Here is a 114,107-nt window from a genome sequence, read left to right as displayed (position 1 = left end):
CTGCATGGGCGGCAGGCGGTCTTGTCGCGGCATAACGGCTCCTTATGAGCGCATAACGAAATGTCGTCTTCACAGACGAAAATCGGACGGCAATAGTGGCGTTGCGCGAACAACCGGGCGCGCGGATTCCGGCATCCGATTCTATTCGAGGCGTGCTCCATGCTTGAAGCGAAACAAAATATCCTTGTTTTGATGGCCGATCAACTGACGCCGTTCGCGCTCGCCGCGTACGGCAATCGCGTGACGAAGACGCCGCACATCGACGCGCTCGCGCGTCGCGGCGTGGTGTTCGAATCGGCGTACTGCGCGAGTCCGCTGTGCGCGCCGTCGCGTTTCTCCTTGCTGGCGGGAAAGCTGCCCTCGAAGATCGGCGCTTATGACAACGCCGCCGAGTTTCCGTCCGAGACGCTGACCTTCGCGCATTATTTGCGCGCCGAGGGTTATCGCACGATCCTGTCGGGCAAGATGCACTTCTGCGGCGCGGATCAACTGCATGGCTTCGAGGAACGTCTCACCACCGATATCTATCCCGCCGATTTCGGCTGGACGCCCGACTGGCGCGACTTCGACACGCGTCCATCGTGGTATCACAACATGAGCTCCGTCATCGATGCGGGTCCGTGCGTGCGCACCAATCAACTCGACTTCGACGACGAAGTGACGTTCACCGTGCGCCAGAAGCTCTTCGACATGGCCCGCGAGCGGCAAGCGGGCAAGGACGCGCGGCCTTTCCTGATGGTGGCGTCGCTGACGCATCCGCACGATCCGTACGCGATACCGCGCAAATACTGGGACATGTATCGCGATGAAGATGTGGACATGCCGCTTCATCGCGACTCGCTCGGAGCGAGCGATCCGCACTCGCGGCGTCTGCGTCACGTCTACGAAGCCGATCGCACACCGCCGACCGACCAGCAAATCCGCAACGCGCGGCGCGCGTATTACGGCGCGGTGTCGTATGTCGATGACCAGTTCGGCGCCATTCTCGAAGCGCTGGAGCAGGCAGGACTCGCGGACGACACCACGATCATCGTCACGTCCGACCACGGCGAGATGCTCGGGGAGCGCAACCTCTGGTACAAGATGACGTTCTTCGAAGGCGGCTGCCGCGTGCCGCTCATCGTGCATCGGCCGGGGCGCTTCGAGGCGCATCGCGTGGCCGAGTCGGTCTCGCATCTGGATGTGCTGCCTACGCTCGTCGATCTCGCGGGCAATGCGTCGCCGCGCGACTGGCCCGATGCCATCGACGGACACAGCCTCATGCCGCATCTGAAGGGAACGGGCGGCCATGATGAAGCGATCGGCGAGTATCTTGCCGAAGGCGCGATCGCGCCGATCGTCATGATCCGGCGCGGGCCGTACAAGTTCATTCATACGAAGGTGGACCCCGACCAGCTTTATGACTTCCAAGCCGATCCGTTCGAGCGCCGCAATCTCGCGGAGGACGAACGGCACCGCGCGCTCGTGGCTGCGTTTCGCGAGGAAGTGGCGCGCCGCTGGGACCTCGACGCGTTGCATCGCGACGTGCTGGCGAGCCAGCGCCGCCGTCACTTCCACTTTGCGTCGACCACGCGCGGGGCGATCCAGTCGTGGGACTGGCAGCCTCGCGTCGATGCGAGCCAGCGTTACATGCGCAATCATCTCGACCTCGACGATCTCGAAGCGATGGCGCGCTTTCCCGCCGTCGAGCATTGAAGCCGCTTGACCATCAACCGCACTCACCGACAGGAACGCAGATGAAAACAGTCCTATTTCAGGCAGTTTTATATAGCGCGCTCGGCTGCGCGGCGTCGGCCGCCTTCGCCGCCGATCCGCCGTCCTGCACGCAGGTGCGCATGGCCGATCCCGGCTGGACCGACATCGACGCGACCAACGCGATGAGCGGCATCGTGCTGAAGGCGCTCGGCTACCGGCAGGACGTCGCGAACCTCTCGGTGCCGATCACGTATCAGGGCTTGAAGAAAGGGCAGATCGACGTGTTTCTCGGCAACTGGATGCCGGCGCAGGCGCCGCTCGTGAAGCCATTCGTCGACGAGAAATCCATCGACGTCGTGCGGCCGAACCTGACCAACGCGAAGTTCACGCTCGCGGTGCCGGACTATGTGGCGGCGGCGGGCGTGCATTCATTCGCGGACCTGGAGAAGAACGCGGACAAGTTCGACAAGCGCATCTTCGGCATCGAGCCGGGCGCGCCGGCCAACCAGAACCTCAAGAAGATGGTCGACGACAAAGCCTTCGGTCTCGGGGAGTGGAAGGTCGTGGAGTCGAGCGAGACCGGCATGCTGACGCAGGTCGAGCGCGCCATACGCGACAAGAAGTTCATCGTGTTCCTCGCGTGGGAGCCGCATCTGATGAACACGAAGTTCAAGCTCGTCTATCTCGACGGCGGCGACAAGTATCTCGGTCGCAACTTCGGCGGCGCGACGGTGAACACGGTCTCGCGCAGCGGCTACGAACAGCAATGCCCGAACGTCGGGCGTCTGTTCCGGCAGATGGCGTTCAACGTCGATCTGGAGAACGGCGTCATCTCCGATGTGCTGGACAAGAAGCGGAAGATCGATTCGGCTGCAACCGATGCGCTCAAGCGCAATCCCGCGCTCCTCAAGACATGGCTCGAAGGCGTGACCACGGCTAACGGCGGCAATGGACTGGAAGCGGTTCAGAGCGCGCTGGGCGTGAAGTAACAGACTCACTGCGCCGACGCGTGCAGCGCGATCGCGTCGCAACTGAACACATTTGCGTCGCAATTAGTCGAGCCGCCACGTATATGGCAATTTACTTTACGTGTCGATCCACAATAAAAAGGACACGCTGATGAACACACCGAATGCCGTACAACGCCACGCACGACGCGCGTCGTGCATCACCGGTTTCGTCCTCGCAGCAAGCGCGTCCATCGCGCCTCTTCAAGCACAAGCACAAAGCAGCGTGACGCTCTACGGCATTCTCGACGCAGGCATTACCTATGTGAACAACACCGGCGGTTCGCATGTCGTCAAGTTCGACGACGGCATTTCCTACGGCAACCGTATCGGCTTTCGCGGAACGGAGGATCTGGGCGGAGGACTGCAAGCGGTCTTCGTGCTGGAATCGGGCTTCCATCTCGGCAACGGAAGCTACGCATTCGGCGGCGCGGAGTTCGGCCGTCAGGCGTACGTGGGTCTCGCAAGCAAGGAGTGGGGCCAGGTGTCGTTCGGTAATCAGCTCGATATGACCGAAGAGTTCGTCTATCTGTACAACATCTCCGCGTGGGCGAGCGGCTATGCGATCCACCAGGGCGACTTCGACCGCATGAACGGCGACCGGCTGCCGAACTCGGTCAAGTTCCTGTCCAACAACTATGGCGGCTTCACGTTCGGCGGCATGTATTCGTTCGGCAACGTCGCGGGCAATTTCCATCGCAATAGCGCATGGAGCGTGGGCGGGCACTATGCTGCGAATACGTTTAACCTCGGCGTCGCCTATACGCAATTGAATAACCCCAATGGCATCTATGCGTTCGATCCGTATGCGATGATCGGCGCGCATACGTTCCTCGGGCAGCCTGTCGTCAGCATCGATCCCGTGACGGGCGCGCGCACGGACCTCTACAGCACGAACGCGTTTCCGACCGACAAGCAAGGCGCGCTCGCGATGGGCGCCGCGTGGACCATCGGCAATCTCATGGTGTCCGGCAATTTCACGTGGACGAGCATCAAGGGCTTAGGCGTGACGTCGTACATGCGAGTCTACGAGGCGGGCGCTTCGTATAACTTCAGGCCGGATATCGCGCTCTACGGCGGCTACCAGCACACGCGCTTCGAGGGCAATCATTGGAATCAGGGATCGCTTGGGCTGCACTATCTCTTGTCGAAGCGCACCGACGTCTACATCTCCGGCGATTATCTGCGTTCGTCCGGCCCGGTCGATGCGGTCATCGGCTACAGCTTCACGCCGTCGACGTCGAACACGCAGGCCGATGTGCGCGTCGGCATGCGGCACTCGTTCTGACGTCAGGCGGCCCGGCGGTGATCGCGGCGCGCACGGCCCTGCGGTCCTCTCGCGGGCTCGCATTGAAGCGCGCCCGGTACGTCCGCGAAAAATGCGAAGGCGATTCGAAGCCGCAGGCAACGCAGACCGCGAGTATCGACATGTCGGTTTGCTGAAGCAGTTCGCGGGCGCGCGCGAGACGCAGGCCGAGATAGAAATGCGTCGGCGTGTCCTTTAGCGCCGAGCAGAATAGACGTTCCAGCTGTCGCCGCGTGACGCCGATGGAATCGGCCAGCGCATCGGGCGAAAGCGGCTCTTCCATGTGCTGCTCCATCACGCCGATCACCTGAATCAGCTTGCGGTTGTGAATGCCGTAACGCGCGGCGATCTTCATGCGCTGATGATCGCTGCGCTGCCGGATGCGCCCGAGCACGAACTGCTCGGAGACTTGCGCGGCGAGTTCCGCGCCGTGATCGCGGGCGATGAGGTCGAGCATCAGGTCGATGGATGCGGTGCCGCCCGCGCAGGTGATGCGTCGCGCGTCGATCTCGAAGATCTCCTGGCTCGTTTCGATGGACGGATACTGCTCCGCGAATGCCGCCAGCGCCTCCCAATGCAAAGTCGCGCGCTTGCCCGCGAGCAGCCCCGCCTCGGCAAGAATGAAACTCCCCGTATCGATGCCGCCGAGCGTCGCGCCAGCGCGATCCAGCTTGCGCAGCCACTCGCCGATGCCGCGGGTGTACGCGGCCAATGGCTCGAATCCCGAAACGACGATGAGCGTGCGCGCATCGGCGGCTTCGTCGATGGAACGCTCCGCATTGAGCGAAATGCCGTTGCTCGCGACGACCGGCCCGCCGTCGACCGAAACAATGTGCCAGCGGTACAGCTCGCCCCTGAAGCGGTTCGCGACGCGCAGCGGCTCGATGGCCGACATGAAGCCGATCGACGAGAACTGCGGCAGCAGCAGGAAGTGGAAGTCTTGAGGGACGGGCATCGAATGAAGGGCCACCAGTCAGCGATCCGTCACGCTATCAAGTGCAAAAAGCGCGCGCAATCGGGCGTCTCCCTGTAAACCCGCACGTCGCTCGCGGTCAATTCGTGGTCGCAATGAGGCGTTCCGGTGGTTTAATGCAGCGGTACTTTCTACACACGTTCTTTCGACGGTCACGCCACCATGAAACTTCGCCTGCTCTCGCTTCTCGTAGCATCCGCATGCGCCGCGCACGTCGCCTACGCGAACGACGATGCGACCTGCCGCACCGTGCGCTTCGTCGACATCGGCTGGACCGACATCACTTCGACGACGGCGCTCGCGTCCGTGCTGTTCGAAGGGCTCGGCTATACGCCGCGCACCACGGTCGCATCGGTGCCCATCTCGCTCGCGGGCCTCAAGAACAAACAGATCGACGTGTCGCTCGGCTACTGGTGGCCGGTGCAGGAAAAGGCGGTGCAGCCGTTTCTGGATGCCAAGAGCATCGACAAGATCGAGCCGCCCAATCTCTCGGGCGCGAAGGCGACGCTCGCTGTGCCGAGCTATGCGTACGACGCGGGCATCAAGAGCTTCGCCGATATCGCGAAGCACAAGGACGAGCTGGATGGCACGATCTACGGCATCGAACCCGGCAGCAGCGCGAACGCCAAGATTCAGAAGATGATCGACACGAACCAGTTCGGTCTTGGCGGCTTCAAGCTGGTTCAATCGAGCGAAGCAGGAATGCTCGTGACCGTGGAGCGCGCAATGCGCGAGAAGAAGCCGGTGGTGTTCCTCGCGTGGGAGCCGCATCCCATGAACATTCAGATGAAGATCAACTATCTCTCCGGCGGCGACGATGTTTTCGGCCCGAACTATGGCGAGGCGCGCGTCTATACGCTGACCAACCCGGATTTCCTCACGCGCTGCCCGAACGCGAGCCAACTCGTGAAGAATCTGCGCTTCACGACCGACCTCGAAAACCGCCTCATGCAGCCGGTGATGAACAAGGAACGCCCCGCCGATGCAGCCAAGGCGTATCTCAAGCAGAACCCGCAATTGCTCGATTCGTGGCTTGCGGGCGTGAAGACCGTCGATGGAAAAGACGGTCTGCCCGCTGTCAAACAGTATCTCGGTCTCTGATTTTCGCCCCGGTGACGCGTTCACCGGTCTTTCGAAGTACTTAGGTATCCAGATAAACATGAACTACGAAGTCATCGTTACTTGCGCGGTCACCGGTGCGGGCGACACGACCAACAGGCATCCCGCGATTCCGGTGACGCCCAAGCAGATTGCCGAGGCAGCCATCGAAGCCGCGCGCGCCGGCGCGACCGTCGCCCATTGCCATGTGCGCGATCCCGATACCGGACGAGGCAGCCGCGATCCCGCGCTCTACCGCGAGGTAGTGGACCGCATCCGTTCTTCGGACGTGGATGTCATCATCAACCTGACGGCGGGCATGGGCGGTGATCTCGAGATCGGTCCGGGCGAAGAGCCGATGCGCTTCGGCAAAGGCACGGATCTCGTCGGCGGCCTCACGCGTCTTGCGCATGTCGAGGAGTTGCTGCCCGAGATCTGCACGCTCGATTGCGGCACGCTGAACTTCGGCGATGGCGACTACATCTACGTCTCCACGCCCGCCCAGTTGCGAGCGGGCGCGAAGCGGATACAGGAGTTGGGCGTGAAGCCCGAACTCGAAATATTCGATACCGGGCACTTGTGGTTCGCCAATCAACTGCTCAAAGAGGGTCTGCTCGATGCGCCGCCGCTCTTTCAACTGTGCATGGGCATTCCGTGGGGCGCGCCGCCCGACACGGGCACGATGAAGGCGATGGTCGACAACTTGCCGCCCGGCGCGCATTGGGCTGGCTTCGGCATCGGCCGGATGCAGATGCCGATGGTCGCGCAGGCGATGCTGCTCGGCGGCCATGTCCGCGTCGGCCTGGAAGACAATCTGTGGCTGGATCGCGGCGTGCCGGCGAGCAACGGCACGCTGGTGCAGCGAGCCGTCGAGATCATCGAACGCTTGGGAGGCCGCGCGCTCACGCCGGCCGAAGGGCGCAGAAAACTCGGCCTGCCGGCGCGCGGCGAGCGTCCGCTGGAAAAGCGTGCAGCCGAACAATTCGCGTGAGCAAGAGGAGCGAGCACATGCAAGTCAAGCAATTTGCCGCGCTGGGCGTGGGTGTCATTGGTAGTGGATGGGTTTCGCGCGCCCTCGCGCATGGTCTCGATGTCACCGTGTGGGACCCGGCACCGAACGCAGAAGCGGTGGTGCGCGCGAACGTCTCGAACGCATGGCCCGCGCTGGAGCGTGTCGGGCTGGCGGCGGGCGCCTCGCAGCAACGGCTGCGCGTGGTGTCGAGCGTGGAAGAGTGCGTCGCCAATGCGGACTTCATACAGGAGAGCGCGCCGGAGCGCGAAGACCTGAAGCTCGCGCTGCATGAACGCGTGAGCCGCGCGGCGAAACCCGAGGCGATTATCGCGTCGTCGACATCGGGACTGTTGCCGAGCGACTTCTATGCGAGTGCGGTTCGTCCCGAGCGATGCGTCGTCGGCCATCCGTTCAACCCGGTGTATCTGCTGCCGCTCGTCGAAGTGCTGGGCGGCGGCAGCACATCGGAAGAATCGATCGACGCCGCCATGACGTTCTATGCTTCCATCGGCATGCGGCCGTTACGCGTGCGCGCCGAGGTGCCTGGTTTCATCGCCGACAGACTGCTCGAAGCGTTATGGCGCGAGGCGCTGCATCTCGTGAATGAAGGCGTGGCGACGACAGGCGAGATCGACGACGCGATCCGCTATGGCGCGGGTATTCGCTGGTCGTTCATGGGAACGTTTCTGACCTACACGCTCGCGGGCGGCGAAGCGGGCATGCGGCATTTCATGCAGCAGTTCGGGCCGGCGCTGGAGCTGCCGTGGACGAAGCTCGTCGCGCCCGAGTTGACCGATGAACTCATCGACCGTGTAGTGGACGGCACCGCGAAGCAGACGAAGGGACGCAGCGTCAAGGATCTGGAGCGGTATCGCGACGACTGCATCACGAGCGTGATCGCGGCGATTGCAGAGGCGAAGGCGCGTCACGGCATCGAGGACTGACAGATGATTTATCGCGACACGGTGAGGCCCGAGTGGGTCGATTACAACGGGCATCTGCGCGATGCCTTCTACATGCTGATCTACAGTCTCGCAGCGGATGCTTTCATGGACGACATCGGCCTTGGCGACACCGAGCGGCGCGCGCGGCATCGCACGCTCTACACGCTGGAGGCGCATGTCAGCTACTTGCGCGAACTGAAGGAAGGCGCGGCCGTGCGCGTCGATGCGCGCGTCATCGCGCACGACAGGAAGCGCATACATCTGTATCTGCAGATGTTCGAGGGCGAGAGCGTCGAGCCTGCGTCCGCCTGCGAACAGATGCTGATGCATATCGACACGAGCGGCGCGCCGAAGGCCGCTTCGTTCGATGAAGACATCGCGGCGAACATTGCGGCACAGGCGACGATCGCCGCGACGGACGCGGTCTATGCGGGCAGGGTCATCGGCTTGCCTTGATGGCGGTCGTTAGTGATGCTTCGCATCAAGGCACGCGCGTCACGCGCTCGGCTCCTGTAGCTCGCTCGCATGGCGCTTCGCCATGACACTGTGAATGGATCGCTGCAGCAATCCGAGATCGATCGGCTTGACGAAAACATCGTCGAAGCCGCTTTCGATGGCGCGCTCGGTCACTTCGGGGCCGCTGTAGCCGCTGAGCGCGATCAGATGCGGACGCTTGCTTCCGAGCAGGTCCTTCACGCGCCGCGCCACCTCGAATCCGTCGATGCCGGGCAAGCCGATATCGACGATGGCCACCATCGGCGTCTGGGCCACCATCGCATCCACGCCGCGCGTACCGTCGGACGCAGTCGCGACCGTGTATCCGAGCGACTCCAGCATTGCGGCGGTCGCCGCCCGCACGTCCTCGTTGTCTTCCACGAGCAGAATGGAGACGTCCTGATCGCCGTGAAAGACCAGCTGCTCGGGCGCCGGAACGAGCCGCTGCGCTTCCATCAGCAGCGGAAGATCGACGATGAACCGGCTGCCTCTGCCTTCGCCCTCGGACTGCGCGACGAGCGTGCCGTCGTGCAATTCCACGAGCCGGCGCGCGAGATTTAGTCCGATGCCGAGGCCGCCTTCGGCGCGGTCGAGCGTGGTGTTGACCTGCGCGAACAGCTCGAAGATGGACTCGAGATGGCGCGCGGGAATGCCGCGACCGTTGTCCTCGACGATCAGCACGGCGCGGCGTTCTTCGTTCGCGTGACTCGCCGACAGACGCATGCGAATGTTTCCGCCGCGGTCCGTGAACTTCACGGCGTTCGAAAGCAGGTTCGCGACCACTTGCTGCAAGCGCGTCGCGTCGCCGTTCATCGCGTAATCGCCCGGCGCGAGGTCGATGACGAGAGAATGTCCCTTTGCCTCGAACTCTTTTCGCACCGAATAGGCGGCCGTTTCGATGACCATGCGCAGATCGATGGGCTCGCGGTGCAGCTGGATGGTGCCACGCGAGACACGCGACGCATCCAGCAGATCGTCCACCAGCCGCGTGAGCGTGCCGATCTGGCGATTGATCAGCGAGCCGATTTCCTGCGGCACGCCTTCCGCCGAATCGGTCATGTCGATCAGCTGGAACGCCGATGCCAGTCCCGCCAGCGGATTGCGCAGTTCATGACCGAGCATCGCGAGAAACTCGTCCTTCCTGATGCTCTCGTCCTTCAGCCGGGCAGCGAGCGCGAACGCCTCCTCGCTCAGCCTGCGCAGTTCCTGATTCGAATTCGATAGCTGCCGGCTTCGGCGGATCAGCTCCGATTCGCTTTCGACGTGCTTGCTTCCGCGATTGCTTCCGCCATTGCTTCCGCCATTGCTTGCCGCGATTTGCGGCGCCGCCGTGCGGCTGTGAACGTCCATCACGAAGTCCGTGACGTTCTCGACACGATGAATGATGGATCCCACGGAGCCATCCGGATTCAGAAGCGGTATGTTGATGGGACTCCAGTAGCGCACGATGAACGCGCCGGTATCGCTCGACCGGTCCGGCACGTCGTAACGCTGCAACGCCATCGCGTCGGTCCGGCGCAGCCGAATGACACGCTGCAGGGACTCGCCGAGAATCTTCGTCGCCTGCGTCTTCTGGTCGTCGGGATTGTCGGGGAATGCGTCGAATACCGCGCGGCCGACCAGATGCTCGCGATCGCTGACGGTCTCGCGCAGGTACGCCTCGTTGGCATCGAGGATCGTGTAGCCCTCGTCGACCGAGAGCAGCAGGCAAGGACTCGGCAGCAGCCGGAAGACGATCCGGTACGCGTCGGCTGGCAAGTCGCGGTCGATGTTCATGTGTCAGCGTCCTCCGAAGCCCACGTGGATGCGCGGCGCAATGCGCCAATCGACGTCTGCTAGCAGCGCACGTGCCACGTCTGCGCGCCCGGCGATATTCGGTCAACGCTGATTGATCCCTAGTAAGGCGCTCTGCTGGCTTCGCCACCATTTGCGTATGATCTGGAACGGCTCTTATTCGTTGCCGACGTTGCACCGGCACGTGCTCGACCACTTGGACGAGCGTCCGGCACGCTGCCGATGCACGAAGGCTTGTGCATTGCCATAGAGGAAGGCGCTCGCGCTCAACGGGCGCATCACACAAGGAAACAGCATGAACAAGTTGTTCGATCTGAACGGCCGCACGGCGCTCGTCACGGGGTCGGCGCGCGGCATTGGCTATGCGCTCGCGGAGGGCTTCGCGGCGGCTGGCGCGCGCGTCATCGTCAACGGAACGAAAGCCGAGACCGTCGATGCCGCCGTGAACCGGCTGCTCGCGCAAGGCTTCGATGCACGCGGACAAGCCTTCGACGTTACCGACGAAGCGTCCGTTGCGGCCGCATTCGCGGCGTGGGACGCGCAAGGGATCGAAGTGGATATCGTCGTGAACAACGCGGGCATTCAGTTTCGCAAGCCGATGATCGAGCTCGCGCTCGCCGACTGGCAACGCGTGATCGACACCAATCTGACGAGCGCGTTCATCGTCGCGAAAGAAGCGGCGCGGCGCATGATCGAGCGCAAGCGCGGCGGCAAGATCATCAATATCGGCTCGTTGACGAGCGAAGGGGCGCGCGCGACGGTGGCGCCCTATACGGCTGCCAAGGGCGGCATCAAGATGCTCACGCGCGCCATGAGCGCCGAGTGGGCGCCGTTCGATATCCAGGCGAACGCGATTGGCCCCGGCTATATCCTGACCGATATGAATCAGGCGCTTCTCGACAACCCCGACTTCGACCGGTGGGTCAAGAGCAGCAACCCGTCAGGACGCTGGGGCAGGCCCGAAGAACTCGTCGGCACGGCGGTCTATCTCGGGTCGTCCGCATCGAGCTACGTGAACGGACAGATCATCTATGTCGACGGCGGCTGGCTCGCAGTGCTCTGACGCTCGCAGCCCGGACGCCTAGCCGCGCCACGCCGAATTGCGGATAACGGAGCAGAAGTTGCCCGCCCGGAAGCGCGGTTCCTTGTCCGCGATGACGTCGGCCTTGACGTTCCCGAACGTCGTGTGAGGTTTGTGTTTGATGCCGTCGTAGAACGCCTGAATGATGTCCTCCTTGAAGTGCTCGGTGCGCGGATACGCATTCACGACAGCGGTTCTTTCCGCGTCGCTGTACTCCGGGTAAGCGAGGCCGAGCACGTCCATCTCGACTCCCGCGGTCACGAGCGCGATCACCGGATGCATATGCTGCGGCACGCCCGGCGTCGTATGCAGCGCGATGGCAGTCCACACGAGGTCGATATCGGCGGGGGCGATGCCATGCTGCCTCAGAAAGTCGCGGGCGGCGTTCGCGCCGTCCACTTCGAAACGCTCCGTCTGACTGCTGTGCGAAGGCATGAGGCCCATGTCGTGAAACATGGCGCCGGCGTAGAGCAGTTCCGCATCGAACTTCACGCCGCGCCGCTCGCCGGCAAGCGCGCCGAAGCAATACACGCGGCTCGAATGATTGAAAAGCAACTCCGTCTCGGTATCGCGGACGAACTCCGTGATCGCCCGGGCAAGCCGGCTATCCGGAATGGCAACCGTATTCGCGCTAGTGCTCATGATGTTCTCCTGAGGTGGATGAGCACTATTGTCAGCCGTGGTATCGTTGGCTCTATCGCGCGTGAAACGCCGAATCCTGCCATTTCGCGCGACATTCGGACCTGGAGAATCATGCTGTCATGGCCAAGACAATCGCCATCCTTGCGGTGCCCGGCGTGCAGATGCTCGACGTATGCGGACCGCTCGACGTGTTCGCGCAAGCCAATGTCGAGACGGGGCGCGACGAGTACGACCTGAAGATCGTCGGCATGCGGGCCGGGCAGTTGAGAAGCTCGTCGGGCGCGCGGCTGCTGCCCGACGAGGTGGTCGGCGACCACTTTGTTGCGGTGCATACGCTGCTCGTCGCGGGCGCGCCTCACGCATCGACCATGACGATCTCGAACACGTTGCGCGAGTGGCTGAGGACCGTTGCGAAGCGATCGAAACGCTTCGGCTCCGTATGCACCGGCGCGTTCATTCTTGCCGAAGCGGGCTTGCTGGACAGGAAGCGCATCACGACTCACTGGTCTTGCATCGACGAGTTGTCGCGCCGCTATCCGACAGTGACCGCCGAGCCGGACGCGCTCTATGTGCGCGATGGCAAGCTGCGCACGGCCGCAGGCGTGACGGCGGGCCTCGATCTGGCGCTCGCGCTCGTCGAGGAAGATCTCGGACGGGAGATCGCGATGCGCGTCGCCAGTCAGCTCGTCATGTTCTTCAAGCGCCCCGGCGGACAGTTGCAGTTCAGCCGCAAGGGCCGGGCGCAGCCAGCGGGCCGCTCGGTCTTGCAGGACGTGCAGCGGCTCGTCGCGGCGCGGCCCGAGCTCGACCATAGCGTGGCCAGCATGGCAGCGCATGCCCGTTTGAGCCCGCGCCATTTCGCCCGGCTCTTTCAGGCAGAAGTGGGCGTGACCCCGGCGGTGTGGGTGGAATCGGCGCGCGTGGCGGCCGCGCGCAATCTCATCGAGACGCGCGGCGATGCGCCGAAACAGCTCGCGGCGAAATGCGGCTTCGCGAATGCGGACGTGTTGCGGCGCACCTTCGTCAAGCATGTTGGCGTGACGCCTTCGGAATACCGGAAGCGGTTCATGACCCTTGCACGCGCTGACGAGACAGCGGACCAGATCTCGGCTCGTTCGGTCAGGCAGCCGAGACCCTGAGACGCTTTAGCTAGCCGGCGTGGCGTCCTTATATTCGACGAGCACTTCTCGATACGGCCGCGTGCCGTCATTGCGCGCCTTGTGCGTGGCCGGCACGCGCGCGCCCTTGCCGAGTTCCGAGAGCACTTCGAGATAGCCGCCCTCGCATTGGAGCGAATACACGGCGCCCGTCGGTACTTCGAAGATGCCTAAGTCCGCGCCGTCCTTGTCGTAGATATGGAGCGGCGCGCCTTCTATTGCGTACCACATGTAGGAGTGCTCATGCGTATGAACCGGCGTCTCCTCGCCCGGTTGAAGCACGAAGTTCCATACGATGACCTTGTCGTTCTCGAATACCTTTTCGCTTCCTACGCCAGCCATGGTTGTCTCCTGAGATGTCCACCTGATTAGACAGCGTATGTCGGCCTGTATGACGCAGTTCGTTGCTGCGGCCGCTGCGGCGGATTACATAGAGCACCGCCGTTTCCTTCAATTGCTCATAGAGCGCATTGACGGCGACGCATGCGCGATTCGGCCGCGTCGTCTCTTGCGCGTTTCGACAAGTCTTCCTCGACGGAGATGAACACCTGGGCATAAGCAACATAAGTAACGCTATTCCTCCGCTCAATGGAAGACAACGTCGCGCCGGCCCGCTCGGGGCACTGGCGTAAGACTGTCGTGACCGTATTGAACATAGCGCGCATTCGCTGTGAAGTAAATGCTGCAGGGCATATAGACGCGCGCGTTTTCCGGGGACTAGTATCGCTTCGAAGCCAGCTTTCGCATGACCCGAGGATTCAGGTTTTCTGTCGGTAGTCCACCAAGGAGACATGTCATGAGAAGGGCTGGCCATGTGCGAACCTCGATCGCGGCGCTGATTGCAACGGCCTCGTTGCTGTCCGCGTGCGGTCACGACCACGACTCCGGCATCACGCCGGCCAACGCGGCGGACGCGCCGCTCGCATCCGATCCCGCGTGTCAAAGTCTCGTTCCCGCATCGCAAGGCGGGCCGCTTCCGCAGGGCGACACCGCAGTGCTGCGCTGGCTCGGCACGGCGAACTACGAGCTCGCGTATCACGGCGTGGTCGTCATCATGGACACGTATTACGAGCGGCCCGCGCGCACGGCTTCGCTCGGGTTCACCGTGTCGCAGGTGCAGAAGGCGAACGTGATCTTGATCGGTCACGCCCATTCGGATCACATCAGCGATGTCGCTGCGGTCGCGGCGCAGACGAAGGCACAGGTCATCGGCTCCGCGATCACGACGAAGGAAGCGCAGGTGCTCGGCGTCCCCGCCGCGCAGACCACCACGGTGACGGGCAATAACACCGAGAAGTTCACGTATGGCGATATCAGCATCACGCCGACGCATATCATTCACAGCACGATCGAAGCCGGATTGACGACGCAACTCGCCGCGCTCTACGCACTCGATGCGCCACCGCTCACCGCCGCCGAGCAACAGCAACACGATGCGGTTTCGGCGCGCGGATCGAGCGATCCGAACATCGTCACGCAAGGCACGATAGGCTTCACGTTCACGTTGCCGAACGGCTTCAAGATCGTGTGGTTCGACAGCGTGAGCAATCCCAGCCCCGAAGAGTTGCAGCTTGCGACGAGCGTGGCGCCGGGGGTGGATGTCGGCATCTTTCCGTGGACGCCGCATCCGATCGCCGAAACGCAGTTGAGCTTCACATTCCAGCATCTTCAGTTGTTCAAGCCCAAGCTCTTTCTGCCCGATCATCACGATGCGATCTGGGGCTTGTGGCTCGACAACGGCCTCGCGCCGCTCTTCACGAAGATACGCGACGAACTGCCGGGGACGAAGTACGCGGAGCCGCTGTATCGGTCGCCGATATGCATTCGCACGAGCGGCAATAACCGCGACGAGTTCTACATGGGCGGTACTTGAAGGGCGCGCCTGTCCGAATCCCGGCCTTCGACGAACGTTGTCTTGCTGCGGCTCGATCGCTCACAAGAGGCGACATCCGACGCAAAAGACATGGCTTCGTTCACCATGCGAGACGTCAGTAAAAACGTGACGGACCAAACCTGCCTGTTCGGTCAAATCGCCGGATGCGCGATCCGACGAGCCGCACGTCTATCCCCCGCCTGATTTCCCAAGCGTGATTGTTCGCCTGCCCCGGATTGTCAATTCGAGGCTCCGGCCTTTTTCGCGCTCGCGTATACCCCTACAGTGTGGCATTCGTCGCGCCGGCCGTTCGATGTCGAACGCTACGCCGAAGCGTTGCTTCCTATTCGTCTCGATTCGTCTCGATCCTCATGCACCTAGACACCACTACGAACTCCGTAACATCGGACGGCCTCGCAACGACGCTGCGTCAATGGCTTGCCGTGCTTGCGGTCGCAGTCAGCGCATTTGCATTCGTGACGGCGGAATTTCTGCCGGTCGGCCTGCTGCCGCAAATCGCGCGCGACCTGGGCGTGAGTCCGGGCGTCGCGGGCCTGATGGTGACGACGCCCGGCGTGATGGCCGCCATCTTCGCCCCGACGCTGCTCGTCGGCGCGGGCCGCATGGACCGTCGATTCGTCTTTCTGCTGCTGACCGCGGTGCTCTTCGTCTCCAACGTCGTCTGCGCGATGGCGCCCGGACTCGTCACGATGCTCGCGGGTCGCGCGCTGCTCGGCGCGGCGCTCGGCGGATTCTGGACGCTCGCGACGGCTGCGGCCCCGCGGCTCGTGCAAGGCAACGACGCGGCGAAAGCCACTGCGATCATCTTGACGGGCGTGACGTTCGCCACGGTCATCGGCGTGCCGCTCGGCATCTTCATCGCATCGTTCGCGTCGTGGCGCCTTTCGTTCGCAGCGACGGCGGGCCTCGTCGCGGTCGCGCTGATCGCTCAGGCGCTGCTCGTGCCGCGGCTGCCGTCCGCATCCGCGCTGCGTCTGCAAGACTTCCGTGCGCTGCTCGCGCGGCCGCACGCGCGGCTCAGTCTGGCGATGGTCGCGTTCGCTTTCGGCGCGCATTTTTCGACCTACACGTATATCGCGCCGTTGCTGGAGCAGGACTTCTCGCTGAACGCCATTACCTTGCTATTGCTGGGCTTCGGCATCATCGGCTTCTTCTCTAACGCGCTCATGTCGATGATCGTGGCGAAACACCTGGTCAAATCCGTCGGGGCCATGATCGTGCTGCTTCTCGCCGCGATCATGTCGATGCTGCTTCTCGGGCATTCGCACATCGGCGAGACGGCCGCGATGCTGATCTGGGGCGTTGCGTTCGGCGCGCTGCCGCTGTGCTTCAGCGTGTGGATTCAAAGCGGAACGGCGGATTATCCGGAAGCCGGCTCCGCGATGTTCGTCAGCATCATTCAGGTGGCGATTGCGACGGGATCGGCCGTGGGCGGCGCGATCGTCGACCATGCGGGCGTGGAAACCGACTTCATGCTCGGCGCGGTGCTGGCCGTGCTCGGTCTTTTGACGTTGCATCGCGTGACGGCGCTGGGGCGCTCGGGTATGGCGACGGCGGCGGAGCTGGACTGACGTTCGATTGGCTTGGCTGAGGTTGCGGCTGGGGCCTTCGCGAGCGATGAACACCCTCTGCGGCACGACGATTGCGTCACCCTGAAGCCGACAGGGGGAAGCATGGAAACGACGATTGCAAGGGTATTTCGGTCTCTTGAGGAAACCGAGCAGGCGCGAGAAGCGCTTGCAAAGGCCGGCGTCGACGCGGACGCGGTAGATATTGCGTTTCAAGCGGACGAAGCGGGCCCCGTGCGCGGCAATTTTCTGGCGGGCGACAGCGTCACATCGCTCGGTACGGAAGAAGAGTACGACAGACGCTTCAGACATCAGGGCGAGGTGTCGCGCTACATTTTGACTGCGCGCGTCGATGAAGCTCGCGCACATGACGTCGAGGCCGCGCTTCAGCAGGCCGGTGGCCGCACCATCGACGCAGCCACGCCGACGCCGCCAGGCCCCGGCACGCAGGGCTAGATCGGACGCGCGACGTCTCGCGGCGGCCGAACTTATCAGAATCGATACGTCACGCCGACCTTGACGATCGGATAAAACCGCAGCTTGTCCGCCTTGTCCTGCAATTCGCGCTTCTCGGCTTCGATATTCGCCTCGCCGGCTTCGGCAACGATATCGGCCGGCACGTCGAGGTCCACGTGCGGACGGCCGTAGGCGACGCCTGCATCGAAGAAAGCGGAGAAGCCCTTCTGCGCCACCGGCGTATGACCGAAGCCGATGCCGACATACGGCCGCACGGTCGGAAAGCGCGCTCTGGCGTGAATGCTTTCGCCGAGCGTCGAATACGGCGTGCCGTTGATCGTGTAGGTGCCGCTCGGGCTGGTGGCCGTAGCATCGACGTTATCGTTGCCGATCAGCGCGCCCGCCGTGAACCGGAAGCTCACGGTGTCCGGCGCGGGGAAGAAGTCGAGGTAAAGCCCGCCGTGATAGATATGCGCGGTGCCGTCGTAGTGCAGATCGCCCGAATTGAAGCTGCGCGAGAACTGCACGCCGTTGAATTCGGCGCGCACGTTGTCGCGGCTGCCGAGCGGCTGTGAAAAACCAATGCCTGCGCCTTCGGTGCCGATCTGGCCATAGATTTCGCGTGCGTGAACGAGCGGGGCGGAGAGCGCGACGGCGCCTGCCGCGACAGCGAGCAACAACTTCATGATTGCGAGGGCTTCCTTGTTGGGGAGAACGCGTCGCGCTGAATGGGCGACGCGCCGATGTCTTCTGATAGTTGTGTTTACGGAGCCGCTCGAACAATCTTGAGTTCGCGTGGTCGGCGTTTGCCTCGGGTGTATCCGGCGATTCGTTTCCGCCGAAGCTGGCCCGCAAGGGCGTTCGATTGCCCGACACAGCGCCAGCCTACGAGGCGCCGCGTCTCCTGCACGCAGTCAAATGCGCGCCCGGCGATGCGTCGCCGTCATTTGTCCGATCGCGTTGAAAAGCGTCTCCGGATCGACGGGCTTCGCCAGATGCAGGTCGAACCCCGCCTGCATTGCCCGGGCCTTGTCTTCGGGCCTGCCGAACGCCGTCACGGCGATGGCCGGGAACGTCCAGCCTGCCTCGCGCAACGACCGCATCAAAACATAGCCGTCTTCGCGAGGCATGCCGATGTCGGACAGCACGACATCGAACGCCTGCGCCGCTATGCAACGGCGCGCTTCGGCAGCCGACTCCGCATCGCGCACGCTCGCGCCCGCCGATTCGAGCACGGCGCGCATCGCCTCGCGCGCGTCGGCTTCGTCTTCGACCAGCAGGATCGAGAGGCCCGCGAGCGCCTCGTCGGAAGACGACGCAACGTCCGCCGCGCCGGATGCGCCTTGCAGCGACCACTGTGCTGACGCCAGCGGAAGCTGAACCGTGAACGTGCTGCCGCGTCCTTCGCCGTCGCTATGCGCCGTGATCGAGCCGCCGTGCAACGTGACGATGCTGCGCGCAATCGCGAGCCCGATGCCGAGTCCGCCGAAGGTGCGCGTCGTCGCCTGCGACGCTTGCGCGAACGGCTCGAACACCCGGTCGATGAACGAAGCCGGAATGCCCGCGCCGTTGTCCGCGATCTGCACTTCAATGCGGTTGCTTCGGCTCGTCGCAAGCACGCAGATGCGCCCGTTCTGTCCGTTGTACTTGAGCGCGTTGCTGAGAAGGTTCGAGAAGACCTGACGCAGCCGCATCTGATCGCCTTCGATGATGAGCGCATCGGGCAGATCGGCCGTCACCGTGACGCGCTTCGCGCCGGCTGCCAGTTCGATGTCGCCGATCTCGGACTTGAGCAGCGGCACGAGATCGAACGGCTCGGCTTTGATGAGCATCTTGCCCGCCGCGATGCGGCTTAAGTCCAGCAAATCGTCGACGAGCCGCGACTGCAACTGCACGTTGCGCGCGATCGCTTCGATGCCGCGTGCCATCAGGCCGGGATTCGCCTTCTCCTGCTTGAGCAGAAAGAGCCACGATTGCATGGCGTTGAGCGGCGTGCGCAGTTCGTGCGACACGGTCGCGAGGAACGTGTCCTTCAGCTGGTTCGTGTGTTGCGCTTCGAGGCGCAAAAGGCGCTCGTTCGTAAGCAGCCGGTCGCGCTCGAACTCCAGCGTCTTGTGGCGCGAGACGTCGATGGTAATGCCGTCGAACCGCAGCGGCTCGCCTTGCTCGTCCACGTGCGTGCCGCCCTTGGCGCGAATCCAGCGGAGCTCGCCGGATGCGGAAACGGCGCGGAATTCGACGTCGTACGGAACGCCGTGCGTAACGGACTGCTCGACGGCCACGCGCGTCTTGGCGCGGTCGTCGGGGTGAATCCTCTCGTAGAAGAGATCCATGCTCACGCCCGCGTTCGGCGGCAGCCAGAAGTGCTCCTTGCACTTGATATTCCACACGATGCGGCCGAGCGGCAGCGGGCAATGGAACGTGCCGATATCGGCGGCTTCGATCGCCAGATGCAGACGGTGCCGTTCGTCGCGCAGGCTTTGCGCGGTGCGCAGCGTTTCCTCGACGTCGGTGATCATGCCGACCCATTCGAATATCTCGCCCTGGTCGTCGTGAGTGCCGGCCGCGCGAACCTGGCAGCGCCGGTAAGTCGACGATGCGGCGTGCCACACGCGTACATCCGCGCGATACGGCATGTCGGATTGAAGCGACTGGTCGAGGGCCGCCTGAGCCGTCGCACGGTCGTCCGGATGGATCATCTCAGCCCAGCCATAACCGCGGTGCTCTTCCCACGGCTGTCCCGTGTAGCGCTCCCAGGAGGGCTGCGGCGTGTTGAACCGGCCCCTTGCATCGCAGACATACGCGACCGCGCTCGCCACGGTCACCAGCGCGCGATAGCGCGACTCGAGGCGCATGCGATCCAGCTCGACATTGCCGGGGTTCCCGACGTCGATGGTCGCGCCGACCCAGCGGACGATTGCGCCGTCGCTGTGGCGCATGGGACTCGCAAGCGAGCGCATCCAGCGATAGGTGCCGTCCTTCTGCCGGAAGCGATGGTCGATCTGGTAGTCCGTGCCGCTTGCGACGGCTGCGGCCCATCGCGCCAGCGTGTTGTCCCGGTCGTTCGGATGCAGCAGGGCTTCCCAGGCGCGCCCGAGCAAGTGCTGGTCCGCGTCGGTGTGCTGGAATGCGACGCTCGACAGGTAATCGAGCGAGCCGTCGGGCCGCGCGGTCCAGACGATGATCGGCATTACTTCGGCGAGCAGCGGATACTCGTCCGCTGTTCCGTCCTCGTGCGCTGAATGCGTGATGTCAACCGGCCGGGGGCCGGGCTCCGAGAGCGTGAGTCCCGCCTCCGGCTGCACGATGACGAGCAGGGCAGGCGAGGAAGACGAGGAAGGCGAGGCATCGCCGCTCGCGAACGGGCGGAACTCGAACCGCCACGCCCGCATGCCGCCGGCGCCGGACTCGTCCGCTAACTGTTCGGTCGTGCTTGCAATGCGACGCTCGTCGAGGGCCTGCGTTGCCGCGGACGTGAGCCGGGCACAAGAAACATCGCGAGAGGCTAAAGGCAGCCTGGCGCGAACGACGGATAGCAACGGCTCGGCGTGAAGACCGGAGGGGCCCCATCCGAACTGCTCCTTGAACCGCGTATTGGCATGGACGACGCAGAGGTCTGCCCCGAGAACTGCACACGACGCGGGGTTCGCGTCCAGCAGTGCAACCGTCAATGCGTCTTCATTAGCGTGCATGCGTTAACTAGAACTCAAGAATGCGACGATGGTCCGGATACGACTGATTCGAACGATCGTCAGCGGGTTCTCGCATCGCACTCACGATGCAGCCAGAAGGCTTATTTTAGACGAAAGCGACACATTGCGATGACGCTTCAGACGACGCTGCAGAAAGCGATTCAACACGCAGCCGCTCGACGCCAGCAGAAAATGCCTTCAGCGCCGGAGCGCATCCCCCGATAAAAAGACGCGCGAACGGGGTAAAGAATCTGCCGCGCGCGCCGATAAATACGACGAGGCAAACCCGGAGCGATCCGGCGACGCAAAGCTAAAGGGACTCACGCGTGACCACGAGTGAGTTTGCCAGTTGCCCGCCACGAACGGCGGGCCAATCGACGGCGGCAGCAATGCCCGTGTCAGGAGGCGAAATGCAATTCAATCGGGCGTTCTTGAAGTTGGGGGCTGCACTCGCTGCGGCCATGTTGAGCAGCGCGGCGTCTGCGGCAGGCACTACGGACGGGGCGAGCACGTCTCTCAGCCTCGTCGTGCCGTCGTATTTCTACCCGACCAAGAGCGCGGCGGACTGGAACAGTCTCGCGGCGTCTGCGAGCAGGGTATCGACCACCGCTATTTTGAATCCCAATAGCGGACCCGGCACGAGCGCCGATGCCAATTACGCCGCCGCTATCGCCAAGCTGCACGCGGCGGGCGGGAAGGTCATAGGCTATGTCTCGACGTCTTACGCGGGACGCCCGTTGTCCGCGGTCGTGGCCGACATCAATATGTACGTGAGTCTCTATAACGTCGATGGATTTTTCATCGACGAGATGACTGCGGACTGTCAGACCTCGCATGTGCAGTTTTATCAGTCTGTCTATAACTACATCAAGGGACTGAAGGCGACGTATTCGGTCATGGGCAATCCGGGCACCACTATCCCCGAGGTCTACGCGAGCTTGCCGACGGCCGACCAGTTCGTCGTCTTCGAGGGCAACGCAAAGAATTACGCGAAATTCCAACCTGCGAGCTGGCAAGCGGCTTATCCGAAGAGCCGGTTCGTGCACATCGTCTATAACGCAAGCGCGGCGCAAATGCCGGGCGTGTTGGCGTATGCGAGAACGCATGGCGCAGGCGGCGTGTATGTGACGTCGCTGACGCTGCCGAATCCTTATAAGGGCCTTCCCGCTTGCTGGAACGATGAAGTGACCAATGCCGCGGCGCAGTGAAAGAGGCGCGGCGTTTCTGCAATAGGGACGCGGCAGTCGGATGCGTGACGCCCGACGCGCCGTCGACATAGATCGAGCTATCGCCGTCGATCCCCACTTCAATTTCGCTTGTTCGCACCAACGTCACCGTGCGAACCAGCCTCTCTCTCTTCCGCGATTCAACACGCCTTCTTCGCCTTCGACCCGAACATGCAGTCGTGGCGGCTCTCTCATTGACACCCCGTCATGCTCGCGAAGCGCCTCGCTCAGATCGGCACACGCCTTAAGATAGTAAGACTACGCGATCCCGCAAGAATCACCAAAGCTCTTCTCTCCTGCGATTCGCCCGCTAAACCCCCGCAAAACAAGCCGCTGCGCTGCATCAACTAGTAAACCCTAGCTTGCCCGCGCCTCGCCATTCTCAGTATATTTTGATTGTAATACTACGCAGCAAGGGAACATCACTAGCATCCAGTCGAGAGCTATCCGTGGCACGCGCCGCTGCCCATATCGGTGTTGAGGAGACAACAACTATGGAAGAAGCACAGGAAGTCGCATCGCGTAGAAAGTTCCTGGCGGGTCTTGCCGCCACGGCCGGCGGCGTTGCGCTGTCGTCGGTATCGAAGCTCGGCTTCGCACAGCAGAAAGTGTTCGTGCCGTTCAGCAACAAGAGTCTCGACTACTACTTCTTCGTCACGCAGCAGGAAGCGGTGAAGCGCGCGGTCGAAGCGAAGGGCTGGCAGTTTCAGGCCGTGAACGCGAACTTCAGCAACACGTCGCAACTGGAGCAGTGGAACAGCCTGATGCTCAAGAACCCGTCCGCGATCATCGCGGACCCGATCGACAGTCAGGCCATCGTCAGCGTCATCAAGAAGTACAACTTCAAGAAGATCCCGGTCGGCATCATCGACACCCCGGCGCTCGGCGGCGATGTCGCGATCACCGTCGACTTCGACAACAAGGCGGGCGGCGTCATGGCCGCCGAGACCATCGTGGCGGCGCTCAAGAAGAAGAACGGTTCCGCGAAGGGCACGGTGCTGAACTGCTATGGCGCGTTGCAGTCGGTCGCGTGGCGTCTGCGCAAGGAAGGCTTCGAAGAAGCGATGAAGAAGTATCCGGAGGTGAAAGTCATCAGCCGTCCGACGGAAGGCCTGCTCAAGAACATGTTGTCGGTCACGCTTTCCACGCTGTCCGAGTATCCCGATCTCGACGCCGTGCACGCGCCCAGCGATTCGCCGGCGCGCGGCATCGTCACGGCCTTGCAGCAAAAGGGCAAGTGGAAGAAGGTGGGCGAACAGGGGCACGTGATCTTCGTGAATATCGACGGCGAACCGGCCGCGCTGCAATGGATCGGCGATGGCTACATGGACGCCGTCGTCTCGCAGGACCCGATCGCCTATGCGCAGATCACCGTCGAAATGCTGGACAAGTATTCGCTCAAGGGCCAGCCGGTGCCGCACGGCGACTACCAGAACAGTCAGTACTTCTGGGAAAAGGCGGTCGTGACGAAGTCCGAGACGGGACCGAGTCTCGTGATCCAGCCGTTCGTCGTCGATGCAAGCTCGGTCAAGGACAAGCGGCAGTGGGGCAACATCGCCTATAACGAGTGGGGCATCCGCTATTCCTGATCCGCGCCAGTCCAGAGGAGTTGAACGGCGCGCATTCAGCGCGCCGAATTCGGACCGGAGACTTTCTGAATGTCGGATATACCCAGCAACGATTACATCCTGCGGACCCACGACGTCGTCAAGCGTTACAAGGCCGTGCTCGCGCTCGACCGCGTGTCGATCAACATCCGGCGCGGCACGATCCACGGTCTGCTCGGCGAAAACGGCGCGGGCAAGTCCACGCTCGTGCGGCTGATCAGCGGACAAACCGCGCCGAGCGAAGGGCGCATCGTCCTGGACGGCGAAGACGTACAGGGCTCGGACGTTCAGGAGATGGAAGCGCGCGGCGTCTTCCTGGTGACGCAGGAACCGATGATCGTCGATTCCATGTCGGTTGCCGACAACCTGATGCTCGGCCGCTGGCCTCTGAAGCGCGGCATCACGGGCCGCGTGGATCAGCGCGCGTTGATGCAAAGCGTCGAAGCCGCGCTCGAAGGCACGGATTTCGATCCGCGCATGCCCGCGCGTCTGCTGTCCGCTGTCGCCAAACGCAAGCTCAACATCCTGCGTGCGTTGCACAGCGGCGGCAAGCTGCTGATTCTCGACGAACCGACCACCGCGCTCACGCTCGCCGACCGCGAGCACCTGTTCGACTTCATGCGCAGCCTGAAGGCGCGCGGCGTGAGCTTCGTCTTCATCTCGCACTACAACGAAGAGATTCTCGATATCTGCGACGGCGTGTCCGTCCTGCGCAACGGCAGGCTCGCGGGCGAGCACGACGATCTCTCGAAGATCGACTCGGACGGTCTGTCCGAGCTCGTCATCGGGCGCGACGTGCCGTTGTTCTATCGCGAACGGCGGGATACGGCGGCGGCCGGCCGTGAAGGCTGGCGTGTCGAGGGTCTCGCGGCGCCGGGCGTGCAGGTGGACGCGTTTTCCATCGCGCCGGGCGAGATCGTCGGGTTCGCCGGACTGCCGGGGTCGGGCGCGAAGGAATTCGCGCTCGCGCTCTTCGGCTCGAATCGCGCGACGCGCGGCCAAATCACGCACGACGGCAACACGAGCGCGCCCGCCGCTCATCCGGGCGAAGCGTTCCAGCGAGGCATCGCGTATCTGTCGGACGACCGTCATCGCGACGGGCTCGTCGGTCTGCAAAGCATCGCGCACAACATCACGCTGTCGAGCCTCAGGAACGTATCGAAGGCCGGCGTCATCGATGCGAACGCGGAACGCGGTGTCGTCGCGCGTTACTTCGAGCACTTTCGCGTGAAAGCGCCGACCGCCGAAGTGCTGCTCGGCACGCTTTCCGGAGGCAATCAGCAGAAAGTCTGCCTCGGCCGCGTGCTCGCCACGTCGCCGAAGCTCCTGATCCTCGACGAACCCACGCGCGGCATCGACGTGGGCGTGAAGGAGGAAGTGCATCGCATCATCGATACGCTGACGCGCGAGGGATTGAGCGTGATCGTCATTACGAGCGATCTCGATGAAATGGTGCGTCTGGTCGATCGCGTGTCGGTGTTCGTCGGCGGGCGCATCGAGCGCGAATACACCGGCGCGGACATCGCGAAGGACGCCATCTTGCAGGCTGCCTTCAATGTGGAGCCGGCGTCGAACGACAGCGTGCGCGCCGAGCCGCTGGTGAATCAATCATGAGGAGACAGTCCATGCAAACACGAAGCGACCTTTCTTCGTCGCCTGCGCCGGCGTCGCTCGCCGGTCAGGGCGGCGCGGCGCCGGCCACGGCAAGCGGCAAGCGCGGCAAGGGCGGCGTGCAGTGGGTGTTCCAGAACGTCGTCTGGCTGTGGCTCGCGGCGCTCGTCGTCGTGTTCGGCGTGCTCAATCCGTTCTTCTTCACGCTGTCGAATCTGCAGAACGTGCTGGTGCAGGCGACGGTGCTCGGCCTGCTCGCGCTCGCCGTGTCGATGCCGCTGATGGTGGCGGAGATCGACCTGTCGATTGCGAGCAACATGGGATTTTCCGCCGCCATCGGCGCGATTCTCTCGACGCGGCTCGGCCTCACGCCCGCCGTCGGCGTGCCGTTGGGCATCGCGGTGGCGACCGCGATCGGCTTCTTCAACGGCCTGTGCGTGACGCGCCTGAAGATGGTGTCGCTCATCCAGACGCTTGCCGTGATGATCGTGCTGCAAGGCTCGCTGCTCGCGGTGACGCAGGGCAACACCATCTCGGACATGTCCACCGGTTATATCTGGATCGGCCAGTACACGGTGAACAACTGGCCCGTCATGCCGATCGTCTTTCTCGTCGTGCTCATCGGCATGGGCTTCATGTTGCGCAAGACGGTGCTCGGCCGCTATCTCTACGCGACCGGCGGCAACGCGCTCGCCGCCAATTCGGCGGGCATCCGCGTGAATCGCGTGAAGGTCATCGCGTTCACGCTGTCGGGCTTTCTCGCGGGCGTCGCGGGCTATCTGCTCGCCGCATGGCAAATGGCGATCACGTCGGATCAGGGCGAAGGCTTCCTGCTCTATGCCATCGCCGCGCCGATCATCGGCGGCGTGAGCGTGTTCGGCGGACGCGGCGGCGCGCTCGGCATTCTCGGCGGCGTGCTGCTGCTGACGGTGATCCACGTCGGCCTCGCGATTACCGAAGTGCCTTCGTTCTATGTGCAGATGATCGGCGGCATTCTCATCTTCATCGCGGTCGCGGTGGATGCCATCCGCGTCAACTTCGTGTCGCAATAACCTTGATCCGGACCATGACAGAACCTCGTCAGTGCGAGATGTATATCGATGGGCGCTTCGGCAGTGAAGGCGTTCGCGAATGGATCGATGTCGTGAATCCGGCGACGGAGCAGACCGTCGCCCGCGCGCCCGATGCCGATCAGGCGACCATCGATGCCGCCGTCGATGCCGCATCGCGCGCTTTCCGAAGCTGGCGACGCGTGAATCCATTCGAACGCTCGCGCCTGTTGCATGCAATAGCCGATTGCATCGCGGAAGACGAACGCGCCATTGCTCTCGCGATCACGACGGAAATGGGCAAGCCGCTCGCCGAAGCGCAGGGCGAGGCGCGCAAGCTCGCGAAGGCGTTCCACTACTACGCGGAAGAGGCCGTGCGCATCTACGGCGAGACGATCCCGAACGAAGACGACGGTTTCGTCAGTATCGTGGAGAAGGAGCCGGTCGGCGTGGTGGCGGCCATTGCGCCGTGGAACTATCCGGTGGAACTGATCGGCTGGAAGCTCGCGGCATCGCTCGCGGCGGGCTGCACGATCGTCGTGAAGCCGTCGGAGTTCACGCCGTCGAGCGCGGAAGCGGTGTTTCGCTGCGTGCATCGCGCGGGATTGCCGGCGGGCGTCGCCAATCTCGTGATGGGCGCGAAAGAAGCCGGCAAGCGGCTCGTCGGACATCCGCGCATCGACAAGGTGGCGTTCACGGGTTCCGGCAGCGCGGGCGAGGACATCTACAAGACGGTGCGCGGCATCACGGGCTTGTCGCTCGAACTGGGTGGAAGCTGCCCGCTCATCGTGACCGCCCATGCGGACCTCGATCTCGCGGTCGCGGGCGCGCTGCGGCGCGGCTTCCGCAACGCGGGGCAGATCTGCATTTCGATTAATCGCGCTTACGTGCAGGAAGCGGTCTATGACGCCTTCCTCGAACGCCTCGTCGATGGCGCGGGCAAGCTCGTCGTCGCGGACGGCATCGCGAACGAGAAAGCCGATGTGGGACCGATGGCCACGCGCGCCGGTGTCGAGAAGGTGCGCCGTCATCTCGACGATGCACGCGAGCGCGGCGGCCGCATTCTGTGCGGCGGCGGCCGGCCGGATGCGATGGCATCGAACGAACGGGGCCTCTTCTATGCACCGACGGTCATTGCCGACGGCACGCCCGACATGCTCGTGATGCACGAGGAAACGTTCGGCCCGGTGATCGGCGTGGCGCGCTACACGACGCTCGACGACGCCATCGAGGCGGCCAACGGCACGCCCGCGGGCCTCGCGGCGTACGCGTACACGGAGCATTTGCGGGAGACGTTCGCGCTGTCGCGCGAGCTGGACTTCGGCAACGTCGCCATCAATAACGTCGACGCGGGGATCATGAACGCGCCGTACGGCGGCCGCAAGCAGAGCGGCACGGGCTACGAACACGGGCGCGAAGGCATGGAAGGCTATCTGCACCTGAAGCACGTGCGGCTGCGTCACCGCGCATAAGAGACGCACGACCACGCATACGCAAACGGAGCGGCCATGGAACGGTATCTTCTCGGCATCGACGTCGGCACGTCCGCATGCAAGGTCATTGCAGTGGACGGCGCGGGCAATGTCGCGGCGAAGGCGCTCGCGGCGTATCCGCTCGTTTCGCCCCGTCCCGGCTGGGCCGAGCAGGACCCGGAGCACTGGTGGAGCGCGACGCAGACCGCGCTCGCGCAAGTGCTCGACGCGCTGCCGGATCGTCGCGCGGTGGCGGGCATCGGGCTATCCGGACAGATGCACGGCCTGACCGCGCTCGACGAAGCCGACAACGTGCTGCGTCCCGCGATCCTCTGGTGCGACCAGCGGGCCGCGCCGTATTGCGACGAGATCACCGCGCGCGCAGGCGGGCTCGATGGTCTGCTCGCGCGGGTGCAGAACCGCATGTTGCCGGGCTTTACGGCGGGCAAGCTCCTGTGGATGCGCGAGCATGAGCCGGAGCTGTTCGCGCGCATGCGGCGGATGCTGAATCCGAAGGACTACCTTCGCCTGCGTCTGACCGGCGAGCACATCACCGATGTGTCCGACGCGTCGGGCACCGGCCTCTTCGACGTGCGCCAGCGCCAGTGGTCCGGCGCGCTGATGTCCGCGCTCGACTTACCCGCATCGCTGTTGCCGCAGGTCGTCGAATCGACCGAACGCGCGGGAACGTTGCGGGGCGAACTGGCGCAGGCGTGGGGCTTGCCGGGCGATGTACCCGTGTTCGGCGGCGGCGGCGATTCGGTCATCCAGACGACGTCGATGGGCGCGATCGATGCCGGCCCGCTCGGCGTGACCATCGGCACGGCGGGCATCGTCGCGGGCGGCTTGCGTACGTGTCCCGAAGCTACCGGGCAATTGCAGATTTCCTGCGGCAATGCGCCGGGCCGCTGGCACGTGATGGGCGTGACGCTCTCGGCGGGCGGCGCGTTCGAATGGCTGCGCGGCGCGCTGCGGCGCATGACGCCGGATCTGTCCTTCGAAGGCATGACGCAACTGGCGAAAGCCGCCGCGCCCGGCTGCGACGGACTGCTCTTTTTGCCGTATCTGCTCGGGGAACGCTGCCCGCATGTCGCGGCAGACGGGCGTGCCGCATGGATCGGCCTCACGTCGACGCACGATGCGGCTCACATGATCCGCAGCGTCATGGAAGGCGTGCTGCTGAACATCCGGGCGATCGCATCGCTGGGCGCGAGCGCCGGCCTCACGTGCGACGAGGTTCGTGTCTCGGGCGGCGCGACCGGCGAGCCGCTGTGGCTGCAAATGCTCGCGGACGTGCTGCAACGCGAGGTGACCACGGTCACGGGCGCATCCGAGGGCGGCGCGTACGGCGCGGTGCTCGCGGCGGGCGTGGGCGCGGGCTGGTGGACATCGCTCGACGAAGCGGTCGGCACGCTGCGCGTGACGAGTCGCGTGAGCCCGGACGCATCGCTCGAGGCGCTCTACGACGCACGTTTCGACACTTTCCGCACGCTGTACGACGCGCTGCGTCCGGTCTATCAACACATCGCCATGGAGAACCCGAGCCGATGACCGTCAACGAAATCATCCTTGAGGCCGAACGAACGGTCGACGCAGTCGTATTCGATCTCGATGGCACGCTCGTCGATACCGCGCCGGACATCGCAAGCGCCGTGAATCGCCTGCTCGCGACGCACGGCATCGCGCCGCAGACGGTCGGCTTCGTGGAGAAGTTTATCGGCGAAGGCTCGCACGGGCTGATCGACAAGTTGTACAAGGGGCTCGGTCTCGAACTCGATCAGGCACGCGTCAGCGCCGACGTCGAGACCTATCTGTCCATCTACAAGCAGCATCCGGTCGAAAAGGCGACGCTCTACGCCGACGCGCTCGATGCGATTCCCGCGCTGCATGCGGCCGGCGTGAAGCTCGGCGTGTGCACGAACAAGGCGCAGCAACTGGCGCAGGCGGTGCTCGCGCACTTCGGCATCGACCGGTATTTCAGCGCGGTCGTCGGAGGCGATATGCTTGCGCAAAGAAAGCCGCATCCCCGGCATTTGCTGATGACGCTCGAACAGATGGACGCCGCGCCCGAGCACACGCTCTATATCGGCGACACGCGCATCGACGCGCAGTGCGCACGCGACGCGCAGGTTCGCTGTCTGATCGTCAACTGGGGCACCGGGCCGGATGTTCCCGTGCCCGATGACAGGCGGCTCGATTCCTTCGCCGAGTTAGTGACGAGGTGCGCCGCGCTCAATGCGTCGCGCCTGCCGGGAGCCTGATGAGAAACGACCTGCTGCGCCGTATCGCGCTTGAACACCCATCGTTGACGGGCGCGACCTTGCGCATCGCCGATGTATTGCTGGGCGCGCCAGAAGCCGCGCTCAAGATGAGCATGGCCGAGTTGTCGGAAGCGGCGCAAACGAGCGACCCGACCGTGGTGCGCTTTTTCCGCCGCTTCGACTGCGCGGACTATCAGGACTTCAAGGTCCGGCTCGGCCAGGGCCTGATACCGCAGGCGCCGTTCGACTACGAAGCCATCACGAACGCGGATACGCCCGCAAGCGTGTGCAGCAAGATCGTGAACAACTCGCTGCATGCCATTCAACGCTTCGCGCGTGACGTGGATTCCGCGGCCGTCGAGCGCGCGGCGCAATATCTGATCGATGCGAAGGGCATCTTCCTATTCGGCCTCGGCATCTCGGAGACCATCGCCTTCGATGCCGAGCACAAGTTCTTCCGCCTCGGGCTGCATTGCCGCGTCGTGCTCGAAAGCCAGCGCCAACTGCTGCTCGCGCCGACCTTGCGCAACGACGAAGTGGCGGTCTTCTTCTCGCATTCGGGCTCGACCAAGTCGCTCGTGATGGCGGCCGCGATGGCGAAGGGCAAGGGCGCGGTGACCATCGCGGTGTGCGCGCCGGGCTCGCGGCTCGCGCAGACCTGCGACCTGACCGTCGCCGTGCCCGCATACGAGAACACCGAGTTGTACACGCCGCTCACGGCGCGCATCAATCATCTGCTCGTGGTGAACATGCTGGTCGCCATGCTGGGCCTGCGGCAAGGGCGCGAGCTGCCCGACAACCTCGCCGCGCTCGACCCGTGGTTCACCGACAAGTTCATGGATTAGCCCTTGTTTCAAGGGTGTTTCGATAACAACGGAGACGCAATTGGGTACGCATATCGAACCGGGCTATGCCCGACTGGAGCCGCAATCGAAGCAGGACGAGGCGAAGCTCGTCTCGGGCATCAAGGCGGTCGACCACTATCTCGCGCCGGGCATGAAAGTGGGGCTCGGCTCGGGCACGACATCGCACTGGTTCGTGCGTGCGCTTGCGCCGCGCGTGAAGGACGGGCTCGATATCGTCGGCGTGCCGACATCGAATGCGACGCGCGAACTGGCGATCGAACTCGGCGTGCCATTGACCGACCTCGGGCAGATCGACCGGCTCGACGTGACCATCGACGGCGCGGACGAAATCGATCATCAGGGCAGCATGATCAAGGGCGGTGGCGCGTGCCTGCTGTGGGAGAAGATCGTCGCGGCGGCGTCGCGCAAGATGGTCGCGGTGGTCGACGACAAGAAGGTCTTCGATACGCTCGGGCGTTTTCCGCTGCCGATCGAAGTGATTCAGTTCGGCTGGCAAAGCACGGAGCGTCTGCTGCGCGAGCTGTTCGTATCGGCCGGATTCGATGCGGGCATCAGGATCGAGCGGCGCACGAAGAACGGCGCGCTCGTGGTGACGGACAGCGGCAACTGGATTCTCGACTGCCATCTCGAAGCCATTTCCGATCCGCTCGCGCTCGCGCCGCGCTTCAACGCCATTCCCGGCGTGGTCGAGCACGGTCTCTTCACCGGCATCGCGAGCGAGATGATCGTGGGTCATGCGGACGGCACGGCGGATATCGTCGTATTCGACGGAGCGCGCCAATGAGCGAGATCGCGAAGGAAGACACTGGCGCGACCCTCGACGTCTTTCGTCTGGACGGCGAAGTCTGCGTCGTCACCGGCGCGGCGCAGGGCATCGGTCTCGCGATAGCGAAGGCGCTGCGCAATGCGGGCGCGACGGTCGTCATCGCCGACCGCGAAGCGACGCTCGGGCAGCGCGCCGCCGACGCAATCGGTGGCAGCTTCGTCACGCTGGACGTGACGGATTCATCGTCGGTCGATGCGGGCTTCGATGCGATCGTCGCCAGGCACGGCAGACTCGACGTGCTGGTCAACAACGCGGGCGTCGTCAGGAACGCGGCCGCGCTCGAAACCGACGACGCCGCGTGGCGCGCCGTGCTCGCCGTGAACCTCGACGGCGTGTTCTATTGCTGCCGCAGCGCCGCGCGTCACATGTCGCGGCAAAAGAGCGGGCGGATCGTCAACATCGCGAGCATGAGCGGGAGCATCGCGAACAAGCCTCAGCCGCAGGCATCGTATAACGCATCGAAAGCGGGCGTGATTCATCTCACGCGTTCGCTCGCCGCCGAATGGGCGGCGGACGGCATCCGCGTGAATTCCATATCGCCGGGTTATGTCGGAACCGAACTGACCAAGCGCGGCTTCGCAAACGAAGCATGGCGCAAAGTGTGGCTCGACTACACGCCGCTGGAACGCATGGCGACGCCGGACGAAATCGCGCCGGGCGTCGTCTTTCTCGCGTCGCGGGCGAGCGCGTTCGTGACGGGATCGGACATCGTTATGGACGGCGGCTACACGGTCTGGTGATGCGGCCACTGACAAGATGAACGGAGACGATGAAGCTATGAGCGCACTCGATGCAATCCACGCATTGCGCGACGCCCTCGGCGCGGATGTGGTGGCCTTGCCGGAAGAATTCGGCGACAAGCGCGTGGTGGACTGGAGCGGCTTGCCCGGCGCGGTGCCGCTCGCGCTCGTGCGTCCGCGCGATACGGACGAAGTCGCGCAGGCGCTCGCCATCTGCACGCGCTACCGTCAGCCGGTGGTGACGCAAGGCGGCCTGACGGGACTCGTCGGCGGCGCGAACCTGCGTGGCGGCGAGATCGCGCTGAGTCTGGAGCGGATGAACCGCATCGTCGAGATCGATGCAGTCTCCGCGACGATGACCGTCGAAGCCGGCGTCGCGCTGCAAACGGTGCAGGAGGCGGCGAGCGCGGCCGGCTTCTACTTCCCGCTCGATCTCGGCGCGCGCGGCAGTTGCGCGATTGGCGGCAACCTCGCGACGAATGCCGGCGGCAACCGCGTCATCAAGTACGGCATGATGCGCGATCAGGTCCTGGGGCTCGAAGCGGTGCTCGCGAGCGGCGAGGTCATCGGCGGGCTCAACAAGATGATCAAGAACAACAGCGGCTACGATCTTCGCCATTTGTTGATCGGCAGCGAAGGCACGCTCGCGGTCATCACGCGCGTGGTGTTGCGTCTTCGGCCGAAGCCGACGGCCACGGCGACCGCATGGTGCGCCTTGCCCGACTTCGCTTCGGTCACGACGCTGCTCACGCGCGCCCAGGCGCAACTGGCAGCGGGCGTATCGGCCTTTGAAGTGATGTGGGCGGGCTATCACGACGCGGTGATCGCCAACCTCTCCGCGCTGCGTGCGCCGCTTGCCGAGGCGCATCCGTTCTACGTGCTGCTGGAAAGCGTTGGCACCGACCCCGCGCGGCACAACGAAGCCTTCGAGGAATTTCTCGGCGGCATGCTCGAAGCGGGCGTGGTGACGGATGCGGCTATTGCATCGTCGGAAGCGCACGCGCGCGACTTCTGGGCGATCCGCGATGCGCCCGGCGAATACCAGCGCTTCATTCCGAATCACGCGGCCTATGACGTGAGCTTTTCGATCGCGCAGGTCGGCGACGCCGCTGCGCGTTGCGAAGCGCGTCTGCGCGAGCAATGGCCCGACGCGCTCGTGATGACCTACGGCCATCTGGGCGACGGAAACATCCATATCGTCGTGGATGTGCCGGGCATGGGCAAGCACGATCACGATGACATTGACCGCGTGATCTACGACGTCACGCGCGAGTTCGACGGCTCCATCTCAGCGGAGCACGGCATCGGCACGAAGAAGCGCGATTATCTTCCGCGAAGCCGCCGCGAAAGCGATATCGCGGCGATGCGCGCGATCAAGTCGGCGCTCGATCCGCTCGGCATTCTGAACCCCGGCAAGGTGGTGTGACCGATGAAGCCAACTCTTTCGAACTGGCCCGAGCCTCGCGCGTTCAAAGTCGATCTGTCGAGCGGCCTGATGGAGGGCACGGGCACGCGCTATCAGAAGCGGCTGAAGGATCTCAACGGCCTCTATGGCGATGCCGATGCCTTCGCCACCCTGGCGGCCGCGAGCGGCGACGAGGTCGTGTACGACGTGACCGATCATCGTCCGAGCGACGCGCCCGGCGATCTGATCACCGGCGTCACGCGCATGAGTCCAGGCAAGGTGGGCGACGAGTTCTTCATGACGCGCGGGCACATCCACGCGAACATCGACAGGCCCGAGCTGTACTTCGGGCTCAAGGGGCATGGACTCATGTTGATGGAGTCGCCCGACGGCGAGACGCGTATCGTCGAAATAGAGGCTCATACCGTGTGCTACGTGCCGCCGCGATGGATTCATCGCTCGGTGAATCTGGGCGGAGACGATTTCGTCATGCTGTTCTGCTATCCCGCCGATGCGGGGCAGGATTACGCGATCATCGAGCGCGCCAACGGCATGAAGCTGCGCATTCTCGATGACGGCAAAGGCGGCTATCGCAGCGAGGCGAACCCGGCGTATGTCGCGCGCGATGAGGCGCAGATAGCCGGTCTGCTGGCACGAACGGAGCGCGAATGATGGCATACGAAGCGGCAAGCAAGCCCACGTTCTGGTTTATCGGCGTGACCACCGCGCAGAGTTCGATCATGCGCGTGTTTCCCGAATGGGCGAGGCATCTCGGTCTGGGCGATGTGCAGATGAAGGGCATCGACTTCCCGCCGCATGCCAAGCCCGAGGCGTATCGCGAGGCGGTGCGCTTTCTGCGCGACGATCCGCTTTCGCTCGGCGCGCTCGTCACGACGCACAAGATCGACCTGTATGCCGCGTGCCATGATCTCTTCGACGAGATCGACGAGTACGCGCGCGCCATGAACGAGACGAGTTGCCTGTCCAAGCGCGACGGCAAGTTCGTCTGCCATGCCAAGGACCCGATTACCGCCGGCTTTGCGCTCGACGGCTTCCTGCCCGCGCAGCACTTCGCGACCTCGCATGCCGAAGTGTTCGTGATGGGCGCGGGCGGATCGGCGATCGCGATGACGTGGCATCTGATGCAGACGAAGCGGGGCGCGGACCGGCCTTCGAAGGTGATCGTGTCGGACCCGTCGCACGAGCGTTTGCAGGAGATCGAACGCATTCACCGCGAACTGAATCTCGGCGTGCCGTGCGAATACGTGCTCGTCTCTCAGCCCGACGACAACGACCGCGTGATGGCGCGGCTGTCGCCCGGCGCGCTCGTCATCAATGCAACCGGGCTCGGCAAGGACAGGCCCGGATCGCCGCTCACGCACGCCGCCGTGTTTCCCGAACGCGCGATCGTATGGGAGCTCAACTATCGCGGCGATCTCGTGTTTCTGGATCAGGCGCGCGCGCAGCGCGAGCGCAGGCACTTGCAAGTCGAAGACGGCTGGACCTACTTCATCTACGGCTGGACGCGCGTGATGGCCGAAGTCTTTCATGTCGATATCGCGACGCGCGGACCGGCCTTCGAGACGCTCTGCCGCATCGCCGCCGATGCAGGCAAGCCCGCACCGCGCGCAGGCGCTGCCTGACGCCGGGGCCGTGGACGCCTTCTATCTCGCGATCGACGTGGGCACCGGCAGCGTGCGCGCCGCGCTCGTGGATGCGCGAGGCGTCGTGTGGAGTATCGCCGCGCACGAGCACGAGCAGATCGTGCCGCGCTACGGCTGGTCCGAACAGCGTCCGGCCGACTGGTGGTCGGGCGCGGCGCGGTCCATTCGCGAAGTGCTGGCGAGCGTCCCGGATGCAGCGGCGCGTGTCGTTGCGGTGTGCGCGTGCGGCCAGATGCACGGCACTGTGCTCATCGACGACGACGGCAAGCTCACGCGCGACACCGCGCCGCTCTGGAACGACAAGCGCACCAGTGCCGAAGTCGCCGCGTTTCGCGCGCGGGACGACTACGCGTCGCATGCAAGGCAGGCCGCCAATCCCGCGACGCCCGCGTGGCCCGCGTTCAAGCTGCAATGGCTGAAGGCGCACGATCCCGCCGCGTTCGAGCGCGCGACGACCGTGTTCATGCCGAAGGACTACGTGAACTTCCGGCTGACGGGCGAGCGCGCATGCGACTGGAGCGATGCATCGACCAGCTATCTGATGGATGCATCCACTCGCACGTGGTCCCGCGCGCTTCTGGATGCCTTCGGCCTCGATGCCGCGAAGCTCGCGCCGATCCGCGCGCCGCTCGACATTCTCGGCGGCGTCACGAAGGACGCCGCCGCGCAAACCGGCTTGCGTGAAGGGACGCCCGTGCTCGTCGGCGGGGCGGATTATCCGGTATCGGTGCTCGGCTCGGGCGTGCATGCGCCGGGGCTGGCGTCGGATATCACGGGAACGTCGTCGATCATCACCGTCATTGCCGATACGCCGATGCTGCACCCGGACGTCTCCAACCTCGTGACATGCGATGGCTCCTGGGGCCGCTTCATGCTGCTGGATTCCGGCGGCGACGCGATGCGCTGGGCGCGGCGTGCGTTCCATGAAAATGCCTTGTCCTACGATGTCATCACGCAGAAGGCCGCGAGCGCGCCTGTCGGTGCGGACGGCCTGTTCTTCCTGCCGTATCTCACAGGCGAGCGACTCGGCGAACACGCCAACTCGCGCGCGCAGTTCTTCGGCATCACGGCCAAGCACGGATTGGGGCACTTGCACCGCGCGGTCCTCGAAGGCGTGGCGTTCGCGGTGCGCCGTCAGATCGCGCTGCTTCGGCCGGAAGACGGCGGCATCGACCGGATCGCGGCGGCGAGCGGCGGCGCGAGGGCCGCGTTGTGGCTCGCGATCAAGGCGAGCATGTATCGCACGCCGATCCTCGTTCCTGCCGAAGTGGAGTGCGGCGTGATAGGCTGCGCTGTTCTCGCGGCCACCGCGCACGGACAGTTCGCGCGTCTCGCGGATGCGGTCGGCGCCTTCGTCCGGTTCGAGCGCGAAGTGCAGCCCGACCCGCGCGCAAGCGACAGGTACGATCGCATGATGCCCATTTTCGAGGGGCTTTACGCGCAGGCGCAGCAGTTCTACGACGATCTCGACGCGCTCGACGCACACGCGTTCTGAGCGCATGCACGACAAGGATAATCAGGCTTTGATCAAGGCAATTCTGTGGGACATGGACGGCACGCTCATCGAGAGCGAGTCGCTGCATCTGGCGACGCTCGTCGAGGCGCTCGCGCATCACGGCGTGCAGGCAGGTCATGAAATGCATCCGCTCGTCTTCGGCAAGACCGGGCGAGAAGTGCATGCGCTCGTTCGCGAACGATTCGGGCTGACGGTCGACTTCGGCGAGTGGTCGGCGTTTCGGGCGCGCTCGTACCTGAACGGCGCGCCGAAGCTCACGCCGCGTCCCGGCGCGCTCGAGGTCTATCGCGCGGCGAAGGCGGCCGGCATCACGCAGGCGATCGTATCCAACGCGTCGCGCATGTTGCTCGAAGCGAACCTGCGCGCGCTCGGAATCGAAGACCCTTCGCTCATCACGGTCAGCGTCAACGACGTGCGTCAGGGCAAGCCGAGTCCGGAGCCGTATGAACGCGCAGCGTGGCTGCTGCGGCTCGCGCCGGAAGAGGTCGTCGCGGTCGAGGACAGTCCGACCGGCGCGCTCGGTGCCATCGCGGCGCACATGCGCGTGATCGGCTGGCCCGTCGATGACGAAGCCGCCGCGCTCTTTCACGCCGAAGCCGACATCGTGCGCTCGCCGGACGAACTCGCGGCGAAGCTCGGGCTTTCGCTCAAGGCGTTGCGATAGAGCGGTTAGTTCGGGCCGCAGTCAGCGGACGGTTGTTCTTGTGTCCGCTCACGGCGGCGCGGCCCTGACGCATCCGGCCCGCTAGTCGCTCCGACTTCCCAAGCCAATACCACCATCCGCCAGCGTCGATGAATGCCGACGCATGTCGGCGTCGGCAAGCAGCACATCCCCCCTTCTTCGTCGCAAACACCCTGTACCGATCCCCCGGATCAGACAGGGTTATCCCGCATCCGTCTACAGTCGAAAACATGCAATCATATATATGAATTCGACGGAGAGACATCATGCAGTCCGATGACCGGTTGCCGCGTTACCAACGCTTGCGCGACGAAATGGTTGCCCTGATCGCGGCTCGTCATTGGCGACCGGGCGAAGCGATTCCCACCGAACAAGCGCTCTCTCAGAGCTACGGTGTTGCCGTCGGTACGGTGAGAAAGGCCGTCGATCTGCTCGTGGCCGAAGGTCTTCTCGAACGATTCCAGGGCAGAGGGACATTCGTGCGCCGCGCGAACTTCGACGGTTCGCTGTTTCGCTTCTTTCGCTTTCAGACACGACAAGGCGAACGCCGCATTCCGGAGAGCCGGATCTTGCGACGCGAGGTCGTCGATGCGCCGTCCGCAGTCGCCGCGACATTGCAAATAGCGCGGACGGCCCGCGTGATTCAGATGTCGCGTGTGCGGCTGATCGACGGCGTGCCGATGCTCGCCGAAGAAATATGGCTGCCGTACGCGCGCTTTGCGGCGTTCGCGAAGATGGACCTGCACGAAATCGGCGATCTGCTTTATCCGGTGTACGAGACGCAGTGCAACCAGATCGTGGCGTCCGCCACTGAAACGCTGACCGTCGAAGCCATCGGCTCACGGCACGCGAGACTGCTGAACATCGAACCGGGCGCGCCGGCCGTCGTCATCGAACGTCTTGCATTCGGCTACGACCGGCAGCCGCTGGAATGGCGCCGCTCGCGTGGGCCCGCCAGCGAGTTCATCTATCAGGCGGAGATCCGCTAGCGATCGGGCGCTAACGCAAGCGCGTTGTTCCGAATACAACCGGCGACGGAGACGGGAGAGGGGGGGCGGCATGTTCAACTGGTTCAAAGAAATTTCGGGCAATGAACGCAGGACGTTCTGGGCGTGCTTCGGCGGATGGGCGCTCGATTCGCTCGACGTGCAGATGTTCAGCCTCGTCATTCCGGCGATCATCACCGAGTGGTCGATCAGCCGCACGCAAGCGGGGCTGGTGAGCGGCGTCACGCTCGTTGCGTCGGCGCTGGGCGGATGGATCGCGGGCATGCTGTCCGACCGGTTCGGCCGCGTCAGGACACTGCAATGGACCGTCGCGTTCTTCTCCGTGTTCACGTTCCTGTGCGCGTTCGCGCAGAACTATCCGCAGTTTCTCGTGCTGAAGACGTTGCAGGGTTTCGGCTTCGGTGGCGAGTGGGCGGCAGGCGCCGTGCTCATGGCCGAGACCATCCGCAACGAGCATCGCGGCAAGGCGATGGGCAGCGTGCAGAGCGCATGGTCCGTCGGCTGGGGCGCAGCCGTGTTGCTGTATGCGCTGATGTTTTCGCTCGTGCCTGCGGCCACGGCATGGCGCGTGATGTTCGGCATCGGCATCGTCCCCGCGCTTCTGATCCTGTACGTCCGGCGCGGCGTGCAGGAGCCGCAAGCGCCGGCGCGATCGTCACAATCGTCGCAGGCGACGCGTGACACCGGCATCTTCTCAGCGGGAATGCTTCGCATGACGTTGATCGGCGCGTTGTTGGGCGTCGGCGCGCACGGCGGTTACTACGCGCTGATGACGTGGCTGCCGACGTTCCTGAAGAGCGAGCGCCATCTGTCCGTGCTCGGTACGGGCGGCTATCTCGCCGTCGTGATCGTCGCGTTCTTTTGCGGATGCCTCGTCAGCGCGCAATTGCTGGATCGCATCGGTCGCCGAAGAACCATTCTCACGTTCGCGATCTGCTGCGTGATAACGGTGGTCGCCTATTTGTTCCTTCCGCTCGGCAATACCGCAATGCTGTTCTTCGGCTTTCCGCTCGGCTTCTTCGCGGCGGGCATTCCCGCGAGCATGGGCGCGCTGTTCAACGAGCTGTATCCGCGCGGCGTGCGCGGCACGGGCGTCGGGTTTTGCTACAACTTCGGTCGCGTCGTGTCCGCCGGGTTCCCTGTGCTCGTCGGGCATATGTCGGCGAATATGTCGCTCGGCACGGCGATCGGCATCGATGCGGGCCTCGCCTACGCCATCGTCGTGCTGTCTGTCCTGATGCTGCCCGAGACGCGCGGCCGCGTGCTGGGCGAAGTCGCTTCCGGCGCGCAGGACGCGCGTCCGCTCGCTCACGCTCCGAGGCATTGATGCGCCCGACACTCGCGCGGCGTCGAAACCATTGATGAGGAAAGACCCATGCTCCCTGAGTTGGAGACAGACGTGAGCCGTCGAAAGGATGCGCATCGTCGGTCCGCGATCGCAGCAGTCGATACGCATGCTCATGTCTTCAGGCGCGGTCTTCCGCTCGCCGAGCATCGCCGCTATGCGCCCGATTACGACGCGCCGTTGCATGCTTATCTCGCGCAACTCGATGCGCATGGCATAGCGCGCGGCGTGCTCGTGCAGCCGAGCTTTCTCGGCACCGATTGCGGCTATCTGCTCGATGCATTGAATAGCGCGCGCGACAGGCTGCGTGGCGTCGCTGTAATCGAGCGCGATTGCGATTTGCACACGCTGACGGATATGGCCGAAGCGGGCATCGTGGGCATACGGCTGAACCTGATCGGGCACGCCGACAATCCGCTCGACCATTGGATCAGCGCGCGGACGCTGGCTCATGTGCGGGAACTGGCATGGCATGTGGAAGTGCACGAGGAAGCAGCAAGACTCGAAGGCATCGTCGCGCCGTTGCTCGAAGCGGGCGTCGATGTCGTTGTCGACCATTTCGGCAGGCCCGATCCGGCTCTCGGCGCGAGCGATGCAGGCTTTCGCCGTCTGCTCGAATTTGGTCGATCAGAGCGCGTGTGGGTCAAGGTATCCGGGGCATACCGTAACTGGCCGGCGCATGACGTCGTCGAGCGCGAAGCCCGCAAGGCATTCGATTCGTTGAGGGATGCCTTCGGGCTGCATCGCCTGATGTGGGGTAGCGACTGGCCTCATACGCAGTTCGAGAGCGCGGAGCAGTTCACCACATCGCTCGCACTATTGCACGCGCTCATCCCGGACCCGGAAGAACGCAACGTCGTGCTGACGCACACGCCCGCGAGCCTCTACATGTTCGATCACGAGGCCGCGAATCAGTAATCGCGCCGCGCATCTGGCAACACACTCCGAACCCGAAGATAGATTAAATGACTCCTCTAGACATCGATTTATTGCTCACCGCGCTCTTTAGCGTGCTGCTGCTAGTCGCGCTCATCGTGTCGCGCATCAAGATGCATCCGCTTCTGGCGTTGCTCGTCGTATCCATCGGCGTGGGCTTCGCCACCGGCATGGAGCCGGGAAGCATCGTCAAGCATCTGACGAACGGCGCCGGAAAGACACTGGGCGCTGTGGGCGTGGTCATCGCGCTCGGTGCGATGCTCGGCAAGATCCTCGCCGATGCGGGCATCACTGAGCAGATCGCCGAAGCCATGCTGAGGCGCGCCTCTGACCGGATGATTCCGTGGGCCATGACGCTCGTGGCGTTCGTCGTCGGCATTCCGATGTTCTTCGAAGTGGGGCTGGTCGTCATGCTGCCGCTTATCTTCAGCGTCGCGCGCAAGCTGGAAAGTCATGCCCGCTTCAAGGGCTCGGCTTATGTGTACGTCGGTGTGCCGGTGATCTCGGCGCTGGCCGCCATGCACGGCATGGTCCCGCCGCATCCGGGGCCATTGACCGCGATCGCCACGCTCAAGACTTCGGTGGGCCCCACTATGTTGTATGGCTTTCTGGCCGCGATTCCCGCGATGGTTTTGGGAGGCCCGCTCTATGGCGCGTTCATTTCGCCACGCATGAGCACGCGGCCCGATCAGGGCTTGCTGGACCAGTTCACCGTCGTGGAGCAGGCCCCCGCGGACCGGCGGCCTGCTGTCGGGCTCGGCGTGTTGGCCGCGTTGTTGCCCGCCATCCTGATGCTGGTTCATGCAATCGCCGAAATGGTGTTGCCGAAAAGCTCGCCGATGCTGCACGTCGCGAGCTTCCTCGGCAATCCGCTGATTGCGATGTTGCTGGGCGTACTGTTCGCTGTCACGACCCTGGTCCTCGCGCGAGGAGGCGATGCCGAGAAGCTGCGCCACGCGCTCGGCATGAGTCTCAAGCCGATTGCATCCATCATCATGATCATCGCGGGAGGCGGCGCATTTCAGGAGATGCTGACGAGCGCAAAGGTGGGCGAGGCCATCGTGCATCTGACGCAGCACTTCGCCTTTCCCCCGCTGATTCTCGGTTGGCTGATCGCCATGGCGCTTTCCGTCTCGACCGGGTCGGCGACGGTGGGCATCGTCGGCGCAGCGGGTTTGCTGGCCCCGCTTGCAGGAGCCGATCCGAGCCTCAACTTGCCGTTGCTGGCCTTGTCGATTGGCTGCGGTTCGCTGTTCTTCAACTACGCGAACCACGCCGGCTTCTGGATGGTGAAGGAATCGTTCGGCATGACGATGGGCGAAGCCACCAAAACGATCTCGGTGGTTCAATCCATCGTCGCGGTGGTCGGTCTGGTCATGGCGCTCGTGTTCAATGCGGTTATCGGTGTTCACTGACCGGCTCGCATGGGAGCTTTAGGCGACGGGCAGCGGACTCGCGATGACGGCGGCAGGCTCCTCACCGCCACCGTTGCAATCGACCGAAAAAAGCGCGCCCGTCAGCCCGCCGCGACCACGGCGATCTCCACCAGCAACGCCGGCGACGCAAGCTGCGCTTGCACCGTCGCGCGCGTCGGCGCGCAGCCTTCGGGCACCCACGCGTCCCACACTTCGTTCATGCCCGCGAAATCGCGCTCGATGTTCGCCACCCACACTTGCGCCGACACCAGACGCGTTCTGTCGATGCCCGCTTTCTCCAGATAGCCATCGATCTTTTCGAGGACGCTGGCGGTCTGCTGCTTGATATCGGGCGTCTGATCCGCGGACGTCTGCCCGCCGATGAACACGAGCCCGCCCGCCTTGACGACGCGGCTCATGCGCTGATTGGTGTCGATACGAACGATATCGCTCATTGAATGGCTCCTTTGAATGCGAGGTCCGCGCATGCAGTCGGCACGCGCGGCGGTTTGAAAAGATGGAATCAGTGCGCGACGAGCGTCGCGGCGTTCTCGCTCGATGACGAAGCAGCGCGCGTGTCGAACCGGTCGATGGCGAACGCATCGAGCGAAAGCGAAGGCGCGCCGTCGAGCATAAGTTCGGAAACGAGCTTGCCGCAGCCCGGCCCGAGCTGAAAGCCGCTGCCGCAATAGCCGAACGAGTAGTAGAGATTCGACGCGGTGCGGCTCGCGGAGATGACCGGCAGTTCGTCTTCGGTGAAGGCTTCGACGCCCGCCCACGCCCGATTGACGCCGAGATCACGCAAATGCGGGAAGAGATCGGTGACGGTCTGCGCGCTCTTCACGAGGCGCATGAAGTCCACTTCGCCGTGGCGATTCGCCAACTCGGCAATGCCGATCAGCTTGCCGCCGATCACCACCGTGCCGTTATCGAACTGCTTGAACGACAGCGGCCGGCCCGTCGCGCCGAGCGTTGCGCGGCAGAAGGGCGCGACGCGATGCGTGACCATCAGCATGAGCCCTTCGGGATGCACGGGCACGCTCTCGCCGGCCTGCTTCGCGAGTTCGCCGGACCACGCGCCCGACGCGATGAGCATCTTCTCGGCGCTGAACGTGCCGCGCGGCGTGTGCGCGATCCATCGCGCGGTGCGCTGCTCGATGCGCTTGACAGGCGTGCCCTCCAAGAAGCGCACGCCTAGCCGTTGCGCGGCGAGCCGGAACGCAGTCGTCGTGCGATACGGCAGCGCATAACCGTCGCGCTCAACCCAGATGCCGCCCGTCACGTGCTTGGCCAACGCCGGTTCCAGTTCCAGCACGGTCTGCCGGTCGATCACTTTCTCGTGGGTGAATCCATGCGCTTCGAGCAGCGCCACGCGCTCGCGGCACGCGTCGAGTTCCGCTTCGGTCTCGGCTATCTTCAGTTGTCCTGATGGAACGAATCCGCCGTCTTCGCCGAGCAGTTCTTTCATGCCATGCCACATCTCCCGCGACATCAGCGCGAGCGGAATCTCGGGCAACGGACGCCCGAGCGTGCGCACGCCGCCCGCGTTCACGCCCGACGAGTGCCGCGCCACGTAATCGGCTTCGAGCACGACGACCCTCGCGCCGCGCTTCGCGAGATGGAATGCGCTGCTGGTGCCGTGCAAGCCGCCGCCCACGACGATCACATCGGCTTCGCTGATCTCATTCACCGGCGAGTTCTCCGAGCGTGAGCGGCTTGATCGGCGGGCGAATGCGGTAGTAGCCGACCTCGGCCGGCGACACGCGCCGCGCCTGAGCGATAACCTCCGTCACCGTCAGCCCGCACATGCGGCCCTGACACGGCCCCATGCCGCAGCGTCCGAACGACTTCGCCTGATTCGGCCCGACGCAGCCCAGTTCGACGAACTGGCGCAGTTGGCCCGCGGTGACTTCCTCGCATCGGCAGACGATTGTCTCGTTCTTCGGAATGCGGTTCTCATCGCGCGGTCGATACAGCGAATCGAGGAACGGGCGAATGCGCATGGCGCCTGCGAGATCGCGTCTCAGCGCCGCCGCTTCGAGATCGCGCCTGGCCGGCTCGATCGCGCGGAGTTGCGCCGCCACCGCGACACCCGCGAGCGCCCCTTGCAGCGCCGCCGCCTGCGCGCCGCCGATGCCCGCGCCATCGCCCGCGACGAAAATGCCGGGCACGTCCAGTTCGCCCCATGCGTCGGTTTTCGGCGTGAAGCAGAGTTGCGCATGGTCCCAACGGTGCGCCGCCCGCAAGGCCTGCGTGAACTGCGTATTGGGTACCACGCCCTGATGCAGCAAGATCACGTCCGCTTCGATGCGATGCGCCGCGCCCTGCGTCGTGAAGCTGAGCGCGCTCGCGTGCTCCACGCCGTCCGTGCCGATGCGCAATTCCACGCGCAGGTCGTCGGCGGCCTCGAACATGGGCACGCCCGCTTCGCGCAGCGTACGCATCAGGTGCAAGCCTTTGCTCAGATACGGCCACGCGCGCAACGCCGACAGCATGTGACGCTTCGCGCGCCAGCGGTCTTCGTGGCGCGTCGTATCGACGAGTGCGCGAATCGGCACGCCGGCGCGAACGTATTGCCAGCCGAGCAGATAGAGCAGCGGCCCGCAGCCCGCGAGAACCGGCGGCGCGGCGGGCACTTCGCCCGCGCTCTTGAGAAGGATCTGCGCCGCGCCCGCCGTCAGCACGCCGGGCAGCGTCCAGCCGGGAATCGGGAAGGGCCGCTCCATTGCGCCGCTCGCGAGAATCACGCGCTCTGCTTGGAAGCTGCCGATCTTGCCGTCCTTCAGATAGTTGATGCCGCGCTCGCGCGTGACCTGCCACACGGTCGCGCCGGTCAAATGCCGCGCGCCCGATGACGCGAACGCCTGCGCGATCGCGCCGCCCGCCGCGTAGTCGGGACCGAGAATCTCCTTGCGGCGCGCATCCGCACGGCCGATGCCGCGATAAATCTGCCCGCCGGCGGCATCCTGTTCGTCGATCAACACGGTCTTGAGGCCCGCGCGCGCCGTTCGCGTCGCGGCGCTCATGCCCGCAGGACCCGCGCCGATCACGACGACATCCACCGCTTCGGCGTTCGATGAGACGAGGTTAGCGTCCATGCGCGTTCTCCAGCGATGCATCGGCAGTATCGGTATCGACGGATGGCGGCAGATCGCGCGCGCCTTCCTGCGAACGGATGCGCATGCCGGCCCGCACTTCGACCATGCAGCTCTGGCGGCTCGGCACGCCGTCGATCTCGACCAGGCATTCGAAGCACGCGCCCATCATGCAGTACGGCGCGCGCGGGGCGCCCGAGACCGGCGTCGCGCGAAACCGCGACACGCCTGCCGCGAGCAGAGCCGCCGCGACCGAGCGCCCGCCCGGCACGCTCAGGGCCTGACCGTTGAAGAAGATGTCGATGTTCGCGCTGTCCGCGCCCGGCAACGGCTTGAAAAGCGAAGGTGTCGATGAAGTCATGTCGTGCTGGCTCAATGTGCGGAGATCAGTTCTTTGGCGTGCTCGAAGCGGCGCGCGGAGAAGGCGGGAAGCTCCTCGGGAATCGGCGCGCCGAGAACCCACGGGGCAATGCGCATGGCGTGCGCGGCGGCGAGCGTCACGCCGCTGTGGCAAGTCACGACGAACGCGCCGGGATGCGCCTCCGACTGGTCATAGACCGGGAAGCCGTCCGGGCTGTAGACGCGCAATGCGGCCCACATGCGAACGAGCCGCACGTGTTCGAGCAGCGGAAACGCGCGCACGGCGCGGCGGGCGATATCGGCGAGGACGTGTGTCGTCGTGAAGTCGTTGAAGCCGACTTCTTCCATCGAATCGCCGAATTGCAGGCTGCCTTCGTCGGTCTGACGCACGTTGAGCGTCGGATAATGCAGGAACGGCGCGACGCGCTCGCTCACGAGCACTTGTCCGCGATTCGGCGCGACGGGCGCATTGAGCCCGACGAACGGCGCGAGCGTGCGATTGCCGAGGCCGGCCGCGAGCACCACGCGCCCGGCGCGATACGTGCCGCGCCTGCCGTGCACGACGAAGCCGTTTCTCTCCGGCACGATGCGCTCGGCGCGCTCGGCGGATACGAGGCGCACGCCGCGCGCCTGCATCGACGCGTGAAGGCCGCGCAGCAGCTTGAGCGGATTCACATGACCGTCCATCGGCGTGTAGCTCGCGCCGATCACCTTCGGTCCGATCTGCGGAATGCGCTCGCGCACTTCGGCGGCCGTGAGCATCTGGTACGGGTAGTCGCCCAGTTCGGCTTGCAGTGTCGAGAGACGCTTTTCGCGGTCGGCGAGTTCGGCGTCGTTGAAGCAGAAGTGGAAGCCGCCGGGCTGACGCAGCGCGACATCGACGCCCGATTCGTCATGCAGCGATTCCGCGAGCGCCGGCCAGCGCGCCGCCGAACTGCGCGACCATCGCGCGTAGGGCGACAGGCCGTAGCCCTTGCCCTGAATCCACACGAGGCCGAAGTTGCCGCGCGAGGCGCGAAAGCCGCCGTCGTCTTCATCGAGCACGGTCACGCGCGCGCCTTCGCGGGCGAGGCCGTACGCGACGGCGGAACCCACGAGGCCGCCGCCCAGCACGAGTACGTCGGGACTAACAGAAGTCATCGGGCTTCTCCGATCAGGATACGGTCCAGTCCGACCATGCGGTCGAGCAGGATCATCAGGAGCACCGTGCCGACGATCAGCACCGCGGACACGCTCGCGACCAGCGGATCGATCGTCTGCGCGATCTGGTTGTACATCGCCACGGGCAGCGTCGTGGTGCCGGGTGTCGCGACGAAGATGGTCATCGTCAGTTCGTCGAAGCTCTGGATGAACGAGAGCACCCAGCCGCCCGCGACGCCCGTGCGGATCATCGGCAGCACGACGCGGCGAAACGCGGTGAAGCGGCTCGCGCCGCACGAAAGCGCCGCGCGTTCGGCATCGCGGTCGAGCCCCACCGCCGACGACAGCGCGAGCCGCAGCGCATACGGCAGCACGATCACCACATGCGCGCATACGAGCGACCAGAACGATCCCGACAGATTGAGCATCGACAGAAACCGCAGGAACGCGATGCCGAGCACGACGGCGGGAATCATCATCGGCGAGAGAAAGAAGCTGGTGAGCGCCGCACGGCCGGGAAAGCGGTAGCGCGCAATGGCCAGCGCCGCGGGCACGGCCAGCAGCACGCCGACGGTCGCGGCCGCGAACGCGAGCTTGATCGACAGCCAGAACGCGGACACGATGTCGCCGTTCTCGATGATCGCGTGGAACCAGCGGAACGACGCGCCGTCGAAGGGCATCGCAATGAAGCCCTTGTCGGTGAACGCAACCAGCATCACCACGGCGAGCGGCGCGAGGATGAACGTCAGAAAGAGCGCATTGAAGACGAGCGCGAGCGGGCCGTTCTGTTTCATGTGCGTGTCCTCGCGTTCAGTCGAAAATGTGCTTGAAACGGCGTTCCGCGAGACGGCTGCATCCCATCACGATGGCGACGTTCGCGATCAGCAGCAGCACGGCGATGCTCGCGCCGAGCGGCCAGTTGAGCGTGCCGAGAAATTCGTCGTATGCGGCGGTGGCGACCACCTTCAGGCGCCGTCCGCCGATGAGCGCGGGCGTGGCGAACGCGGACGCCGACAGCGCGAAGACGATGATCGAACCCGACAGCACGCCCGGCATGATCTGCGGCAGCACCACGCGCCGGAAGACCTTGAGCGGCGATCCGCCGAGCGAGCGGCCCGCCCATTCCACCTGCGGATCGAGCTTCTGCATGTTGGCCCAGACGGACATCACCATGAACGGCACCAGCACGTGCGTGAGCGCGATGATCATGCCGGTCATCGTGAAGACGAGGCGGATGGGTTCACTAGTAACGTGCAGCGCTTGCAGCACGTTGTTGAGCACGCCGTTGTTGCCGAGCAGGATCTGCCAGCCGAGCGTGCGCACGACCACCGAGATGAGCAGCGGCCCGAGCACGATCAAGAGACACAGCGATTGCCACGGCTTTCTCATGCGCGCGAGGATGATCGTCTCCGGCACGCCGAGCACGATGGAGAGCAGCGTGACGCCGAACGCGAGGCCCGCCGTGCGCAGAAAGATGGTGCCGTAATACGGGTCGCTCACGACTTCCCAGTAGTTCGCGAGCGTGTAAGCGGAGGTGACGCCCGCCGTATCGCTGAAGACGCGGAAGGAGAGCACGAGCGTGAGCAAGAGCGGCACGAGCAGCAGGCCGGTGAAGAGCAGCAGCGCGGGCCCGGAGAGCAGCCACGGCGCCGCGCCGGGGCGGGCGTCGTCAAGCGTGGCCATGCTGCGTCTCCCTGCCTTCCTGCGTGAGCACGCGCAGATCGTCGTCGGTCCAGGCGAGGCCCACTTCATCGCCTTCCTCGGGCGGCGGCGCGCCGTGATTCGGCTGGGCGACGCGCAGCTTGCCGAGCGCGGTGTCGACTTCGAGCAGCCATTGATTGCCGACGAACACGCGCGTTGCGATGTGACCTTTGATGCGCGCATCGCCGTTGGCGAGATGCACTTTCTCCGGGCGGATATAGACGTTCACCGCGCCATCCACCTGACGGCCTTCGTGCGGCACATGCAGGTGCGTGCCGGCGACGTCGACCACCGCGCAGCGCGGATTGCGCAGCAGCACTTCGCCCGCGAACGCGTTGGTGCGGCCGAGGAACGTCGATGCGAACGCCGTCGCGGGACGCTCGTAAGCGTCATACGGCGTCGAGAGTTGCGCGATGGTGCCGCGATGCATGACCGCGATGCGGTCGCTCATGGTCATCGCTTCGACCTGATCGTGCGTGACGAGAATCGTCGTGATGCCGAGGCGCTTCTGAATGGCGCGCAGTTCGATGTGCATTTCCTCGCGCAGCTTGGCGTCGAGATTGGACATCGGTTCGTCGAGCAGCAGCAGTTCGGGCTGCATCGCGATGGCGCGCGCAATCGCCACGCGCTGCCGCTGGCCGCCCGACAACTCCTTCGGATACCGATGCCCGAGGCCCTTGAGCCGCACGAGCGCGAGCGCCTCCTCGATGCGTTCCTCGCGCTCGCGGCGCCTGACCTTGCGCATCTCCAGCCCGAAACCGACGTTGCCCGCCACCGTCATGTGCGGAAACAGCGCGTAGCTCTGAAACACCACGCCGATGCCGCGCTTCTCCGGGCGTTCGTTCGTGATGTCGCGGCCGTCTAGCTCGATGCGGCCGGTCGTCGGCGTGACGAAGCCCGCGACCATTTGCAAGGTCGTGGTCTTGCCGCATCCGGACGGGCCGAGCAGCGACAGAAACTCGCCGCGCTCGACCGAGAGATCGAGCTGTTCGATTGCCGTGAAATCGCCGTAGCGTTTGGAGATGCCCTGAAGCGTCAGAAATGCCATGCGCGTGACTCCTTCGACAGATGCTCGTTTAGCGCTCGACCGTGCGATTCCAGCGTTCCGTCCATTCGGTGCGATGCTGGTTGATGGTCGCCCAGTCCACCGCGGTCAGCTTCGCCACTTGATCGGGACCATAAGGCACGCGCGCCGCGACTTCGGGCGCGAGCTTCACCGTCTTGTTGACCGGACCCAGGCCGATGTTCTGCGCTTGAAGCATTTGCACTTCCGGCGTCAGCAGGTACTGCACGAACTCCTGCGAGAGCTTCGGCTGCGCGTTCTCCGCGACGACGCACGCCGCCACCTGCAACGCGACCGCGCCTTCCTTCGGGTAGATGAACTTGAGCGGGAAGCCCGTGTTCTGCAATGCGACGGCGCGGCCGCTGCCGTACGGCGCGAGAATCACGTCGCCGGATTGCATCTGGCCGTCCATCTCGCCGGGCGTCGGCGCCCACGAGAGCACGTTGGGCGCGACCTGCTTGGTCATCGCGGTGAAGCCGGGGTCGATGTTCTTTTCGCCGCCGCCCGACAGCCGCGCGAGCATGACGAGCGTGTGCAGGCCGTAGGTGTTCGTGATCGGCGGCACGCCGAGCTTGCCCTTGATGCGCGAGTCTTCGAGCACTTTCCACGAATCCGGCGGCGGCAGGCCGGCCTTCTTGAACGCTTCCTCGTTATAGCCGATGCCCGTCGCCACCATGCCGACGCCGATCGCGCTCGGGCCGATCTTCGCGAGCGGATAGACGTCGTTCATGACGGGCGCGTCGTCGAGCTTCGCGCACAGGTTCATCTGCATGGCCTGATACATCGGACCGTCGTCCATCACCGCGACATTGATCTGCTGATGCCCTCGCTGCGCCTGCAACTTCGCGAGCGTGTCGCTCGAATTGCCCGCCACGTACACGACCTTCACGTTATGCGACTTCTCGAAGGCCGGGATGATCTTCTGCCGATAGAGCTGCTCGTTCGAGCCGCCTACGTTCGCCACATACAGCGTGGTTTCGGCCTGCGCGAGCATCGGCGCGGCGCAGGCTGCGGCGAGCGCGAGAGCGGTGATCGCGGGGCGGGCGGAAAGGGCAGACAGACGGCGATGCAACGCTCTTTTCATGACGTGATCTCCATGGCGGGGGGCGGAAAACGCGGGGTGTGGTCCCGTCGATGAATCGAGTGTCGCGCCGACAATTCATATCGTCCAATACAAATAAAATACTGACCCATGCACAGTTGATATACATTGACGCGTCATCGTGGTCAGCACTTAGGGGAAAGCACGCATGAACCTGAAGCATATCGAGGCGTTTCGCGCGGTCATGGTGTCGGGATCGATGACGGCCGCGGCCAAGGCGCTGTTCACGTCGCAGCCGAACGTGAGCCGCCTGATCTCGCAACTCGAACGCGACACGGGCCTGCAGCTTTTCCAGCGCAGCGGCGTGCGGCTCATTCCGACCAGCGAGGGCACCGCGTTCTTTCGCGAGGTCGAGCGCGCGTTCGTCGGCTTGCAGGGCCTCGCCAACGCGGCGGCCCAGATTCGCAATCTGGGCAGCGGACGTCTGCGCATCGCGGCGATGCCATCGGCTGGCATGACGCTCGTGCCGCACGCAATCAAGCGCTTCGTCGCGCTCTTTCCGGACGTGACCGTCTCGCTGCACGTGAACACGTCGGGTACGGTCAATCACTGGACGGCGTCGCAGTTCTGCGATCTGGGCGTCGCGGTCTATGTGAGCGAGGCGTCGGAGTGCGAGGTCGAGCAGTTATCGAACGTGCCTGCGGTTTGCGTGATGCCGGCGAATCACCGGCTCGCGGCCAAGCGCAGCATCCGCCCGAAGGATCTCGAAGGGGAATCGTTCATCTCGCTGTGTCACGGCGACGGCACGCGCGCCGCCATGGACGATGTGTTTCAGCGCGCGGGCGTCCAGCGCGTGCTCGCCATCGAAGCGCAATACACGGCGATGTGCTGCGAAATGGTCCGTCACGGCATGGGCGTGACGCTTGCGCATCCGATCGTCGCTCGCGACTTCGCGGGGCCGGAGATCGTCATTCGGCCGTTTCTGCCGCACACGCGCTTTCCGACGTATCTGCTGTTTCCGCCGCATCGTCCGCGCGAGCGGCTGGCGTCGGCCTTCGTCGAGGTGCTGCGCGGTCTGCATGATGAATTGCTCGATGAGGTCGTCGAGACGGAGAGGAGGCGGGGGAGGGGGCGCGGTTAGGAGGCGCTGCGCGCTTCGGTCCGTTGTTTTCGTAAGGATGACGAATCAACGCGACCAACCGAGAATCCGCGTCGAAGTGAGACTCGTGCATGGACCCCATGACCACGATTCCGCACAACGACCACCGTTTGCTCGTCGCAGACCGTGCAAACACGCATAGACCGCCCGCCAACAACCGAGCCCCTTTCCAGCATTAATTACCGAACGACAGCGTTTGCGCATGCTGTGATACCCTGCACTCCGTGCGAACGGCGCTCCATGCGCTCGATACAGCGCGAATAAATTACCGGTCTCGGGTTTCGGCATCAAGAAGGTCCGCGGCCCGCCGTAAAAACAGCTAGTGCCACGCGCACATTCTTCTGCGGTCGAAGGTCAATCGTCATGCCGTGTCCGGCGGACATCGCGCCACCGAAGCCTCACCTTTACAGACCGGGCGCTTTCGCCCTACACAAAGAACGGTCGCCATCGCGACGCGTTTCAGGATTTGCCAGATGAAACCGGTAAGGAATCTCTTTCGCTCACGCTTTGGCCGCTTCTTCGCGTATGGCGTCGCTCTCACCGCGCTGATCGCCACGGCGAGCGCCATCGCGTGGCGTCATCATGCCGATGCCGCGCGCCACGAACCGCTCGCGCTGGCCGGCGTGGCGAGCGCGATGCGCGCTGACGCGAAGCCGTGGACGCATCGCGAGAAAGACGTCTCGCAGCTCGTGGCCGATATCCGTGCCCGCGATGTGGCCGCCATCGGCGTGAGCCGCGATGCGATTCTCGTATCGACGCAGCGCGGGGAGAAGTACTACGTCGCCGACCATAACGGCACGTTCTCGAATGCGCTTCTGATCGGCGATATGAAGGCCGGCGAAGCCGCGCCGTATCAACTGGTGTGGCTTCCGGACGCGAACGTGCAAACCGGCATGGCGCGTTGGGACGACGACTTCAATCGACTGCGCGATCTCCTGAGCATCCTGTTGCCCGTCGCGATGGTCGGCGGCTTGTTGTGGTTCATGCGCCGCGAGATGCGCGGCGGCGCGCAATTGCTGGCGAAATCGCCGACGATGCGCTTCGACGACGTCATCGGCGCAGGCGAAGCGAAAGCCGCGCTCGCGGACGTGCGCGCGTGGCTGACCGAGCCCGCGCAATTCACCGGCATGGGCGTGCGCGCGCCGTGCGGCATCCTCATGACAGGCGGGCCGGGCGTCGGCAAGACGCGTCTCGCGCAGGCGCTCGCGGGCGAATGCGGCGCGAACTTCATCGCCATCACGGGCAGCTATTTCAGCGCGAAGTACTATGGCGTCGGCATTCAGAAGGTGAAGCATCTGTTCGAACTCGCGCGCAAGAACGCGCCGACGGTCATCTTCATCGACGAAGCGGACGGCCTCGGCAAGCGCACGGATACGGGCGGCGGTCCGGTCGAAGCGGAGAGCAACCGCATCATCAACCAGCTGCTTGCCGAGATGGATGGCTTCGCGTCGAACGAAGGCGTCATCATCGTTGCGGCGACGAATCACCCGGACAATCTCGACGAGGCGCTGCGCCGCCCGGGCCGTTTCGATCGGACCATCCAGGTGCGTTTACCCGATATCGACGACCGCGAGAAGATCCTGCGTTTCTACGCGGCTAATCTCAAGACGAAGGCGGGAGACATCGACTTCACGCAGCTCGCGCGGCTGACCACGGGCTTGTCGCCGGCCACGCTTGCGATGATCGTAAATCAGGCGGGTCTCGTCGCGCGCAAAGCCGGCGCGACGGAAGTCGCGGCCGATCATTTCGTCGAAGCGATCAAGATCGCGCGCATCGGCGATATCAACGGTGCCGAGCGCGCGCTGTCCGACGACGAGCGCACGCGCATTGCCATTCACGAAGCCGGGCACGGGCTCGTTGCGGCGCTGCTGAACACGGGCGTGCTCGAGGAAGTCACCATTCTGCCGCGCGGCGGCGCGCTGGGCGTCGCGCTCATCACGAAGGCGCAGGACAAGCATCTGTATCGCGAGACCGAGATGCGTAACGAGATTCAGGTGCTGCTCGGCGGACGCAACGCGGAACTGTTGATGTTCAACGAGGCATCGAGCGGCGCGGCGCAGGACTTGCAGGAAGCATCGCGCATCGGACTGGATATGGTCTCGAAGTTCGGCTTCAATAACGACGGCAATCTGTTCAGCCTCGCCGCCTTGCCTCAACAGGTCGCGGGCCTGCAGTTGAAGACGGCGATCGGACATGCGAACGAGCTTCTCTCCGACCTGAACGATGCGTGCTTCGCGTTGCTCAAGGCGAATGAGCCGGTGCTTCGCGCGATTGCGGATCAACTGCTCGTGTCGGAGACGGTTCCGGGCGAGACGGTGTATCGGCTGATTCGCGAGCATGCGGCGGCTGTCGAAGCGATTGACGAGGCGCTCGCGGCTTGAGCGGATGCTCGGGGTGCATCAGCACGTTCATGCTTCGCGCGAGCTACGCTGATCCGCCCGATACGCTTGCGTAAGTCCGTCGTAGCCCCAGCTGTCTTTCGGCACTTCGTGAATCACGACATAGCTCACTTCGGACAACCTGCTGCCGATCACCGATTTAAGCAGTGCATTGGCTTCACGGACGAAGCGGGCCTTCTCCTCGGCAGTATTGGTTCCGGCACTGACGATGGCATCGACCTGCGCGGCGCATGCGACCGGCTCACCGCCCACGGTCCAACTCTTGGCGGGCACCTGTTCGACCAGAACAGCCACGAGAGGCCCGACTTTGCGAAGGACATCGACCATCAACGCAGTGATGCCTTCCTGAATCGCTTTCACTTGATGCTGCGCGAGCGGTTCACCGATCGCTTTGACGCTGATGAAGGGCATGGCCATTTCTCCTTGTTCGATGCACACGCGAGAGCGTTGCTTATCGAAACGATATGGCTGCTCGCCGCTTCGAGCAATTTGAAAGTTTGGAACTCATCCATTCATCGAATCGAACCGTCGTTCAGCGCACAGCCACGGCGGCAAGCTCGTCACGGATCGTTTCGGTCACGATATCGGTTAGCTTCGTGACTGCGGCTGTGGGTTCGGCTTCTGCGCGATGAAGCGAAAGCGGCGCGAGCGGCAGAGCGGGCAAGCCGGTTGTCATGGGGTCGAGCGCAACGAGCGATGCCGGCATCTTCAAGGCCGTTCGAACGGTGATGCCGAGGCCGCCTTCGACTGCGGCCCAAAGCCCCGAGAGGCTCGGACTCGTAAATACCAGTCGCCACGAAAGGCCGGCTGCATCCATTGCATCGACGGCGGCCGAGCGGAACGTGCACGGCGGGTCGAACGCGACGAAGGGCAGAGGCTGCCCGCCAAGACTTTCCACGCCACCCCAGTCTGGCCGCCCGACCCACTGAATCGGCACGGCCGCCACGCGTTCGCCGTGCGGCGACGCGCTGCCGTCTCCCCAGACGAGCGCCACATCGAGCGCGCCTGTCAGTGTCTTTTCGATGAGCGATGCGCTTCTATCCACCTGAACCTCGACGCGCACTTTCGGATGCGCTCTCGCGAACCGGCTGAGAACCGCCGGCAGCCAGCTTTCCGCGAAGTCTTGCGGCAAGCCGAGCCGCGCCCACCCCTCGAGGTCCGATCCCCGCACGGTTTCCACTGCTTCGTCGTTGAGTTCGAGCAAGCGCTTCGCGTAGCTCAGCAGACCTTCGCCCGCCGTGGTGAGCGCGAGCCCGCGCCCTGACTTCTGCACGAGAGGCCGGCCGATCTGATCCTCTAGCCTGCGCAACTGCGTACTGATTGCGGATTGCGAGCGGCCCAAGCGCTCTGCCGCGCGCGCGAAGCTGCCCAGTTCGAACCCGGTGACGAAGGTTCTCAGCACATCCATGTCGAGATTGGTTCGCGTAGGCATCGTTCGATTTCGCAGATGCGACCCTTCGTAAGTTTCAAATTTACGGAACCATAATCGGGCCGTAACGTGTGTACGTCAAGTACCGCAAACGTCCACGGTCATATAACCGAGTGAAGAAGCCATGCCGCTCATCCGCATTTCTCTGCTCAAAGGCAAGTCCCCCGCGCATGTTCGAGCCATTAGCGACGGCGTCCATCAGGCGCTGGTCGAGGCCTATGGCGCGCCGGCCGATGACCGATTCCATCTCGTTCATCAGCACGAGCGCGAGGAGTTCATCTACGACAGCGACTATCTCGGCATCCATCGCACCGACGATCTGGTCATCATCGACATCACGGCGGGCAATTGGCGCGACACTGCGAAGAAGAAAGCGCTCTTCAAGGCGATTGCGAGCAATCTCGCGGAGAACCCGGGCCTGCGTCCGGAGGACGTTCTGATCGTCTTGCAGCCGAATGCACGAGACGAATGGTCGTTCGGTAACGGTTCGGCGTCCTACGTAAAGGAGGAGTCGGGAAGCTAGACCGTATCGAAGAAGGGCGCGCGATTCGCCTGAACATTGCGCTGCACCTGTTATCGTCCGAACGTTCCGTCTATTCGACCTTGTGATTCGCACTGCAGATGTTTGTGCATTGCACTCGCATTTTGATTTGACTATGCTAAGGAGCATTCGGTAAGCACGCCGGATCGAAGCATTGGGCTACCGATACGCCGCGGCCAATAGAACCGTTGACCGCCAGATCGCAATCTGTCGATAGTGCGGCAGTCTGGGAGGATTCGGCATGTCGGTATCGGTCGTCATTCCCGTGTACAACGCGCAGGACTTCGTACGAGTCGCGCTGGCATCGCTGCAAGCGCAGACGCTCGCGCCACTGGAAATCGTCGTCGTGAACGACGCCTCCACCGACGATACCGCGAAGGTCGTGCAAGCTGCGTCGGAAGAAGACAGCCGCATAAAGCTAATCAACCTCGCCGAGAACGTGGGGCCGGGCGGCGCGCGCAATGCGGGCATCGCGAATGCGCGCGGTCAGTGGATCGCGCTTCTCGACGCCGACGACCGGTTCGGGCCGGAACGCTTAGAGCGGCTCGTGCGCCTTGGAAACGATACCGGGGCCGATATCGTGACGGACAATCTGTTGATCTACGACGCCATCGCACAGAAAGTCGTGCGCACCGGGTTTCGTCCGAGAGGAAGCGAGCCGCACTTTGCAGTGACACTCGATACGTTCCTGTACAACGCGGCAGGGGAATCGACCGGATGCGACTTCGGGCTTCTCAAGCCGCTATTTCGCCGCGACGCCTTGGTGAGTCGAGGGCTGCGCTATCCCGTGAGCTTGCGTCATGGCGAGGACTTTCACTTCATGCTCGACGCGCTGCTATCCGGCTGCGTCTGGGTGTGCGCCAACGATGCCTACTATCTCTACACGGAGAGAACCGGCTCCATCAGCAAGACCTCGTCCGGCATGAGCCGTACGAAGGTGAACTACAGCGCGATGAAGATGGCCACCGACGAGCTGTTGTCGCGCCCTGCAATCAGCGGCAATCCCCGTCTGCGAGCACTCGTCGCACGACGCTCGCAGAGCCTGCGTTGGCTGGACGCAAAAACGAAGCTCATCTCGATGCGCAAGTCCGAAGGCACCGCGAGCGTGCTGAAGACGTGCGCCAGCGACCCGTGGATTGCATGGAATGTCGGCCGCTTTCTGCTTCGCCGCGTATCGCGAAAGCTGAATTCGCTCGGCCACGCCACTTTGCATTCCACAGGCTCGCGGCCGCTGCGTTAGTTCCCGCAATCAGGATCAGACCGAAGCCGTCCTGAACACGGCCATCGTCGACTTCAACTGCTCGGCCTGATCCTGCAACGACCCGGCCGCCGCAGCCGCCTGTTCCACCAGCGCCGCGTTCTGCTGCGTGACTTCGTCCATCTGGCTGATGGCCTGATTCACTTGTTCGATGCCGCGACTCTGTTCGTTCGATGCAGACGCGATCTCGTCCATGATGTCGGTCACCTTCTGAATAGCGGCGCTGATCTTCGTCATCGTGTCGCCGGCGCGGCCGACGAGTTGAGTGCCCGCGGTAACGCGCGTACTGGACGCCTCGATCAGTTCACGAATCTCCTTCGACGCCGTCGAAGAGCGTTGCGCGAGACTGCGCACTTCGCCCGCCACCACCGCGAAGCCGCGGCCTTGCTCGCCGGCGCGCGCCGCTTCGACGGCCGCATTCAACGCGAGGATGTTGGTCTGGAACGCGATGCCTTCGATCATGTCGATGATCTCGCCGATCTTGTGCGAGCTGTGCTCGATCTCGGCCATCGTGCCGACCACTTCGCCGACGATCGTCGTGCCTTCCTTCGCGACGTCGCGCGCCGTGCCGGCCAGTCCGCTCGCTTGCCGCGCATTCTCCGAGTTGTGCTTCACGGCTGCGGTCAGTTCTTCCATGCTCGCCGCCGTTTCCTGCAGCGACGCCGCCTGCTGCTCCGTGCGCGACGACAGATCCGTGTTGCCGACCGCGATCTCGCGGCTCGCGCTCGCAATCGCGTTGGCCGACGTCTTCACGCTCTCGATTGCCGTCAGCAACTGGGCACGCATGCGCGCCATCGAATACATGAGACTCGAACGGTCGTCCGCCTGAGTCGCGACATCGACGGTGAGGTTGTTGTCCGCGATCTGGTTAGCGACTTCCGCCGCGTACGACGGCTCGCCGCCCATCGACCGCAGAATGCCGCGATTGAGCCGCGACACGACTACGCACAGCACCACCGCGATCGCGGCGAGCACGCCGAGGCTCCAGCCGAGCGACGTATAGAAGGCCGCATTGATGTCGTCGATATACACGCCCGTCACGATGAGCCAGTCCCACGGCTGATACATGGAGACATACGACATCTTCGGCAGGATCTCGTTGCTGCCGGGTTTCGCGAACGAATAGTAGGTGTAGCCTGCGCCCTCGCGCTTGCCCACGTCGATGATTTCTCGGTACAGATAGACACCGTTCGGGTCCTTGAAGTCCATCATCATCTTGCCGACGAACTCGGGCTTCATCGGATGCACCAGCACTTTGGCCTGCGAATCGAACACGCTGAAATAGCCGTTGTCGCCGAAGCGAATGTCGCGGATCGCGTTCAACGCGCCTTGCTTGGCCTGGTCCTGCGTGATCGTGCCGCTCGCCGCCTGCTGCGCGAACTCCTTGATGATGCTGGTGGCGACTTCCGTCGCGTGCTTGATATCGAGTTTGGTCTGCTCGGTGCGTACGGCGCGCATGCGGAATGCGTCGGCCACGGAGATTCCCGCCAGGCACGCAAGGCTCAGGAGCAGGGGCAGCCAGAGTTTTCTAGAAAAAGTCATGCGAGTCGTCGTTTTCGTTGATATTCGCTTACCGCCAGCGCGGGACGAGCGGCCTCTGGCTGTGATAACGGAAACGAATGCGCCGACTTTAGCCCGCGAAAAATAGACCCATCGTGCGGAAAAGCGGCAGGCTCGCCTCTACGTGCTTCGCCTGCCGCCGTTTAGCCGCGCTCAGTTCGGCGTGTTCCGCACGCGCCGATGCTCCGGCTCTTCCGCCGCGACGGTGGCGCCCGTCTTGTCGTTGGGGACGTCGCCGTGCTGCCATGTGTGCGCGTCGGCGCCCACCTGACAGTCGCCCTGGCTCAGCGAGAGCAGCACCGGAATGGACTTGTACGCCGGCGTGCCGCTGCGCGCATCGTTATCCGAGAGCGACACGAGGCAATTGGCTTCCGGATAGTACGCGGCGATGGAACCCTGCGCGATATCGAACGCGACCGCAGTGAGCCCGCACAGACGGCGCGAGCCGCCGACGCTGACCGTGCTTTCGATCGTCTCCAGATCCACGAGATCGCCGTGCTGAAGCCCGCGCGCTTCGAGATCGCGTTCGTTGACGAACACCACGTCGCGCCGGCCCGTGATGCCGCGGTAGCGGTCATTGAAGCCGTAGATCGTCGTGTTGTACTGATCGTGGCTGCGAATGGTCGCGAGAATCAGCGCGTCGCTGCGGTCCACGCGCGGGTCCATCATCACGCCCTTGTGCGCGATGAAACGCGCGCGTCCCTCCGGCGTGTCCCAACGGCGCGCGGCGGCGGCGTTGAAAAGGCGGAAGCCGCCCGGGTCCTGAATGCGCTCGTTATAACGCTCGAACTGCGGAAACACTTTCTCGATGAGATCGCGGATGCGGTTGTAGTCGGCCACCCAGCCGTCCCAGTCGAGCGACGGATCGTCGAGCGTCGCCTTCGCGATGCCCGCGACGATGGCCGGTTCCGAGCGCAGATGCTCGGACGCGGGCGGCAGCGAACCACGCGACGCGTGCACCATCGACATCGAATCTTCGACAGTGATGGACTGCGGCCCGCTCTCCTGCACATCCAGTTCCGTGCGGCCGAGGCAGGGCAGCAGAATGGTTTCCTTCGCGACCAGCAAGTGCGAGCGGTTCAGCTTCGTCGCGATATGCACGGCGAGGTCGAGCTTGCGCATGGCCTCATAGCAGACTGGCGTATCCGACATCGCGACAGGCAGATTGCCGCCGAGCGCGATGAGCGCCTTCGCGCGGCCATCGCGCATCGCCTCGATGGCGGAGATCGCACCGTGACCGTGTTCGCGCGGCGGCGTGAAGCGGAACACGCGCCCGAGCGAATCGAGCATCTCCTGATGCGGTATTTCGGTGATGCCGACGGTGCGATCGCCCTGCACGTTCGAGTGTCCGCGCAAGGGGCAGATGCCCGCGCCGTCGCGGCCCATGTTGCCGCGCAGAAGCAGCAGGTTGACGATCTGCTGCACGTTGGCCGTGCCGCTGTGATGCTGCGTGATCCCCATGCCATAGCACGCGATCACGGCCTTCGCATTCGCATACAGCTTGCCGATGTGCTCGATCTCTTCGCGCCCGACGCCCGACGCGCCGACGATCTGTTCCCATGAAGTCGCGTCGATATCGGCGATCAGTTCGTCGATGCCGCTCGTGTGTTCGTCGATGAACGCGCGATCCAGCACGCCTTCGCCGCCTTGCGCCTGGCTCTCGCGGTCGAGCGCGAGCACCGTCTTCATCATGCCTTTGAGGAACGCGACATCGCCGCCGATCCGCACCTGAATGTAATCCGTCGCGATGGCCGTCGAGCGGCCCGTCACCATTTCGACCGGGTCCTGTGGCGACGCGAACCGTTCGAGTCCGCGCTCGCGCAACGGATTCAGCACGACGATCTTCGCGCCGCGCCGGGAGGCCTCGCGCAGCGTCGCAAGCATGCGCGGATGGTTCGTGCCGGGATTGTGTCCGATGCAGAAGATCGCGTCGCAATGATCGAAGTCCGCGAGCGTCACCGTTCCCTTGCCCACGCCGATGGACTCGGGCAAACCGACGCTCGTCGGCTCGTGGCACATGTTCGAGCAATCGGGAAAGTTGTTGGTGCCGAAGCGCCGCGCGAAGAGTTGATACAGGAACGCCGCTTCGTTCGATGCGCGGCCCGAGGTATAGAACTCCGCCATGTTCGGGTCCGGCAGCGCCCGCAACGACTGGCCGATGCGCTCGAATGCCTCGTCCCACGAGATCGGCAGATAGCGGTCGGAAGCGGCGTCGTAGCGCATCGGATGCGTCAGCCGTCCTTCGTCTTCCAGCGCGAAGTCGTTCCACGTCCACAGCTCGCTGACGGTGTGGCGTCCGAAGAATTCGGGCGTCGTGCGCTTGGTGGTGGCTTCCCACGAGACGGCCTTCGCGCCGTTCTCGCAGAATTCGAAGGACGACGTGCTGCGCGGGTCCGGCCACGCGCAGCCCGGACAATCGAAGCCCGCGGGCTGGTTGACTTTGAGAAGCATCGTCGCTTCACGCGCGACGCCCATCTGCTGCTTCAGCGCCCGCGCGACGGCCTGCAACGCGCCCCATCCACCCGCCGGTCCGCCATACGGGCCTACGCCCGGAACTTCACGCTTGCTCATTACTGCTCTCCGTTATCCGACTTGCGGATGGCAGCAAGGCTTATGCCGGTCTGCGTCAGGGCTTGTTGTGTCGACTTGACCGCTCTGACAAGCCTCAGGACTTCGGGTCGGGCTCGGCTTCCGTATTGGTGCCGGTCTTGCCGTTGCTGCGGTTCGTTACCGCGCCGGTTTCGTCGAGCACGTCGTCGAGATCGTCGTCCGATTCGTCGGATGGCGCGCCGGATGGCGTCGACATCCATAACGCGGTCGGCGCCGTTGAGCGAAGCAGGGGCTGGGCGAGCTGAGTCATGGCGTTGTCCTCGGTAGTGGTCGTCGCCTGTCATGCAGCAAGCCGTCTGCCTGATGGCGAGCATGCGGCTCGCAACGATCACATTCAGTCAGGCGCGCTCACGGTCAGCGTCCACTGCGTGCCGTTGCCTTGTCCCGATTGCATCGTGAGTTGGCCGCCGAAGCTGCCGACGATGCGTCGCACCGTGCTCAAGCCCGTGTTCTCGTTGGCGTCGGGGGCATAGCCGCAACCGTTGTCGCTCACTTCGATCTCCACGCCCGCCGCCGTGCGCTGCATCGCCACGCGAATCTCGCCCGCGTAGCCATCGAACGCATGCTCGACCGCGTTGGCCACCAGTTCGTTGACGACCGTGCCGATAGCCGCGCAGGTGTCGATGGGAAGCGTCGCCGCACCGCGTTCGAGCGCCAGCGCGAGCGAGACGTCATGGCCGGGGAGATCGTAGAAGTCTTCGAAACTCGCGCACATGTTTTCCAGATACGCGCCGAGATCGACGCTTTGTTGATGGTCGCCGAGGCCCAGCAGATGATCGTAGAGCGATGCCATCGCGAACACGCGGCGCTCGACTTCGCGAAAACCCTTTTGAACCGCCGGGTCCGCGCACTCGCTCGCCCGCCGTTCGAGCAGCGCGGTAATCATCTGGAAATTGTTGCGGATGCGGTGCTGCTGCTCGCGCAGGAGCGTGGCCTTCGCGTCGCGTTCTTCGGTCAGTTCCTCGTGCCGTTGCCGCGACTCGATGCCTTCCGCGAGGATCGCGGCAATCGAGGCGAGAAACGAAAGGTGAGAAGCGTCGACTTCGTGCTGCTGGTCGTAGTCCACTTCGAGGATGCCGTACGGTCCCTCCGCGCCGATGAGCGGCAGACTCACCGATGTCACGACGCGGTATTCGCGCAGGATTGCGGGCGCGCGCTCGCCGCGCTCGGCAGGCACATTGGCGACGACGACCGGCCGCGCCCAAATCAGTGCCTCGCCGGCCGGATTGCCGGCTTGGGCCGTGCCCGCTTCGCGCCCGATCGCCGCCGCGCCCATTCCGACTTGCGCTTTCAATATGAGCGCGTTGCCGGCGCGCTGAAGTTCGAGGACCTTCGCCATCGGCGATGCGCAGCCGGCCGACGCGGCCTGTGCGGCGGCGTCTTGCAGCCGCGCTATCGAACGTTCGCCCTGGAATGCGTCGTGCAGGCTCGCGAGCGCCTTTCGCTGCCGCAGCAGCACGGCTACCGGCACGGTCTCGGTCTCCGAGAACGCGAGGTTGTCGATGCAGGCGGCCCACGTGGCTTTGCGCGCGAAGCTCATGTGCTCTCACGGGATGTACTGGCGGTTCAGCCATTCTAATGACTGGTTGCGGCCAGCGCTTGCGTCCTCGCACATAGCCCATGTTGCGCCTGCATCGAACCGGAAAAACCGACCGTTGCCGAGGACCGTGCGATGCCGCCCGCAGCACGCCGTTACCGGTAACGTAAGCGAATTGCGCGCGCTAGCACCAGTCGCTATACTGGCTCCGCGATTGCGGTGGCCTGACCACCGTGATTGGCCTGACCGCAGGACGAATCGAGCAGACTAACTGAAAGCAACGCATCCGCACCGCGTGCGAATGCGCCTGAAGGGGCGTGCCGATGATCGAGTCGCGTCGCGCCGCTCCACAAGAAGAATGAAAGGAGACGAACAGATGTTCCGTAAAGGAATGCCGGTCAAGGCCGCGCTCACGCTCGCCGTTTGCGCGCTCGCTGGCGCTGCCCACGCGCAGGTCGCCACGGGCGATACGTCGCAAAAGAAGATCGCGCTGTCCAACAGCTTCGCGGGCAACGCGTGGCGGCAGTCGATGCTCAAGAGCTGGAACGCCGTCGCGCAGCAGGCCGTCGCCGACAAGAAGGTCGCCGCCGCGCCCGCTTTCACGACCGCCGAAAACCAGGTGACGGAACAGGCGCAGCAGGTGCAGAACCTGATTCTTCAGGGCTACAACGCGATCGTCATCGACGCCGTTTCGCCCACCGCGCTCAACGGCACGATCAAGAAGGCGTGCGCCGCGGGCGTCGTCGTGGTGTCGTTCGACGGCGTGGTCGACGAACCCTGCGCGTATCGCGTGAACTTCGACTTCAAGGGCTGGGCGGAACAGGGCGTCGACTATCTCGCGACGCGCCTCAACGGCAAGGGCAACATTCTCGAAGTGCGCGGCGTGGCCGGCATCTCGGTCGACAACCTGATGCACGAAGGCGTGCTCGAAGGGCTCAAGAAGCATCCGGGGATGAAGCTCGTCGGCTCGGTGAACGGCGACTGGACGCAATCGGTCGCGCAGAAAGCCGTCGCCGGCATCTTGCCGACGCTGCCGCAAGTCGATGGCGTCGCCACCGAAGGCGAGATGTCGTTCGGCATCGCGCAGGCGTTCAAGGCCGCGAATCGTCCGGCGCCGCCGATGATCATCGGCAGCACGTATCCGGAACTCCAGTGGTGGAGCGAGCAGGCGAAGACGGGCTATCAGTCGCGTTCGCTGTCGAATCCGCCGGGCGCGGTGTCGTTCGCGTTCTGGGTCGCGCAGCAAGTGCTCGCGGGCAAGAAGATCCCGAAGGAAGTGACCATCAACGTGCCGCTGCTCGCCATCTCGCAGCAGGAACTGCCGGCCAAGCTCGCCGCGACGCCGCCGGGCGGCCTCGCCGACGTGACGTACACGCTGCCGCAGACCGTGGCCTTGCTCGACAAGAAATAAGCACGACAGACGCACGACAGACGCAGGACAGACGCCACGCATGGAGGCATGTGAATGGGCGCAACAGCAATGAGCAGCAACGAGGCGCAGGGCGCGCTGATCCGCTTCGAAGGCATCGGCAAGACCTTCGGGCGAGTGCGCGCGCTCGCGGACATCGACTTCGCGTTCATGCGCGGCGAATGCATCGGCATCGCGGGACACAACGGCGCGGGCAAGTCGACGCTGATGGCCGTGCTCGCGGGCGTGTACACGCCTACGCAAGGCCGCATCGAAGTGGATGGCCGCGAGGCGCCGCATTACGACGCGAACGCCGCGCGCGAGGCCGGCGTTCGCTGCGTATTCCAGGAACTCTCGCTTTGCCCGAATCTGACGATCGCGGAGAACATGACGGTCGTGCATCCGCAATTGCGCGGACGCGGCTGGCGCAAACGCGCGACTGCGCTGATGCGCGAGAAGCTCGAAGAGATCTTCCCGGGCAACGGACTGAAGGGCAGCGAACTCGTCTCCGACCTGACGCTCACGCAAAAGCAGATGGTGGAGATCGCGCGCGGCTTCACGGTCACGGATACGCCGGTGCGTCTTCTGATTCTGGACGAACCGACTTCATCGCTCGATGCGCACACCGCCGATCAACTGCTCGACTTCGTGCAGCGCGCGGCGCAAAACGGCATCACGTGTCTGCTCATCACGCACATGCTCGGCGAGATCGAGCGCGTGGCGGACCGCGTGATGGTGATGCGCGACGGCGGCATCGTCGGCGTGTTGCCGCGCGAGCAGTCGAGCCGCGCGTCGATCATTCAGGCGATGGGCCAGCAGCTCGAAGCGGAAAAGACGCCGGCCGCCGTGCGCGAGCGCAGCGCGCGCAGCGACGACAAGCCGTTGCGCTGGCACGTCGGCGCGAAAAAGCATACGGCGATCGAAGCATCGCGCGGCGAGATCGTCGGTTTCGCGGGACTCGCGGGGCAAGGACAGACCGAGGCGCTGCTCGCCATCTATGAAGCGGCGACGAAACGCGGCGCGTCTCGCGTGAAGGCGGCGTTCGTCGCGGGCGATCGCGGGCGCGACGGCGTGTTCCCGGTCTGGTCGATCGCGCAGAACCTCGACTTGCGGTGGCTGCTCGGCGGCGCGAAAGCCAGGCGCGGTCTCGTGGATCTCGCGGCGGCGCGGGCGCTCGTCGAAGCATGGCGCGCGAAGATCGGCATACGCGGCGCGTCGATGAGCGCGGGCATTCTGTCGCTCTCGGGCGGCAATCAGCAGAAGGTGCTGTTCGCCCGCGCGCTCGCATCGGATGCGCAACTCATTCTGATGGACGACCCCACGCGCGGCGTCGATGTCGGCACGAAGCGCGATATCTATCGCCTCGTTCACGACGAAGCCGCGAAGGGCCGCACGTTCATCTGGTACACGACAGAAAACGAGGAGCTGTCGCACTGCGACCGCACGTATGTGTTCCGCTCGGCGGCCGTCACGCGCGTACTGCACGCCGACGAATGCACGGAAGAAGCGCTCCTCGCCGCGAGTTTCGAGGAGCAGGCCGCATGACCCCCGCACGCACGACGTTTCAGGGCACGCAAGCGCGTCTGCGCGCGCTGCTTCCCGCCATCTCGCTCGTCGCGGTGCTGGTGCCGATTCTCATCATGCAGCCGGCGGTGATGAGCTACTTCGGCTCCAGCCTGCTCTTGAATCTCGCCGTGCCGATCGTGCTCGCGACGCTCGCGCAACTCGCGATCATCACCGTCAACGATCTCGACTTGTCCATCGGTTCCTTCGTGAGTCTGGTCGCGTGCATCGGCGCGACGCTGCTGGTCAAGCAACCGTGGCTCGGCACGCTTGCGCTGGTCGGCTGCGTGCTCGCGTATGCGGCCGTCGGCGCGTTGATCGAACTGCGGCAGATTCCGTCGATCGTGGTGACGCTCGGGCTCTCGTTCGTGTGGAGCGGGCTTGCCATCGTGCTCCTGCCTTCACCGGGCGGCACGAGCCCCGGCTGGCTCGGCACGGCGATGGGCTATCAGACGCCGTTCATCGCCGCGCCTATCGTGTGGTCGGTGTTGATCGCCGTCATCGGGCACTTTCTGCTGATGCGCACTTCGGCCGGCGTGCGCATTCGCGGCGCGGGCGGCAATCCTCGCGCGATGCGCCGTTTCGGCTGGTCGCTCGTGCGCAGCAAGGCGACGCTCTACGGCATCGCGGGCATATTCGGCGTGCTGTCGGGGCTCTCGCTGCTCGGCCTCACGACTTCCGCCGACGCCAACCTCGCGCTGCGTTACACGCTGCTTTCCATCGCGGCGGTGATTCTTGGCGGCGGCGAGTTCGTCGGCGGGCGCGTGTCCGTGATCGGCGCGGTGCTCGGCGCGATCACGCTGACGCTCGCGGCCTCGTTTCTGGCATTTCTCAACATCTCGGCGGACTGGCAGGTCGGCATGCAGGGCGCGATCCTGATCATCGTGCTGTCGTTGCGCGTGCTGCTGCAACGCGGGGAGCGGCAATGAAGACGCAGACATCGGGCGAGGCGATCGCCAACAACGAAACCGCGTGGACGCGGCTCAGAAGCCTTCAGGCGCCGTGGGCGTGGTCCTTCGCGGGCACGGTGCTCGTGTGGTTCGCGATCGTCGGCATCTTCGGCTTCGGCATTGCGAGCAACGTCGCGCAGACCGCGCTCACCTACGGCGTATTCATGGTGCTCGTCGGTCTCGGGCAGATGTTCGTCATCACATCGGGCGTCGGCAACATCGACCTCTCGGTGCCGTCGACCATCGCGCTCGCGGGCGTCGTCGGCATGCACGTGATGGGCGGTGAGAACGGACACATTCTGCTGGGCGTGGCGGCGGCGCTGGGCGTGGGCGCGGCGATCGGCATCGTGAACTATCTGCTGATCCGCCTGCTGCGCATTCCGCCGATCATCGCGACGCTGTCCTCCAGCTTCATCATTCAGTCGATCGCCATCACGCAAGGACGCCAGCTTCCGCCGCCGCCGCCCGCGCTCGGCGCGTTCGCCACGGGCCGGCTCTTTCATGTGCCGTATATCGCGCTGCTTGCGCTCGCGTTGTCGGTGGCGCTCGCCGTGCTGCTGCATCGCGCGGTCTATGGCCGCAGGCTTTCCGCCATCGGACAGAACGCGCGGGCCGCGTGGCTCGCGGGCGTGAACGTGCATCCGACGCGCTGCATCGCCTACGTGCTCTGCTCGATGATCGCGGCGCTCACCGCGCTCTTGCTCGCGGCGACTTCGGGCGGCGCGTCGCTCGACATGGGCGTCGAGTACATGCTGATCTCGATTGCGGTCGTCGTAATCGGCGGCACGCTCGTGACGGGCGGCAAGGCGACGATTGCCGGCGTGTGGGGCGCGTCCATGTTCCTGTTTCTGACGAACGCCGCGCTCAACGCAGTCGGCGCGGATGCGGGCGTGCGCGCGATCGTCTACGGCGTGCTCATCATCGCGGTGACGGTGGCGGCGGGCGGCAAGACGGCGCGCTGACATCCGACAATTTCGATCCAGAGAATCGATCCACAGAAGGGACGAGGAGACATGAAACCGAGCGACTACGAAGTGCATGATCCGCGATTCAGGCTGCTGCTTCAGCCGAACGCGTTTCTTTCCAGAATCACCGATGAGTGCCTGTGGGCCGAGGGACCGGTGTATTTTCCGGCCACGGACCTGCTCGTCTGGAGCGACATTCCGAACAACCGCATGCTGCGCTGGGCGCCCGGCATGGACGTGGGCGTGTTTCGCGCGCCGTCGAACTACAGCAACGGCAATACGCGCGACCGCGAAGGGCGGCTCGTCACATGCGAGCATGGCGCGCGGCGCGTGACGCGCACGGAACACGACGGCAGCGTGACCGTGATTGCTTCGCACTTCGAAGGAAAACGGCTCAATTCGCCGAACGATGTGGTCGTCGATTCGAAGGGCGATATCTGGTTCACCGATCCCGATTACGGCATTCTGAGCGATTACGAAGGTTATCGCGCGGACAGCGAGATCGGGCGATGCAACGTGTATCGCGTGTCGTCGCAGAGTACCGAAGTGCAGCTCGTCTGCGACGACTTCGTGAAGCCCAACGGCCTCGCGTTCTCGCTGGATGAATCGCGGCTCTATATCGCAGATTCCGCGGCCTCTCACGACGACGAAGCGCCGCGTCATATTCGCGTGTTCGACGTATCGAGCGATGGCGCATTGCGCGACGGGCGCGTATTCATCGAGATGCAAAGCGGCGTGCCGGACGGCATGCGCCTCGACGAGCACGGCAACGTCTGGACGAGCGCGGAAGACGGCGTGCATTGCTACGCGCCCGACGGCACGCTGCTCGGCAAGATCCTGATACCGGAGGTCGTCGCGAACGTGACCTTCGGCGGGATCAATCGTAATCGGCTGTTTATCGCGGCTACGTCGTCCATTTATTCGCTTCATGTCGGCGTGCGCGGCGCGGGACGCTGACACGCCAGCACATCAAATCAAGAACCGGAGACAAGCATGAAGATCAGGAAACTCGCGTTGGCGCTGTGCATGGCGTCGGCATCGGTGGGCGCGTCGGCGCAGGTCGCGACGGGCGACACGTCGTCGATGAAGATCGCGCTTTCGAACAACTATGCGGGCAACAGCTGGCGCCAGCAGATGCTCAAGAGCTGGTCGAACGTGGCGGACCCCGCCGTGAAGCAGAAGATCGTCGCGGCCGCGCCGAGCTACACAACGGCCGAGAGCCAGGCCACCGAGCAGGTCCAGCAAATACAGAACCTCATCTTGCAGGGCTTCAAGGCGATTGCGGTGGATGCCGTTTCGCCGACGGCGCTCAACGGTGTCATCAAGCAGGCGTGCGGCGCGGGCGTGACGGTGGTCTCGTTCGACGGCATCGCGACCGAGCCGTGCGCGTATCGCATCGCGGTGGATTTTCAGGGCATGGGCCGCATGCAGGTGGATTATCTGGCCAAGCGCCTGAACGGCAAGGGCAATCTGCTCGAAATTCGCGGGCTCGCGGGCGTGTCGGTGGATGACGAGATTCATCAGGGCATCGTCGATGAACTGAAGAAGTATCCGGGGCTGAAGATCGTCGGCTCGGTGCACGGCGACTGGACGCAGACCGTCGCGCAGAAACAAGTCGCGGGCATTCTGCCGACGTTGCCGAAGATCGACGGCGTGGTCACGCAGGGCGGCGACGGCTATGGCGCGGCGCAGGCGATCAAGGCGGCGGGACGGCCGACGCCGATCATCATTCTGGGCAACCGGCAGGAAGAACTCGCGTGGTGGGCCGATCAGAAGAAGAGCGGCTACGAGACGATGTCGGTGACGATTCCGCCGGGCGCTTCGTCGTTTGCGTTCTGGGTGACGCAGCAGATTCTCGCGGGCAAGAAGGTGCCGCACGATATCCGCATGCCGGTGCTGGAAGTGAAGGCTGACGAACTCGATGCGGTGCTCGCGAAGACGCCGGCCGGCGCGCTGGCGAACAAGGAGTACACGCGCGAGGAAGTGGTCGCGGTGGTTGATGGGAAGAAGTAGGGTGAATCAGTAGAATAGCGAGGGGCGCGAGTGCACTGAAGCGCGCCCTCGCTCAGGTAATGTCGAGAAAATGGAAAAAGAAACGAAGGACACGCGCCCCCCGGCGCATCGAGCGCGAGAGCGCTGGGCCGAAGCCAGTAAGGCGATTGCGGACAGCGGCGAAGACGCCATGGTGATGGGCGAATTCCCGAACGCCGACGACGCAGAGTTGACGTGGTAGCGCGGTGAACGCGGCGCGGCGCGGCGCGCTCGCCGCCCGCTCACGCGTATGAAATCTCGATTCCTTTCGCTTTAATCCACGTTGCCGCGCACGTGCTCGACCCGTCCTAGCCGCTGCAATTCGCCGATATCCTTGCTTACGTCGCCACCCATCGATCCTTTCGTCGTCCTTATCAAAGCATCGCGCGCAACACTGCGACACGCGCTTATGAGCCAGCTTCATATCGATAGGCGCAACAAGGGCTGTGCGTTCCGGAAGGCGGGTCCTATACTGTTTTCCCCGACCGACTCTCTCCCGGCGCCCCAGCATGCCGCGAACTCCCCGCATTTCATCGCCTTCCGCGAATATCGACACAACAGCATCGCCATCGCGTCGCCGGATGCTGCGCGGTCTCGCCGTGTCCGCAGTGGTGGCGCCGAGCGCCAACGCTGCGTCTTCGCTGTTGCAGCCGCTCGCGGTTCAGCCGTGGACGCGCACGCCCGGCGCTCCCATTCTCGAACATCCGTATGGCGTGCCGTCGCCGCGCGAAGCGAACGTCGTGCGCCGCGCGGCCCGCGCGTTTCCCGTGCCGGGCCAGGCTTCGTCGCTGACGCCGCTCGCCGATCTGCATGGCTCGATCACGCCGAACGGCCTCGTCTACGAGCGGCATCATGCGGGCGTGCCGGACATCGATCCGGATCAGCATCGGCTCGCGATTCACGGCCTCGTGCGCGAGCCGAAGCTCTTTACGATGGACGACTTGCTGCGGCTGCCATCCGAATCGCGCGTGTATTTTCTGGAGTGTTCGGGCAACACCGCAAGCGAGTGGAAAGGACCGAGCGGTCTGCCGGTTCAGATGACGCACGGCTTGTTGTCGTGCTGCGAGTGGACCGGCGTGCGGCTTTCGACATTGATCGAAGCCGCAGGCGGTCTCGCGGCAAGCGACGGTCAGTCGCCGCGCTGGATGCTTGCGGAAGGCGCCGACGCCGCCGCGATGACGCGCAGCCTGCCGCTCGATCGCATTCTCGAGCGCGCGCTCATCGTCTATGCGCAGAACGGCGAGCGCCTGCGGCCGGAGAACGGCTATCCGCTGCGGCTCGTGGTGCCGGGCTTCGAGGGCAATACGAACGTGAAGTGGCTGCGCCGCCTTAAGTTCGTCGACGCGCCGCTCGAAACACGCGAGGAAACGTCGAAATATACGAGCCCGCTCGCGAACGGGCAGGCGCGCCAGTTCGTGTTCGAGATGGATGCGAAGTCGGTCATCACGCGGCCGTCGCCGGGGCATCGGCTCACGGTTCACGGCTATTACCCGATCATCGGACTCGCGTGGTCGGGGCGTGGCTCGATTCGCAAGGTCGAGGTCTCCACCGACGGCGGGCGCTCATGGCAGGAAGCGCAGCTCGACGGCCCGCCGAAGGATCGCGCGTTGACGCGTTTTCATGCGGGCTGGGTATGGAACGGCGAGCCTGCCGCGATTCTCTCGCGGGCCACCGATTCGACCGGCTACGTTCAGCCGACGCGCGAGGCGCTGGTCGCCGCGCGCGGGCTGAACTCGAACTATCACTACAACGGCATTCAGCAATGGCGCATCGGCGCCGATGGCAGCGTCAACAATGCATAACGCCCCGGCTCTGAAGCATCGTCTGTTGCGGCCGTTGATGATCGGCGTCGCTGCGGTATCGTTCGCCGCTTGCAGCACGCCCGCACGCGATGGCGGCGCACAGGGCGCGCTCACGCACGACCCGACACAGCGCGCGGCCATCGACGCCATCGGCACGCCGTTGAACGCGACGGAAATCGCCGCATGGAACATCGACGTCGCGCCCGATGGCCGTGGCCTGCCCGCGGGCAGCGGCGACGTGGCGACCGGCGCGCATATCTTCGCCGCGAAGTGCGCCGCGTGTCACGGCGCGAACGGCGAAGGCGGCATCGGCGACCGGCTCATCGGCGGGCGCGGCACGCTCGCGAGCGACAAACCGGTGCGCACGGTCGGCAGCTACTGGCCGTACGCCACGACGCTCTTCGATTACATCCGCCGCGCGATGCCGTATAACGCGCCGCAATCGCTGAGCGCAGACGAGGTGTACGCGTTGAGCGCATGGATCCTGAACCGCAACGGCATCGTGCCCGACGACGCGCGGCTGGATGCGCATTCGCTCGCTGCCATCCGCATGCCGAATCGCGACGGCTTCGTGTCGGACCCGCGGCCGGGTCATCTGTGATGTCGCGCGCGCTCGCCTAATGCGATGAAACGTACTGCGCGCCGGTAAACGGCGGCGGGACCGCGAAGCTCTCCCGCATGCGCTTCGTTTCCGCAGCCGGTGTCGTTCCGAAGAGGCGCTTGAACTCCCGATTGAATTGCGAGGCGCTCGCATAGCCCACTGCATGAGAGGCCGCCTCCGCCGTCATGTCCTGACGCACCATCAAGAGACGCGCCTGATGCAGCCGCGTCGACTTCAGATATTGCATGGGCGACGTGTGCGTGATGGCCTTGAAGTGAGTGTGGAAGGTCGGCACGCTCATGCCCGCTTCGCGCGCCAGTTGCGCGAGATTGAGCGGCTGCGCGTAGGTCGCGTGGATGCGGCGCAACGCCTTGCCGATCTTGCCGAACTGCCCCTGCATCGCGAGCGCCGAGCGCATCGCATGGCCTTGCGCGCCGGTCAGCACGCGGAAGTACAGTTCACGCACGAGCGCGGGACCTAGAACCGCTGCATCGAGCGGCCGGCTCAACGCTTGCAGAAAGCGCAGGACAGACATGCGCAAGTCGGCATCCATCGGACTCGACATCATGCTTTGCGGTGGTTCCGCGCGCGCCGGCATGTGATGACGGTCTATCTGAATCATCAGCTCTGCCGCCACCTGAAAATCCAGATGCATGTAAATGGCCAGTAGCGGATGCTCAGGCGTCGCGTCGGTTTCCATCGTGAAGGGCACGGGCACTGCGACGGCCAGATAATGCAGCTCGTCATACAGATACACCTGATCGCCGAAATATCCCCGCTTGCGTCCCTGACAGACGATCACGATGCCCGGATCGTAGAGCACAGGCGTGCGCGAAAGCGCGCGGTCCGAACGCAGAATGCGCACATCCGGTAGCGGCGTCAGGTTGTAGCCTTCATGGGGCGCCAATGGCCGTAGCAAGTCCACGATACGCTGCCGCGATGCGGCGGTCTCTTTCGATGACATCGAAGGCGGCGATAAGAATAGGCAATAAAAGCAGAATATCCGACCTTAGAGCGCATCGGTGCAAAGAATACTGTGCACTCTCTTTCATTTCATCGGAGAGGTGCGCATGTCATCCAACCGTATTCTTCTGATTACCGGCGTCAGCAGCGGCTTCGGCCGGGCACTCGCTCAGGAAGCGCTTGCGGCAGGCCATCGCGTGATCGGCACCGTGCGAAGCGAGCAGGCGAAGCAGGACTTCGAAGCCCTCGCGCCGGACAGGGCCGTGGGCCGCCTGCTCGACGTGACAGACTTCGACGCCATCGACGGCGTCGTGGCCGAGATCGAGTCGAGCGTCGGTCCGATCGACGTGCTCGTCAACAACGCGGGCTACGGTCACGAAGGCGTGATCGAAGAATCGCCGCTTGCCGAGATGCGTCGACAGTTCGACGTGAACATGTTCGGCGCGGTCGCGATGATGAAGGCGGTGCTGCCCGGCATGCGCGCGCGGCGCAAGGGTCACATTCTCAACATCACGTCGATGGGCGGCTTCATCACGATGCCGGGCATCGCCTACTATTGCGGCAGTAAGTTCGCGCTGGAAGGCATCTCCGAGACGCTCGCGAAGGAAGTGAAATCGTTCGGCATTGCAGTGACGGCCGTGGCGCCGGGATCGTTCCGCACCGACTGGGCTGGCCGTTCGATGGCGCGCACGCCTCGTTCCATTGCCGATTACGATGCGCTCTTCGATCCCATTCGCCGGGCGCGCGAGGAAAAGAGCGGCAAGCAGCTCGGTGACCCGGTGAAGGCGGCGCGCGCGATGCTGGCCGTCATCGAGAGCGACGCGCCGCCCGTGCATCTGTTGCTCGGCAGTGACGCGCTCGGTCTGGTGCGCGACAAGCTGACGGCGCTCGCTGACGAGATCAGTCAGTGGGAAACGCTCACGCGTTCCACTGACGGCTGATGCGGCGACACGTGTTAGCTGAGTCGCTTCCATGCCTGATGGCGAAGGGCCTCGCGAAGCGTGGATGCGTTCCATGTTTCGTCGAGCGCCCGGCGCATCAGCGCTTGCTGGCTCTCGGGCGCGAGACCGCCCACTGGCGGATCGCGATCGAGGTTGGTCGGAAACGCATAGCCTTCAGCGGTCGATGCAATCACGCAATCGATGTCCGTCGCGGTGAACTGGCCTTTCGCACGATAGTCCAGCAGCACGGGATAAACGGCTTCGCACATGCGCATGCGATCGAGCGTTTCCATCGCGCGCCCGTACGCCGAAGAAATTTGCAAGAGATTCGCCATGCGCTGCACGTGTTGCGTGCGGTTCGCGCCGGCCGCATGGAACAGCGCCGGATTGAAGAACAGTGCGTCGCTATTGGCGAGCGGCAACTGCACGCAATGCGCCTCGAAGAAGTCGCGAAAGTCGGGACGTCGCCAGGCGAGGTAGCCCGGCGCGTAACGCTGCGAGAACGGAAGGAGCTTCGTCGGACCGCTTTCTATCGGCATGTCGCTGTGCGCAACGGCGCCTTGAAGCGTCAGCAACGGCGACATCGAATGAACATGCGCCGGGAAACGCTGCACTTCCTCCACGGTCTGAAAGCCGAGATGGTAGTCCCGGTGCGCCTGCTGCGCCGCGCCGCCAGGACGAACGACGTTGACTTGCGTGGTCATCTGAAAGCCGGGTCCGAGCCACGCCTGCGCGATGCTCGCGATGAACGCGTTCGAGAAATAACGCGCGAAAACGGAGGGCGCCGCGAGACACAGCTTTTCGTGCGCGTTCCAGATGCGGTCGTTTGCGCCTGCTTTGGCGAAATGGTCGGCGCCGCGCGCGCCCGATTCGCGTTCCTGTCTGATGATCGAATCGAAGATATGCGTCGCGTCGTCGACGGGCGATGTATCGTGAAACGCGCTCTTGAGCACGAGCACGCCCGCGCCGTCCAGCAGCACGTTCGCCCATTCGGCCTGCAATGCTCGCTGCCCGACAGGATCGATCAACGCTTTATCAAGCGCGCGGCAATCGTAGATGGGAATATCGCGTTGCGTCTCGGCTGCGAATCGCAGGACCACATCGCCCTTTCTTTGCAGTTGTTGCGCGAATGCTTCGAGTGAGCAGTCGCTTTCGCGATACCAGTTCGTTGCTAACGTCTCGTGGGGTTCATTCGTGGCATTCATGTCTCGCTCCGTTTTTTCCGTAGCATAGACGCATCGTCGCGGCGGGCGTTAGCATAAACGCATAAAAGAACCGTGATTGCGCCGTTTTCTATCGCGAGCCGGTTTCGCTAGCGCCCTCGTTGTCAACCTGCTATCCGTTGTCGCCGCCTGCAACGGGCAACACTGCACCCGTGATGTAGCCGGATCTATCGGAGGCAAGAAAGAGGATCGGGGCGATCTGCTCATCGAGCGTGGCGTAACGCTTGAAGAACGTCGAGTCCGTGACCTGCTTCACTGCTTCGCTCATCCATGCCCTCTCTTGTGCGCTGTCTCCGTCGGCGTTGCGCGGCACGCGCCGTGGAGGTGCCTGCGTGCCACCGGGCGCCGCGGCCACTACGCGAATATTGTGTTCGCCATACTCCATCGCGAGCGATTGCGTCAGCGCGTTGACGCCGCCTCTAGCTGCCGAAGAAGGCACGCGTCGAATGCCGCGCGTCGCATTCGATGACACGTTGACGATGGTCCCACGGCCTTGCGCAAGCATATGCGGAAGCACCGCATGACACGCATACAGAGTCGGCATGACAGCGCCGTATTTCCGCATCGGTCGACCGTCAACGGGCTGGGAAGTGGCAGCAGTTGCATCGCGTGGTCGGCGAGTATGCGAATTTCAGCGTCTTCGATGTCGACTCGCACGACGAACTTCATACCGTTTTGTCCGGCTTGCCGTTGTTCCCTTATATGACCATGCAGGTGACGCCGCTTGCGCGTCATCCATCGGCGATTCGTTAGTATGACGAATCGAACGGCGCGGTGCGCCGCTTGCCCGAGACGAGTGCCACCTTGTTTGCAAGTTCCATGATGTCCGTCGTGATGACCTTCGCCCCTTCTTCGATAAACAGCTTCGCGGCTGCGAGAGGAGGGCCCGCCACGCACGCCAAGCAAAGCCGGGCGCCGTACCGTGTACAAATCATGTACACGCCATGCGCCCATTGCCGGGCCATGCCTTCCGCACGGTCGTCGCTCTGACGAACATACCTCCCTTTGCTGATTAACCCGCAACAGCCGGCCTGCGCTACAGCGGTTGTCAGGTCGCGTCTGTATCATCTGCGCTAGGCTCAAGCGCCGCACTCAGGCGCGCTGATCGACGCTCATGCACTGAAGAATGGGAGGCACTGACAGGCTCATGATTCCCCCGAACATGCCGCATTACGCGCTCGAGGCGCTCAACTTCTTCATGGCCGATGTGCAGGCCGGCATCGGTCCTTTTCTCGGCGTCTTCCTTCAGGCACACGGATGGCAACCGGAAGGAATCGGCACGGTCATGACGCTCGGCGGGATTGCGGCCATGCTGGCGACCTCGCCCGCCGGGGCACTCGTCGATGCGACGCATTACAAGCGCACGATCATCGTCGTCGCGGGCGTGATGACGACGCTCGCCTCGCTCGTGCTGTGGGTGTCGCACAGCTACTGGACAGTCGCCGCGTCGCAAGTCATCACGGCCGTGACAGGCGCGGCACTCGGTCCCGCCGTGGCAGGCGTGACGCTCGGCATGGTGCGTGAACGCGGCTTCGACCGTCAGTTCGGGCGCAATCAGGTCGCCAATCACGCGGGCAATGTCGTCGGAGCCGCGTTGTCGGGCTGGCTCGGCTGGCGCTTCGGCTTCGGCGCGGTGTTCGCGCTCGCCGGTGTCTTCGGGGCGATGACCGTTCTCTCCGCGATCCTGATCCCACGCGATTGCATCGATCACGACAGCGCGCGCGGACTGAGCGGCGCGTCGGCAGCAGAGCACGAGCACGAGCACGAGCACGCAAGCGGCTTTCGCGTGCTGCTCAGATCGCGCCCGTTGTTGCTGCTCGCCGCCGCGCTCGCGATGTTCCATCTTGGCAACGCGGCCATGCTTCCGCTGTATGGGCTTGCCATCGTCGCTGCGCACAAGGGCGATCCGAGCGCGTTCACCGCAGAGACCATCGTTGTCGCGCAGCTCGTCATGGTCGCGGCGGCGTTCTTCGCCAACCGGCTCATTCAGCGCATCGGATACTGGGGCGTGCTTCTCGTGACGTTCCTGGCATTGCCGGTGCGCGGCGTGGTCGCGGCAATGTGCATCACGGCGTGGGGCGTGTGGCCCGTGCAGGCGCTCGACGGCATCGGCGCGGGACTGCAGAGCGTAGCAGTGCCGGCGCTGGTCGTGCGGCTGCTGCAGGGCACGGGGCGCGTCAATGTCGGGCAGGGCGTGGTCATGACGGTGCAGAATCTCGGCGCGGCGCTAAGTCCTGCGCTCGGCGGCGTGCTCGCGCAGCGCTTCGGTTATGCGACGGCCTTTCTCGTGCTCGGCGGCGTGTCGACGGGGTCGCTCGCACTGTGGCTTTGCTTCAGCGCATCGCTCAGGAAAGCATGCGAAGTGCACAGAGAGGCACGCAACGCAGGCGACGGTGTCGCCATCGCGCGACGAACGGGTTGATGGCGGCCACCGCATACGGAGCCGCCGGTCATGCGCGGCTCACCATGCGATCCGTTCAAGGAATGGCCTTGCGCTCGCGAAACTCGTCGAACAGACGCAGGAACATGTCGGTGCTATCGACGACATCATGAAAGCCGGCCTGCCGGATCTTCGTCGTGCTGGAGATCACGTCCCAGTCGCAGCGAAAGATGAAGTCGCCGAAGCCCCACGCGGCGACGTGCTCGTACGGAATATCGACGAGACCGTATTTCTTCACCATGCGCTCCCACAGTGGCCCCTTGTCCGCCATGTAGTCGCGCAAGCTGATGGTCTGCGGTTCGGCGAGCGGCATGTCGAGATGATCGGCGATGGCGGGCCATAGCTGGTCCCAGCGGAATACATCGCCGTTCGTAAGGTTATAGCTTTCGCCGCCGGGCGCGTCGGTCGCGGCCCACACGGACCCGCGTGCGAGTTGCGCCGCATCAGTGACTTGCGCGAGCTTGCCGTAGCACGTCGCGGTGCCGGGAAAGCGCAGCGGCAGTCCTAGCTCCTTGCTGATCGCGGCATACACGGCGATGACCATCGAGAGATTCATCGGATTGCCGAGCGCGAAGCCGCACACCACATCGGGGCGAAGCACGACCGCATCCCAGGCCTTGCCCGCCGCTTCCTCGACGAGCCAGTCTTGCATGTCGTAATAGAAGTTCGGCGGCATGTGTCGCGGGTCGTCTTCGCGCGCGGGCGTCTTGAAGCGGCCGAGGTGCGCGCCGTAGTACTTCGCGCCCTCGTATAACACGACGCGCTGAAGCGCCGGCGAACTGTCGGATAGGACGCTTACCAGATTGCGCAACATGCCGAGGTTCACGTCGATGAGCGCCTGCGGCGTGGGCTTTTCCTGATACGCGGCGTGAAAGATGTGCGTGACGTCGCCGAGCCCGCCGAGCTTCGCGCGCACGTCTTCCGCATCGAGCAGATCGACTGCAATGTGCTCGCCGGGTTGCGCTTGATCGGGCGTGCGCCGTGAGAGACCGATGACGTCCCAATCCGGCAGCGACGCGAGATGATCGACGAGTTGACGTCCGATCACGCCGACGCCGCCCGCCACGAGTGCTTTATAGCGTTTCATGCCTGGCCCTGAGAGTGAAGTGCTTGGCGCTTGCCCAGCAATCGCCGCACCAAGGGACGGCTCGCCACTTCGACGCAGATTACGTCAGCGCCTGATTCGCCGCCAATGCTCGCGCCCTCAAGCGGTTGATGCTTGCGAACAGCAGCACGGCGAAGACGATCAGCATCGTCGCGACAGCAAGGATGGATGGATCGATGGCGTCGCGAATCCCGCTCCACATCTGACGCGGCACGGTTTTCTGGTCCGGTCCGCCGATGAACAGGATCACGATGACCTCGTCGAACGATGTGGCGAACGCGAACACGCTTCCTGTCGCGACGGCAGGCGTGATGAGCGGCAAGGTGACGCGACGAAACGCGATCCAGGGCGTCGCGCCGAGGCCCGATGCGGCCCGCAATAGGCTCTGATCGAACGACAGCAACGACGCCGTCACCGTGATGACGACGAAGGGCGTGCCGAGCGCGGCATGCGCGAGCACGACGCCGGGATACGAATTCACGAGCCCCAGCGGCGCGAAGATCAGATAGAAGCCTGCCGCGACCACGACGATAGGCACGATCATCGGCGAGATCAGGATGGGCATGATGACCGAGCGCAACGGAAACTGCGAGCGCGACAAGCCGAGCGCCGCGAGCGTGCCGAGACACGTGGCGATGAAGGTCGACGCCGCGCCGATGCCGATGCTGTTCAACAGCGCGCGCTGCCAGTCGCCGCTCGTCAGCGCCTTCTCGTACCAACGGAACGAGAAACCCTCCATCGGATAAGAAAAGTAGGACCCCGAATTAAACGACAGCGGGATGATGGCGAGAATCGGCGCGATCAGAAAGAACAGGACAAGCGCGGTGTGCAGGCGCATCCAGCCCGCAGCGATGCGTTCAGTCAGCACCGTGTTGCGTTTGTCTTGCATGAGCTTCCTCCGGATGGGTCGAATCAACCGAAGCGCAGCCGGTCGATGCCGACGATGCGGTTGAACAGGAAATAGAACACCGCCGTGAAGATCACGAGATAGGCCGAGAGCGCGCCCGCGAGCCCCCAGTTCAGTTGCGTGTTCGTCTGAATGGCGATGAGCTGACTGATCATCTCGTCGCCGGCGCCGCCGAGCAGCGCGGGGGTGATGTAGTAGCCGAGCGCGAGCACGAAGACGAGAAAGCATCCCGCGCCGACGCCGGGCAGCGTCTGCGGCACATACACGCGAACGAAAGCCGTGAACGGATGCGCGCCGAGCGACTTGGCGGCGCGCATATAAACGGGCGACACGCTTTTCATTACCGAGTAGATCGCGAGGATCATGTAGGGCAAGAGCACATGTGTCATGCCGATCAGCACGCCCGCGCGATTGAAAATGAGCGGCACCGGATGCGTCGCGAGTCCGAGTCCCGACAGCACGCTGTTGATGACGCCGCCCGGTTGCAGCAGCACGTACCACGCGGTGGTGCGCACGAGCAGCGACGTCCAGAACGGCACGATCACGAAGAGCATCAGCCGGTTGCTGGTCTTCGCGGGCAGATTGGCGAGCAGCCAGGCCACCGGATAGCCGAGCAGGAGACACAGCAGCGTGACCGTCGCGCTGATGGATACCGTGCGGGTAAAGGCCTCGCGATAGACGGACGCATTCGCCGGCATCGACGCGATCGTGCCTTGCGGCGTGACCTGCGCATCGACGGCGGCGAGCAGATAGTCGGGCGTCGGCGATTGAGCGGCACGCTTGAGCAGACGCCAGATTTCCGGCGAGTTCCAGCGTTCGTCGATATCGATCAATGCGGGCTTCCATGCTTTGGGCGTGTCGTCATGCAGCTTGCGGGCGGTGCGCATCAACAAGCTGCGGAACTCGGGCTGCGCGAAGTTGAGACGCCGTGCGATGGTGCCGAGCTGACCGCTTTCCTGCGCTTCCTTCAGTCCGGATGCGAGCAGGGCGAACGTATGTTCATCCGGTACGCCCTGACCGTCCCATGCGTTCAATGCGCGCGCGAGTGCGGGCATGCCGTCCGGCACTTCGTGGTTCTGCGCGCTGCGAGCGAGCAACAGCGCAATGGGCGCGATAAAGGTAGACAACAGAAATACGATCAGCGGCAACGCGAGCAGAAGCGCCCGCATCGAGGCGCGCCGTTGCGCCTTGTTGTACGACGCGCGGCCTTCGGCGCTCGCGTGCGAGCTGGCGGTCGTCGCGTGAATCGATGCGGGCATGTTCGTCCTCGCTTGGTCCTCTCGTATGCCGTGGCCGCTTATTGCGTCAGCCAGACCTGAAAGCGCTTGTTGATGGCGTCTGCGTTGTCGGCCCAGAAGTTCGCGTTGATCTGCACGGCGCGCTTGAAGTTCGCGGGCGCGGTCGGCATGTCGGCGAGACGCTGCTTGTCGACGAGCGCGACCGCTTCCTTGCGCGGCGGCGCATAGGCGATGTACTTCGACAGATCGGCCGATGCCTTGGGCTGCGCCTGCGACACGATGAACTTCGAGGCGAGGTCGGCGTTCTTCGCGCCGGTCGGAATGGCCCACCATTCGAAGTCGTACACCTGCGCGTCCCACACGGACTTGAACGGCTTGTGGTCCTTTCTCACAGCATCGTCGATGCGGCCGTTATAGGCTTGCACCATCACGACAGCGCCATCGGCGAGCAGCTGCGGCGCCTGCGCGCCCGACTCCCACCACACGATGTCCTTCTTGATGGTGTCGAGCTTCTTGAACGCGCGATCGACGCCCGCGGGCGTGCCGAGCACCTTGTACACATCCTTGGGATCGACGCCATCGGCGATCAGCGCCCACTCCAGCGTCACCTTCGGCGACTTGCGCAGGCCGCGCTTACCGGGGAATTTCTGCGTGTCGAAGAAGTCGTTGACGGAGGAAGGCGCGCTCTTCAGCTTGCTCGTGTCATACGCATAGACCGTCGACCAGACCATGCTCGCGACCGCGCAGTCGCTGAGCGATCCGGGAATGAAGTCGCTGGTATTGCCGAGCGACTTCTTGTCGAACTTCTTGAGCAGCCCTTCGTCGCATCCGGTGATCGCATCGTTGGTTTCGAGGTCGATCAGGTCCCACGTCGTGTTCTTGGCCTGCTCCATCGCGGAGAGCTTGGCGAGGCCGCCGTCATACGATTCGAGCGAGAACTGCGTGCCGGTGGCCTGCGTGAACGGGTCCATCCACGCCTTCTTGGCCGCGGCTTCGAATGCGCCGCCGAACGTGACCACATGCAGCGTTTCCGCCGCCTGCGATGTCATGGTGCCGAAGGCGAGTAGGGCGAGTGCGGCGCATTGTGCTTTGAATTGAGTGCGCATGTCAGTTGGCTCCTGCGGGTGCGGTCGTGATGAGAGAAGGGGTTGGCGAGGTGGAAGAAGGGGTTGCGCTCGCGCGAGGCGGGGCGCTCATTGCGAGAATCTTGCAGTCGTCGTGACGCCACGCGACATCGATCATGTCGCCCGATGACGGCAACGCGTGACGCTGCGTATTGGGCACCTTCACGACGATCGCGTCGCGCGAGCCGAGCGTCAGATGCACGCGATGATGATCGCCGCAATACACGAGTTCGTTCACGCGGGCGCGCACGACATTGTCGTGCTCGTTGAGATGCATGCCTTCCGCGCTCGGGATATGCGCGCGCTCTGGGCGCAGCGCCAGCATGGCTTCGTCGCCGACGCGCAGTCCGGACTCGCATCGGCCGCGAATGATGCTGCCGTCGGAAAGCGCGAAGGTCGCCCATGAGTCGTCGCACGTCATGACGCGTCCGGTCAGGCCATTGTTCTCGCCGACGAAGTTCGCGACGAACGCGTTCTGCGCGTTCTCGTAGAGTTCGCTCGGCGTGGCCACTTGCTGGATGCGTCCATCGGAGAACACGGCGACGCGGTCGGACATGGTGAGCGCCTCGGCCTGATCGTGCGTCACATAGACGATGGTCAGCGCTAACTCTCGATGCAGCCGCATGATTTCATACTGCATGGTCTCGCGAAGACGCTTGTCTAGCGCGCCGAGCGGTTCGTCCATCAGCACGACGCTCGGCTCGAATACGAGCGCGCGCGCGAGCGCGACGCGCTGCTGTTGCCCGCCCGAAAGCTGCGCCGGCCGCCTGTTGGCCAGATGCGGCAATTCCACCATCTCGAGCGCGCGCTTCACGCGCGTCTTCTGATCCGCACGGCTCACGCGCCGCACCGAGAGCGGGAACGCCACGTTCTCGGCAATCGTCAGATGCGGAAACAGCGCGTAGTTCTGGAACACCATGCCGATGTCGCGCCGATGCGGCGGCTTGTCGTCGAGCCGCTTGCCATCGAGCCGGATCTCGCCCTGCGTCGGCGATTCGAAACCGGCGAGCATCATCAGCGTGGTCGTCTTGCCCGAACCGGACGGCCCGAGCAGCGACAGCAATTCCCCCTTGCTTACGTCGAGGTTCAAGCCATCGACGACGTAATTCGCGCCGTCATACGATTTGCTCACGCCCGAGAATGAGATGAAGGAAGAGTTCGACATCGTGATGGCGTCCTGTCGTTCTTACTGCGAGTTCAGCTTGCCCGCGAGATAGCGCGCGAAGTCATAGTTGGGCCGTTCGAGATGGCTCAGATGTCCCGGCTTCGCCAACGGTGCATGCACGCCGCGAAACACGGCTTGCACGCCGCGCTTGTCTTCGGCGTTCACTTCGTCGAGCAGCTTCTTGAGCGTTGCCATGTGCGCGTTGGCTTCAGGATCGGCGATGAATTCCGGCGCGAGTCCGCCGCCGAAGCGGATATGCACGCGGCCGACACCCTCCGGTTGAAGCACGAGATACCAGAAGTAGCCTGGCGTCAACGTCACGAGATGCGTCGGATAGATGGCGAGCAGCGCAGTCGTCTTGCGCCAGTGCCCCGACAAGCGCGTGTTGTCCGGGTGTGCGTTACCGATGGGCAACGAGGCTTCCTTTGTGATCCAGTGATAGTTGAACGCCGCATGACCCGGCGGACATTCCATCTCTTCCAACCGCGAGTGAGGACCTACCGTCGCGCGATGCAGCATCGGCAGGTGATAGCTCTCCATGAAGTTCTCGGCGAGTATCTTCCAGTTGGTGTCCCACACGTGCTCTTCATAGAACGTTTCGATGTAGTCGCTCATGCCGTACGCCTGAATCAACGTGTCCAACTCCGCGAGCTGTTTGCCGACGGGTGGCGCGTTCGCATCGAGCGTCACGTAGATCCAGCCTTGCCATTCTTCGCAGCGCACGGCGGGCAGCTTGTAGCTTTCCTTGCAGAAGCCTTCTTGTCGGTCCATCAGCGGCGCGCCTTTCAACGCGCCATCGAGCGAATAATTCCACGCGTGATAAGGACACACGATGCGTCGCACGTTGCCGCGTCCTTCGAGCAGGATCGACATGCGATGCAGGCACACATTGGACATCGCCTTGAGCTGCATCTGCTCGTCGCGCAAGACGACCACCGGCTGTCCGGCGATGCGCGCGGTGAGGTAGTCGCCCGGCGCTTTCAGCGCGCTCGCGCGCCCGACGCATTGCCATTCGCGCGAAAAGATGCGCTCCTCTTCGAGCGCGAGAAAGTCGGCCGACGTATAGACGCCGGGCGGCATCGCATGGGCGTCGCTGAACGGGCGGTCGCATCCATCGCGCAATGCGTTCATCAGCTCGTTCAGGTGGGCCATGACGATTCTCTCCTCGTACAGTGAGCGGGAGTGCCTTTTATCTTGGCAGGCACTCGGCATGGACTCAATCTATCAAGCCAATATGCCAGTCAAAATATTGTTTTCGGATACAGGGCAAAGCTTTTTCCTATACAGCAGGCATCAAGTGTCGATACGTAGTCGCCGTATGTAGTTCTCGCAGAACGAGGTGAAACGGTGCACCACCTGGCGCGGCTTCATGGTGCGGGATTGCGCGACGCCGAGCATCGTCGCGTTCACGTTGTCTTTGAAACGCTTAATGACGAACTCTTCGCCGTCCACGGTGCGGTTCGATTTGAGCGGGAAGTTAAGCAGGCTATAGCCGAGGCCGTTCGCCACCATGCCTCGCACCACTTCCGGCTGCGACGAGCGAAACGCCGGCACCGGCCGATTGCCGACCGCATCGAAGAGCGCGGCGAAATATTCGCGGCTATGCGGCAGGTCCAGCATGACGTAAGGCTCGGGCAGCAGATCGGCCAGCGAGATCTTGCGGGCGCGCGCTAGGCGATGCGTGCGCGGCAGGATCGCATAAGGCGGCAACGACAAGAGCGGCGTGAACGCGATGTCCTCGGTCAGATCGAGGCTATAGGTAAGCGCAAGGTCGATCGAGCCGTCGTGCAGTCCGCGCAGCAGGGCGTCCTGGTGGCCTTCGACCGTGCGAAACGCGATGCCCGCATGATCGGCCGTGAAGCGGCTGATGAGGCCCGGCATCAGCGGCGGCGCGAGCGAAACGAGGCAGCCGAGCGCGATGGAACCGGTCATGCCGCCATCGAGTTCCTTGGCGGCCATCTGCAATTCTTCGGCTATCTTCAGCAGATTGCGGGCTTGTCCGAGGAGATCGCGTCCGGCCTGCGTCAGCGACAAACCGCTCGCGTGATGCCGGATAAATAGCTGGACCCCGAAGGACACTTCGAGGTCCGCGAGTGCGGTGGAGATCGACGGCTGCGAGATATGCAGCTTTCTCGCGGCCGCGGTGAAAGACAAGGCCTCTGCCGCGACCACGAAATAGCGCAACTGCCGCAGCGAATAGCGTAACGGATGACTTTCCATCGCGACCATCAGAAATTTTCGAGCCGAACTGCATTGCATTGTGCGGTGGACAAAAATGGCTGCATAGGTAAATCCCATGCTATGCATTTTTTGAAAATATTTTATTGATCCGGTCTTGGCGCGTAGATTCAGTCGGCATAGGAACGGCCATACGAGCCTCTCGGAAGGACACAGCCATGACAGCGGAAACTACTTCGATCGACACGCTCGTGGTCGGCGCAGGCCAGGCCGGCGTCGCAATGAGCGAACATCTGAGCCGGCACGGCGTGCCGCATCTCGTGCTGGAACGCGCGCGCATCGCGGAGCGTTGGCGCACGGGTCGATGGGACTCGCTCGTGGCGAACGGCCCTGCGTGGCACGATCGCTTTCCCAATCTCGAGTACGCGCAGACGGCGCCCGACGGCTTTCCGCCGAAAGAAGAAATCGCGGACTATTTCGTGGCCTATGCGAAGAAATTCGATGCGCCTATACGCACCGGCGTCGAAGTGAAGAAGGTCGTGCGCAACACGGGGCGTCCGGGTTTTACCGTCGAGACGTCCGATGGCGTGATCGAAGCGAAGCGCGTGGTCGTCGCGACCGGGCCGTTTCAGAAGCCCGTGATTCCGCCTATCGCTCCGCAAGACGCATCGCTCACGCAAATTCATTCCGCCGATTACCGCAATCCGCAGCAATTGCCCGCAGGCGGCGTGCTGGTCGTGGGCGCGGGATCGTCGGGCGTGCAGATCGCCGATGAATTGCAGCGTGCGGGGCGCCGCGTGTATCTGTCGGTGGGCGCGCACGATCGTCCGCCGCGCGCCTATCGCGGCCGCGACTTCTGCTGGTGGCTCGGCGTGCTCGGCGAGTGGGACGCCGAAGTCATGAAGCCGGGCCGCGAACATGTGACCATTGCGGTGAGCGGCGCTCGCGGCGGGCAAACCGTCGACTTTCGCCGGCTCGCGCATCAGGGCATCACGCTGGTCGGTCTGACGAAAGCGTTCGAGAACGGCGTGGCTCGCTTCAACGACGATCTCGCAGAAAACATCGCACGCGGCGATCAAAACTATCTGTCGCTGCTCGATGCCGCCGACATGTACGCCGCTCGCAATGGCCTCGATCTTCCCGCTGAACCGGAAGCGCGCATGATCCCGGCCGATCCGGATTGCGTCACAAATCCGCTGCTCGAACTCGATCTCGCGCAAGCGGGCGTAAGCTCGATCATCTGGGCGACGGGCTATGTCACCGACTTCAGCTGGTTGCAAGTCGATGCTTTCGACGAGAACGGCAAGCCGAAGCACCAGCGAGGGGTATCGAAGGAACCGGGTGTTTATTTTCTCGGCTTGCCGTGGCTCTCGCGACGCGGCTCCGCATTTATCTGGGGCGTGTGGCACGACGCGAAACACGTCGCGGATCACATCGTCACGCAACGCAAATATCAGGCGTATTACGACTCGCCGCATGACCACGCGCCCAAGCCTCACAGCGAAGAAAGCGTGCAAGCCAACTGAACCAATCAGGTGAATCGATGAGCCAACCGACGCATACGCGTATCCGCATGTTCAACACGAAGGATACGTATCCGAATCAGACACTCGACAACGATCTCTGCCAGGCCGTGCGCGCGGGCAATACCGTCTATGTTCGCGGCCAGGTGGGCACGGATTTCGAAGGCAACCTCGTCGGCTTGGGCGACGCGCGCGCGCAGGCCGAACAGGCGATGAAGAACGTGAAGCAGTTGCTCGAAGAAGCGGGCAGCGACCTCTCGCACATCGTCAAGACGACGACGTACCTGACAGACGTGCGGTATCGCGAGCCGGTGTACAGGGAAGTCGGCAAGTGGCTCAAGGGCGTGTTTCCCATTTCGACGGGGCTGACCGTCGTCGCGTTGGGTCAGCCGCAATGGCTCATGGAGATCGACGTGATCGCCGTGATCCCCGATGGATGGACACCCGAGGCGTAAAGGACACCTAATGACTTTCTCTATCGTCGGTCGGTGTGACAAAACGGGGCAGCTCGGCATTGCCGTCAGTTCGTCGAGCATCGCGGTCGGCGCGCGTTGTCCGTGGCTGCGCGCGGGCGTCGGTGCCGTGGCGACGCAAAACGTCACCCTGCCCGCGCTCGGGCCGCAGATTCTCGATCTTCTGGCCGATAAGCGGCTCGCGCCAGCGCAGGCCCTGCAACAGGCGCTCGATGCGAATGAATGGCGCGAGTATCGGCAGGTTACGGTCATCGACGCGCAAGGACGCACCGCATTTTTCAGCGGCAAGGAAGCGCTCGGCACGCATCACGCAGTCGCGGGCGATCAGTGCGTCGCGGCGGGCAACATGCTGGCCGGCACGCATGTCATCGAAGCGATGCCGCCCGCATTCGCGCAAGCCGACGGCCTGCTAGCGGATCGCTTGCTGGCGGCCATGCAAGCGGCCATGGCGGCAGGCGGCGAGGCAGGCCCCGTTCATTCGGCCGCGCTGAAAGTCGTGAGCGATCTGAGCTGGCCGCTCGTCGATTTGCGCGTGGACTGGGCCGACGACGACCCGATCGGCAAGCTCCGCGACTTGTGGACCGCCTACGCGCCGCAGATGAACGACTACGTGACGCGTGCACTAAATCCGACCGCCGCGCCGAGCTATGGAGTGCCGGGCGATGAATGAGATGCGAAGCCGCGCGCTACTCGAAAAGCTGATCGGCTTCGCGACCGTCAGCCGAGATTCGAATCTCGCGCTGATCGAGTTCGTTCATGATTACCTTGCGCAGCATGGCGTCGAATGCGAGCTCTTTCATAACGACGAGCGCACCAAGGCGAGTCTCTTTGCCACCATCGGCCCGCGCGATCGCGGCGGCATTGCGTTGTCGGGACATACGGATGTCGTGCCCGTCGATGGGCAGGCATGGAGCGTCGATCCGTTCCAACTCGTCGAGAGAGAAGGGCGGCTTTATGGACGCGGCACGGCGGACATGAAGGGCTATCTCGCGTCGGTGTTGGCAGCGGTGCCGACGTTCATCGAACGCGATCTGAAGATGCCCGTGCATCTGGCCTTTTCATATGACGAAGAAATCGGATGCCTGGGCGTGCGTCCGATGCTCGCGCAACTCGCGCATCGGGAACACAAGCCGGTGCTGTGTCTCATCGGCGAGCCGACGGAACTCAAGCCCGTGCTCGGACACAAGGGCAAGCTCGCCATGCGCTGCTGCGTGAAGGGCGCGCCGTGCCATTCGGCGTACGCGCCGTATGGCGTCAACGCCATTCAATACGCGGCGCGCCTGATCAATCACCTCGACGAGATCGGCGAAGAACTCGCGCGGCCCGAGCATCGCGACGAACGGTTCGATCCGCCTTACTCGACAGTGCAGACCGGCGTCATCAAGGGCGGTCGCGCGCTCAACATCGTGCCGGCCGAATGCGATTTCGACTTCGAAGTGCGCGCCTTGCCCGGCTTCGATGCGAACGAGGTCGCGCAACGCCTGCAAAGCTACGCCGAGTCCACGCTGCTGCCGAAGATGCGCGCGGTCAAGCCCGATACCGGTATCAGTTTGCAGCCGTTGTCGGCTTACCCGGGTCTCGCCACGCCGCCCGACAGCGAAGCCGCGCGGCTTCTTGCGCTGATCGCCGGATCGACCGAATTCGGCACGGTCGCGTTCGGCACGGAAGGCGGCCTCTTCGAGCAGGCCGGCATTCCAACCGTCGTTTGCGGGCCCGGCAGCATGGACCAGGGGCATAAGCCCGACGAGTTCGTCACGGTGGAGCAATTGCGCGACTGCGATGCCATGCTGCTTCGCCTTGCCGACTACCTCTCGAACTAAAAGCGGCTCGGTGGATGGAGGCGGTATGCGGGTCCGTGTCTTGCTTCGTGCCTGCGGGCGTGAACGCCGGGGCTCTGCGCAGCCTCGCGTCGCATACGCGATCACTCACTACCGGGTACGAAAAGACACTATGAAATTGAAAGCATCGATGTTCGTCGCCGCTGTCCTTGCTGCGGCAACCGTAGGCCAGGCGCAAGCCGCAGGATGCCTGAAGGGCGCAGCGGTAGGTGGTGTCGGCGGACATTTCGTAGGAAAGGGCCATGCGGTGCTGGGTGCGGCCGGCGGTTGTCTTGTCGGCCGACACATGGCGAACAAGAAAGCCAAGGAGGATGCGGCTGCTCGCACGCAGGCGCAGAACGCGGCGCAGGATCAATCCAACGCGCAGGCCGCAAGGTCCCCGCAATAACGATCCGGGGTTTGCCCCGCAAGGGGTCCTTACTGCGTGTGAGCGATGTGCAGCGCCAGATGCAAAGCGGCGCCTGCCATCGCCCGAACCCACACGCCAACGCTGTCGGTGCTACCGATGCTGCAGAGTCCCGACGTCTTCGATGCCGACGCGGAATCCCGCACGCTGCAGCGCAATGCAACGCTGCTTTCTCCGCCTCTTAACAGCCGTTCATACCCCGCCACGCAGCCCGCTCTATCGACGACGCGTTGCCGCGCGACGCATGTCGTTCGTGGCCTCGGCAAACGCCGCAGTCGGAAGCGTTAACGGTGAGCGGCGAAATAACTTGAGTCGAGTGCGCAGCCTAACCTGCCGACTCTCACGCTGCGCGGCGCGGCCAAGCCAGCGTCCCATCGGTCACTCCTACCTTTCGAGCAGTGCAATGACGAGTGGCGCGAGCACATCAACTCAATTGTCCGACCGCGCTGCCGATAAGCATTGACGTTCATATTCGAATAGCGGCAGCACGCGCGACTGCCTTATCGCATTTCTCACGCGTCACAACCACGGCACGATGCAAAACCTCTCGATTCGGGCGCGGCTTGCCCTCGCCATGGCATTCCTCGGTTTGTTGCTGACCTTTTCGGTAGGCTTCGGGCTGCACGGCATCAGCGCGATCGATGCATCGGCGAGAGACATCGCCGAGAATTCGCTCTCAGCCGTCAACGCAGTCGGCATATCGAGCCATATGACCGCGCGGGCACGGCTGTCGCTCGATTAATGGACTTACGCGATCGAATGGCGGTGCGCTCGACGACTTGCGAAGCGGCGCAGAAACGCTGATCCGCACGTCCCACGAACCGCCACATCTCTCAACCGCGTGACAACACGTTATGGATACCGTAGACCACCACTCTGCTTTCGACGACGACTCGCTAAGAGACGAGGCACGTGCGTTGAGCCTCAGCATCGAAGTCATTCGCCGGGCTCGCGGGCGAAGGAATCCCCGCGACTGCCGCCCCGGTAGCGACGAGTGGACTCTTGTCTCCCTCGAATTCGTGCGTGATTTGCGCTGGGCCTTGGGCCTCGCCAACGACGAGACCTCGGACCCGCCCAAAACTGAGAACTGATCAGGCGATCGCGTGGCGTTACGACACCAAAGCGTCCTCGCACGGTAAAGCTTTCGACGCAGGCACCGTTAAGGAAAGCACAAGCCAGTGAGAGACCAAACCATAATGAAACGTACGAACCACAGCGCAGACAAGCCGGATCGAATCAATGATCCGTGTTCACCGAACGACAGTAGCGCCAGGCCTTCGGACGTCAATACAGCCAAGGTCGGGTTCATCAAGATGCTACTGAAAGTCGGTGCCTATAAGATCGATTCCGCGGCTGTAGCTAACCGAATGTTAAGCAGCATAAGACATCGCCTGTCGACGGCATCGCGCTGAGCAAGGCTTGCGAGAGCGCCGGGAATGTGCGGATAGCAGGGTCATCCCGATCCGGCGATAATGACGTCATTCGACGGACGGGTAAGCGCGAGCATGGAAAAGGCCGAGTGGTTTTTCGACGTCGTATCTCCGTTTTCCTATCTGGCTTTTCACCGCATCGAGGCATTGCGGGATCGTCTGGACATTCAGCCGGTGCCGATTCTCTTCGCTGCGCTCCTCAAGCACTGGGGAACGCTCGGGCCGGCCGAGATTGCGCCCAAGCGCATTCACACGTATCAATTCTGCGTCTGGCTTGCCGGCCGCCACGGCGTGCCTTTCTCGATGCCGCCGCGTCATCCGTTCAATCCTCTTGCCGCACAGCGCCTGCTCGTGTCATTGGGCGCGCGCACGGCCGATGTCGGTGAAGCGCTCGACTTCGTTTTCGCGCACGGGCGTGATCCCGAAGTCGAATTCCAAGCGTTGGCCGAGCGACTCGGTGTCGACGATGCGCAAGAGCGCATCGGCTCGGCGGATGTCAAACGGCAACTCAAGGACAACACGCAACGCGCGATCGACCTCGGCGTCTTCGGCGTGCCGACGCTGGTGTTGCGAGATCGGCTGTTCTGGGGAAGCGATGCCGTCGACTGGGCCGAGGACTTCTATTCGCGGCCGACGCTTTTCGATGAACCGGCCTATGCGGCGGCGGCGCGAACCGAGGTCGGAGTGAGGCGCTGATCGAGCATGGATGTGAACTCTCATCGGCGGCCTCTGACATACGCGGGGTAGTTCGATGTACTTACAAATTCGCGTCCGCGCGGATTGGCGGAGAAAGGCGCGTTGTCGTGGAAGAGGTTGCCGTTTCCAGCAACAGACCGTCCGATGCGGCAAACTGTGAGCCACCGTCGACTGTCACTTGAGAGATCCATGAAGAAACTGATCAACAGCCCAAATGACGCCGTGCGTGAGATGCTCGAAGGGGTCGCGCGGCAAGCGCCCCACGTCGCGATTCTCGGCGCTGAAAACGTGCTCGTGCGGCGCGAGCAGAACGAAGCCACGGACCGCCCGGTGTCGGTGATATCGGGCGGCGGCAGCGGCCACGAACCCGCGCATGGCGGCTACGTCGGCGCGGGCATGCTGAGCGCCGCGGTCTGTGGCGAAGTGTTCACGTCGCCGCCCACGGACGCCGTGCTCGCCGCGATTCGCGCCACCGCCGGTCCACGCGGCGCGGTACTCATCGTCAAGAATTACACGGGCGATCGCCTGAACTTCGGCCTGGCTGCGGAGCTGGCGCGCGCCGAGGGGATCCCGGTCGAGGTCGTCGTCGTGGCCGACGACGTTTCGCTGCGCGATGAAACGGCGCGCGATCGTCGGCGCGGCATCGCAGGGACCGTGCTCGTACACAAGGTCACGGGCGCCGCAGCCACGCGTGGAATGACGCTCGAAGAAGTGGCGTCCGTTGCGCGCCTTGCAGCGGCGAATCTCGGCACGATGGGCGTCGCGCTTGATGGCTGCACGATCCCCGGCGCGGAAAAGTCGGGCTTTACGCTCGGCGATGACGAGATCGAGTTGGGACTCGGCATCCACGGTGAGAAGGGCGTCGAGCGTACCGCGATGCTGGCCGCCGATGCGCTTTGCGACCTGCTTGTTTCGAGCATCGTGGATGAACTGGCGCTCGCGAGCGGCGAGCGAGTGGCGTTGCTGGTCAACGGGCTCGGGGGCACGCCGCAGATGGAACTCGATGTCGTGTTGCGAGCCGCTCACGAGAATCTTGCTGCACGCGGCATTCGAATCGAGCGCGCGTGGGCCGGGACCTTCCTCTCGGCGCTGGACATGCCGGGCTGCTCCGTCTCGCTGCTGCGGGTCGACGACGCAACGCTGAACCTCCTCGATGCATCGACCGAAGCGCGTGCATGGCCCGGTGCGGGCATGGTCAACCGCGACATTCGCATCGACACTCCCTCGCAGCCGTCCCCGAGCGCAGCAGCTGTGCGTGGCGAGCCGAGTCAATGGACGCGCGCCATAAAAGCGGCGCTTGAATCCGTGGCGAATGCCTTGATCGCAAACGAACCGACGCTTACCGAACTGGATTCCGTCGCCGGCGATGGAGACCTCGGCGCGAGCATGAAGCGCGCCGCGCACGCCCTGCTCGAAGTGCGTGAAAGCGATCTCGACACGCCCGCAGGCGCGCTTGCGGCGTTGAGCGTGGCGCTGCGCCGCGCCATCGCGGGCAGTTCCGGGCCGTTCTATGCGACCGCGTTGATGCGCGCGTCGCGGCACTTGGCAGACATCGGCGACCCATCGGCGCTGGATTGGGCGCACGCTTTCAGAGCGGCAGTCGAGGCTATCAGCGATCTGGGTGGCGCGAAAGCAGGCGATCGAACGATGCTGGATGCGCTGTTCCCCGCTGTGTCCGCCTATGAAGAGGCGCTGAACTCCGGCAGTCCCGTGAATAAGGCTTGGGAACTGGCAGTGTCGGCGGCGCAGCAGGGCGCGCAGAACACCGCGCAGATGACGCCGCGAGCGGGTCGCGCGAGCTATCTCGGCACGCGCGCCGTGGGTTCGCCGGACGCAGGCGCGGTCGCCGTCTCGCTCTGGCTCGCGGCGCTGTTGCCGCATGTCGGTGGTGGTCAACGCGCAATTGACTGATCGCGCCACTGACATTCACCCAACGGTGGCCGCGCTTATCCAAGCACGCGGCCACCGCGCTCGCGTTACTTCGTGCCGACGGTTTGCAACGGCACCCACTTGCCGTTGGCGACCTTATAGACCGTCACGCCGCCGTATTTCAGGTCGCCGTAATTGTCGTATGACAGCTCGCTCGTGGTCACGCCCTTCATGTTCGTGCTTTTGAGAGCGGTGAGGAACACGCGCGGATCGGTGGAATCCGCTTTCTTCATCGCGTTGAAAACAGCCATGGTGCCGTCGTACGCATAGGGCGCGTACAGTTCCACCGGCTTGCTGAAGTGCGCCTTGTAGTGCTCGGCGAATGCGTGGCCGCCCGGCATCTGCGCAAGCGGACTTCCTTCCGATGCCGCCAGCGTGCCTTCAGCCGCGCCGCCTGCGATCTTGATCAGGTTCTCGGACTGAAGCATGTCCGGGCCGATCAACACCGCCTTGATCGCGAGCGAACGCATTTGCTTGAGCATCGGCGCGGCTTGCGTATCGGCGCCGCCGTAGAAGACCGCATCCACATCGGCGGACTTGATCTTCGTGAGAATCGCGCGGAAATCGACGGCCTTGTCTGTTGTGTACTCCTGATCAACGATAGTCGCGCCCGCCGCTTTCGCTGCCTTCGCGAACTCTTCGGCGACGCCCTGACCGTACGCGGTGCGGTCATCGACGATGGCGAGCCGCTTGAACTTGAGGCCCTTCGCGACGTATTCGCCGAGCACGCTGCCGAGTTGTGTATCGGATGTCAGCAGGCGAAAGGTGGTCGGCAAGCCGAGCCGCGTGTACGAGGGCGCCGTTGCCATCGCGACTTCGGGGATGCCCGCTTTCGCATAGATGGGCGCGGCGGGAATGCTGGTGCCGGAGTTGTAGTGGCCGATGACAGCGACCACGCCATCGTCCACGAGCTTCTGAGCGACCGTGGTGCCCGTGCGCGGATCGGCCTGATCGTCCTGTGCGTTGAGCACGAACTGCACGGGCTGCCCTCCGATGACCGGTTTCGTCGCATTCATGTCTGCAATCGCGAGTTCGACGCCGCTTCGGAAATCCGCGCCGTAGTGCGCCTGGCCGCCGGTAAGCGGCGCCGCGAAGCCGATCTGGACGTTCTGCGGCGATGCGGACGCAGCGAGCGCATACGATGCGCCGGCAAAAGTGGAGCACGCAAGCAGCGCGGCGGATACGTACGAAGTGGCGACTTTCATTGTCTCAGGCATCCTCTTTGGTTTGATCGTGTGTCGTAGTGTTGGTGTTCTTTGTTGGCTTCTCATCGGCGCCGTCCCAGCGGCGCGCACAAATATACGAAGCCGAAGATCGCCGCGTCTTGCGGGAAATAATCAGTCGCGATGCAGAAATCCGCATAGTTGCGCAGTGTTCGGGCGGCAGAGGCGTTATGCGCGTTGACTAGTCGGGTTTGTACCCGTGTGTGCCGCACGCGAAGCTATGCCGATTTCATCACTCGCGCAGACGCGTTCGGCCAAGACGCTGGCAGTGCGCGCGCTTACCATTGCCTCATGAACACACTCACTCATATCGAAGTCGTCGACTCGCATACCGGCGGAGAGCCGACTCGACTCGTCATCGCAGGCGGCCCCGATCTCGGTCTCGGTCCGCTGTCCGAACGCCTCGAGATCTTTCGCCGGGACTACGACCGCGTGCGCGCCGGCATTGTCAACGAACCGCGCGGCTCGGACGTGATCGTCGGCGCGCTGTTGTGCGAACCGCACGACGCATCGTGCTCGGCGGGCGTCATCTTCTTCAATAACGTCGGCTTTCTCGGCATGTGCGGTCACGGCACCATCGGGCTCGTCGTTTCGCTCGCACATCTCGGGCGCATCCAGCCCGGCGTGCATCGCATAGAAACGCCTGTCGGTATCGTCGAAGCCGAACTGCACAGCGATCTCAGCGTGACCGTGCGCAACGTTCCCGCGTACCGTTACCGTGTGCAAGTGCCGCTCGACGTGCCGAAGCTCGGGCGCGTTCATGGCGATATCGCGTGGGGCGGCAACTGGTTTTTCCTCGTGTCCGATCATGGTCAGGCGCTCGATTTCTCGCGCGTCGAATCACTGACGGACGTTGCATGGGCGATTCGTGAAGCCCTCGAAGCGAACGGAATCACGGGCGAGGGCGGCGCGCTCATCGACCATATCGAACTGTTCGCCGATTCGGCGACGCCCGATGTCGATAGCCGCAACTTCGTGCTGTGCCCCGGCAAGGCGTATGACCGCTCGCCGTGCGGAACGGGCACGAGCGCGAAGATCGCATGCCTCGCGGCCGATGGCCTGCTTGCGCCGGGCGCGCTCTGGCGGCAGGAAAGCATCGTCGGCAGCGTGTTCGAGGCGCGCTATGAAAGCATGGGCGATGACGTCGGACGCGTGCGGCCCAGCGTTCGCGGAACCGCGCACGTGAACGCCGAAGCGAAGCTCGTCTTTTCCAGCGACGATCCGTTCGCGTGGGGCATTCGCACGTGAAAGCGAGTGCCGTCTCGGGACATGCTTGCCCGGATGTGATCGTGATCGGCGCGGGCATCGTCGGCGCCGCGTGCGCGCGCGAACTCGCGAGCAAGGGCATGGATGTGCTCGTGCTGGATCGCGCGGGAATCGGCGGGGGCGTGACGGCGGCTGGCATGGGCCACGTCGTGGTGATGGACGATACGCCCGCTGAATTCGCGCTGTCGTCGTGGTCGCGTCAGTTATGGCTCGACCTCGCGCCGCGTCTCGACAAGCATCAGGCTTTCGTGCGTTGCGGAACGCTATGGGTTGCCGCCGACGACGAAGAATTCGATCTCGCGCATGAGCGTCGCGTTTCGCTCGCGCGCGAAAATATCGCATGCGACATGCTGGATGCGCAGCAGTTGCGCGAAGCGGAGCCCGAACTGCGCGAGGGCTTCAGGGGCGGCATGATCGTTCCCGATGATGCCGTCGTCTACGCGCCGGCCGCCGCTGCGTGGCTGATCGCAGACGCGTCGGGTGGAGGCCGCGTGAGCTGCAGGCTAGACGCAACGGTCGCGCGATTGACGCGCGAAGGCGTCGTGCTGGCGAGCGGCGAAGTCATCGCGGCGGGCGCGGTGCTCGTCGCGAATGGCTTGCAGGCCATCGACTTGATGCCCGATTTGCCGATGCAGGCGAAGAAGGGGCATCTGCTCATCACGGATCGCTATCCGGGCACCATCCGGCATCAGATTCTCGAACTCGGCTATATCAAGAGCGCGCACAACGCGAGCGGCACGTCGGTGGCGTTCAACGTGCAGCCGCGTCCGACCGGGCAATTGCTGATCGGCTCGTCACGGCAGTTCGACAACGCGGATTCGACCGTCGAACCCGAGATCATGGCCCGCATGCTTCGGCGCGCGAGCGAGTATCTTCCCCGGCTGCCTGCGCTCAATGCGATCCGCGCGTGGACCGGCTTTCGGCCCGCGACGCTCGACGGCCTGCCGCTCATCGGCCCGGCTGCGCACTTTATTCACAGCGACGCGGCACACGTTCCGGTGTGGATTGCGACGGGACACGAAGGACTGGGCGTGACGACGGCGCTCGCCACCGCGAAGCTGATCGCCGCGCAGATGACGGGCGCGACGTCTCAGCTGCCGATCGACGCGACGCCGTACCTGCCGTCGCGTTTCCAAACGAGCCGCGTGACAGGCGGCGCCAGCAACGGAGCCATGCATGTCTGAGCAATCGTTGACGGTCCGAATCGATGGACGCGCCTTGAGCGTGGCGAGCGGCAGTTCGGTGCTGGCGGCCGTGGCCCTCGCTGCGGGTGGAACGGGTTTCGTCACGCGGCGCTCGGTGAGCGGTGACGCCCGTGGCCCGTTATGCGGGATGGGCATCTGCCAGGAATGCAGGGTGACCATCGATGGCGTGCGGCATCGGCTCGCCTGTCAGACCTTGTGCGCGCAGGGTATGTCGGTCGAGACGGGAAGCACAACATCATGAAGTTCGATGTCCTTATCATCGGCGCGGGTCCCGCGGGACTTCATGCGGCGCGCGTGGCGGCAGAAGCGGGCGTGCAGGTCGGCATCATCGACGATAACGCGCTGCCCGGCGGGCAAATCTGGCGGCAAGGGCCGCAACACGCGCCGAAAGGCCCGGCGCGCGCCGCCATCGACGCGCTTGCTCGGCATCAGAACATCGCACGACTTTGCGGTACGCGCGTGGTGCAATCACTGACCGGTAAGACGCTGCTCGTCGAAGATGCCGCGCGCGGCTATCGAGTCGGCTACGAGAAGCTGATTGTCGCGACGGGCGCGCGCGAACGTTTTCTGCCGTATCCCGGCTGGACTTTGCCGGGCGTGACGGGCGCGGGCGGCTTGCAGGCGCTGATCAAGGGCGGCATGCCGGTCGCGGGGCAGCGTGTCGTGGTAGCGGGCACCGGGCCGCTTCTTTGGGCGGCGGCCATCACGGCGCGTCAACACGCCGCTACGGTGGCGGCTATCGTCGAGCAGGCTTCGGCAAGCCATGTTCGGCGCTTCGCTGCCGGGCTGCTGAAGACGCCCGCGAAGCTCGTCCAGGCGGCGCGCATGCGCTTCGATTTACGCGCGACGCCGTATTATCGCGGCGCTTACGTCTCAGAAGCGCACGGCGAGACGCATCTAACCCGGGTGCGCGTGCGTCATGGCGACGAAGACATCGATATCGATTGCGATCGCCTCGCTTGCGCATATGGACTCGTGCCGAATGTTCAGGTCGGCATCGCGCTCGGCTGTCAGATTGTCGAGGCACCGTTCGAAGCAGCATTACGCGTCGATGAATGGCAGGCCACTTCCGTGCCCGATGTCTATGCCGCAGGCGAATGCACGGGCGTGGGCGGCATGGAGCTTGCCGCGCTCGAAGGCCGAATAGCCGCGCATGCGGCAATAGGCAATCGCGAGCACGCGCGCAAGTTATTTGCAGCGCGCGACGCTTATCGGCAATTCGCGCGACGCATGCACGAGGCGTTCCGTTTGAATCCTGAGCTTCGCGCGTTAGCCCAAGCGGACACCATCTTGTGCCGATGCGAAGACGTCGCTTTCGGCGATGCGTCGAAGTATCGCTCGTGGCGCGATGCGAAGTTGCACACGCGCTGCGGCATGGGTCCTTGTCAAGGAAAGATCTGCGGAGAAGCGGCTGCGTTCTGTTTCGGCTGGAAGACGGATGCGCAACGCCCGCCATTCGTCCCGGCGCGCATAGCAACGCTACTGGAGGTCGAGCCGCCTCTCGTCGACGAGCATGCGCAATGAAGTCGAATCGGCACACATGCGTCGCTGTGCCGATTTCGTCACTGACCAACAGGAATCGACGCAAGCCTTAATGCTTCTGACTTGTGATACCGCGGCATATCGCGAGCGGTATCGGCGAGTTCAATCAACGAATCATAGTCACCGAATGTCGAGGGCAACAACATGGGCAACAACATCTTCACGGGCACCATTCCGGCGCTCATGACGCCGTGCACGGCCGAGCGCACGCCGGACTACGACGCGCTCGTCTCCAAAGGCCGCGAACTCGTCGGTCTGGGCATGAACGCGGTGGTGTACTGCGGATCGATGGGTGACTGGCCCCTTCTGAGCGAAGCGCAGCGTCAGGAAGGCGTGGCGCGGCTGGTCGATGCCGGCGTCCCGACTATCGTCGGCACCGGTGCGGTGAATTCGCGGGAAGCCGTATCGCATGCAGCGCACGCGGCGAAGGTCGGTGCCAGCGGGCTGATGGTCATTCCGCGCGTGCTGTCGCGCGGTGCGTCGCCCGCCGCGCAAAAGGCGCACTTTTCTGCCATTCTCGAAGCGGCGCCTGCGCTCCCCGCAGTCATCTATAACAGCCCTTACTATGGCTTTGCCACGCGTGCCGATCTGTTTTTCGAGCTGCGGGCGAAGTATCCGAACCTGATCGGGTTCAAGGAGTTCGGCGGTGCGGCGGACATGCGCTATGCAGCGGAGAACATCACCAGCCAGGACGAGAACGTCACCTTGATGGTCGGCGTGGACACGCAGGTCTTTCACGGCTTCGTCAACTGCGGCGCGCGAGGTGCGATCACCGGCATCGGCAATGCGTTGCCGCGCGAAGTCTTGCAGCTGGTCGATCTGTGCCGCAAAGCGAGCGATGGAGATATGACGGCGCGTCGTCAGGCACGTGAACTCGAAAGCGCGCTTGCAGTGCTTTCATCGTTCGACGAAGGCACGGATCTGGTGCTGTACTACAAATACCTGATGGTGCTCAACGGCGAGAAGGAATACACGCTTCATTTCAATGAGACGGATGCACTGAGCGAAGCGCAACGCCGCTATGCCGAGACGCAATTCGAATTGTTCAAGAAGTGGTATGCCGGTTGGTCGAAAGAGGTGAGTGCGTGATCCCTGGTTGAGAAAGAGCGGCTTCGGAAGGGGCCGCGTATAACTTTCTCCACTGCACTATGTGCACCGAGGTATTCGCCCGATTCGTGGCATCATGACGCACACCTTCACACTACTCGGAGAGCATGCGTCATGGCCACTTACATTGTCTTCACAAGAGAGAGCACGCAAGATCAAGGTGAACTCGACCAGTATCAAAGCAAGGTCGGCGAAACCCTGCAAGGTCATCCGGTAAAAGTTCTCGCCGCCTACGGACCTCAGCAAGTCCTCGAAGGCGACGCGCCCGAGGGTGTCGTGATCGTAGAGTTTCCGTCTACTGACGCAGCGCGCGCGTGGTACGACAGTTCGGCATATCAAGAGGTCGCGCAGCACCGATTCCGCGGTGCGCGGTATCGCGCCGTTCTTGTCGAAGGCGTGTAGCGCGAACCGCCAGTGAGCGATCGACCCGATTTGCCCGGGCGATCGTCTCAGGCGCTATAAACTTCTCTCTCCAAAAGTCACTTTGCAGTTCCCGAGATCGGCGTCGGTCTCTATGTGACTTTACGGGCCCGCTTCTCTTACTTTCTTCTTCTTTCCACGCGATCGCGTGCTGTGCGCCGGCACGAGAAGCTCTCCGATCATGAAGGTCTCCTAAACGTGAGTAACAGAGGTTCGATGCCTTCCTGCCGTTGAAGATGGGTACGGCAGGTTCACTCGCATCCCGGATTAATGGCGCCCCTAAGCAGGGGCGTTGTCCCTATACGCGAAGCCAAGTGGGAGCCTTGCACAGCTACCACTGTACAACCCCAAAGCAATTAGAACTGCAAACGATCACTCGTTCGGTATTGCCCTCCGTCGATGGCTCATTCGCGCGCCGATCCGCCAAGTAACTCACCGCCTCATCGCCGGACTGAGGTAACAGCTAAACTTAAGCGATTCGTATGAATAATAAGAGCCTCGCGGCAGACATGTAGGCACGACGCCCACTGCCAAAATTTATCGGAAATACCTACTCATTCTGAGTCGACCGTTACAAGAACTCGGAATAAACCTATTAATTGGAGGTCATTATTTCACGCAAAAAGTCTGATCTTTCTCCGAAAGAGAAGTACTGCTAGCGGTTTTTTCTCCTTACGGTATGAGAATACGCTCGTGCTTTGCTCTTTCTTTCTGTTACATCGCGAAACCCATTCGGTAGATTCGGGACATTAAACTTCGGCCTCCTTGAGCAAACATGAATAATTTCCCGTGTCGTCGAATCGTCTACTTAAAGCACAGAGCGAAAATTCCCTGATCGGCGTTGCAGCCGACGCAAGCGGACCCCTTACGCGTAGAAAATTCCTGTCGTTCATGATGGCGGGCGCGGGCAGCGCCGCCTTGGCCGCCTGCGGCGGCGGCAGCGAAATGGGCGCCGATGGACTCGGCGATACCGCAGCCGTGGCGAAGGCCGCGTCGTCGAACGGAACGGCTATTCCGCCGGCAGCATCCATCACCGATAGCTCGGGCGCCGTGTGGACGCTCGTTGGCGGTCATGCGGTGCGCAACGGCACGTCGATGAGCACCGGTTCCCCGGTCGCGTACACCACACTCGTGTACCTCAACGGCGCGATCTATGGCCGCAACACGGCGGGCAACTGGTTCAAGAGCGGGACCACGCCGTGGCAGAACCTCGGCACGGCAGACCCGCGCGTCGCCGCTTCGAGCACCGGCTCGCAAGGCACGAGCAACACGAGCACGGCCGGCGTGCTGCAAGACAAGTCGTTCGGCGTGAAGGGCGATGGCTCGAGCAACGACCGCGCGGCGCTTCAGGCTGCCATCGACGGCTCGGTCGGCCAGATTCTGCTCATCACGGGCAAAAGCCGCATCGACGCAACTGGCCTCACGCTGCGCTCGAACACGCATATCCGCTTCGCGCCGGGCGCGTCGATCAAGATGCTGTCGCACAACAGCAGCACGTATCAGATGATGCGCGTGTGGGACGTGAGCAACGTGAATATCGAAGCACCGTACCTCGATGGCAGCAAGGAACTGAACTCGGCCGGTTCCGGCGAATGGGGCATGGGCATCTCGATCAACGGCTCCACCGGCGTCACGATCACCAACCCGACGACGATCAACTGCTGGGGCGACGGCATCTACATCGGCAATAGCCAGAGCGGCTCGAACAAGCCGAGCTCGAACGTATCGATCAGCGGCCACCACGCGAACGGCTGCCGCCGTCAAGGCGCGACGATCACGTCCGGCAGCGGCATCACGTTCAACAATCCGCTTTGGGAGAACATCTCGGGCACCGCGCCGGCGTATGGTCTCGACATCGAGCCGAACAACAACGACGCAGTCCTCCAGGGCATCAAGATCGTCAGTCCGACGACTCGGGGTTGCTCCGGCGGCGGCATTCTGGTCTACCTCGGCGCGTTCCCTGGAGCGGTCGCGAAGAACGTCGACATTCAGATCACGAACCATACCGACACCTGCACGAGCGATTCGTTTGCGGTCGGCGGTCTCCGACTGAATGGCTGCGTCGTGACGGGCGCGATCACTACCACGAACCCGGTGTGGAAGCGCAACTGGTATCTCAGTCAGTGGGACAGCAACGGCCCGAAGGTGTCGGTCGTGAATCCTAAGATCGGCTAAGCTCGAAGCACGAGCGACGTAGCGAACCGTTCTCAACAACAACGAACGGTTCGCTACGAAGCATTTAGAAGTAGTTAGGAAGCCGTACTACCTAGCAATAACTGATCAGGCGAGCCGTTGCGCGATAGCTTCGCCGACTTCCTTCGTGCTGGCCTTGCCGCCGAGATCGCCCGTATGCGGTCCTTCCTTCAGCACGGCCTCGATGGCGGACAGAATCGCATCGTGCGCGGGGCGCTGACCGAGAAAGTCGAGCATCATCGCGGCGGACCAGATCATCGCGATAGGATTGGCAATGCCTTTGCCCGCGATATCCGGCGCGGAGCCGTGCACGGGCTCGAAGAGCGACGGAAACGCGCGCTCGGGATTCATGTTCGCGGACGGCGCAATGCCGATCGTGCCGGTGCAGGCGGGGCCGAGGTCCGAGAGAATGTCGCCGAAGAGATTCGTTGCGACGACCACATCGAAGCGATCCGGGTTCAGCACGAAGCGCGCGCACAAGATGTCGATATGCTGCTTGTCCCATGCGACATCCGGATACTGCGCGGCGATTTCGGCGGCGCGGGCGTCCCACCACGGCATGCTGATGGAGATGCCATTGCTCTTGGTCGCCACCGTGATTTTCTTCGCGCGTTGCTGCGCGAGATCGAACGCGAACTTGAGCACGCGCGTAGCACCCTGACGCGTGAAGATAGAGGTTTGCGACACGAATTCGCGCTCGGTGCCTTCGAAACTGACTCCTCCGACGGACGAGTATTCGCCTTCGGTGTTTTCGCGCACGATCATGAAGTCGATGTCGCCGGCCTTGCGGTTGGCGAGCGGCGACGGCACGCCTTCGAAGAGACGCGCCGGCCGCAGGTTGATGTATTGATCGAACTCGCGGCGGAACTTGAGGAGCGACCCCCACAGCGAGACGTGATCGGGGACGCTTTGCGGCCAGCCGACGGCGCCGAACAAGATGGCGTCGGCGGTTTCGAGTTGCGCCTTCCAGTCGTCGGGCATCATCTGGCCGTGGGCGGCGTAGTAGTCGCAGCTTGCCCATTCGATGTGCTGGTACTCCAGCGCGATGCCGAAGCGTTTGCTCACAGCATCGAGCGTGCGCAGTGCTTCGGGCATCACTTCCTTGCCGATTCCATCGCCGGGAATCACGGCTATGCGGTACTGACTCTTTGACATTTCAGTTGGCTCCTGTCTGGGCGTTTTTTATTGCTGCGCTTGCCTGATCGTACTCGGGTTCTCGCGGTTCTTACATTCTGAGCCAGGTCGTTTGGCGTTGCCCTCCGACTTCTTATTGCCGCAAGCATGGCGCAAGGCACGGCGCATGCTTCGCACCGGGATTCCCGCAAGGAGATCCCATGAATACCTCATCGACCGCGACCGCGCTGGACGTGGACGCGCCGCATGCGCAGCGCGTCGCCTGCACGCTCAAGATCAACGGCGAAGCGCGTAGTTTCGACATCGAGCCGTGGACCACACTGCTCAACCTGCTGCGCGAACACTGCCAGCTTACCGGCACGAAGAAGGGCTGCGACCACGGACAATGCGGCGCGTGCACTGCGCTCGTCGATGGCCAGCGCATCAATACGTGTCTCGCGCTCGCCGTTTCGTACGACGGCGCTTCCATCACCACCATCGAAGGCTTGGCTGACGGCGACGCGCTGCATCCTATGCAGCGGGCGTTCATCGACTGCGACGCCTTTCAATGCGGCTACTGCACGCCGGGGCAAATCTGCTCGGCCGTCGGCATGCTCGCGGAAGGACACGCCCACGACGCCGCCGAAGTGCGCGAAGCGATGAGCGGCAACATCTGTCGCTGCGGCGCGTATCAGAACATCGTGCACGCCATCCTGCAGGCGTCGGGCGGGCAACGGGTGGAAGGGACCGACATTCAGAACGAGGAGGCGCGTCCATGAACCGCTTCTCCTACACGCGCGCGAACGACGTATCCGCAGCGCTCGACGCGCACCGCGCGCCGTCGGCGGCGTTTCTCGCAGGCGGCACGAACCTCGTGGATCTGATCAAGGAAGGCGTCGCGCGCCCCGAAAGCCTCGTCGATATTCGACGTCTGCCGATGACCGGCATCGAGCCGAACGCGGACGGCGGCATGGACATCGGCGCGCTCGCCACGAACAGCGCCGTGGCCTACGACGAACGCATCGAGTCGCGCTATCCGCTGCTGTCGAAGGCGATATTGGCCGGTGCTTCGGCGCAGATTCGCAATGTCGCGACCGTCGGCGGCAACATGCTGCAACGTACGCGCTGCCATTATTTCTACGACACCGCCACGCCGTGCAACAAGCGCCAGCCGGGCAGCGGCTGCGGCGCGATGAATGGCGTCAACCGCATTCACGCCATTCTCGGCGCGAGCGAGCATTGCATCGCCGTTCATCCGTCGGACATGTGCGTGGCGCTCGCCGCGCTCGACGCGTCCGTGCGCGTGACGAGCGACGCAGGCGAGCGCGTGATCCCGTTCGACGCGTTTCACCGGCTTCCCGGCGATACCCCGCACATCGACACGAACCTGCGCGACGACGAGATCATCGTCGGCATCACCTTGCCCGCCGATGGCTTCGCGCAACATAACGCCTACGTGAAGGTGCGAGATCGCGCGTCGTATGCGTTCGCGCTGGTGTCGGTCGCGCTCGCGCTGAAGCTCGACGGCTCTCGCATCGAAGAAGTGCGTTGCGCGCTCGGCGGCGTGGCGCATAAGCCGTGGCGCAACCGCGACGCCGAAGCCGCGCTGCGCGGCAAGACGCTCGACGCCGCCACCGTGCGCGACTTCGCGAGCGCAATGGTGCGCGACGCGCGCGGCCGTCCCGGCAACGCATTCAAGATCGAACTGACCGCGCGCGCCATCGAGCGCGCTTTCGAACAGGCATCGGGTATCAGCCTCGCCAGCAGAGAGGACGACGCATCATGAATTCTCCGAACGAACTGGAACGCATCGCGCGGCAGGGCGCGCACTTCAGCGGCAAGCCCGTCAACCGCGTCGACGGCAGAAAGAAGGTGACGGGCGAGGCGCGCTACGCAGGCGAATTCTTCGCGGATGACATGAGCTATGGCTTCGTTCTTCCGAGCCGCATCGCGAGCGGGCGCATCGTGTCGATCGAATCGCGGCGCGCGCTCGAACTGCCCGGCGTGCTGATGGTGCTCACGCATGAGAACCGGCCCGAGTTGCCGCTTAACGACGCCGCATGGAAGGACCAGTCCGCGCCGGGCGGCATGCCGTTTCGGCCGCTCTGGGACGATCGCATCTGGTATAGCGGGCAGCCGGTCGCGCTCGTCGTCGCGGAGAGTTATGAGCTCGCGCGACATGCGGCGTCGCTGATCGAAGTGACCTACGAGCGCACGAGCCACTGCACGGATTTGCGCGAAGTCGAAGCCGACAGCTATCCGCCATCGACCGAGAAGGGCGGCTTCGAGCCGCCGCCACCGCCGCGCGGCGATGCGGACGGCGCGCTGGCCGCCGCCGCGTTCAAGATCGACAGCCGCTATTCGACGCCGGCCGAGTATCACAATCCGATCGAACTGCACGGCTGCACGGTCATTCCCGAGCCGTCCGGCAAGTTCACCGTCTATGAAAAGACGCAGGGCGTGCTCAACACCAAGCAGTATCTGACGAAGATCTTCGGCTTCGACGACGACATGCTCGAAGTCGTCTCGCCGTTCGTCGGCGGCGCGTTCGGCTCGGGCTTGCGTCCGCAATATCATCTGCCGCTGGCCGTCATGGCCGCGCGCGATCTCAAGCGGCCCGTGCGCGTGGTGTTGACGCGGCAGCAGATGTTCACGTTCGCGCATCGGCCGATGAGCCTGCAACGCGTCGCGCTGGCCGCGAATCGCGACGGCAGGCTCGAGGCGGTCATCCACGAGGCGGTGTCCGAGACATCCCAATACGAAGACTACTGCGACGTCATCGTGAACTGGGCCGGACAGTTGTATGCCTGTGACAACGTGCGGCTGGACTACAAGGTGAGCAAGCTCGACGTGCCGACGCCCGCCGACATGCGCGCGCCGGGCGCGGCGCAGGCGCTTTTTCCGCTGGAAATGGCAATGGACGAACTCGCCGAGGCGCTCGGCATGGACCCGCTGAAGCTACGGCTCATCAACTATGCGGAGCGCGACGGGAACAAGAACCTGCCGTTCTCCAGCAAGGCGCTGCGTGAATGCTTCGAAGAGGGCGCGGCACGCTTCGGATGGGACAAGCGCCCGCTCGCGCCGCGCTCGATGCGCGAAGGGAACGAACTCGTCGGCTGGGGCATGGCGACCGGCATCTGGGACGCCATGCAGAACGAGGCGTCCGCGTTGGCGGAGATCGGCGCCGACGGGCGTGTCGTCGTGTCGAGCGCCACAGCGGACATCGGCACGGGCACTTATACGGTGATGACGCAACTCGCCGCCGATGCGCTCGGCGTGCCGCTCGAACACGTCGAATTCCGTCTGGGCGACAGCCGTTTGCCGAAGGCGCCGCTCGAAGGCGGATCGTGGACCGTGTCGTCGGTCGGCAGCGCGGTGCATGCGGCGTGCACGCGCCTGCGCGGCAAGCTCGCGTCGATCGCGAAGGAACACGGCGGCGATGCCTTCGCACGCGCGCAGCCGGACGCCGTGCGGCTCGACGGCGAATACGTCGCGTGCGGCGAGGGCAACGAGCAACGCGTGTCGCTGCGCGAACTGATGACGCGCGCGGGCCTCGACACGCTCGATGCGCAGGTGACCGTGACGCCGCACGACAAGCAGCAGTCGTACTCGATCGGCACGCATTCGGCGGTGTTCGTCGAAGCGCGCGTCGATGCCGCGCTCGGCACCGTGCGCGTGACGCGCGTGGTCAACGCGGTGGCGGCGGGTCGCATCGTGAATCCGAAGACGGCGGCGAGTCAGGTGTCGGGCGGCGTGGTCTGGGGCATCAGCATGGCGCTGCACGAGCACGGGCAGTTCGATCACGAGCTCGGCCGGCAGATGAATCACAACCTGTCGGAGTATCACGTTCCGGTGAACGCGGATATACACGACATCGACGTGATCTTCGTCGACGAGCACGACGACGTCGTGAATCCGCTGGGCGCGAAAGGCGTGGGAGAGATCGGCGTGGTCGGCGTGGCGGCGGCTGTCGCCAACGCCATCTGGCACGCGACGGGCAAGCGCGTGCGGGACTTGCCGATCACTCTGGATACGCTTTTCGCGTGACGGCGGAACGGCGCGGGCGTACGTCCGCGCCGCCTTGCTAGCTGTATCTCCGCTCAAACCACTACACCTATCCGCGACAGCGCAAGTCGAAGAACGAAGAAGCACACGGAGGACAACAACGGCATACCCATGATTAGCGACGACCCGCGCCGCAACTCTGTCGAAGAGACCAGCACGTGCAGGCGCAAACCGGCGTCCAGCGCTTCCTCGAACACATGTTTAAGCGGGATCATTTGCGTTCCACCACGACTTCGAGATATTCACTTGGCAAGACGAGCGTCTCATCGCCGGAACGATTGCGACTCCCGATAAGCGCCATCAGATCGCCGAGAAACGCGGCTTGCCGCTCGCCTTCGAGCGAGGCGAACGCCTTGTTCATCGGGCCGTAGTAGCTGCGGAATACATCGACGAAATGCTCCGCCGACCGATACCGGAAGACGAACTCACGCTTCACTGCGCTGATGCGCGCGGCGCCGCTTCCCAGCAATTCGGCGAGGCGCGTCTCCGTGCCCCACAGCGCCGGCGACTTCACGCCAGTGGGCGGCGTGATGTATTGGCCCATCGTCTTGAAGACCTGTCCGATGAAACTCTCCGGCGTCCAGTTCGCGAGGCCGATTTTTCCGCCCGGCCGGCACACGCGCATCAGTTCGCTCGCCGCCTGTTGCTGATTCGGCGTGAACATCACGCCGAACGTCGATAGCACGACATCGAACGATGCATCCGGGAAAGGCAAGGCTTCGGCGTCTGCTTCCTGGAAGTGAACGGCGAGGCCTTCGGCTTGCGCGCGTGCGCGACCTGCATCGAGCGGCGAAGCGACGTAGTCGGTGGAGACGACGTCGCAATAACGGCGCGCGGCGGCGAGCGTCGCATTGCCGTTGCCCGCTGCGACATCCAGCACGCGACTGCCTGCGCGCAAGTCGAGCGCCTCGCAAAGACTCTCTCCGACGATCTGCAAAGTCGTGCCGATGACTGCGTAGTTGCCCGTGGACCAGGCGGCTTGCTGACGAACCTTGACGGCGGCGAGATCGGCGGCGGGCGAGAATGCGGTAGCGACTGCGGACATGACATGGCTCCTGATAGACAAGATGGCAGCGCGGCGAGATCGCTTAGGTGTGCTGCCTGTTTGCGGACTACTACGGAACAACTCGTATTACTCGGCGACGCTCGTACCAGAGCCGCCCATTTCCTTCGGCAAGTCCTGCATCTTCGGCAGACCGTCCTTCATCGGCAGCTTCGATTCCTTGTAATTCACATGCACGCCGGGTTCGTACGGGAAGTCGTCGATCACGGCGGCATAGACGTCAATCAGCCCCCAATGCGGATGTTCGGTGAAAAGATGCCCGCCGCAGATCCTGCACCATTTTCGATAGCTCTGCTCAGTATTGTTGTAAGTGGCGATATGGTCCGCTCCGCGAATGATGCGCAGCGCATCCGGCTTCCAGAGCGTGAACGCGTTGACGGGGCCCGCGGACCAGCGTCGGCACGATTCGCAATGGCAATAGCCCATGCCTTCGGGCTTGCCGTTCACCGTAAAGCGCACTGCGCCGCAAAAACAACTGCCTTGGTAAGTAGCTGTGTCATTCATCTGCAGACCCCTCGTTAGTGTGGGTTGGCGAACGCAACGTCTAGGCTTAACCTTGCGTCAGTGGTGTTTCGCGTGGATGCCAGTATCGGCGCGCGGAGCCCTTCGTTGAATGACCGGGCGTCCAGATGTTTTGCGCGGGACGCCGAAACTTTGGGACTGGCCATGGATGCGCTTTCCGACGTTCTTCGTCTTCTGCGTCTCAGCGGAGCCGTGTATCTGAACGGCCATTTCACGGCGCCATGGTGCGTGTTCGGGCAAGTTGCGCCCGCCATGTGCACGACGTTCCTGCCGCGCGCCGAACGCGTCGTGTCGTTTCACCTCATCCTGGAAGGGTGGTGCAGGGCAGCGTTGACCGACGATCCCGCGTCGGCCGTTCGCGTCGATGCGGGGGAACTACTCGTCGTGCCGCGAGGCGAGGCGCATCTGATGGGCAGTTCGCTGGATCTCGATCCGACACCCGCCGAGGAACTCGTGGCGAGATATCTGGCGACGTCGCCCGGCGACGTGATGCGGCTATGTGTCGGTGGAGACGGCGCGGGTAAGGAAGGAGGAAAGGAAGCGGGCCGCACGCGCATCGTCTGCGGCTTTCTCGCTTGCGACGATATGCTGGTCAATCCAGTGCTTGCATCGTTGCCGCGTCTCTTCAAGATCGACATGCGCAACGACCCGCAATCCGCGTGGCTCGAATCGTCGCTGAGATTCGCGGTGATGGAGGCGGCCGAGTGGCGTCCCGGCAGCGCGACCGTGCTTGCGCGGCTTTCTGAACTGCTCTTCGTGGAAGCGGTGCGGCGCTGCATCGCTTCCATGCCCGAGGATCGCCGTGGCTGGCTCGCGGGCGTCGAAGACCGCTTCGTCGGCAAGGCACTTGCGTTGCTGCACGCGCAACCGGGTCATGACTGGACCGTCGATGAACTGGCGCGCCGCGTCGGTCTCTCGCGTTCTGCGCTTGCGCAGCGCTTCACGCAATTGCTCGGTCAGGCGCCGATGCAATACCTCGCGTGCTGGCGCTTGCAAGTGGCCGCGCAAGACCTGCTCGCCGGGCCGCGTCCGATTGCGGCAGTGGCGGAGCGCGTGGGCTACGAATCGGAGGCGGCGTTCAATCGGGCGTTCAAGCGCCAGTTCGGCATGCCGCCTGCAAGCTGGCGGCGTAGTCAGGGCCGCGCGGTAGGCGATGCCTCGTCGAGCGTGGTCGGTGGCGAAGCGGACGAGGAAGCGTGCGCGTCATTCGCCGTGCCAACGGGCGTGGGAACGCATCGCGAACATCGTATTAACGACGCCGCGTAGAGTCCGGCACTTCGATCGGGCCAGCGTGAATGGCTACGATCGGCAAAACGCCACGGTCATCGCCGCTGTTCGGCAAGCCACGCTCGCCATCCCCCGAACGCGGAGATGTCCGTGCCCGACTCAACGCCATACGGCTCGCAGACAAAGCCGATCACCCACGAGCCGTCCGTGAGTTCGACCTTGCCCAAGGCGAGCGGCGAGGGAACGGTGGCGATGAACGAGCCGAGTTCGGCGAACGGCATCTCCCACACTTCCACCGCTATTTCGACGCCGTTTTCCGCCACGCGCCACATGCCGGGCCGACGCGTTCCATCGGACGACGCCGGCAGCGCCGCGAGCCGATACGACGCAGCGGTGCGCGTGGCCTGCACGAGATGCGCGCCCCGGGAAAGCAGGTCCCGGTTGAGCGGCAAGCCCTGCATATGCGCGCCGCACACCGCGATGCGAACGCGATCGTTCGTAGCGATGCTTCGCTCGCCCGCCGACATCACGTTGCCGCCGACGCATGCAATGCCGCTCGTGCGTTGCAGCAAGTCGGCGACGCCCAGCAGATACTGGTCCGTGAAAGCGCGGCCGAAGACGGTGACGCCCCACGGCAGACCGTTCTGCATGAAAGCTGTCGGCGTCGCGACGGCGGCGTAGTCGAGCAGGTTCATGAAGTTCGTGTAGTGACCGAGCAGCGAGTTCGGCCCGATAGGATCCGCTTCCAGTTCGGCGAGCGTGACCGGACGCGGATACGTCGGCGTGAGAACGAAGTCGAGCGAATCGAGCGACGCGTCACAGATTGCCTTCAGCGCCTGCAAGCGGTACTGCGCGCGGAACAGGTCGACAGCGGTTGCGCCGGGCGCCTTCGCCAGCACATCGCGAATGACGGGCAGCACCGCATCCGGCTGCGAGAGCATCAGGTCGCGCACGACGCTGTAACGCTCGGCGACCCACGGACCTTGATACAGAAGCTGCGCCGCTTCGACGAACGGCGCGAAGTCGATCTCGACGGCCTCGCCACCGGCTGCTTCGAGCATCGCGCGAGCCTCATCGAACAATGCGGGACTTTCGGCGCATCCCGCGAATTCCAGTTGCGCAGGCACGCCGAAGCGAAACGCGGCGGGCGTGCCGAACGCGCGCGCCGTGTTCCACTGCGGATTCTGGCGGCTATAGGCATCGCGGTCGTCCGCTTGCGCGGTCAGCGAGAGCAGTTCGCTCGCTTCTTGCGCCGTCGCCGTGAAGTAGGTCACGCAGTCCAGCGTGCGGCAGGCGGGCACGACGCCGGCCATCGAAAGCAGGCCCTTCGTCGGCTTCAGTCCGACGAGATTGTTCAGCGCGGCAGGCACGCGGCCAGAACCCGCCGTGTCCGTGCCGAGCGCAAAGCTCGCTACGCCGAGCGCGACGGCGAGCGACGATCCCGCGCTCGATCCGCCCGACGGATACTCCGGGCGCACGCTGTTGCGGCACTTGCCGTACGGCGAGCGCGTGCCGTTGAGACCGGTCGCGAACTGATCGAGGTTGGTCTTGCCAAGCGGTATCGCGCCGAGTTCGATCAGGCGCGCGATGACGGTTGCCGACTCCGATGGCGTGTAGGCGAACGCGGGGCAGGCGGCTGTCGTCTGTATGCCCGCGAGGTCGATGTTGTCCTTGATCGCGAACGGAATGCCGTAGAGCGGCATTGTTTCGGAGTCCTGCGCGTCTAGCCGTTCGAGGTACGGGGCGAGTTCCGCTTCGCTCAAAAGGTGAATGAAAAGATTGAACTCGGGATTCAGCGCCGCAGCTTTGTCGCGCAATTGCGCAATCAACGCGCGCGGCGTGAGTGTCTTCGCGCGATAGGCGGACCGAAGCGTGGATAGGCGCAGATCGAATGACGGCATGATGATGTGTCCCGTGTTCAGTGACGTTGGATGACGGCGACGCGCTGGCCGGCGCGCACGGGCGAGCCCGGCGCGACATGGATCGGACCGACCTTGCCCGCGCAGGGCGCGCAAACGGCGATCTCCATCTTCATCGACTCGATGACGACCAGCACGTCGCCTGCGGATACGATGTCGCCGGTCGCCACCTTCACTTGCCAGAGGCTGCCCGCGATCTCGCTGTCCACGGCGACTTCGCCGTCTTCGAGCGCGGCGAATGGCGCTTCTTCGACGGCCGGCGCATCCAGCGCGTCCTCGGTCGCGCCCGCTTCGCGCCAGCGTTCGCGCTCCGCGTTGAACGCTGCCTGTTGCCGCGAGCGGAAAGCGTCGATGCTCGCGGATTCTTCCGCGAGAAACGCCTGATAGTCCGACAACGACAGCTCCGTTTGCTCGATGCGCAACGGATAACGGCCCAGCGGAAAATCCGCGCGGATGCGAAGCAGCTCGTCTGCCGGGACTTCGTAGAAGCGAATCTGATCGAAGAAGCGCAGCAGGAAGTGCTGCCCCGCGAAGTCCGCGACCTTGCGATAGCGGTTCCACATCTGCAACGTGCGGCCGACGAATTGATAACCGCCCGGCCCTTCCATGCCGTACACGCAGAGATACGCGCCGCCGATACCGACGGAGTTCTCCGCCGTCCACGTGCGCGCCGGGTTGTACTTCGTCGTAACGAGCCGGTGACGCGGATCGAGCGGCGTCGCGACCGGCGCGCCGAGATACACGTCGCCCAGGCCCATCACGAGATAGCTCGCGTCGAAGACGATGCGCTTCACGGCATCGATGGAATCGAGATCGTTGATGCGGCGGATGAACTCCAGATTGCTCGGGCACCACGGCGCATCCTTGCGCACGGTGGTCATGTACTTTTCGATGGCGAGCCGGCACGCCGGATCGTCCCACGAAAGCGGCAGATGAACCACGCGCGACGGCACGCGCAGATCCCGTTGCAAGAGCACCTGCTGCCACGCCTCGGCGACGATCGCAAG

Annotated in this window: 103 protein-coding genes, 4 pseudogenes and 1 riboswitch (2 of these 108 running past the window's edge); of the genes and pseudogenes, 67 read left to right on the top strand and 40 right to left on the bottom strand. The window is 63.9% G+C overall.

Annotated features, from left to right (window positions below; translation table 11 throughout):
- Positions 1–33, bottom strand: partial view of a LysR family transcriptional regulator gene (locus tag LDZ26_RS23885; protein WP_244851145.1) — the beginning only. It extends 867 nt beyond the left edge of the window; the window shows 33 of its 900 coding nt (coding positions 1–33); it begins with the start codon at positions 31–33; the stop codon falls past the left edge of the window.
- Between the two features lie 126 nt (positions 34–159).
- Between LDZ26_RS23885 and betC the strand changes: the two genes are divergently transcribed.
- The 3 genes from betC (at position 160) to LDZ26_RS23870 (ending at position 3,990) form a co-directional block, all read left to right on the top strand.
- A complete protein-coding gene (gene betC / locus LDZ26_RS23880) occupies positions 160–1,695 on the top strand; it encodes a choline-sulfatase (protein ID WP_244851144.1) in 1,536 nt (511 codons plus the stop codon).
- 41 nt (positions 1,696–1,736) lie between these two features.
- Complete coding sequence (choX, locus tag LDZ26_RS23875; protein WP_244851143.1) at positions 1,737–2,684, top strand: choline ABC transporter substrate-binding protein; 948 nt, start codon at positions 1,737–1,739, stop codon at positions 2,682–2,684.
- Between the two features lie 130 nt (positions 2,685–2,814).
- Complete coding sequence (locus LDZ26_RS23870; protein ID WP_244851142.1) at positions 2,815–3,990, top strand: porin; 1,176 nt, start codon at positions 2,815–2,817, stop codon at positions 3,988–3,990.
- Here the strand turns inward: LDZ26_RS23870 and LDZ26_RS23865 are convergent.
- Positions 3,929–4,963 carry a GlxA family transcriptional regulator gene (locus LDZ26_RS23865; RefSeq protein WP_244851141.1) on the bottom strand — a complete coding sequence of 345 codons (1,035 nt, stop codon included), beginning with the start codon at positions 4,961–4,963 and terminating at the stop codon, positions 3,929–3,931. The two genes, LDZ26_RS23870 and LDZ26_RS23865, sit on opposite strands and share 62 nt — an antisense overlap.
- A gap of 180 nt (positions 4,964–5,143) precedes the next feature.
- Between LDZ26_RS23865 and LDZ26_RS23860 the strand changes: the two genes are divergently transcribed.
- From LDZ26_RS23860 to LDZ26_RS23845, 4 genes are read left to right on the top strand one after another with little or no spacing between them, the layout of a single operon-like run.
- Positions 5,144–6,082 carry a choline ABC transporter substrate-binding protein gene (locus LDZ26_RS23860; RefSeq protein ID WP_244851140.1) on the top strand — a complete coding sequence of 313 codons (939 nt, stop codon included), beginning with the start codon at positions 5,144–5,146 and terminating at the stop codon, positions 6,080–6,082.
- A 58-nt stretch (positions 6,083–6,140) separates the two neighbouring features.
- Complete coding sequence (locus LDZ26_RS23855) at positions 6,141–7,070, top strand: 3-keto-5-aminohexanoate cleavage protein (RefSeq protein ID WP_244851771.1); 930 nt, start codon at positions 6,141–6,143, stop codon at positions 7,068–7,070.
- Positions 7,071–7,087: 17 nt separating this feature from the next.
- Positions 7,088–8,035 (top strand): L-carnitine dehydrogenase, encoded by a 948-nt coding sequence (locus LDZ26_RS23850; protein WP_244851770.1) that lies wholly within the window; start codon positions 7,088–7,090, stop codon positions 8,033–8,035.
- A 3-nt stretch (positions 8,036–8,038) separates the two neighbouring features.
- The gene (locus LDZ26_RS23845; RefSeq protein WP_244851768.1) at positions 8,039–8,491 is read left to right on the top strand and encodes a thioesterase family protein; all 453 of its coding nucleotides are present in this window, start codon (positions 8,039–8,041) and stop codon (positions 8,489–8,491) included.
- A gap of 39 nt (positions 8,492–8,530) precedes the next feature.
- Here the strand turns inward: LDZ26_RS23845 and LDZ26_RS23840 are convergent, their stop codons facing one another.
- Complete coding sequence (locus LDZ26_RS23840) at positions 8,531–10,306, bottom strand: hybrid sensor histidine kinase/response regulator (RefSeq protein ID WP_244851767.1); 1,776 nt, start codon at positions 10,304–10,306, stop codon at positions 8,531–8,533.
- 313 nt (positions 10,307–10,619) lie between these two features.
- Here LDZ26_RS23840 and LDZ26_RS23835 point away from each other — a divergent pair, with 313 nt between their 5' ends.
- On the top strand, positions 10,620–11,387 hold the full coding sequence (locus tag LDZ26_RS23835; protein WP_244851765.1) for an SDR family oxidoreductase: 768 nt from the start codon (positions 10,620–10,622) through the stop codon (positions 11,385–11,387).
- A gap of 18 nt (positions 11,388–11,405) precedes the next feature.
- Here the strand turns inward: LDZ26_RS23835 and LDZ26_RS23830 are convergent, their stop codons facing one another.
- Entirely contained in the window at positions 11,406–12,047 is a 642-nt protein-coding gene (locus tag LDZ26_RS23830; RefSeq protein WP_244851764.1) for an HD domain-containing protein, read from the bottom strand.
- Positions 12,048–12,166: 119 nt separating this feature from the next.
- Here LDZ26_RS23830 and LDZ26_RS23825 point away from each other — a divergent pair, with 119 nt between their 5' ends.
- The gene (locus LDZ26_RS23825; RefSeq protein WP_244851762.1) at positions 12,167–13,186 is read left to right on the top strand and encodes a GlxA family transcriptional regulator; all 1,020 of its coding nucleotides are present in this window, start codon (positions 12,167–12,169) and stop codon (positions 13,184–13,186) included.
- Between the two features lie 6 nt (positions 13,187–13,192).
- On the opposite strand, the gene LDZ26_RS23820 is transcribed toward LDZ26_RS23825, so the two are convergent.
- Positions 13,193–13,546, bottom strand: a complete 354-nt coding sequence (locus tag LDZ26_RS23820; RefSeq protein WP_244851761.1) for a hypothetical protein — start codon at positions 13,544–13,546, stop codon at positions 13,193–13,195.
- 454 nt (positions 13,547–14,000) lie between these two features.
- Here LDZ26_RS23820 and LDZ26_RS23815 point away from each other — a divergent pair, with 454 nt between their 5' ends.
- The 3 genes from LDZ26_RS23815 (at position 14,001) to LDZ26_RS23805 (ending at position 17,122) form a co-directional block, all read left to right on the top strand.
- Positions 14,001–15,077 (top strand): MBL fold metallo-hydrolase, encoded by a 1,077-nt coding sequence (locus LDZ26_RS23815; protein WP_244851760.1) that lies wholly within the window; start codon positions 14,001–14,003, stop codon positions 15,075–15,077.
- 371 nt (positions 15,078–15,448) lie between these two features.
- Positions 15,449–16,669 (top strand): MFS transporter, encoded by a 1,221-nt coding sequence (locus LDZ26_RS23810; protein ID WP_244851759.1) that lies wholly within the window; start codon positions 15,449–15,451, stop codon positions 16,667–16,669.
- A gap of 12 nt (positions 16,670–16,681) precedes the next feature.
- The gene (locus LDZ26_RS23805) at positions 16,682–17,122 is read left to right on the top strand and encodes a hypothetical protein (RefSeq protein WP_244851758.1); all 441 of its coding nucleotides are present in this window, start codon (positions 16,682–16,684) and stop codon (positions 17,120–17,122) included.
- Positions 17,123–17,157: 35 nt separating this feature from the next.
- Here the strand turns inward: LDZ26_RS23805 and LDZ26_RS23800 are convergent, their stop codons facing one another.
- The 3 genes and pseudogenes from LDZ26_RS23800 to LDZ26_RS25715 form a co-directional block, all read right to left on the bottom strand.
- Positions 17,158–17,808, bottom strand: coding sequence for a hypothetical protein (locus LDZ26_RS23800; RefSeq protein WP_244851756.1), 651 nt, complete (start codon positions 17,806–17,808; stop codon positions 17,158–17,160).
- 228 nt (positions 17,809–18,036) lie between these two features.
- Positions 18,037–20,514: a PAS domain-containing protein gene (locus LDZ26_RS23795; protein WP_244851755.1), complete on the bottom strand. Its 2,478-nt coding sequence runs from the start codon at positions 20,512–20,514 to the stop codon at positions 18,037–18,039.
- Positions 20,515–20,718: 204 nt separating this feature from the next.
- Positions 20,719–20,814 (bottom strand): annotated as a pseudogene (locus LDZ26_RS25715) (hypothetical protein); the annotation flags it as partial.
- Between the two features lie 269 nt (positions 20,815–21,083).
- A riboswitch (cyclic di-GMP riboswitch) is annotated at positions 21,084–21,171 on the top strand.
- A 53-nt stretch (positions 21,172–21,224) separates the two neighbouring features.
- Here LDZ26_RS25715 and LDZ26_RS23790 point away from each other — a divergent pair.
- From LDZ26_RS23790 to LDZ26_RS23700, 19 genes are all read left to right on the top strand, one after another.
- Positions 21,225–22,022 carry a spherulation-specific family 4 protein gene (locus tag LDZ26_RS23790; RefSeq protein WP_370650778.1) on the top strand — a complete coding sequence of 266 codons (798 nt, stop codon included), beginning with the start codon at positions 21,225–21,227 and terminating at the stop codon, positions 22,020–22,022.
- Between the two features lie 512 nt (positions 22,023–22,534).
- A complete protein-coding gene (locus LDZ26_RS23785; protein ID WP_244851753.1) occupies positions 22,535–23,629 on the top strand; it encodes a sugar ABC transporter substrate-binding protein in 1,095 nt (364 codons plus the stop codon).
- Between the two features lie 69 nt (positions 23,630–23,698).
- Entirely contained in the window at positions 23,699–25,261 is a 1,563-nt protein-coding gene (locus tag LDZ26_RS23780; RefSeq protein WP_244851752.1) for a sugar ABC transporter ATP-binding protein, read from the top strand.
- Positions 25,262–25,272: 11 nt separating this feature from the next.
- Positions 25,273–26,310 (top strand): ABC transporter permease, encoded by a 1,038-nt coding sequence (locus tag LDZ26_RS23775; protein WP_244851751.1) that lies wholly within the window; start codon positions 25,273–25,275, stop codon positions 26,308–26,310.
- 14 nt (positions 26,311–26,324) lie between these two features.
- Complete coding sequence (locus LDZ26_RS23770) at positions 26,325–27,779, top strand: aldehyde dehydrogenase (protein ID WP_244851750.1); 1,455 nt, start codon at positions 26,325–26,327, stop codon at positions 27,777–27,779.
- 36 nt (positions 27,780–27,815) lie between these two features.
- Positions 27,816–29,330, top strand: coding sequence for a xylulokinase (gene xylB / locus LDZ26_RS23765; RefSeq protein ID WP_244851748.1), 1,515 nt, complete (start codon positions 27,816–27,818; stop codon positions 29,328–29,330).
- On the top strand, positions 29,327–30,040 hold the full coding sequence (locus LDZ26_RS23760; protein ID WP_244851747.1) for an HAD-IA family hydrolase: 714 nt from the start codon (positions 29,327–29,329) through the stop codon (positions 30,038–30,040). Before xylB ends, LDZ26_RS23760 begins: the two co-directional genes overlap by 4 nt.
- Positions 30,040–30,885, top strand: coding sequence for a MurR/RpiR family transcriptional regulator (locus LDZ26_RS23755; RefSeq protein ID WP_244851745.1), 846 nt, complete (start codon positions 30,040–30,042; stop codon positions 30,883–30,885). The genes LDZ26_RS23760 and LDZ26_RS23755 overlap by 1 nt, the downstream gene beginning before the upstream one ends.
- A 40-nt stretch (positions 30,886–30,925) precedes the next feature.
- Positions 30,926–31,690, top strand: a complete 765-nt coding sequence (gene rpiA / locus LDZ26_RS23750; RefSeq protein ID WP_244851744.1) for a ribose-5-phosphate isomerase RpiA — start codon at positions 30,926–30,928, stop codon at positions 31,688–31,690.
- Positions 31,687–32,472, top strand: coding sequence for an SDR family NAD(P)-dependent oxidoreductase (locus tag LDZ26_RS23745; protein WP_244851743.1), 786 nt, complete (start codon positions 31,687–31,689; stop codon positions 32,470–32,472). Before rpiA ends, LDZ26_RS23745 begins: the two co-directional genes overlap by 4 nt.
- Before the next feature lie 37 nt (positions 32,473–32,509).
- Positions 32,510–33,898, top strand: coding sequence for an FAD-binding oxidoreductase (locus tag LDZ26_RS23740; RefSeq protein WP_244851742.1), 1,389 nt, complete (start codon positions 32,510–32,512; stop codon positions 33,896–33,898).
- 3 nt (positions 33,899–33,901) lie between these two features.
- On the top strand, positions 33,902–34,549 hold the full coding sequence (locus tag LDZ26_RS23735) for a glucose-6-phosphate isomerase (protein WP_244851741.1): 648 nt from the start codon (positions 33,902–33,904) through the stop codon (positions 34,547–34,549).
- Positions 34,546–35,520, top strand: coding sequence for a shikimate dehydrogenase (locus LDZ26_RS23730; protein ID WP_244851740.1), 975 nt, complete (start codon positions 34,546–34,548; stop codon positions 35,518–35,520). The genes LDZ26_RS23735 and LDZ26_RS23730 overlap by 4 nt, the downstream gene beginning before the upstream one ends.
- Positions 35,483–37,036 (top strand): FGGY-family carbohydrate kinase, encoded by a 1,554-nt coding sequence (locus LDZ26_RS23725; RefSeq protein WP_244851739.1) that lies wholly within the window; start codon positions 35,483–35,485, stop codon positions 37,034–37,036. The genes LDZ26_RS23730 and LDZ26_RS23725 overlap by 38 nt, the downstream gene beginning before the upstream one ends.
- A gap of 4 nt (positions 37,037–37,040) precedes the next feature.
- Entirely contained in the window at positions 37,041–37,721 is a 681-nt protein-coding gene (locus LDZ26_RS23720; RefSeq protein ID WP_244851738.1) for an HAD family phosphatase, read from the top strand.
- 281 nt (positions 37,722–38,002) lie between these two features.
- Positions 38,003–38,728: a GntR family transcriptional regulator gene (locus LDZ26_RS23715; protein WP_244851774.1), complete on the top strand. Its 726-nt coding sequence runs from the start codon at positions 38,003–38,005 to the stop codon at positions 38,726–38,728.
- A gap of 70 nt (positions 38,729–38,798) precedes the next feature.
- On the top strand, positions 38,799–40,073 hold the full coding sequence (locus LDZ26_RS23710; RefSeq protein ID WP_244851737.1) for an MFS transporter: 1,275 nt from the start codon (positions 38,799–38,801) through the stop codon (positions 40,071–40,073).
- 48 nt (positions 40,074–40,121) lie between these two features.
- A complete protein-coding gene (locus LDZ26_RS23705) occupies positions 40,122–41,009 on the top strand; it encodes an amidohydrolase (RefSeq protein ID WP_244851736.1) in 888 nt (295 codons plus the stop codon).
- A 47-nt stretch (positions 41,010–41,056) separates the two neighbouring features.
- A complete protein-coding gene (locus LDZ26_RS23700) occupies positions 41,057–42,442 on the top strand; it encodes a GntP family permease (protein ID WP_244851735.1) in 1,386 nt (461 codons plus the stop codon).
- A gap of 101 nt (positions 42,443–42,543) precedes the next feature.
- Here the strand turns inward: LDZ26_RS23700 and LDZ26_RS23695 are convergent, their stop codons facing one another.
- The 9 genes from LDZ26_RS23695 to LDZ26_RS23655 all read right to left on the bottom strand — a co-directional run bounded on the left by LDZ26_RS23695 (position 42,544) and on the right by LDZ26_RS23655 (position 50,885).
- Positions 42,544–42,897 carry a RidA family protein gene (locus LDZ26_RS23695; RefSeq protein ID WP_244851734.1) on the bottom strand — a complete coding sequence of 118 codons (354 nt, stop codon included), beginning with the start codon at positions 42,895–42,897 and terminating at the stop codon, positions 42,544–42,546.
- 68 nt (positions 42,898–42,965) lie between these two features.
- Entirely contained in the window at positions 42,966–44,132 is a 1,167-nt protein-coding gene (locus LDZ26_RS23690; RefSeq protein ID WP_244851733.1) for an FAD-binding oxidoreductase, read from the bottom strand.
- Positions 44,125–45,540 carry an NAD(P)/FAD-dependent oxidoreductase gene (locus tag LDZ26_RS23685; RefSeq protein ID WP_244851732.1) on the bottom strand — a complete coding sequence of 472 codons (1,416 nt, stop codon included), beginning with the start codon at positions 45,538–45,540 and terminating at the stop codon, positions 44,125–44,127. Before LDZ26_RS23685 ends, LDZ26_RS23690 begins: the two co-directional genes overlap by 8 nt.
- The gene (locus tag LDZ26_RS23680; protein ID WP_244851731.1) at positions 45,530–45,898 is read right to left on the bottom strand and encodes a (2Fe-2S)-binding protein; all 369 of its coding nucleotides are present in this window, start codon (positions 45,896–45,898) and stop codon (positions 45,530–45,532) included. The genes LDZ26_RS23685 and LDZ26_RS23680 overlap by 11 nt, the downstream gene beginning before the upstream one ends.
- Before the next feature lie 11 nt (positions 45,899–45,909).
- Entirely contained in the window at positions 45,910–47,037 is a 1,128-nt protein-coding gene (locus LDZ26_RS23675; RefSeq protein ID WP_244851730.1) for an FAD-binding oxidoreductase, read from the bottom strand.
- Positions 47,034–47,831 (bottom strand): ABC transporter permease, encoded by a 798-nt coding sequence (locus LDZ26_RS23670; protein WP_244851729.1) that lies wholly within the window; start codon positions 47,829–47,831, stop codon positions 47,034–47,036. Before LDZ26_RS23670 ends, LDZ26_RS23675 begins: the two co-directional genes overlap by 4 nt.
- Positions 47,832–47,847: 16 nt before the next feature.
- A complete protein-coding gene (locus tag LDZ26_RS23665) occupies positions 47,848–48,720 on the bottom strand; it encodes an ABC transporter permease (protein WP_244851728.1) in 873 nt (290 codons plus the stop codon).
- A complete protein-coding gene (locus LDZ26_RS23660) occupies positions 48,707–49,786 on the bottom strand; it encodes an ABC transporter ATP-binding protein (RefSeq protein WP_244851727.1) in 1,080 nt (359 codons plus the stop codon). The genes LDZ26_RS23665 and LDZ26_RS23660 overlap by 14 nt, the downstream gene beginning before the upstream one ends.
- A 28-nt stretch (positions 49,787–49,814) precedes the next feature.
- A complete protein-coding gene (locus LDZ26_RS23655) occupies positions 49,815–50,885 on the bottom strand; it encodes an ABC transporter substrate-binding protein (RefSeq protein ID WP_244851726.1) in 1,071 nt (356 codons plus the stop codon).
- A gap of 166 nt (positions 50,886–51,051) precedes the next feature.
- Between LDZ26_RS23655 and LDZ26_RS23650 the strand changes: the two genes are divergently transcribed.
- Complete coding sequence (locus tag LDZ26_RS23650; RefSeq protein ID WP_244851725.1) at positions 51,052–51,984, top strand: LysR substrate-binding domain-containing protein; 933 nt, start codon at positions 51,052–51,054, stop codon at positions 51,982–51,984.
- Positions 51,985–52,475: 491 nt separating this feature from the next.
- Positions 52,476–54,383: an AAA family ATPase gene (locus LDZ26_RS23645; protein WP_244851724.1), complete on the top strand. Its 1,908-nt coding sequence runs from the start codon at positions 52,476–52,478 to the stop codon at positions 54,381–54,383.
- A 27-nt stretch (positions 54,384–54,410) separates the two neighbouring features.
- On the opposite strand, the gene LDZ26_RS23640 is transcribed toward LDZ26_RS23645, so the two are convergent.
- Together LDZ26_RS23640 and LDZ26_RS23635 are read right to left on the bottom strand one after the other, a co-directional pair.
- Positions 54,411–54,812, bottom strand: a complete 402-nt coding sequence (locus LDZ26_RS23640) for a tautomerase family protein (protein WP_244851723.1) — start codon at positions 54,810–54,812, stop codon at positions 54,411–54,413.
- 121 nt (positions 54,813–54,933) lie between these two features.
- Entirely contained in the window at positions 54,934–55,833 is a 900-nt protein-coding gene (locus LDZ26_RS23635) for a LysR substrate-binding domain-containing protein (RefSeq protein WP_244851722.1), read from the bottom strand.
- Between the two features lie 121 nt (positions 55,834–55,954).
- On the opposite strand from LDZ26_RS23635, the gene LDZ26_RS23630 reads away from it, so the two are divergent.
- Both LDZ26_RS23630 and LDZ26_RS23625 read left to right on the top strand, forming a co-directional pair.
- Positions 55,955–56,353, top strand: coding sequence for a tautomerase family protein (locus tag LDZ26_RS23630; RefSeq protein WP_244851721.1), 399 nt, complete (start codon positions 55,955–55,957; stop codon positions 56,351–56,353).
- 259 nt (positions 56,354–56,612) lie between these two features.
- On the top strand, positions 56,613–57,611 hold the full coding sequence (locus LDZ26_RS23625) for a glycosyltransferase family 2 protein (protein WP_244851720.1): 999 nt from the start codon (positions 56,613–56,615) through the stop codon (positions 57,609–57,611).
- A 15-nt stretch (positions 57,612–57,626) separates the two neighbouring features.
- Here the strand turns inward: LDZ26_RS23625 and LDZ26_RS25605 are convergent, their stop codons facing one another.
- From LDZ26_RS25605 to LDZ26_RS23600, 4 genes are all read right to left on the bottom strand, one after another.
- Entirely contained in the window at positions 57,627–59,171 is a 1,545-nt protein-coding gene (locus LDZ26_RS25605) for a methyl-accepting chemotaxis protein (protein ID WP_305038329.1), read from the bottom strand.
- A gap of 171 nt (positions 59,172–59,342) precedes the next feature.
- Positions 59,343–61,760 carry an FdhF/YdeP family oxidoreductase gene (locus LDZ26_RS23610; RefSeq protein ID WP_244851719.1) on the bottom strand — a complete coding sequence of 806 codons (2,418 nt, stop codon included), beginning with the start codon at positions 61,758–61,760 and terminating at the stop codon, positions 59,343–59,345.
- Positions 61,761–61,854: 94 nt separating this feature from the next.
- The gene (locus LDZ26_RS23605; protein WP_244851718.1) at positions 61,855–62,049 is read right to left on the bottom strand and encodes a hypothetical protein; all 195 of its coding nucleotides are present in this window, start codon (positions 62,047–62,049) and stop codon (positions 61,855–61,857) included.
- A gap of 84 nt (positions 62,050–62,133) precedes the next feature.
- The gene (locus LDZ26_RS23600) at positions 62,134–63,339 is read right to left on the bottom strand and encodes a sensor histidine kinase (RefSeq protein WP_244851717.1); all 1,206 of its coding nucleotides are present in this window, start codon (positions 63,337–63,339) and stop codon (positions 62,134–62,136) included.
- A gap of 373 nt (positions 63,340–63,712) precedes the next feature.
- On the opposite strand from LDZ26_RS23600, the gene LDZ26_RS23595 reads away from it, so the two are divergent.
- From LDZ26_RS23595 to LDZ26_RS23555, 9 genes and pseudogenes are all read left to right on the top strand, one after another.
- Entirely contained in the window at positions 63,713–64,747 is a 1,035-nt protein-coding gene (locus tag LDZ26_RS23595; protein ID WP_244851716.1) for a substrate-binding domain-containing protein, read from the top strand.
- 54 nt (positions 64,748–64,801) lie between these two features.
- Entirely contained in the window at positions 64,802–66,289 is a 1,488-nt protein-coding gene (locus LDZ26_RS23590; protein ID WP_244851715.1) for a sugar ABC transporter ATP-binding protein, read from the top strand.
- Positions 66,286–67,236, top strand: a complete 951-nt coding sequence (locus LDZ26_RS23585) for an ABC transporter permease (RefSeq protein WP_244851714.1) — start codon at positions 66,286–66,288, stop codon at positions 67,234–67,236. The genes LDZ26_RS23590 and LDZ26_RS23585 overlap by 4 nt, the downstream gene beginning before the upstream one ends.
- Entirely contained in the window at positions 67,233–68,219 is a 987-nt protein-coding gene (locus tag LDZ26_RS23580; RefSeq protein WP_244851713.1) for an ABC transporter permease, read from the top strand. The genes LDZ26_RS23585 and LDZ26_RS23580 overlap by 4 nt, the downstream gene beginning before the upstream one ends.
- Positions 68,220–68,270: 51 nt before the next feature.
- Positions 68,271–69,179, top strand: a complete 909-nt coding sequence (locus LDZ26_RS23575; protein WP_244851712.1) for an SMP-30/gluconolactonase/LRE family protein — start codon at positions 68,271–68,273, stop codon at positions 69,177–69,179.
- Between the two features lie 36 nt (positions 69,180–69,215).
- Positions 69,216–70,235 carry an ABC transporter substrate-binding protein gene (locus tag LDZ26_RS23570; RefSeq protein WP_244851711.1) on the top strand — a complete coding sequence of 340 codons (1,020 nt, stop codon included), beginning with the start codon at positions 69,216–69,218 and terminating at the stop codon, positions 70,233–70,235.
- 94 nt (positions 70,236–70,329) lie between these two features.
- Positions 70,330–70,455 (top strand): annotated as a pseudogene (locus tag LDZ26_RS23565) (AbrB/MazE/SpoVT family DNA-binding domain-containing protein); the annotation flags it as partial.
- A 307-nt stretch (positions 70,456–70,762) separates the two neighbouring features.
- Entirely contained in the window at positions 70,763–72,055 is a 1,293-nt protein-coding gene (soxC, locus tag LDZ26_RS23560; RefSeq protein ID WP_244851710.1) for a sulfite dehydrogenase, read from the top strand.
- A 37-nt stretch (positions 72,056–72,092) separates the two neighbouring features.
- Positions 72,093–72,656 (top strand): c-type cytochrome, encoded by a 564-nt coding sequence (locus LDZ26_RS23555; RefSeq protein WP_370650779.1) that lies wholly within the window; start codon positions 72,093–72,095, stop codon positions 72,654–72,656.
- 16 nt (positions 72,657–72,672) lie between these two features.
- Here the strand turns inward: LDZ26_RS23555 and LDZ26_RS23550 are convergent, their stop codons facing one another.
- Complete coding sequence (locus tag LDZ26_RS23550; protein WP_244851708.1) at positions 72,673–73,620, bottom strand: AraC family transcriptional regulator; 948 nt, start codon at positions 73,618–73,620, stop codon at positions 72,673–72,675.
- 106 nt (positions 73,621–73,726) lie between these two features.
- On the opposite strand from LDZ26_RS23550, the gene LDZ26_RS23545 reads away from it, so the two are divergent.
- A complete protein-coding gene (locus LDZ26_RS23545) occupies positions 73,727–74,560 on the top strand; it encodes an oxidoreductase (protein WP_244851707.1) in 834 nt (277 codons plus the stop codon).
- A gap of 14 nt (positions 74,561–74,574) precedes the next feature.
- On the opposite strand, the gene LDZ26_RS23540 is transcribed toward LDZ26_RS23545, so the two are convergent.
- Positions 74,575–75,765: a phytanoyl-CoA dioxygenase family protein gene (locus LDZ26_RS23540; protein WP_244851706.1), complete on the bottom strand. Its 1,191-nt coding sequence runs from the start codon at positions 75,763–75,765 to the stop codon at positions 74,575–74,577.
- A 130-nt stretch (positions 75,766–75,895) separates the two neighbouring features.
- Positions 75,896–76,349, bottom strand: a pseudogene (locus tag LDZ26_RS23535) (SDR family oxidoreductase); the annotation flags it as partial.
- A 10-nt stretch (positions 76,350–76,359) separates the two neighbouring features.
- On the opposite strand from LDZ26_RS23535, the pseudogene LDZ26_RS23530 reads away from it, so the two are divergent.
- Positions 76,360–76,536 (top strand): annotated as a pseudogene (locus LDZ26_RS23530) (muconolactone Delta-isomerase family protein); the annotation flags it as partial.
- Here the strand turns inward: LDZ26_RS23530 and LDZ26_RS23525 are convergent.
- Positions 76,533–76,676: a hypothetical protein gene (locus tag LDZ26_RS23525; protein ID WP_244851705.1), complete on the bottom strand. Its 144-nt coding sequence runs from the start codon at positions 76,674–76,676 to the stop codon at positions 76,533–76,535. The pseudogene LDZ26_RS23530 and the gene LDZ26_RS23525 overlap by 4 nt on opposite strands.
- 254 nt (positions 76,677–76,930) lie before the next feature.
- Here LDZ26_RS23525 and LDZ26_RS23520 point away from each other — a divergent pair, with 254 nt between their 5' ends.
- Positions 76,931–78,205 (top strand): MFS transporter, encoded by a 1,275-nt coding sequence (locus tag LDZ26_RS23520; RefSeq protein ID WP_244851704.1) that lies wholly within the window; start codon positions 76,931–76,933, stop codon positions 78,203–78,205.
- Positions 78,206–78,260: 55 nt separating this feature from the next.
- Here the strand turns inward: LDZ26_RS23520 and LDZ26_RS23515 are convergent, their stop codons facing one another.
- From LDZ26_RS23515 to LDZ26_RS23485, 7 genes are all read right to left on the bottom strand, one after another.
- Positions 78,261–79,310: an SDR family oxidoreductase gene (locus LDZ26_RS23515; protein ID WP_244851703.1), complete on the bottom strand. Its 1,050-nt coding sequence runs from the start codon at positions 79,308–79,310 to the stop codon at positions 78,261–78,263.
- Between the two features lie 79 nt (positions 79,311–79,389).
- Entirely contained in the window at positions 79,390–80,217 is an 828-nt protein-coding gene (locus LDZ26_RS23510) for an ABC transporter permease (RefSeq protein ID WP_244851702.1), read from the bottom strand.
- 23 nt (positions 80,218–80,240) lie between these two features.
- Positions 80,241–81,494 (bottom strand): ABC transporter permease, encoded by a 1,254-nt coding sequence (locus tag LDZ26_RS23505; protein ID WP_244851701.1) that lies wholly within the window; start codon positions 81,492–81,494, stop codon positions 80,241–80,243.
- 38 nt (positions 81,495–81,532) lie between these two features.
- A complete protein-coding gene (locus LDZ26_RS23500) occupies positions 81,533–82,579 on the bottom strand; it encodes an ABC transporter substrate-binding protein (protein ID WP_244851700.1) in 1,047 nt (348 codons plus the stop codon).
- Position 82,580: 1 nt separating this feature from the next.
- Positions 82,581–83,762 carry an ABC transporter ATP-binding protein gene (locus LDZ26_RS23495; protein ID WP_244851699.1) on the bottom strand — a complete coding sequence of 394 codons (1,182 nt, stop codon included), beginning with the start codon at positions 83,760–83,762 and terminating at the stop codon, positions 82,581–82,583.
- A 21-nt stretch (positions 83,763–83,783) separates the two neighbouring features.
- Positions 83,784–84,914, bottom strand: coding sequence for an SRPBCC family protein (locus LDZ26_RS23490; RefSeq protein WP_244851698.1), 1,131 nt, complete (start codon positions 84,912–84,914; stop codon positions 83,784–83,786).
- Positions 84,915–85,055: 141 nt separating this feature from the next.
- A complete protein-coding gene (locus LDZ26_RS23485; protein WP_175943326.1) occupies positions 85,056–85,982 on the bottom strand; it encodes a LysR family transcriptional regulator in 927 nt (308 codons plus the stop codon).
- Positions 85,983–86,158: 176 nt separating this feature from the next.
- Between LDZ26_RS23485 and LDZ26_RS23480 the strand changes: the two genes are divergently transcribed.
- The 9 genes from LDZ26_RS23480 to LDZ26_RS23445 all read left to right on the top strand — a co-directional run bounded on the left by LDZ26_RS23480 (position 86,159) and on the right by LDZ26_RS23445 (position 94,217).
- Positions 86,159–87,466, top strand: a complete 1,308-nt coding sequence (locus tag LDZ26_RS23480) for an NAD(P)/FAD-dependent oxidoreductase (protein ID WP_244851697.1) — start codon at positions 86,159–86,161, stop codon at positions 87,464–87,466.
- 17 nt (positions 87,467–87,483) lie between these two features.
- Positions 87,484–87,918, top strand: coding sequence for a RidA family protein (locus LDZ26_RS23475; protein ID WP_175943322.1), 435 nt, complete (start codon positions 87,484–87,486; stop codon positions 87,916–87,918).
- 10 nt (positions 87,919–87,928) lie between these two features.
- Positions 87,929–88,606, top strand: a complete 678-nt coding sequence (locus LDZ26_RS23470; RefSeq protein ID WP_244851696.1) for a DUF1028 domain-containing protein — start codon at positions 87,929–87,931, stop codon at positions 88,604–88,606.
- The gene (gene argE / locus LDZ26_RS23465) at positions 88,599–89,756 is read left to right on the top strand and encodes an acetylornithine deacetylase (protein ID WP_244851695.1); all 1,158 of its coding nucleotides are present in this window, start codon (positions 88,599–88,601) and stop codon (positions 89,754–89,756) included. The genes LDZ26_RS23470 and argE overlap by 8 nt, the downstream gene beginning before the upstream one ends.
- A gap of 130 nt (positions 89,757–89,886) precedes the next feature.
- Entirely contained in the window at positions 89,887–90,162 is a 276-nt protein-coding gene (locus LDZ26_RS23460) for a hypothetical protein (protein ID WP_244851694.1), read from the top strand.
- Positions 90,163–90,715: 553 nt separating this feature from the next.
- Positions 90,716–90,922 (top strand): Tar ligand binding domain-containing protein, encoded by a 207-nt coding sequence (locus LDZ26_RS23455; protein ID WP_244851693.1) that lies wholly within the window; start codon positions 90,716–90,718, stop codon positions 90,920–90,922.
- 454 nt (positions 90,923–91,376) lie between these two features.
- On the top strand, positions 91,377–91,592 hold the full coding sequence (locus LDZ26_RS25710; protein ID WP_370650777.1) for a flagellar biosynthesis anti-sigma factor FlgM: 216 nt from the start codon (positions 91,377–91,379) through the stop codon (positions 91,590–91,592).
- 60 nt (positions 91,593–91,652) lie between these two features.
- A complete protein-coding gene (locus tag LDZ26_RS23450; RefSeq protein WP_244851692.1) occupies positions 91,653–92,306 on the top strand; it encodes a 2-hydroxychromene-2-carboxylate isomerase in 654 nt (217 codons plus the stop codon).
- Between the two features lie 189 nt (positions 92,307–92,495).
- A complete protein-coding gene (locus LDZ26_RS23445; RefSeq protein ID WP_244851691.1) occupies positions 92,496–94,217 on the top strand; it encodes a dihydroxyacetone kinase family protein in 1,722 nt (573 codons plus the stop codon).
- A 65-nt stretch (positions 94,218–94,282) separates the two neighbouring features.
- Here the strand turns inward: LDZ26_RS23445 and LDZ26_RS23440 are convergent, their stop codons facing one another.
- Positions 94,283–95,452, bottom strand: coding sequence for a branched-chain amino acid ABC transporter substrate-binding protein (locus tag LDZ26_RS23440; RefSeq protein WP_370650776.1), 1,170 nt, complete (start codon positions 95,450–95,452; stop codon positions 94,283–94,285).
- Positions 95,453–95,749: 297 nt separating this feature from the next.
- Here LDZ26_RS23440 and LDZ26_RS23435 point away from each other — a divergent pair, with 297 nt between their 5' ends.
- The 7 genes from LDZ26_RS23435 to LDZ26_RS23405 all read left to right on the top strand — a co-directional run bounded on the left by LDZ26_RS23435 (position 95,750) and on the right by LDZ26_RS23405 (position 103,173).
- Positions 95,750–96,706, top strand: coding sequence for a 4-hydroxyproline epimerase (locus LDZ26_RS23435; protein ID WP_305038328.1), 957 nt, complete (start codon positions 95,750–95,752; stop codon positions 96,704–96,706).
- Positions 96,703–97,908: an FAD-binding oxidoreductase gene (locus LDZ26_RS23430; RefSeq protein WP_244851689.1), complete on the top strand. Its 1,206-nt coding sequence runs from the start codon at positions 96,703–96,705 to the stop codon at positions 97,906–97,908. The genes LDZ26_RS23435 and LDZ26_RS23430 overlap by 4 nt, the downstream gene beginning before the upstream one ends.
- Positions 97,901–98,170, top strand: coding sequence for a 2Fe-2S iron-sulfur cluster-binding protein (locus LDZ26_RS23425; protein ID WP_244851688.1), 270 nt, complete (start codon positions 97,901–97,903; stop codon positions 98,168–98,170). Before LDZ26_RS23430 ends, LDZ26_RS23425 begins: the two co-directional genes overlap by 8 nt.
- Positions 98,167–99,453 carry an FAD-dependent oxidoreductase gene (locus tag LDZ26_RS23420; RefSeq protein WP_244851687.1) on the top strand — a complete coding sequence of 429 codons (1,287 nt, stop codon included), beginning with the start codon at positions 98,167–98,169 and terminating at the stop codon, positions 99,451–99,453. The genes LDZ26_RS23425 and LDZ26_RS23420 overlap by 4 nt, the downstream gene beginning before the upstream one ends.
- Before the next feature lie 162 nt (positions 99,454–99,615).
- Entirely contained in the window at positions 99,616–100,560 is a 945-nt protein-coding gene (locus LDZ26_RS23415; protein WP_244851686.1) for a dihydrodipicolinate synthase family protein, read from the top strand.
- Positions 100,561–100,692: 132 nt separating this feature from the next.
- The gene (locus tag LDZ26_RS23410) at positions 100,693–100,980 is read left to right on the top strand and encodes a DUF1330 domain-containing protein (RefSeq protein ID WP_244851685.1); all 288 of its coding nucleotides are present in this window, start codon (positions 100,693–100,695) and stop codon (positions 100,978–100,980) included.
- Positions 100,981–101,889: 909 nt separating this feature from the next.
- Positions 101,890–103,173, top strand: coding sequence for a right-handed parallel beta-helix repeat-containing protein (locus LDZ26_RS23405; RefSeq protein WP_244851684.1), 1,284 nt, complete (start codon positions 101,890–101,892; stop codon positions 103,171–103,173).
- Between the two features lie 105 nt (positions 103,174–103,278).
- Here LDZ26_RS23405 and LDZ26_RS23400 read toward each other — a convergent pair whose 3' ends face one another.
- A complete protein-coding gene (locus tag LDZ26_RS23400) occupies positions 103,279–104,346 on the bottom strand; it encodes a tartrate dehydrogenase (RefSeq protein WP_244851683.1) in 1,068 nt (355 codons plus the stop codon).
- A gap of 179 nt (positions 104,347–104,525) precedes the next feature.
- Between LDZ26_RS23400 and LDZ26_RS23395 the strand changes: the two genes are divergently transcribed.
- Genes LDZ26_RS23395 through LDZ26_RS23385 form a run of 3 tightly spaced genes read left to right on the top strand, consistent with a single transcriptional unit; the run spans position 104,526 to position 108,351 of the window.
- Positions 104,526–105,083, top strand: coding sequence for a (2Fe-2S)-binding protein (locus tag LDZ26_RS23395; RefSeq protein WP_244851682.1), 558 nt, complete (start codon positions 104,526–104,528; stop codon positions 105,081–105,083).
- On the top strand, positions 105,080–106,090 hold the full coding sequence (locus LDZ26_RS23390) for a xanthine dehydrogenase family protein subunit M (protein WP_244851681.1): 1,011 nt from the start codon (positions 105,080–105,082) through the stop codon (positions 106,088–106,090). The genes LDZ26_RS23395 and LDZ26_RS23390 overlap by 4 nt, the downstream gene beginning before the upstream one ends.
- Positions 106,087–108,351: a xanthine dehydrogenase family protein molybdopterin-binding subunit gene (locus LDZ26_RS23385; protein ID WP_244851680.1), complete on the top strand. Its 2,265-nt coding sequence runs from the start codon at positions 106,087–106,089 to the stop codon at positions 108,349–108,351. The genes LDZ26_RS23390 and LDZ26_RS23385 overlap by 4 nt, the downstream gene beginning before the upstream one ends.
- Positions 108,352–108,580: 229 nt before the next feature.
- Here LDZ26_RS23385 and LDZ26_RS23380 read toward each other — a convergent pair whose 3' ends face one another.
- Positions 108,581–109,414, bottom strand: a complete 834-nt coding sequence (locus tag LDZ26_RS23380; RefSeq protein WP_244851679.1) for a class I SAM-dependent methyltransferase — start codon at positions 109,412–109,414, stop codon at positions 108,581–108,583.
- A gap of 87 nt (positions 109,415–109,501) precedes the next feature.
- A complete protein-coding gene (locus tag LDZ26_RS23375; RefSeq protein ID WP_244851678.1) occupies positions 109,502–109,936 on the bottom strand; it encodes a GFA family protein in 435 nt (144 codons plus the stop codon).
- Positions 109,937–110,098: 162 nt separating this feature from the next.
- On the opposite strand from LDZ26_RS23375, the gene LDZ26_RS23370 reads away from it, so the two are divergent.
- Complete coding sequence (locus tag LDZ26_RS23370; RefSeq protein ID WP_244851677.1) at positions 110,099–111,220, top strand: AraC family transcriptional regulator; 1,122 nt, start codon at positions 110,099–110,101, stop codon at positions 111,218–111,220.
- A gap of 56 nt (positions 111,221–111,276) precedes the next feature.
- Here LDZ26_RS23370 and atzF read toward each other — a convergent pair whose 3' ends face one another.
- Together atzF and uca are read right to left on the bottom strand one after the other, a co-directional pair.
- Positions 111,277–113,082 carry an allophanate hydrolase gene (gene atzF, locus LDZ26_RS23365; RefSeq protein ID WP_244851676.1) on the bottom strand — a complete coding sequence of 602 codons (1,806 nt, stop codon included), beginning with the start codon at positions 113,080–113,082 and terminating at the stop codon, positions 111,277–111,279.
- Positions 113,083–113,099: 17 nt separating this feature from the next.
- On the bottom strand, positions 113,100–114,107 hold the 3' end of the coding sequence (gene uca / locus LDZ26_RS23360) for an urea carboxylase (RefSeq protein WP_244851675.1). The gene runs 2,592 nt beyond the window's last position; 1,008 of the gene's 3,600 nt are visible here — the last part of the coding sequence; its start codon lies off the right edge, out of view — the gene reads right to left on this strand; the stop codon is at positions 113,100–113,102.

The sequence above is a fragment of the Caballeronia sp. SL2Y3 genome (assembly GCF_022879575.1).
Lineage (GTDB): Bacteria > Pseudomonadota > Gammaproteobacteria > Burkholderiales > Burkholderiaceae > Caballeronia.
The sequence above is the reverse complement of the archived record's forward strand: the minus strand, read 5'-3'. Positions and strand labels throughout refer to the sequence as shown.

Coding starts and splice junctions, on each gene's coding strand:
- betC (WP_244851144.1), top strand. CDS start 160: ATGCTTGAAGCGAAACAAAATATCCTTGTTTTGATGGCCGATCAACTG.
- choX (WP_244851143.1), top strand. CDS start 1,737: ATGAAAACAGTCCTATTTCAGGCAGTTTTATATAGCGCGCTCGGCTGC.
- LDZ26_RS23870 (WP_244851142.1), top strand. CDS start 2,815: ATGAACACACCGAATGCCGTACAACGCCACGCACGACGCGCGTCGTGC.
- LDZ26_RS23865 (WP_244851141.1), bottom strand. CDS start 4,963: ATGCCCGTCCCTCAAGACTTCCACTTCCTGCTGCTGCCGCAGTTCTCG.
- LDZ26_RS23860 (WP_244851140.1), top strand. CDS start 5,144: ATGAAACTTCGCCTGCTCTCGCTTCTCGTAGCATCCGCATGCGCCGCG.
- LDZ26_RS23855 (WP_244851771.1), top strand. CDS start 6,141: ATGAACTACGAAGTCATCGTTACTTGCGCGGTCACCGGTGCGGGCGAC.
- LDZ26_RS23850 (WP_244851770.1), top strand. CDS start 7,088: ATGCAAGTCAAGCAATTTGCCGCGCTGGGCGTGGGTGTCATTGGTAGT.
- LDZ26_RS23845 (WP_244851768.1), top strand. CDS start 8,039: ATGATTTATCGCGACACGGTGAGGCCCGAGTGGGTCGATTACAACGGG.
- LDZ26_RS23840 (WP_244851767.1), bottom strand. CDS start 10,306: ATGAACATCGACCGCGACTTGCCAGCCGACGCGTACCGGATCGTCTTC.
- LDZ26_RS23835 (WP_244851765.1), top strand. CDS start 10,620: ATGAACAAGTTGTTCGATCTGAACGGCCGCACGGCGCTCGTCACGGGG.
- LDZ26_RS23830 (WP_244851764.1), bottom strand. CDS start 12,047: ATGAGCACTAGCGCGAATACGGTTGCCATTCCGGATAGCCGGCTTGCC.
- LDZ26_RS23825 (WP_244851762.1), top strand. CDS start 12,167: ATGGCCAAGACAATCGCCATCCTTGCGGTGCCCGGCGTGCAGATGCTC.
- LDZ26_RS23820 (WP_244851761.1), bottom strand. CDS start 13,546: ATGGCTGGCGTAGGAAGCGAAAAGGTATTCGAGAACGACAAGGTCATC.
- LDZ26_RS23815 (WP_244851760.1), top strand. CDS start 14,001: ATGAGAAGGGCTGGCCATGTGCGAACCTCGATCGCGGCGCTGATTGCA.
- LDZ26_RS23810 (WP_244851759.1), top strand. CDS start 15,449: ATGCACCTAGACACCACTACGAACTCCGTAACATCGGACGGCCTCGCA.
- LDZ26_RS23800 (WP_244851756.1), bottom strand. CDS start 17,808: ATGAAGTTGTTGCTCGCTGTCGCGGCAGGCGCCGTCGCGCTCTCCGCC.
- LDZ26_RS23795 (WP_244851755.1), bottom strand. CDS start 20,514: ATGCGGGCGTGGCGGTTCGAGTTCCGCCCGTTCGCGAGCGGCGATGCC.
- LDZ26_RS23790 (WP_370650778.1), top strand. CDS start 21,225: ATGCAATTCAATCGGGCGTTCTTGAAGTTGGGGGCTGCACTCGCTGCG.
- LDZ26_RS23785 (WP_244851753.1), top strand. CDS start 22,535: ATGGAAGAAGCACAGGAAGTCGCATCGCGTAGAAAGTTCCTGGCGGGT.
- LDZ26_RS23780 (WP_244851752.1), top strand. CDS start 23,699: ATGTCGGATATACCCAGCAACGATTACATCCTGCGGACCCACGACGTC.
- LDZ26_RS23775 (WP_244851751.1), top strand. CDS start 25,273: ATGCAAACACGAAGCGACCTTTCTTCGTCGCCTGCGCCGGCGTCGCTC.
- LDZ26_RS23770 (WP_244851750.1), top strand. CDS start 26,325: ATGACAGAACCTCGTCAGTGCGAGATGTATATCGATGGGCGCTTCGGC.
- xylB (WP_244851748.1), top strand. CDS start 27,816: ATGGAACGGTATCTTCTCGGCATCGACGTCGGCACGTCCGCATGCAAG.
- LDZ26_RS23760 (WP_244851747.1), top strand. CDS start 29,327: ATGACCGTCAACGAAATCATCCTTGAGGCCGAACGAACGGTCGACGCA.
- LDZ26_RS23755 (WP_244851745.1), top strand. CDS start 30,040: ATGAGAAACGACCTGCTGCGCCGTATCGCGCTTGAACACCCATCGTTG.
- LDZ26_RS23745 (WP_244851743.1), top strand. CDS start 31,687: ATGAGCGAGATCGCGAAGGAAGACACTGGCGCGACCCTCGACGTCTTT.
- LDZ26_RS23740 (WP_244851742.1), top strand. CDS start 32,510: ATGAGCGCACTCGATGCAATCCACGCATTGCGCGACGCCCTCGGCGCG.
- LDZ26_RS23735 (WP_244851741.1), top strand. CDS start 33,902: ATGAAGCCAACTCTTTCGAACTGGCCCGAGCCTCGCGCGTTCAAAGTC.
- LDZ26_RS23730 (WP_244851740.1), top strand. CDS start 34,546: ATGATGGCATACGAAGCGGCAAGCAAGCCCACGTTCTGGTTTATCGGC.
- LDZ26_RS23725 (WP_244851739.1), top strand. CDS start 35,483: ATGCAGGCAAGCCCGCACCGCGCGCAGGCGCTGCCTGACGCCGGGGCC.
- LDZ26_RS23720 (WP_244851738.1), top strand. CDS start 37,041: ATGCACGACAAGGATAATCAGGCTTTGATCAAGGCAATTCTGTGGGAC.
- LDZ26_RS23710 (WP_244851737.1), top strand. CDS start 38,799: ATGTTCAACTGGTTCAAAGAAATTTCGGGCAATGAACGCAGGACGTTC.
- LDZ26_RS23705 (WP_244851736.1), top strand. CDS start 40,122: ATGCTCCCTGAGTTGGAGACAGACGTGAGCCGTCGAAAGGATGCGCAT.
- LDZ26_RS23700 (WP_244851735.1), top strand. CDS start 41,057: ATGACTCCTCTAGACATCGATTTATTGCTCACCGCGCTCTTTAGCGTG.
- LDZ26_RS23695 (WP_244851734.1), bottom strand. CDS start 42,897: ATGAGCGATATCGTTCGTATCGACACCAATCAGCGCATGAGCCGCGTC.
- LDZ26_RS23685 (WP_244851732.1), bottom strand. CDS start 45,540: ATGGACGCTAACCTCGTCTCATCGAACGCCGAAGCGGTGGATGTCGTC.
- LDZ26_RS23680 (WP_244851731.1), bottom strand. CDS start 45,898: ATGACTTCATCGACACCTTCGCTTTTCAAGCCGTTGCCGGGCGCGGAC.
- LDZ26_RS23675 (WP_244851730.1), bottom strand. CDS start 47,037: ATGACTTCTGTTAGTCCCGACGTACTCGTGCTGGGCGGCGGCCTCGTG.
- LDZ26_RS23670 (WP_244851729.1), bottom strand. CDS start 47,831: ATGAAACAGAACGGCCCGCTCGCGCTCGTCTTCAATGCGCTCTTTCTG.
- LDZ26_RS23665 (WP_244851728.1), bottom strand. CDS start 48,720: ATGGCCACGCTTGACGACGCCCGCCCCGGCGCGGCGCCGTGGCTGCTC.
- LDZ26_RS23660 (WP_244851727.1), bottom strand. CDS start 49,786: ATGGCATTTCTGACGCTTCAGGGCATCTCCAAACGCTACGGCGATTTC.
- LDZ26_RS23655 (WP_244851726.1), bottom strand. CDS start 50,885: ATGAAAAGAGCGTTGCATCGCCGTCTGTCTGCCCTTTCCGCCCGCCCC.
- LDZ26_RS23650 (WP_244851725.1), top strand. CDS start 51,052: ATGAACCTGAAGCATATCGAGGCGTTTCGCGCGGTCATGGTGTCGGGA.
- LDZ26_RS23645 (WP_244851724.1), top strand. CDS start 52,476: ATGAAACCGGTAAGGAATCTCTTTCGCTCACGCTTTGGCCGCTTCTTC.
- LDZ26_RS23640 (WP_244851723.1), bottom strand. CDS start 54,812: ATGCCCTTCATCAGCGTCAAAGCGATCGGTGAACCGCTCGCGCAGCAT.
- LDZ26_RS23635 (WP_244851722.1), bottom strand. CDS start 55,833: ATGCCTACGCGAACCAATCTCGACATGGATGTGCTGAGAACCTTCGTC.
- LDZ26_RS23630 (WP_244851721.1), top strand. CDS start 55,955: ATGCCGCTCATCCGCATTTCTCTGCTCAAAGGCAAGTCCCCCGCGCAT.
- LDZ26_RS23625 (WP_244851720.1), top strand. CDS start 56,613: ATGTCGGTATCGGTCGTCATTCCCGTGTACAACGCGCAGGACTTCGTA.
- LDZ26_RS25605 (WP_305038329.1), bottom strand. CDS start 59,171: ATGACTTTTTCTAGAAAACTCTGGCTGCCCCTGCTCCTGAGCCTTGCG.
- LDZ26_RS23610 (WP_244851719.1), bottom strand. CDS start 61,760: ATGAGCAAGCGTGAAGTTCCGGGCGTAGGCCCGTATGGCGGACCGGCG.
- LDZ26_RS23605 (WP_244851718.1), bottom strand. CDS start 62,049: ATGACTCAGCTCGCCCAGCCCCTGCTTCGCTCAACGGCGCCGACCGCG.
- LDZ26_RS23600 (WP_244851717.1), bottom strand. CDS start 63,339: ATGAGCTTCGCGCGCAAAGCCACGTGGGCCGCCTGCATCGACAACCTC.
- LDZ26_RS23595 (WP_244851716.1), top strand. CDS start 63,713: ATGTTCCGTAAAGGAATGCCGGTCAAGGCCGCGCTCACGCTCGCCGTT.
- LDZ26_RS23590 (WP_244851715.1), top strand. CDS start 64,802: ATGGGCGCAACAGCAATGAGCAGCAACGAGGCGCAGGGCGCGCTGATC.
- LDZ26_RS23585 (WP_244851714.1), top strand. CDS start 66,286: ATGACCCCCGCACGCACGACGTTTCAGGGCACGCAAGCGCGTCTGCGC.
- LDZ26_RS23580 (WP_244851713.1), top strand. CDS start 67,233: ATGAAGACGCAGACATCGGGCGAGGCGATCGCCAACAACGAAACCGCG.
- LDZ26_RS23575 (WP_244851712.1), top strand. CDS start 68,271: ATGAAACCGAGCGACTACGAAGTGCATGATCCGCGATTCAGGCTGCTG.
- LDZ26_RS23570 (WP_244851711.1), top strand. CDS start 69,216: ATGAAGATCAGGAAACTCGCGTTGGCGCTGTGCATGGCGTCGGCATCG.
- soxC (WP_244851710.1), top strand. CDS start 70,763: ATGCCGCGAACTCCCCGCATTTCATCGCCTTCCGCGAATATCGACACA.
- LDZ26_RS23555 (WP_370650779.1), top strand. CDS start 72,093: ATGATCGGCGTCGCTGCGGTATCGTTCGCCGCTTGCAGCACGCCCGCA.
- LDZ26_RS23550 (WP_244851708.1), bottom strand. CDS start 73,620: ATGTCATCGAAAGAGACCGCCGCATCGCGGCAGCGTATCGTGGACTTG.
- LDZ26_RS23545 (WP_244851707.1), top strand. CDS start 73,727: ATGTCATCCAACCGTATTCTTCTGATTACCGGCGTCAGCAGCGGCTTC.
- LDZ26_RS23540 (WP_244851706.1), bottom strand. CDS start 75,765: ATGAATGCCACGAATGAACCCCACGAGACGTTAGCAACGAACTGGTAT.
- LDZ26_RS23520 (WP_244851704.1), top strand. CDS start 76,931: ATGATTCCCCCGAACATGCCGCATTACGCGCTCGAGGCGCTCAACTTC.
- LDZ26_RS23515 (WP_244851703.1), bottom strand. CDS start 79,310: ATGAAACGCTATAAAGCACTCGTGGCGGGCGGCGTCGGCGTGATCGGA.
- LDZ26_RS23510 (WP_244851702.1), bottom strand. CDS start 80,217: ATGCAAGACAAACGCAACACGGTGCTGACTGAACGCATCGCTGCGGGC.
- LDZ26_RS23505 (WP_244851701.1), bottom strand. CDS start 81,494: ATGCCCGCATCGATTCACGCGACGACCGCCAGCTCGCACGCGAGCGCC.
- LDZ26_RS23500 (WP_244851700.1), bottom strand. CDS start 82,579: ATGCGCACTCAATTCAAAGCACAATGCGCCGCACTCGCCCTACTCGCC.
- LDZ26_RS23495 (WP_244851699.1), bottom strand. CDS start 83,762: ATGTCGAACTCTTCCTTCATCTCATTCTCGGGCGTGAGCAAATCGTAT.
- LDZ26_RS23490 (WP_244851698.1), bottom strand. CDS start 84,914: ATGGCCCACCTGAACGAGCTGATGAACGCATTGCGCGATGGATGCGAC.
- LDZ26_RS23485 (WP_175943326.1), bottom strand. CDS start 85,982: ATGGAAAGTCATCCGTTACGCTATTCGCTGCGGCAGTTGCGCTATTTC.
- LDZ26_RS23480 (WP_244851697.1), top strand. CDS start 86,159: ATGACAGCGGAAACTACTTCGATCGACACGCTCGTGGTCGGCGCAGGC.
- LDZ26_RS23475 (WP_175943322.1), top strand. CDS start 87,484: ATGAGCCAACCGACGCATACGCGTATCCGCATGTTCAACACGAAGGAT.
- LDZ26_RS23470 (WP_244851696.1), top strand. CDS start 87,929: ATGACTTTCTCTATCGTCGGTCGGTGTGACAAAACGGGGCAGCTCGGC.
- argE (WP_244851695.1), top strand. CDS start 88,599: ATGAATGAGATGCGAAGCCGCGCGCTACTCGAAAAGCTGATCGGCTTC.
- LDZ26_RS23460 (WP_244851694.1), top strand. CDS start 89,887: ATGAAATTGAAAGCATCGATGTTCGTCGCCGCTGTCCTTGCTGCGGCA.
- LDZ26_RS23455 (WP_244851693.1), top strand. CDS start 90,716: ATGCAAAACCTCTCGATTCGGGCGCGGCTTGCCCTCGCCATGGCATTC.
- LDZ26_RS25710 (WP_370650777.1), top strand. CDS start 91,377: ATGAAACGTACGAACCACAGCGCAGACAAGCCGGATCGAATCAATGAT.
- LDZ26_RS23450 (WP_244851692.1), top strand. CDS start 91,653: ATGACGTCATTCGACGGACGGGTAAGCGCGAGCATGGAAAAGGCCGAG.
- LDZ26_RS23445 (WP_244851691.1), top strand. CDS start 92,496: ATGAAGAAACTGATCAACAGCCCAAATGACGCCGTGCGTGAGATGCTC.
- LDZ26_RS23440 (WP_370650776.1), bottom strand. CDS start 95,452: ATGCCTGAGACAATGAAAGTCGCCACTTCGTACGTATCCGCCGCGCTG.
- LDZ26_RS23435 (WP_305038328.1), top strand. CDS start 95,750: ATGAACACACTCACTCATATCGAAGTCGTCGACTCGCATACCGGCGGA.
- LDZ26_RS23425 (WP_244851688.1), top strand. CDS start 97,901: ATGTCTGAGCAATCGTTGACGGTCCGAATCGATGGACGCGCCTTGAGC.
- LDZ26_RS23420 (WP_244851687.1), top strand. CDS start 98,167: ATGAAGTTCGATGTCCTTATCATCGGCGCGGGTCCCGCGGGACTTCAT.
- LDZ26_RS23415 (WP_244851686.1), top strand. CDS start 99,616: ATGGGCAACAACATCTTCACGGGCACCATTCCGGCGCTCATGACGCCG.
- LDZ26_RS23410 (WP_244851685.1), top strand. CDS start 100,693: ATGGCCACTTACATTGTCTTCACAAGAGAGAGCACGCAAGATCAAGGT.
- LDZ26_RS23405 (WP_244851684.1), top strand. CDS start 101,890: ATGATGGCGGGCGCGGGCAGCGCCGCCTTGGCCGCCTGCGGCGGCGGC.
- LDZ26_RS23400 (WP_244851683.1), bottom strand. CDS start 104,346: ATGTCAAAGAGTCAGTACCGCATAGCCGTGATTCCCGGCGATGGAATC.
- LDZ26_RS23395 (WP_244851682.1), top strand. CDS start 104,526: ATGAATACCTCATCGACCGCGACCGCGCTGGACGTGGACGCGCCGCAT.
- LDZ26_RS23390 (WP_244851681.1), top strand. CDS start 105,080: ATGAACCGCTTCTCCTACACGCGCGCGAACGACGTATCCGCAGCGCTC.
- LDZ26_RS23385 (WP_244851680.1), top strand. CDS start 106,087: ATGAATTCTCCGAACGAACTGGAACGCATCGCGCGGCAGGGCGCGCAC.
- LDZ26_RS23380 (WP_244851679.1), bottom strand. CDS start 109,414: ATGTCCGCAGTCGCTACCGCATTCTCGCCCGCCGCCGATCTCGCCGCC.
- LDZ26_RS23375 (WP_244851678.1), bottom strand. CDS start 109,936: ATGAATGACACAGCTACTTACCAAGGCAGTTGTTTTTGCGGCGCAGTG.
- LDZ26_RS23370 (WP_244851677.1), top strand. CDS start 110,099: ATGGATGCGCTTTCCGACGTTCTTCGTCTTCTGCGTCTCAGCGGAGCC.
- atzF (WP_244851676.1), bottom strand. CDS start 113,082: ATGCCGTCATTCGATCTGCGCCTATCCACGCTTCGGTCCGCCTATCGC.